We start from the raw sequence: 115,343 nt of genomic DNA, 5'->3' as shown, positions 1-115,343 counted from the left end.
CTGCTGCAAGTGGCTACGCCGCCATTGCTCTTGACGCAGCAACTGCAGGCTCTTGAGCGTGGCACAGGCGACTGCCGGTGGCTGGCTGGTGGTATAGATGTAGGGGCGGGCAAACTGAATCAGACTTTCAATCAGCTCTTCACTGCCGGCAACAAAGGCACCTGCGGTGCCGAACGCCTTGCCCAGGGTGCCAACGAGTACCGGCACATCGTCCAGTCCCAGGCCGAAGTGCTCGACGATGCCGCCGCCCTGCTCACCCAGACAGCCGAAGCCGTGGGCGTCATCCACCATCAACCAGGCGCCGCGCTGGCGGGCCTCGGCGCAGAGTGCCGGCAGATTGGCGAGATCGCCATCCATGCTGAACACGCCATCGGTCACTACCAGTGTGTTGCCGGTCGCTTTGTCCAGCCGTGCGGCAAGGCTCGCCGGGTCGTTGTGCAGATAGCGTGAGAAGCGCGCGCCGCTGAACAAACCGGCATCGAGTAGCGAGGCGTGATTGAGGCGATCTTCCAGCACGGTATCGCCCTGCCCCACCAGCGCCGTGACTGTGCCCAGATTGGCCATGTAACCGCTGGACATCAGCAGCGCTCGTGGGCGGCCGGTAAATTCTGCCAGCGCCTCTTCAAGCTCGTGGTGCGGCGTGCTGTGGCCCACCACCAGGTGGGACGCCCCACCACCCACACCCCAGCGCCGCGCGCCAACCGCAAAGGCTTCGATCACCTCGGGGTGATTGGCGAGGCCGAGATAATCATTGTTGCAAAAGGCCAGCAACTCGTCGTCATCCACCCGCACGCTTACGCCCTGAGGAGCATCCAGCAAAGGCCGACGACGATAGAGATGGGCAGCCCGGCGCTCGGCCAGACGGGCAGACAGGTCAAAGGGCACGCGGAATACTCATCGATAGTTGAGCGGCAAGCTTCAAGCCAAAAGCGTGCCGCTACTGGTTGGCTTGTAGCTTGTAGCTTGTAGCTTGTGGCTTGTAGCTGGGTTCAACCCGCTGCTGCGTTGCTGAACAGGGCGCTGTCGCGCTGCTCGACCAGAGCCTGCTCGATTGCGGCCTGGTGCACCTCGTCGTCGTGCTCTTCGCGCTCTTCGGGTTTGATACCCAGACGCTTGAACAACAGCATGTCCTTTTCCGCCTGCGGGTTGGCGGTGGTCAGCAGACGCTCACCGTAGAAGATCGAGTTGGCGCCGGCAAAGAAGGCCAGCGATTGAGTCTGCTCGTTCATCTGCTCACGACCGGCAGACAAGCGCACATGCGACTTGGGCATCATGATGCGCGCGACCGCCAGGGTGCGGATAAAGTCGAAGGGGTCCACGTCCTCTGCGTTTTCCAGCGGGGTGCCCTTGACCTTCACCAGCATGTTGATCGGCACGCTCTCCGGGTGCTCCGGCAGGTTGGCCAACTGGATCAACAGGCCAGCGCGGTCTTCGACCGACTCGCCCATGCCCAGAATACCGCCGGAGCAGATCTTCATCCCGGCGTCCCGCACGTAGGACAGCGTCTGCAAACGGTCGCCATAGGTGCGGGTGGTAATGATGTTGCCGTAGAACTCGGGCGAGGTATCCAGGTTGTGGTTGTAATAATCCAAGCCGGCGTCGGCCAGTGCCGCGGTCTGCTCCTTGGTTAGCTTGCCCAGGGTCATGCAGGTTTCCAGCCCCAGCTCGCGTACGCCACGGACCATTTGCAGCACATAGGGCATGTCCTTTTCGGACGGGTGCTTCCAGGCCGCGCCCATGCAGAAACGCGTAGCGCCGATCTTTTTGGCGGCAGCAGCCTCATCCAGTACTTTCTGTACTTCCAGCAGCTTTTCCTTGTCCAGGCCCGTGTTGTAATGACCGGACTGCGGGCAGTACTTGCAGTCCTCCGGGCAGGCGCCGGTCTTGATCGACAGCAGCGTGGAAACCTGTACGCGGTTGGGATCAAAGTGCTCCCGGTGCACGGTCTGGGCGCGGAACAGCAGGTCGTTGAAGGGCAGGCGGAACAGTGCCAGCACGTCGGCGGGCGTCCAGTCGTGGCGAGTCACGGAGACGGTCATGGATAGGTGTCCTTTGATTATTGCTTGGAAGCCCTTATGGGTTCACTCTATGGCAAGCATGATAACGACGGCATGGAGGCTGTCAACCATTGATAGATTCAACAGTTTACAACTGGATAAAAAACAACCTACGTAGCTACTGCTTGCTGTGCGGGCTCCCGACTCGCCAACGCGAGCTCAGCTTGTGTAACGGTTGTCTGACCGATCTTCCCTGGCTGCAGGCCCACTGCCGCCAATGCGCTCTGCCGCTGCCCCAGGCCGACAGCCTGTGCGGCAAATGCCTGAATAACCCACCCCCTTTTCTGTATGCCACCGCGCCCCTTGCTTACCGCTTTCCGGTCGACAGCTTGATACCCGCCTTCAAATACCATCGTCAGAGCGCCTACGGCAGACTGCTCAGTCAGGTAATGAGGCTCAGCCTCAGCGACTACCTCGGGCACCATCCCGAACGCCGTCCCGACCTGCTGGTTGCCATGCCCATGCACCCGGGGCGTCAGGCGCAGCGCGGCTACAATCACGCCTTCGAACTGGCTCGTCCACTGGCCCGTGCGCTGGGCCTGGAGCTGGCGCACAACGCGTTGCAGCGCAGCCGGGCTACGCAACCACAGCAGGGCTTGAGCGCCAGCGAGCGCCGCCACAACCTGCATGACGCCTTTCACTGCCCCTGTCCGGAGCGGGTCGCCAGCCAACACATAGCGCTCGTCGATGACGTCATGACGACCGGCGTCAGCGCCGCCGAAGCCAGCCGCACGCTGCTGCGTGCTGGCGCCGCGTCAGTGCAGATCTGGTGCGCGGCGCGCACGCCCTGATTGCAGAGTTGCCACCTGCCCCCTGAGTTGTGCCACCATAGATACCCCTTTCTGACGCAGGCGAACCGGTTATGGACGCGCACCATCCCTTTGCTTTGCTCACTCCCGATACTGTACTTGATGCAGTCGAATCGCTCGGCTTCATTTCCGACGCGCGCACCCTGACGCTCAACAGCTACGAGAACCGCGTGTTCCAGGTCGGCATAGAAGATGCGCAGCCGCTGATCGCCAAGTTCTACCGACCGCTGCGCTGGAGCGATGAATCCATTCTCGAAGAGCATGAATTTTCGCTTGAACTGGTAGAGCGCGAGATCCCGGTCATCCCGCCGATGCAGATCAACGGCAAGACCCTGTTCGAGTTCGCCGGCTTCCGCTTCAGCCTGTTCAAGCGCTTTGGTGGCCGCGCACCCGAATTCGACGATCCGGATCACCTGCTGATGCTTGGCCGTCTCGTCGGCCGGCTGCACGCGGTCGGCGCCATGCGCCCCTTTGAGCATCGGCCGGAGCTGACCGTACAGACCTTTGGCACCGACAGTCTGGAGTTTCTGCGCGCTGCCAATGTGGTACCACAGGGCCTGCAGGCAGCCTATTTTTCCGTCGCCGATGATTTGCTCAAGGTCGTCGCCGAGCGCTTTGCCGCGCACCCTTGCACTACGCTGCGGCTGCACGGAGACCTGCATGTAGGCAATCTGTTGTGGCGCGATGAAAGCCTGTTCATGGTCGATCTGGATGACTGCCGACAGGGCCCGGCGATCCAGGACTTGTGGATGATGCTGTCCGGTGAGCGTGACCAGCGTCAGGCGCAACTGGCCGAACTGGCCGACGGCTACAATGAATTCTACGATTTCGACCCCAGCCAGCTGGCGCTGATCGAACCGCTGCGCAGCCTGCGACTGATCAATTACAGCGCCTGGCTGGCGCGGCGCTGGGACGACCCGGCCTTCCCGATGCATTTCCCCTGGTTTGCCAATGAACGCTACTGGGCCGACCAGATACTGACCCTGCGCGAACAGCGGGCTGCGATGGACGAGCCGAAGCTTCGGCTGTTCTGATCTGACTGCATAAAAGATATCAATGGCCATTCCCAGCTGAGGGATGAGCCAATACACTGCTTCGCGTTCAAATTTGAGGTGACCTCCATGACCGAGATACTGCTTGATCAACGCAACCTGGCCTTCGAACTCTATGAAGTGCTGGATGCCGAAGGCCTGACCCAGCGTGAGCGCTTTGCCGACCACAACCGGGAAACCTTCGACGCGGCCATTGGCACCGCCCGTACCATCGCTGAAAAACTCTTTGCTCCGCACAATCGCAAGAGCGACGAGAACGAACCCAAGTACGTTGACGGCGCAGCAGAGCTGATTCCGGAGGTCAAACCGGCTGTCGATGCCTTTCTGGAAGCCGGTTTCCTGAATGCCACCCGCACCTTTGAGCAGGGCGGAATGCAGATGCCAAACCTGCTGTCGCAGGCTTGTTTTGCGCACTTCCAGTCAGCCAACGCAGCGACCTCCTCCTACGCCATGCTGACCATGGGCGCGGCCAACCTGATCGAGAACTTCGGCACTGAAGAGCAAAAAGAGCGCTTCCTGCAGCCGATGATCGAAGGCCGTTTCTTCGGCACCATGGCGCTGACCGAGCCGCACGCAGGTTCCTCGCTGTCGGACATCCGCACCAAGGCAGAGCCAGCTGGCGACGGCAGCTATCGCCTCAAGGGCAACAAGATTTTCATTTCTGGCGGCGATCACCCGCTGTCGGACAACATCGTGCACATGGTGCTGGCCAAGCTGCCCGATGCGCCACCCGGCGTAAAGGGTATCTCGCTGTTCATCGTGCCCAAGTTTCTGGTCAACGACGACGGCAGCCTGGGCGAGCGCAATGACGTCACCCTTGCTGGCCTGTTCCACAAGATGGGCTGGCGTGGCACCACCTCTACTGCACTTAATTTCGGCGACAAGGACAACTGCGTCGGCTACCTGATCGGCAAGCCGCATCAGGGCCTGGCTTGCATGTTCCAGATGATGAACGAAGCGCGCATCGGCGTCGGCATGGGTGCGGTCATGCTCGGCTATGCCGGCTACCTCTACTCGCTGAATTACGCCCGCGAGCGTCCGCAGGGCCGCCTGCCCGATGGCAAGGATCCGACCGCGCCGCAGGTGTCGATCATCGAGCACACTGACGTCAAGCGCATGCTGCTGGCGCAAAAATCCTATGTTGAAGGCGCCTTCGATCTGGGCCTGTACGCCGCACGCCTGTTCGACGACACCGAAACCCTGGAAACCGAGGCTGAGCGCAAGACCGCGCTGGAGCTGCTGGATCTGCTCACGCCCATCGTCAAGGCCTGGCCGTCCGACTATTGCCTCAAGGCCAACGAACTGGCGATTCAGATTCTCGGTGGCCACGGCTACACCCGCGAGTATCCGGTGGAGCAGTACTACCGCGACAATCGTCTGAACCCGATTCACGAAGGCACCAATGGTATCCAGTCGCTGGATCTGCTGGCACGCAAGGTGGTGATGAACAACGGCTCAGCCCTGAAACAGTTGTCCGAGCTGATTCTCGCCACCTGCAAGCAAGCCGCCGTGCACCCCGAACTGAACGGCCTGCGCGAACCCCTGGAGAAACTGCTGGCGCACCTGGGCAAGGTGACGGTCGCGCTGCTGGGTGACATGGGTCAGGGCAAGGTGAATCAGGCCCTGGCCAACTCCGCGCTCTATCTCAAGGCCTTCGGTCACATGGTGATCGGCTGGCGCTGGCTGCAGCAAGCGGTGCACGCGCAGAACGGGTTGAACAGCGGCAACCCGGCTGATCATGACTTCTATCAGGGCAAGCTGCAGGCGGCGCGCTACTTCCTCAACTGGGAAGTGCCCTCCTGCCACCACGATCTGAACGTACTGGAAAATCGTGACCTCACCTGTTACGACATGCAGGACGCCTGGTTCTGAGGACGTGACTCGAGTCTGATCCGCTGCATCTGAGCAGGCCACCCTTAGGGTGGCCTGCTGCGTTTCAGGCCGTGGCAAAACCAGCCCGACAACGGCCGCTTCCCAAGAGGCAAGCGTACGGCTACCCTTCAGGTCAGGACCAATCAGGAACACCCTTCATGTCGCGTTTCTTGCCTTATCTGTTTACCTGCCTGTTCATGGGCACGCTACTTGGCGCCCTCCCAAGCTCCCCTGTTCTCGCCCAGGAGCAACCGCCGGCAAGTGACCTTGACCAACGTGTCGAGGCAGTAAAGGCCAGCATCGACGCGCTCGGTAACAGCTCTCTGGCCGAGCCGGAGAAGCGTGAGCTGAGCGAGCTGTACCAGAGCGCTCTGAACTATCTGGAACAGAGCATTCAGACCAAGGCAGACCAGGAAAAACTGCAGGAGAAAATCGCCAGCGCTCCGCGCGAGACTCAGAGCCTGCGCGCACAGCAGAATCAACTGGCCAAGCAGGACGCTTCCAGTAACGCCTTGCGCGAGCGCCTGCAAAATGCCGAGCTGCACAAACTCGAAGGTCAGTTGGCAGAACAGGTGAACCAGATGTTTACCTGGCAGAATGAGCTGACCGAGGTAAACGGCGAACTTATCGCGGCGCAAACACGACCTGAGCGCACTCAGGCCAGCGTATCCGAAAACCAGCAGCGCGCGCAGGCGGTCGCAGAGCAGCTACGCTCCCTGCAGCGCCAGGCGCCTACCCAGCAAAGCCGCGCGCGCATCGATGCGCTGCAGGCCGAACGCGACTATCTGCAGATAACCAGCGACCTGCTACGCCAGCGGCTTTCGGGCAACAATGCCCTGCAGGACCTGGCGACGCAGAAGAAAAACCTGCTGAGCCTGCAAATCAAGCAAATCGAAGCCGATATAAAAGTGCTGCAGGACGTGATCAACGACAAGCGCCGCAGCCAGTCGGAAAAAACCATTAGCGATGCCACTCTGCCGGAGGAACAGTCGCAGAATCAGGTGCTGCAGGAGCAGAGCCGGATCAATCGGCGATTGAGCGAAGAGCTGTTGTCGGCCACCAGTGAAATCGGTGAGCTGACGCGGCGCGTTATCGAAACCAAACAGCAAACCGAGCAGTTGACCCAGGTCGACAAGGCGCTGGAGCAACAGATAGAAGTGCTCGAAGGCAGCCTGCTACTCTCGCGCATTCTGCATCAGCAAAAGAGTGCCTTGCCCAAGGTCGAGATCGACAGCCGCATCGCCGATCAGATTGCTGACCTGCGCCTGCGTCAGTTCGAGCTGAACCAGCTGAGCGAGGCGCTCGGCAACCCCGACGCCTATCTCAATGATCTGCTACTGCAAATTCCGGTGCGGCAGCGCGATGCCTTGCGCCCTGGTCTTGAACAAATGGTCAACAGCCGGGTAGCTCTGGTCGAGCAGCTGAACAACAACATCAATACACTGATCAACCTGGCGATCAGCCTGCAGATCAATCAACGCCAGTTGCAGCAGCTCAGCAGTGATCTCAAACGCACCATCGATGATCAGCTGTTCTGGGTCGCCAGCGATCGACCGCTGGACAAGAGCTGGCTGCTCGGCTTCGCCGTACAGGCCAAACGTCAAATCGAAAGCCTGCAACTCAAGCAGGTAGCGCGTCGGGGCGTGGATACGCTCAGCCAGCAATACCCCTGGGTAATAGTTTACGGCGCGTTCCTGGCACTTTATCTGTGGCGCCAGGCCAGCATGCGGCGGCGGCTGAATTCCCTGCATGACGAAGTGGGTCATTTCCGCCGGGACACGCCCTGGCACACGCCTCGCGCGCTGGCGCTCACAGTCGCGCTGATCAGCCCTATCCCGCTGGCGCTGCTGTGTATCGGGCTGATAATGCATCGCGGCCTGGAACCTGCCATGCCGGCACTGGGACTGTCGCTGATGAAACTCAGCCTGGCCTGGTTCGTGTTGCACCTGCTGTATCGGGTACTCGACCCGCGCGGCATCGCTGCGCGGCATTTCCACTGGGAAGAGCGTCTGGTGCAACGGCTGCACAAGCTGGCGCGGCGACTGGCCTGGATACTGTTGCCGCTGGTGCTGGTCGCTGGCCTGCACGGCTCTTTACCGGAACAGATGAGCGGCGACGCGATTGGCCGCGCCATCATGCTCATCGGCATGTTCGCCCTGGCGGGCCTGCTGGGCCGCATGATGTGGCGCAGCGAACCGATATACAACTCTCGCATACTGCACTTCAGCGCCACCGCCGTATTGATTCTGGCGCCGCTTGCGCTGGCCGGCATGACCGCCTGGGGTTATCACTATACGGCGGTCAAGCTGGCTGAACGCTTTATCGACAGCCTGTACCTGATAGTGCTGTGGATGCTGGTAGAGGGCACAGTAGTACGCAACCTCAACGTGGCCGGCCGACGCCTGGCTTATCAGCGTGCGGTCGCCAAACGGCAGGCGGCGGAAACGCGCAGCAGCCAGGACAGCGAAATGCCCTCGGTAGAAGTACCGGAAATGAACATCCAGCAGATCAACCAGCAGTCGCTGCGTCTGGCCAAGCTGACGCTGATGATTCTCTTTATCGTGGCGCTCTATTTCACCTGGGCCGACCTGATCAGCGCGGCGTCCTATCTGGAGTCGGTCACGCTCTGGCAATACGAAGGGGACGGCATCACTACCGGCGACTCGGTCCCCATCAGCGCCGGCGATATTCTTGGCGCGCTGGTCACCCTCATACTGACCTTCACCCTGGCGCGCAACCTGCCGGGCTTGCTGGAGATACTGGTGCTCTCGCGCATGGAGCTGCGCCAGGGTACCAGCTACGCCGTCACTACCCTGCTGAGCTACGTGATAGTCGGATTTGGCCTGGTCAGTTCGCTTTCCACGCTTGGCGTGAGCTGGGACAAGCTGCAGTGGTTGGTGGCCGCCCTGGGTGTGGGGCTAGGCTTCGGTCTGCAGGAAATCTTTGCCAACTTCATTTCCGGCCTGATCATCCTGTTCGAGCGTCCGGTGCGCATCGGCGACGTGGTCACCATCGGCCCGCTTTCGGGCACCATCAACCGCATCCGTATTCGCGCCACCACCATCACCGATTTCGACAACAAGGAAATCATCGTTCCCAACAAGAACTTTGTTACCGAGCAGATCATCAACTGGTCGCTGCAGGACACCATTACCCGGGTAATCATCAAGGTTGGCGTGGCCTACGGCTCGGATGTGGCCAAGGTGCGCGAGCTGTTGAAGCAGATCGCGCAGAACAACCCGCGCGTGCTGAAAGACCCTGAACCCCTGGTATTCTTTCTCAACTTCAGCGACAGCACCCTGGAACATGAGCTGCGCGTGCATGTGAAGGAGCTGGCGGACCGCAACCAGGCCACGGACGAAATCAATCGCGAGATTGATCGCCTGTTCAAGGAAAACAATATCGAAATCGCCTTCCGTCAGCTCGACGTCAATCTGCGCAGCGGCAAGGGCCTGGAGAAACTGGTGCAGAGCTACCGCGTCGAACACCCCAACCGCGAGCAGGAACCCGCCGTTGCAGTCAAAGCCAGCGACCCCGACCCGGAAACACCAAGCGAGCGCAGCGACGATGAACCGGGTGGCGGCTCACCTCCACTCTGATGGGCAGCGGCAACCTGTTGCCCGCTTGCCGGGCGGCGGGGCCAGGCGCAAAATACGCGCCTCGTTCAACCCTGTTGAGTCACCCGCCATGCCCAGAGCCGCCGAACTGAAAAAAGGCCACATCGTTCAGATCAACAACCAGCCCTACATCGTCAGCCAGATCGAGGTGAAGAGTCCCTCCTCACGCAGCGGCACCACCCTGTACAAGGTGCGCTTCAACCACGTGCAGACCAAGCAGAAGCTGGACCAGAGCCTGACGGGCGACGACATGCTCAGCCCCATCGACTTCCAGAAGCGCCAGGTGCAGTTTCTCTATCAGGATGCCGACGGTTATACCTTCATGGATAACGAAGATTTTGCCCAATACACCCTGAATGCGGAACAGCTGGAAGATCAGCTGGATTACCTGTTCGACGGCATTGAAGGCCTGTACGGCTTGCTGGTAGAGGGCAATCTGGTAGGCATCGAACTACCGGCCGTGGTGGAAATGGCCATCGCAGAGACGCCACCCGCCATCAAGGGTTCGTCCGCCAGCGCCCGCACCAAGACGGCGCGCTTTGCCACCGGTCTGGAGATCCAGATTCCCGAGTATCTTGAAACCGGCGAAGTGGTACGCGTCAATACCGAATCCGGCAAATTCATGTCCCGCGCCTGATATCGGCCGTCTGGGCCAGTCTGCCAAGATCGGCCCGGACCAGTAGCTGCGCGGCCCAAGCCGACCGCGTTGTATTTTCAACTTTCATCGCGCAAAATACGACGCATTATCGTTATCAACAACAGCTTTCGGCTCCCTGCCGGCCGCCAGCGAGCACGGCTGCGTAAAGCGCGCTCACCGCGCCCAGCCGCCTACCCCAGGGACAGGACACGACCTAATGAACGTAAAAGCCTGGTTTCTGGTCCACAAATGGACCAGCCTGATCTGCACCCTGTTTCTGCTGATGCTGTGCATCACCGGTCTGCCGCTGATCTTTCATGAAGAAATTGATCACCTGCTGGAAGACGAGGTGGAGGCCCCCCCCATGCCTGCCGGCACACCGGATGCCAGCCTTGATCAAATCGTCAGTGCTGCCCTGAGCCAGCGCCCCGGCGAGGTGATACGTTTCATGTTCTGGGATGAACATCATCCGCACATGGCCTTTGTCAGCATGGCAGAGAGTCAGGATTCTCCGCCGGACGAAAACAACTCGCTGATCATTGATTCGCGCACAGCTGCCATTCTCGATGAGCCGGCGCCCGAGCGCGGCTTCATGTACGTCATGTTCAAGCTGCACGTGGATATGTTCGCCGGACTCCCAGGCATGCTGTTTCTGGGCTTCATGGGATTACTGTTCGTGATCGCCACCATTTCCGGCGTGGTGCTCTATGCGCCCTTCATGCGCAAACTCGATTTTGGCACCGTGCGGCGCCAGCGCAGCGCGCGTCTGAAATGGCTTGATCTGCACAACCTGCTGGGCGTGGTCACCCTGGTGTGGGTGCTGGTGGTGGGCCTCACCGGCAGCATCAATACCCTGAGCCAGATCGTGGTCGGGCTATGGCAGCGAGACCAATTGGCCAGCATGACCGCTGCTTACCAGAACCAGCCCGCGCCCGAGCAACTGGGCTCACTGCAACAGGCGGTAGAGGTCGGCAATGCAGTAGTGCACAACATGCACCTGAGCTTTATCGCCTGGCCAGGCGGCCAGTTTTCCAGCAAACACCACTATGCATTGTTCTATCGCGGTGATGAGCCGCTTACCTCACGCCTGCTGCAGCCGGTGCTGGTCGACGCCCAGACCAGCGAACGGCTGGAGCCGCAGCCGATGCCCTGGTACGTCCAGGCTCTGTTACTGTCGCAACCTCTGCATTTTGGCGACTACGGCGGCCTGCCGCTGAAGATCATCTGGGCGCTGCTGGATCTGGCCGCCATTGTGGTACTGGGCTCCGGCCTCTATCTGTGGCTGGGCCGCCGCAGTACCACAGCGCGCCGCATAGCCGAAGTGAGGAGCGGCGGTCTTAGCGAGGAGGCAAACGCATGACCGCTAGCCGCAAAGGACTCTGGCAAATCTTCCGCGCTCCGCTGCTGCTGGCAATGCTCAGCAGCGTAGGGCTGATCGCCGCGCTGATCGGCGATGGCGTCTTCGATCTGCTGTCCTGGCTGACACTTGGCAGCACCCTGGCGGTTATTATCTGGTATTGGGCAAAGCCGTCTGTGTAATCGTCCTGGTAAACAACAACGATTTTTCCGTATTCTCAAGGAGTACCGCATGTCCGCGCAGCCACACATCATTGAACCCGGCGCACCGGCCACCAGTTGCGTCATCTGGCTGCACGGCCTGGGCGCAGACTGCTTTGACTTCGTGCCGGTCGTGCAAGCGCTCGGCTTGCCGCAGAACCACGGCGTACGCTTCGTGTTCCCCCAGGCGCCTACTCGTCCGGTCACCATCAACGGCGGCTTCCCCATGCCCTGCTGGTACGACATTCTCGGCATGTCCCCCGCCCGGGCAATCAATCAGGCGCACATGGACGAAGCTGTGGCGCAGGTAAAGGGCCTGGTTGCCGATCAACAGGCCAAGGGCATCATGCCCAATAGGGTGATTCTTGCCGGCTTCTCCCAGGGGGGTGCAGTAGTGCTGACCACGGCGGTACATAGCGGGCTGCCGTTGGCCGGGGTGATGGCGCTCTCCACCTACTGCCCGGATCTTGGCAGCCTGTTGCGCAGCGCCAAGCAGAACACTGCCAAACCACCGATCTTTTGCGCTCACGGTCGCGCCGACGACGTGTTGCCCATGAGCATGGGCCTTGAGGCGCACGACCTGCTCAAGGCCGCCGGACATGACACCGAGTGGCACGAATATGCCATGGCGCACGAAGTCTGCCCGCAGGAAATAGCCGACATCCGCCGTTGGCTGATGGCCCTTCTCGCGCTCTGATAGGTTGGCGTCAGCCACCCATGCCTGATCAAAAAACAACCTGTACAAGGCTTCGCTAACGCGCGGCCTTGCTTTACACTGGCGCATCATTTTTGTTCACACAACCGAGAGACGCCTGTGCTCAAAGCACTGAAGAAGCTGTTAAACAAACCAGAAGAACAAGCCGCACCCACTGCCGAACCCCAATCGCAACAGCCAGCGCGGCCCAGCCACAAAGCTGAACGGCCCGCGGCAAAAACGCCCCGGCAGCCGCGTGCGGCAGAAGCCGCGGCTGATGCAGCGCCGGCCGAGCCGCCACGCGCGCCGCGTCAGCGCCCACCAGTAGCGCCCGTCAAGCCTTGGGGTCTGGCCGATTTTCAGGTGGAGCCCAGCGAAGGCAAGACCCGCTTTCACGACTTTCCGTTACCCGACTCGGTAATGCGCGCCATTCACGATCAGGGCTTCAGCTACTGCACACCGATTCAGGCCGCCGTACTGGGCACCACGCTCAAAGGGCACGATGCCATTGGCCGCGCGCAGACCGGCACCGGCAAGACCGCCGCTTTCCTGCTGTCGACCATCACCCAGTTGCTGGAAACCCCGGCGCCGGATGAACGCTATATGGGCGAGCCCCGCGCTTTGATCATTGCCCCTACCCGCGAACTGGTGATGCAGATTGCCAGCGATGCCGAGGGCCTGACCAAGCATTGCCCATTGAACGTGATGGCTTTTGTCGGCGGCATGGACTACGACAAGCAGCTCAAACAGCTGGAGCGCAACTATTGCGACATTCTGGTCGCCACCCCGGGCCGCCTGCTGGACTTCTGCAACCGCGGCGAAGTGCATCTGGACCTGATCGAGGTACTGATTCTCGACGAAGCCGACCGCATGCTGGATATGGGCTTCATACCGCAGGTACGCCAGATCATCCGCCAGACCCCGCGCAAGGGCGATCGCCAGACATTGCTGTTCTCCGCCACCTTCAGTGAGGACGTCATGAACCTGGCGCAGCAATGGACAGTGGAGCCGGCCATCGTCGAGATAGAGCCCGAGCGCCCTGCTTCCGAGAACGTGACGCAGAAGGTTTACGCAGTCAGCGGCAAGGACAAGTACAAGGTGCTCTATAACCTGGTCACCCAGCTTGAGCTTGAGCGCGTCATGGTCTTCGCCAACCGCAAGGACGAGGTACGCCGCGTGCAGGAGCGTCTGGTGCGCGACGGCATCAATGCTGCGCAACTGTCCGGTGATGTGCCCCAGCAAAAACGTGTGCGCACACTGGAGAACTTCAAGACCGGCAAGCTGCGCGTGCTGGTGGCTACCGATGTGGCCGGTCGCGGCATTCACATTGACGGCATCAGTCACGTGATCAACTACACCCTGCCCGAAGACGCCGAAGACTACGTACACCGCATTGGCCGCACCGGCCGTGCCGGCGCCAAGGGTACCTCGATCAGCCTCGCCGGTGAGGATGATGCCTTCCAGATTCCGCCGATTGAAGAGTTGCTTGGCGGCAAGCTGGAGTGCATACCGCCGGAAGAGCAGTTCCTTAAGGCGATCCCCCAGCGCCAGCAGACAGCTGACGAGAAAACCGCCAGCGACGCCAATGAAGCTGAACAGGCCGCCGCTGCTGCCGCCAATCGCAAGCGCGCCGCTGGCCGCCGCGACCGCCCGCAGGGCCGCCGCTAACCGCCTCGAGCCGACCTCGGCTCGCCCCTGGCGAAATGAGGTCGTGCAGCTCAGGCGCCGTTGTCGGGCCCCGCCGCGCGCACTTCAGGCTTCGACGTGTTACTCAACAGCCATCGTTCGTCAGCTCATTCAGGGCCAGGCCAGTGAATGTCGCAGCGGTCATCGCGCCCGCAAAGAAGTCGCGCACGTTGCTCGAAGAGCATGAAAAAGCAGAGGTAACCGAGGGTTTTTACTCAAGCGGGCCAATGACTATATCGCGCTTTTTCTGCCCCTGCCCAGCCCCATTCGTCTATTTCGAACTTTTTTGAAATTATCCCCTTTGCATGCTTGTGAAGGTCATCTTCTTTGCGCTATATCTCGGTCAACCGGCCCATGCCAACAGGTGATCCCTTGATACCTGCTGGCCTGCGAGCTGGCCCTGTGGACTGCCAGGCGCAGCTCAGGCGCCTGATACAGACCAAGTGTCACCGGCCCTTGCGAGGTAATAGCATATGGAAGCGTGCGGACCTACCGAACACACCTTCTACGTCCTCGATACCAACGTCCTGATTCACGATCCCAACGCACTGCTCAACTTTGAAGAACACCACGTGGTCATTCCCATGACCGTGCTGGAGGAACTCGACAAACTCAAATCCGGCAAGTCCAGCATTGCCGCCGATTGCCGCCAGGCCATCAGGCTGATCGACAAGACCCTGGGTGTGGCGCCACCGGATCAGGTGGAGCAGGGAGTCCCCATCGAGCGTGGCAAACTGGGACCCAACGGCACCCTGGCTATCCTGATGGAAAGAACAGCCATCCCGGCTCACTGTCTGCCCAACGACCTCAACGACAACAAGATCATCAACCAGCTGTGCCACCTGCAGAATCGCCACCCCGAAGGCCGCATCGTATTGGTCTCCAAGGACATCAACATGCGCCTGAAGGCGCGTGGCTGCGGTATCGATGCCGAGGACTACCATACCGATCAGTTGCTCGACGATATCGACCTGCTGGCCCGCGGTTATCACCAGGTGCCGGGATCCTTCTGGGATCGCGTGAATAAAGTCGAAACTCGCCAGCTGACCGGCCAGACGCTGCACAATGTGCAATTGACCGACAACCTGCCAGCATTGCATCTGAACGATTTCATCATTGACGAGCAGGGCTTCATTGGCTGGGTCAAGGGCATCAACGGTGACCAACTGAGCATTCGCGACCTGCATCAGGAACCGCTACTGCATCAGGAATGCTGGGGCCTGCGGCCACGCGACATTTTCCAGGCTCTGGCGATGTTTGCTCTGCTGGATCCGGATATTCATCTGGTCAACCTCACCGGCGCCGCCGGCTCGGGCAAAACCATCCTGGCGCTGGCTGCGGCTATCGAGCAGACCATGGTCACCAAGACCTATCGCCGCATCATCGCCACCCGCAGTACCCAGGGGCTGGACGAAGATATCGGCTTTTTACCGGGCACTGAAAAGGAGAAGATGGAACCCTGGCTCGGCGCCATTACCGACAACCTGGAAGCCCTGCACATGGATGACGAAAGCACCCACGGCAGCGTGGACTACATCCTCGACCGCGTCCCGCTGCAGTTCAAATCCCTGAACTACATCCGCGGCCGCAGTTTCCAGCAGAGTTTCATTCTGATTGATGAAAGCCAGAACCTGACCCCGCACCAGATCAAGACCATCATCACTCGCGCCGGTACCGGCTCCAAGGTGATCTGTCTTGGCAACCTGGCGCAGATCGATACCCCCAACCTCAACGCCACCAGCTCCGGCCTGACCTACCTGACCGAATGCTTCAAAGACTTTCCCCACGGCGTACACATTCACCTGCAGGGCGTACCCCGCTCGGCACTGGCTGAATACGCAGAAACGCACCTCTGACCCACCCAGCTCCCGGCTTTCGCCGGGGGCTGGCGCTTCAAACTTCAAACTTCAAACCGATCGTGCATGCTGACTGGTCCCGGTCTACCCGTGCCGAAACCATACCCACTCCACTCGGCGCTGTTTTTGCTTGCCGCTTGCCGCTGCGCTTTTAAGGCATAATACCGCCCATGCAGACGACAGGAGCCAGCTTATGCTGATGGTCATATCCCCCGCCAAGACGCTTGATTACGACACCCCACCCATTACCGAACAGCATACCCAGCCGCGCTTTCTTGAGCACAGCGCCGAGTTGATTGATGTGCTCAAGGAGCAGTCGCCACAGGACATCGCCAAGCTGATGTCACTATCAGACAAGCTCGCCAGCCTGAATGTGGCACGTTACGGCAGTTGGGCGCGCAAGAGCACGCCGCGCAACGCCAAGCAGGCTCTGCTGGCATTCAAGGGGGATGTGTATACCGGCCTCAACGCCGAGGACTTCAGTACCGATGATCTGGCCTTCGCGCAGCAGCATTTGCGCATGCTCTCTGGCCTCTACGGCCTGCTGCGGCCGCTGGATCTGATGCAGCCCTACCGCCTGGAGATGGGCACCAAACTGGCCAACCCACGCGGCAAGGACCTGTACAGCTTCTGGGGTGAGCGGATCAGTGAGTGGCTGAACAAGGACCTTGCAGCGCAGGGCGATCAGATACTGCTCAACCTGGCTTCACAGGAGTACTTCGGCGCGGTCAAACCCAAGGCACTGCAGGCGCGAGTCATCGATACCGTGTTCCGGGACCAGAAGAACGGCCAGTACAAGATCATTAGCTTCTACGCCAAAAAGGCACGTGGCCTGATGGCCCGCTATGTGATCAAGGAGCGCCTGCAGGATCCGGAAGGCCTGAAGGACTTCAACACCGATGGCTACTATTTTGACGCTAGCGCCAGCAGCGAAAACAAGCTGGTGTTTCTGCGCGACGAGCAAGGCTGAGGTCCAACGGGCAATATCGATAACCGACGCCATCGCTCAAGTGCCCAGCATGGCCGGCACGCAGTGACCGATCCCGGCGAGACGCCCATAAAAAACTCCGGCAACAGGCCGGAGTTTCTGGTTCAGCCAGCAGAATGCTACTGGTCGTAGCCCGGGCTCACCCGCTGGACCTTACGCAGCAGCGCCGGCCACGCCAGGCCTGCGCCCGCGCCGTTGGTGGCCTTTTTCATGCTGGCCTTGGCGCCGTCGAGCACCGCCTGCGGGATAGGGATCAGCTCGGCATTCTGCGCCTGCGCACGCACCTGAATCTCGCAGCAGCGCTGCAGGGTGTACATGGTCAGGAAGGCTTCAGCCACCGACTTGCCGCATACCAGCAAGCCATGGTTGCGCAGTATCAGGTTGTTGGCACGGCCAAGGTCCGCCTGCAGACGTGGCTTCTCCTCGTCGTTCAGTGCCACGCCTTCGTAGTCGTGATAGGCCAGCGAGCTGAGCACGAAGATCGACTGTTGGGAGATCGGCAGGATGCCGTCCTTCTGGGCAGACACCGCAATACCGGCAGCGGTATGCGTATGTAGCACGCAGGTGGCGTCGTGGCGTACTTCGTGAATGGCGCTATGGATGGTGAACCCGGCTGGATTCACGGGATAGGAAGACTCCACCACCTTGTTGCCCTGCAGGTCGATCTTGACCAGATTGGAAGCTGTGACCTCTTCAAACATCAGCCCATAAGGGTTGATCAGAAAATGCTCGGTATCAGGAATCTTCGCTGAAATATGGGTGAATACCAGATCATCCCAGCCATACATGGCAATCATGCGATAGCACGCCGCCAGATCCACCCGAACCTGCCATTCCTGCGCACTGACTTGATCCTTGAGACTTTTTTCCATCAGTGAATGTACTGCGTTCATCGGGCAATCCTCTTTTGTTGGAATAATGTAAACGGCGCCTGCGTGAGCTGCTGCCGGTACAGGACATCCCCCAGTGCTTGCGGCATACTGTGGGACGTTCGGTATGAGGAGAGTCTAGACGGTGACGGCAAAGCGGACTGTCAAACACTTTACAGTGTCTGCCATGCAAGACACTGAGCGCCTGGCCAAATTGCTGCAGAAGAATCGCTGGTTCAGTGAGCTGCCGCAGGATGTGCTGGCGGAAATGCTGGCGCTGGCCAGAGTACGCACACTGGACGACGGCGAGTTTGTCTACGCCAGGGATGACCAACCCGACGGGCTCTATGGCGTCATCAGCGGCGCAGCACGCATCAGCAATATCGGCCCAGATGGTCGTGAAGCCGTGCTGGCGGTGCTCTCGCCCGGCAGCTGGTTTGGCGAGATATCGCTGTTCGACGGTTTGCCCCGCTCGCATGACACCCTGGCCAGCGGCACCACCGAACTGCTGATGATACCGCGCGTGGGTTTCCAGCAAATGCTGGAACGCCGACCCGAACTCTATCCGCTGTTCATGAAGCTGTTGTGCCGGCGCATTCGCATTTCCTTTGCCATGCTGGAAGACAGCGCCCTGCTGCCACTGTCCTCACGCCTGGCCAAGCGGCTGCTGATGCACGCGCACAATTACGGGCAGACTGACGATGAAGGCGGCAGGCCCTGCGTGCAGCTATCCCAGGAGTCACTGGGGCTGATGCTCAACAGCTCACGGCAAAGCATCAACAAACTGCTCAAGCGCCTGGAGGGTCTAGGCTGGCTGCAGATTCAGTATGGCCAGATACTGATTCTGGACGAAGATCAACTGACCCAGCTGGCCAGCGGCGCGCCCCTCCCCGACGCGCGCTGATCAGCCCTGCAGCGCGGCGACAAAGCGTTGCAACCAGGGCTCGGCGTCGGTTTCGGGGGTGACGGTTTCACTGGCATCCAGGCGCAGCATGGGTTCGGTCTCGCGAGCCTGGAGCTCGAGCAAGAGCTCGCGAAAATCCTCTCCGGCCTGACAGAAGGTATCGCCGTAGGCCGCATCACCCAGCGCAATCACACCAAAGGGCCGCGCGGGCAGCAGCGGAAAGCGGTCACGCATCTCATGGAACAGTGGTACCAAGGGCTCCGGCAGCTCGCCCATGCCAGTGGTGGAGGTGCAGATCAACAGGGCGTCCGGCTCCAACGCCAGCAAGGCGTCCAGGTTCAGAGTGCGCAATCGACTGACCTGCAGGCCCGCCGCCTGTGCAAATGCCTGCGCCTCATCGGCCACCAGGTCCGCCGTGCCAAAAACCGTACCGCTGACAATCACCAGATGCATCATTAACCTCCGTTACCAGAACTGGCCGGCCATTATGCCGCAAAGCGCCGTGCCGGTCCCGGCGTAACTGGACAGCCCGGCACACTGAGATAGAATGCCGGAAAGCATAAAAGGAACTGCGCAGACCATGATCAACGCAAAATTACTGCAGCTGGTGGTCAATGCTTCCAACGACGGCATAGTAGTTGCCGAACAGGAAGGCGACGACAACATCCTGATTTATGTGAACCCGGCCTTTGAACAGCTGACCGGCTACAGCGCGGACGAGATTCTCTACCAGGACTGCCGGTTTCTACAAAAAGACGACCGCGATCAGGACGGTTTGCGCATCATTCGCGAGGGCATAAGTGAAGGGCGCGCCTGCCGCGCGACAGTGCGCAACTATCGCAAGGACGGCAGCCTGTTCTGGAACGAGCTCTCGATCACACCCGTGTTCAACGAAACCGATCAGTTAACCTACTTCATTGGTATCCAGAAGGACGTTACTGCCGAGGTTGAAGCCAAACAGCGAGCCGATGAGCTGGAGCAGGAATTACGCGCGCTGCGCGGACCAGCAAGCTGATTATCTGGAGAAGCCAAGGTCGCTAGCTGTCAAAGCGCCCGGCCAGCAACTGCTGCACGCTATCGGTCAGTGATCGCTGCGCCGGTCCCAGGCAATTGATCTGCGCCTGTTGCAAGGCATCCAGATGCAGCTCGCAGCAGGCCCCTAGCAGTGCCACCGGGCACTCCAGCTGTTGATTCAGACGCGGCAACTGACGATTCAGCAAACTGCTGTCAAGCGGCTGATCACTGAACAGCAGCAGGGCCTGGTAGCCGCCGCTATCGGCCAACAGCATCAGATCTTCGACTACCGGCAGCGAAGACAGGTGAGCGATGTTCAGGTTCGCGTCCTGTACAAAGAGTCCGGCCAGCAGACTCTCTACCTCATCTTGCACGGTCTGCAGATTGACCAGCAGAACCGTGGACCGAGCGGGCTGCACAAAAGCCAGACGCTGCCACAGGCGGCTACGCACAAAGCCATCGAAGAATGCCCAATGCGCGGAGGCACCTGATTGTCCGGCCTGGCCCCGGTATTGGCGCCACACCGGCAGGAGTATCTCGTTGCAGACCTGGCTGAGGGTCCAGCGCGCGAACTGCAGGGTATAGATACGCTCCAGTTCCAGCAGGTCCCCACTGGCCACCGCCGCCATCAGTTGCGCCCGCGCGTCCTGCAGCTGATGTTCCGCGTGACTGCCCTGGGGGGCTACAGGGCCAGGCGTGGGCAGCGCCTGACGGTCGATAATGGACGCAACCTTGCTGACCGGAACGCCGCGGGCGATCCAGTTGACTATCGCCCTCACCCGTTCGATGTCGCGCATCGAATAAAGACGGTGCCCGCTCTCGGTACGCTGGGGCACCAGCAAGCCATAGCGGCGCTCCCAGGCGCGCAACGTGACCGAATTGACACCAGAAAGGCGCGAGACCTCGCGTATCGGATACAGGGTTTCGTTGCTCAGCGAAGAGGCGCAAGGGTTATCGTTCATTGTGGTCATGGACTACCTGGCTGGTCCTCGGTATCGAAGCCATTTCCAGACATTGTACATAAAGTTACAGCCCAGGGTCGGCGCCATCCCGACTATGGCCGGCCCAGGAGTGCAGCCAGCACGCCAGCGCGTGTTAACATGGCCGACTGTCACTCTCTCTTGCTGCCGACCTGCGCGCCGCGCTAGCGATCAGCTGCAGAGGCTATCAACATGACTGAACCAGGCGAGCCATGGGCAAACCCAGCACAAGCATACTCATCACCGGTGGCGCACAGCGCATAGGTCTGCACTGCGCCAAGCGGCTCAGCGAGGAAGGATACCGGGTCATCATCAGTTGCCGCGAACTGGACGCCCAGCGCGCAGCCACCCTGCCGCCGGGCGTGGAAGTGCTGCTGGCCGATTTTTCCACGGTGCCCGGTATTCAGGGTTTGATCGATCAGTTGCACGAACGCGACATCCGCCTGCGAGCCATTATCCATAACGCTGCAATCTGGCTGGACGACCAGCAGGGGCCGGCAGCACTGCAGCAGATGTTCATGGTGCACATGCAGGCGCCTTACATGATCAACAGCCAGTGCGCCGGACTGTTTCCGGCCGGCGAGCCGGGCGACATCATTCATCTGGGCGACGACATCACCCGCAAGGGCAGCGCGCGACACGTGGCCTACTGCGCCAGCAAGGCCGGTCTTGAAGGGTTGTCCCGCTCCTTCGCCGCCAAGCTGGCGCCCGGCATCAAGGTCAATTGCATCAATCCGGCATTGATCATGTTCAACGATGGAGATGACGAGGACTACCGCGCCAGAGCGCTGGCCAAGTCCGCCATGGGCATGGAGCCCGGTCCCGAGGTGGTGTACCAGTCGATTCGCTATTTTCTGGACAACCCCTACCTAACCGGAAGTACCCTGCCGCTCAATGGCGGCCGGCACCTCAAATGAGCCGACGAGAAGACAATATGAGTCTGGAAAAGCTGTCACAGAATTATCTCGAGATCCTCACCAACCTCGGCGAGCAGCCAGAGCGCGACGGGCTCAAGGGTACACCGCTGCGCGCAGCCAAGGCGATGCAGTTTCTCTGCCGAGGCTATGATCAGTCGCTGGAAGAGATCGTCAATGGCGCGCTGTTCGAATCCGACAACGACGAGATGGTGATCGTCAAGGATATCGAGCTGTATTCCCTGTGCGAACATCACATGCTGCCCTTTATCGGCAAGGCGCATGTGGCCTACATCCCCACCGGCAAGGTGATCGGTCTATCGAAGATCGCGCGCATCGTCGACATGTTCGCCAGCCGGCTGCAGATTCAGGAAAACCTCACCCGGCAGATTGCCGAGGCTCTGCAACAGGTGACCGATGCCGCCGGCGTGGCCGTGGTGATCGAAGCCAAGCACATGTGCATGATGATGCGCGGTGTCGAGAAGCAGAACTCCTCGATGCACAGCTCGGTGATGCTGGGCGCCTTCCGGCAGTCGGTCAATACCCGCCAGGAATTCCTGCAACTGATAGGACGGAGCTGATATGAGCCTGCTTGAGCCAGGCCTGGCGCGCATCCGCATCAAGGATCTGCGCCTGCGCACCTATATAGGCATCAAGGATGAAGAGATCCGCAACCAGCAGGATATTCTGATCAACGCCACCATCCTCTATCCCGCCGCCGATGCGGTAGCGGTGAACGAGATCGAGCAGGCGCTGAACTATCGCACCATCACCAAAGCGATGATCGCGCACGTGGAAAACAACCGCTTCGCGCTACTTGAGCGTCTGACCCAGGAGCTGCTGGATGTGGTGATGCAGCACCCCCAGGTGCAATACGCCGAGGTCGAGGTGGACAAGCCGCATGCGCTGCGCTTTGCCGAGTCGGTTTCCATCGCCCTGAGCGCCCGACGCTAGTCTGGCGAAGCCTGGAAGAGACACAGCCAATTGACTTTGCCTGAACGCGTTTTATGCTTGGCGCGAAACGCTGTTCGTCCGGGCAAGCCGGCAACAGCAGCCCTCACGCAGGCGAACAACCGGAGTTGATCATGACCCATCAGGAACGCCTTGAACTTGAAGCCGCCGCCTTTCGCAATCTGGTCAGCCATCTGCGCAACCGCAAGGATGTGCAGAACATCGACCTGATGACCCTGGCCGGTTTCTGCCGCAACTGCCTATCCAAATGGTACAAGAGCGCGGCCGACGACATGGACATTGCACTGAGCATGGACGAGGCGCGCGAGGCCGTTTACGGCATGCCCTATGCCGAGTGGAAAACGAAATACCAGACCGACGCCAGCCCGGAACAGCAAGCCGCCTTCGACAAGGCACAGAAACAGGACAACGCATGACCGCCGAGCAATTCATCGCCCGCCTGGGCAACCCGGAACACACCTTCGCCGACACCCTTGCCTTCGTCGAGCAGCACTACCAATACCAGCCCAGCGCCTTCGACAACGGCCCGGTGCATAACAGCGCCGAGCAGAATCAGGGCTCTTGCAAGGTATTGGCCATGGCCCTGGATCTGGGCCTGAGCGACCAGCAGGCGCTGCACTGCTTCGCCGAGCACTATCAGGCCGTGCTGAGCCATCCGCAGGGTACAGATCACGCCAATATTCGCGCGCTCATGAGCGGCGGTCTGGGCGCGGTATCCTTTGCCAGCCAACCGCTGACTCGACGCTGAGTCTATTACCCATCGGGAGATGACATGGCAGTCAAACTGCTGAAACCGACCGGAGATTTTCCGGCCTGCGGGCTGATTCGACGCCTGGCAGCCGCCGGCTACGATCTGATGCTGTTGTTGGCTGTGCTCATGGTCGCCACCTTCGGCTACCTGGGTATCTACATCGGCGTCTACGGCGAGGCTGCGGCGCATCAGCAGGCCGACGCGGGTGGCTTTGTCGGTGACCACCTGCTCAGCTTGATAGTCATGCTGATTACCATAGGTTTTTATCTGCTGTTCTGGACCATCAAGGGCCAGACGCTGGGCATGCAGGCCTGGCGCATCCGCTTGCAACAACCAGACGGCCGCTCAATCACGCGCAAACAGGCACTGATCCGCCTGCTGGTCGGTCAGGCTTCCTGGCTCTGTGGCGGTCTCGGCTTTTTCTGGCAGTTATGGGACAAGCAATCGCGCAGCTGGCATGACATCGCCTCAGGTACGCAATTGGTGGTATTGCCCAAGGGCACCTTCAAGGATTGACACTGGCGGGCAGCGCCAATCGCCAACTTGGCTGAGCACCGCGCCCGGCGGCGCAGTGCTCAGCCAGGCCAGGTCAGCCGGCCCGCCGTAGCAGAAAGACCCCGATCACGAACAACAACGCAATCGGCAGCAGCACCGCGATAAGCGGCGAAAAGCCGAACACCAGACTCGAAGGCCCCAGCAGGTCCTGCAGTATCTGAAAACCGAAGCCCACCAGCACCCCGGTAAACAGGCGCTGCCCCATGGTCACCGAGCGTAGCGGGCCGAAGATGAAGGAAATCGCGACAAATACCAGCGCAGCGGTAGCCAGCGGCTGGAACAGCCGCTTCCAGAAGGCCAGCCAGTAGGGCTTGTTGTTCAGCCCCTGGGCTGAGAGATAGGACTGGTACTGCCAGATGCCTTGCAGAGGCAGCACCTCGGGATCGAGCAGCACCACCCGCAACAGCTGTGGCGAAAGATGGATATCCCATAGGTCCTGGAAGGTGCTCAGCACTTCGCTCTGCCCGTCGTCGGCAAAACGTGTGGTTTTGACATCTTCCATCAGCCAGTCATTTTCCTGCACAGTCGCGCGCCGAGCGAAGCTGGCTTCCAGCAAATGACGCTGATCATCAAAGCGATAGCGAGTCACACCGTGCAGCACACCATTGGGCTGTACCGCATTGATATGGATAAAGTCATCGCCTTCGCGGTGCCAAAGGCCCTTGGATTTGACCGCTTCGTTGCTGCCCTCGGCAATGGCGCGGCGGCTCTCGGCGAGATTTTCCGTGTAGGGCGCCACATATTCGCCAATCAATATTCCCGCCAGCATCAACACCAGCAAAGGCTTCATGACGGCGCCAACAATGCGCGCAATGGACACACCGGCAGCGCGCATGATGGTCAGCTCGGAGTTGCTCGCCAGTGTACCCAGACCAACCAGGCAGCCCACCAGCGCGGCCAGGGGCAACAGATCATGTAAACGACGCGGCACTGTCAGGCACACATAAACCAACGCCTGCATTGGGCCATAGCCACCCTCAAGGTCGTCCAGCTCATTGATGTAGGCAAACAACAGATCCAGCCCGACGATAATCGCCAGGACCACGACAATGCTGAGCAGCACCGAGCTGCCTATATACCGATCAAGCTTGCGCATGCTTACCTCCCGCTGCGCGGCTGGGCGCCATCAGCGCCTGCCGATTGAGCACCAGGCCAATCGCGAGAAAGAGCCCGTGCACCCACCACAGGCCCAGCGCGGCGGGCGTCTTGCCCGCCTCCATCCAGCCCCGCGCACCAATCAGCAACGCCAGGTAAGCCATGTACAACAGAATCGCAGGTAGCAGCTTGAGGAAGCGGCCCTGCCGCGGATTGACTCGCGCCAGCGGCACGGCGAAGAAGGCGACAATCGGTACCAGCAGCGGAATCGCAATCCGCCATTGCAGCTCGGCGCGCTCATCCAGACCCTCTTCGCTTAGCAGCTGCGGCGTGGACATGGCCTCGCGATCGGTCACCTCGGTCTGCACTTCGGGCTTGGGCAACAGCACGCCGTAAGTGTCGTATTCGATGGTGCGAAAATCCGCCTCCCCCGGCTGACCTTCGTAACGAAAGCCCTGGTTGAGTACCAGGTAGCGGCTGCCATCGACATTCAATTGCTGCGTACCGGTAGCGGCCACCAGCACACCCAGTTTGGAATCCTCGCCGTCGCCGCGACGCTCAGTGATGAAGATGTCTTCCAGTTGGGTGCGGTCATCCGACAGGCCGCCAGCATAGGTCACCCGCTGGCCGCTGCCCAGCGCCTGGAAGCGCCCCGCCGCCAGGGTATCGAACTCGGTCAGGGCATCCTGCTGGTTGAACAGCTGCTGCGTCTTGAGCACCCCGGATGGGGCTATCCAGAAGCTCAGCAGGGCCACAATCAGCATCACCAGCACGGCCGGCCCCTGCGTGTAGCCGATGATCTTGCGATCGCTGATGCCGGTGGCTGAGAGCACCGTCATTTCACTATCGAGATACAAGCGTCCGTAGGCCAGAAGAATCCCGAGAAACAGGCCAAGGGGCAGAATCAACACCATGAAGCCGGGCAGGCGGTAAGCCATGATCATGAAGAGCACGCCGGAGTCGAGCTGCCCGGCAGCCGCTTGCGCCAGATACTTGATAAAGCGCCCACTCATGATGATCAGCAGCAGCACGCCGCTCACCGCAGCCAGTGTCTGCAACACCTCACGGCTCAGATAGCGAAAAACAATCACAGTAACTTCCTTTGCTCCGGGTCTTTAAGGGCTGGCGCTAATAGGCCAGAATGCAGAGCAGACACCTCTGACAGCGCTAAGCTGAGCAGACACCCACGGGATCGAGCCCGTATTATCAGTCAATCAACACGATTTGTCTTGGGGAGCACCATGGAGTTCAACGTAAAGCACGGCGCACTGGAAAGCATCAAATGCGGCTGCCTGGTAGTGGCGGTCAGCGAAGGTAAAACCCTGAGCGGCTCCGCTGCCCATCTTGATAGCCTGTGCGGCGGGCAGATCAGTGCCGCGTTGAAGACCGGGGATTTGAGCGGCAAAGCCGGTCACAGCCTGATGTTATTTGCCCTGCCCGGCATTGCCGCGCAACGTCTGTTGCTGATCGGCAGCGGCAAGGATGAAGCTCTGAGCGACCGCGCCTGGCGGCGTTTGGCGCAAAAAGCCATCACCACCTTGAAAGATGGCGCGGCCACTGATGCCGTTTTTGCCTTCACCGCGCAGCCGGTAAAGGACCGCGACCTCTACGCCCAGGCGCGCCTGCTGGTAGAGGCCTGCCATGACAGCCTTTATCAGTTCGATCAGTTCAAGAGCAAAAAGGCCGACAAGCCCAAACTGAAGAAGATCGCGCTCTGGACTGCCGACAAGGCAGACGGCACTGTGCTCAAGCGCGCCATCAGCCAGGGCAGTGCCATTGGCCAGGGCATGAGCCTGACCCGCGACCTGGGCAACCTGCCGGGCAATGTCTGCACCCCCACCTACCTGGCCAAGGAAGCCAAGGCGCTGGCCAAGGCACATAAAGAGCTGGACGTCGAAGTGCTCGAAGAGAAGGATATGAAGGCGCTGGGCATGGGCGCCCTGCTGTCGGTCAGCGCCGGCAGCGCAGAGCCGGCCAAGCTGATCCGCATCAGCTACAACGGCGGCAAGACCAAGGATCAGCCCCACGTACTCGTTGGCAAGGGCATCACCTTTGACACCGGTGGCATCAGCATCAAGCCTGCAGCCACCATGGATGAGATGAAGTACGACATGTGCGGCGCCGCCACCGTGTTCGGCGTAATCAAGGCCGTGGTTGCCATGCAATTGCCTATCAATCTGGTAGGCCTGATTGCCTCCGCCGAGAACATGCCTAGCGGCACCGCCACCAAACCCGGCGACATTGTCACCACCATGTCCGGCCAGACTGTCGAGATTCTCAATACCGACGCCGAAGGCCGACTGGTGCTGTGCGACACCCTGACGTACGCCGAGCGCTTCAAACCCGCCAGCGTCGTGGATATTGCTACCCTCACCGGTGCCTGCGTGGTCGCGCTGGGCGGTCACACGTCCGGTCTGATGGGCAACAACGACGAATTGGTCGAGCAACTGCTGAGCGCCGGCAACCAGGCCAGCGACCGCGCCTGGCAACTGCCGCTGTTTGACGAATATCAAGAACAGCTCGACAGCCCCTTTGCCGACATGGGCAACATCGGCGGCCCCAAGGCAGGCACTATTACCGCCGGCTGCTTCCTCTCGCGCTACGCCAAGGCCTACCGCTGGGCGCACCTGGATATCGCCGGTACCGCCTGGACCAGTGGCGGCAAGGACAAAGGCGCCACCGGCCGTCCGGTGCCACTGCTGACCCAATACTTGCTGGATCAGGCCAAGGCCTGAACCCGCAGCGGCAAGCTGCAAGCCTCAAGCCGCACGCTAGCGGTTTTTTGCTTGCAGCTTGAGGCTTGAAGCTTGAGGCTGCCCCCCATGACCCGCATCGATTTCTACCTGCTCAGCAGCGACCAGCCAGCTACCCGGCTGCAGTACGCCTGCCGCCTGGCACACAAGGCCTGGCAGAAGGGCCATCATGTTTATCTGCACTGCCCCGATCAGCCTGCTGCCGAGCGATTGGATGAGCTGCTCTGGTCGTTCAACGGCGAAGCCTTTTTGCCCCATGCCCTGCGCGAAGATCACAACGGCGAGCCAGTCGTCTGTGGCAGCGGTGAAGACCCCGGCGCTGCGAATGATCTGTTGATCAATCTCAGCGACGACACGCCCGGCTTTTTCAGTCGCTTCGCGCGCTTGGCAGAAATAGTGGTGGAACAGGACGCTATCCGCGTGCCAGCACGCGAGCGCTTCCGTTTCTACCGGGAACGGGGCTATCCTCTACAGTCTCATCAGATACGGACAGCAGGATGACCCATGAAGCAGCGCGACCCCTCGGAGCCCTCACGACTGCTGGAAGATCTGGAATCGATTCGTACCCTGCTGGATGAGCAGAACGACCCTCATCAACCCTCGGCCGACGATCAGCTAGACATCCCGCTGCTGCAGGACATCATCCCCGAACCCTTGTCTCCGGCTGCTTCCGGCGCCCACACCGCGCCGCCCTACAGCCTGCCGCCACGCCCGGAAGACAAAGCGCACAACCCCTTTTTGCCCTATGCCTCGCTGGCCAAGCTGGCCGAAGAGCGCATGCAGCTGGATCAGTTATTGGCCGGCCAGATAGCGCCACCACCCACCCTTTCGCCTACCGCCGGCGCGCGGGAAGTGCGCATGGAAGCCCGCCTGCAGGCCGAAGCGCAGTTGATACTGCAGGGCGTGATCGACGATCTGATCCCGACCATCGAAGACGAGCTGCGCAAGCGCATGCAGAACAAACTGCAGCAGATAGTGCGTGAACAGCTGAAATAAGCCCTGCGGGCTGGGCCATCCCCCCTCCTGACCGCTATAATGGCGGTTTTCTCTGCGCCCACTTCGCCAGCGGCCAATCGAGCCGCGCGAGCGCGCTGATCGCCCATATTCAATCGGATAGCCAGCACACCCATGGACAAGACTTACCAGCCGCACGCCATCGAATCCTCCTGGTACCAGACCTGGGAGCAGAACAACTATTTTGCTCCGCAGGGCTCTGGCGAGTCCTACACCATCGCCCTGCCACCGCCAAACGTGACCGGCAGCCTGCACATGGGCCACGGTTTCAACAATTCAATCATGGATGCGCTGATCCGCTTCCGCCGCATGCAGGGCCGCAACACCCTGTGGCAGCCAGGCACCGACCACGCAGGCATCGCCACGCAGATGGTGGTTGAACGCCAGCTCGGTGCCCAGGGCATCAGCCGGCACGATCTGGGCCGCGAGAAGTTTCTCGACAAGGTCTGGGAGTGGAAGGAGGAGTCCGGCGGCACCATCACCCGTCAGATTCGCCGCCTGGGCAGCTCGGTCGACTGGAGCCGCGAGCGCTTCACCATGGACGACGGCCTGTCCGAAGCGGTCAAGGAAGCCTTCGTCCGCCTGCATGAAGATGGCCTGATCTACCGCGGCAAACGCCTGGTCAACTGGGATCCGAAACTGCACACCGCGATTTCCGACCTGGAAGTGGAGAACCACGACGAGCAGGGCTCGCTGTGGAATCTGCGCTACCCGCTGGCCGACGGCGCCACCACCGCCGACGGCAAGAATTACCTGATTGTTGCCACCACCCGACCGGAAACCATGCTGGGCGACAGCGCCGTGGCAGTGAACCCTACCGATGAGCGCTATCAGGCGCTGATCGGTAAATTCGTTGAGCTGCCGCTGGTCGGCCGCCGCATTCCGATCATTGCCGATGACTACTGCGACCCCGAATTCGGCACCGGCTGCGTGAAGATGACCCCCGCGCACGACTTCAACGACTATGAAGTGGGTAAACGCCACAGCCTGCCGCTGATCAATATCCTCGACAAGAACGCCGCCGTGCTGGCCACCGCACAGGTGTTCAATATTGACGGCAGCGTCAACAATGAGCTGGATGCCAGCCTGCCAGACGCCTACGCCGGGCTCGACCGTTTCGAGGCGCGCAAGAAGATAGTCGCCGACTTTGATGCCCTGGGCCTGCTGGAAAAGATCGAGCCGCACGCGCTCAAGGTGCCCAAGGGCGACCGCTCCGGCGTGGTGATTGAGCCCTGGTTGACCGACCAATGGTACGTTTCTACCAAGCCGCTGGCCGAACCCGCCATTGCCGCCGTAGAAGACGGCCGCATCGAGTTTGTACCCAAGCAGTACGAGAACATGTACTTCAGCTGGATGCGCGACATTCAGGACTGGTGCATTTCCCGCCAGCTGTGGTGGGGCCACCGCATTCCGGCCTGGTATGACGCCGCCGGCAATGTGTACGTAGGTCGTGATGAAGAAGAAGCCTATCGCAAGGCGCTGGAAGCCAACGATCACGAAGCGGAATCCGAGCTGCCCACCCTGGACCAACTGAAGCAGGCCGCTGCCGCCTGCGGACTGGGCGTGCTGCGTCAGGACGAAGACGTACTCGACACCTGGTTCAGCTCCGGGCTGTGGACCTTCTCGACGCTGGGCTGGCCCGAGCAAACCGAGGCGCTGAAGACCTTCCACCCGACCAACGTATTGGTCACCGGCTTCGACATCATCTTCTTCTGGGTCGCGCGCATGATCATGCTGACCATGCACCTGATGAAGCATGACGACGGCACGGCGCAGATTCCATTCAAGACGGTCTACGTACACGGCCTGGTGCGCGACGGCCAGGGCCAGAAGATGTCCAAGTCCAAGGGCAACGTGCTGGACCCACTGGATATCATCGACGGCATCGACCTGGAATCACTGGTACAGAAACGCACCAGCGGCATGATGCAACCCAAGCTGGCCGAAAAGATCGAGAAGCAGACCCGCGCCGAATTCCCCGACGGCATTGCCGCCTACGGCACCGACGCACTGCGCTTCACCAACTGCTCCCTGGCCTCTACCGGCCGCGACATCAAGTTCGACATGGGCCGCGTCGAGGGTTACCGCAACTTCTGCAACAAGATCTGGAACGCCGCGCGTTACGTGATGATGCAGTGCGAAGACAAGGACTGTGGTGTGGCTGGCGAGCCAGTAGAGCTGACCTTGGCCGACCGCTGGATCATCTCCCAGCTGCAGCGCTGTGAGTCCGAAGTCACCCGTCAGTTGGACCAGTTCCGCTTCGACCTGGCCGCCCAGGCACTCTACGAGTTTATCTGGAACCAGTACTGCGACTGGTATCTGGAACTGTCCAAACCGGTACTCTGGGACGAGAATGCCCCAGCCGAGCGCCAGCGCGGCACCCGCCGCACTCTGGTGCGCGTACTGGAAACCGCCCTGCGCCTGGCGCACCCCTTCATGCCCTTCATCACCGAAGAGATCTGGCAGCGCATCGCGCCGCTGGCCGGTCGCAAGCCGGCCGACGAGACCGCCACCATCATGCTGCAGCCCTGGCCGGTGGCCGCTGAAGACCGCATCGACAGCGCCGCCGAAGGCGACATCGAGTGGCTCAAGGCACTGATTCTGGGCGTACGCAACATTCGCGGCGAGATGAACGTGGCACCCGGCAAGGAGCTGGAACTGCTGCTGCGCAAGGCTGGCAGCGAAGACCAGCGCCGCCTGAACGACAACCTGACCTTCCTGAAGAAGCTGGCCAAGCTGTCCAGCGTTACCGTGCTGGCCGAGGGCGACGATGCGCCGCTGTCAGCCACCGCCCTGGTGGGCGAGCTGGAAGTATTGGTACCCATGGCCGGGCTGATCGACAAGACCGCCGAGCTGGCGCGTCTGGACAAGGAAATCGGCCGTCTTGAGGGCGAGGTCAAGCGCATCGGCGGCAAGCTGTCCAATGCCGGCTTTGTCGACAAGGCGCCGCCTGCAGTGATCGACAAGGAACGCGCCAAGCTGGCCGATGCCGAGCAGGCACTGGCCCAGCTGAGCGAGCAGCGCAAGCACATCGCCAGCCTGTAGTACCCCTGTGCGCCGACTCCGGTCGGCGCTGACTTACCTACGCTTTCGCCGGATATATCATCATGCCGATCGACAACAGCATTGTTCACCAGATCCACAAGAAGCCGGACGGCCAACCCGCCAGCCTGACCCTGCGCGATGCCGAACTCGCCAGTTCCGAGGCGCTGGAGCAATTGCTGGCCGGCCTGATCGAAGCGTACAACAGCAAGCCGAACAAGGCCTGGGGTTACTTTCATGAAGAAAGCGGCGCCTATCCGTTCAGCGGCTGGCTGCAGCGGTTGATTGATCAGGAGCTGGATTTTGTCGAGTTTTCCAGCAAGGCCAGCGAGCAGCTGAAAACCCTGATGGAAGGCTCCAATCTGGCGCTCGGCGGCCACGTACTGTTCATCCGTTACCGTCAGGGCATGACCGCGTTCATGGTCATCGCGCTACTGCACCACACCGAAGGTGTGACCGTCACCGACGATCTCAACGTGGCCGCCGCGCGCCACCTGGATCTGTCCAGCCTGAACATGGCGGCGCGCATCAACCTCACCGAGTGGAAGCAGAACAGCAGCTCGAAAAACTACATTTCCTTTATTCGCGGACGCAGCGGCAAGCGCGTTTCCGATTACTTCCGTGATTTTATCGGCTGCGTCGAGGGCTCCAACCCGGAAGAGGAAACCACTACGCTGTTGCAGGCATTCAGTGATTACGTAGGTGAAGCCTCGATGGAGCCGCAGCTGGTCAAGGACAAGACCAAGGCCATGAGCGGCTACGTCAGCAGCCAGGCCCGGGCTGGCGAGCAGGTAGCGCTTGAGGAACTCTCAGGGGTAATGGATGAAGAGCAGCCACGCGCCTTTTACGACTACATCCGCAACAAGGACTACGGGCTGAATCCGGAAATACCGGCCGACAAGCGTACGCTGAACAACTTCATGCGGTTCTATGGCAAGGCCGATGGCCTGTCCATCAGCTTCGAGTCGCACCTGTTGGGCGAGCGCGTGGAATACCGCGAAGGTGACGATGCACTGGTGATCAAGCATCCGCCCAAGGGGCTGGTGCAGCAGCTGCGCAACAAGAAGCGCTAAGGCGCCGAGTCGCCCTTTTCAGGCCGGGCGCCCTGCCCGGCCCGCCGCCACACTCAGTGCTCCAGCATAAAGGTGTTGTATTCCAGGCTGTCCAGCGCCGCAGACAGCTGCAACAAACCCAGTATCACGCAGACCACCAGCGACAGCGTGAAGCCGTAGCCGAAGAAGCTAGGGCCCAGATACAGGCTCAACAGCGTGAAGAGCGCGTTGAGCACCACGAACAGCACGCACAGCTTCAACACCACCGTACGCTTGTCGAGATAGAAAAACACGTTGAGCAGCGCCATGAACACCACCTGCACGCTCACCCCGATCAGGTCGATATAGAACAGGGGTAAATAGTAGGGCGACATGCCGATCAGCTCGAACAGATGCGGTGCGAACAGAAACAACAGGAGCACGGTCAATCCCTGGACCTTGCAGATTTCCTTCAGCCCCTGACGAATCGACAAGGTCATCTCGTTCTTCAACAGACGGATATGCTGCAGTGTCTCGCCTTCACGCACGGCGGCAAACAGGCGCGCGTACCACTCGGCAAAATCGGTCTCGATACGCACCAGAAATACCGCCATACCCGGAATGATCGCCAGATAGGCCAGAAAAATCGGCAGATCATAGAGCATCGAGGCGCGCAGCGGGCCAATGATGTGTTCCGAGGTTCCGGGGTTGAACCAGAAAATGAACTTGTCGATCCAGATGCCCAGGTTGTAGCAAAAACCGGTAATCAGCAGGCTGAGAAACACATTGCGGCGGTTGAGAAAGTCGAAGGCCACCAGCTTTTCAGCATGGTATTCACGCACGATGTCGAACATGAACACGAACAGCAGCGTCGCGTGACCTATGAGCAGCGCCAGCAGCAGGCCCTCCATGCCCAGGTTGCGCATGAAGAAGGCGCTGAGAATCATGCAGCCATAACCCAGCGCCATGATCAGCAGAATACGGTTGTAGGCCTTCATCCCGGACAGGAAGATGACCACAAGCCAGAGATTGCACAATGTCACGAAGTTGGCCAGCACCAGCAGCCGATACAGGAACGACTGTTCGGGGAATAGCAGCAACATGACCAGGGTGCCGAGAAAGCCCGCCCCCAGCGTCACCAGCAGCAGTATGCCCAGCAGATTTGGCGTGATCAGCTCGCGGCGCTGTTCGAACAGGCGGTCGGATACAAAGCGCGTGAAGAACAGCTGCAAACCGCCGGTGCAGATCAGTGAACTGGCCATGAGATAGGTGACGGTCACCAGAAACTGGCGCACCAGCGCGTCCGGCACCACATAGCCAATACCCATCAAGCCAATCAGCATCACGCTGACAATCGACAGCACCCAGGGGCCAGAGCTGATCAGCCCGGCGTAGACATAGGCCCGCATGGTGGAGCTGTAGGTATCCTTGGACAGGATCCTGCGTAACTCAAAACCGATACCCGCCATTCAGGAAACCTCCAGTGCTGCACGATAGAGTTGACGATAACGCTCGAACATCAGCTCATCGCTGTAATAGCGCTCGACCCGCGCCAAGCCAACTGCCTGCGCGTGCTGCCAGCGCTGCGGCGAACCGAGCAAACGCATGATGGCACCGGCAGTGGCCTGCGGATCGGCGATGGACACCACTTCACCGGCCTGGCCCAGAGCGCGATCTTCATCGCTGGCCCCCTCGACCATTTCGCGGCATGACCCCACATCACTGCTGACTACCGGCGTGCCGGCACTCCAGGCTTCGAGAATCACCAGCGGCTGCGCCTCACTGATCGAGGTCAGTACCAGCACGCCCAGCCTGGGCATGATTTCCTGAATGTTCTGGAAGCCGAGGAAGCGGACGTTGTCGGCCAGACCCAGACTGCTGACCAGGCTCTGACACTCGCGCGCATATTCGGGACCTTCGGCGCCGGGGCCGATGATCCAGCCTTCGGCATTGGGCATGGCATTGACCACCGAGCGCATGCTGCGGATGAAGGTTTTCACGTCCTTGATCGGTACTATTCGGCCAATCAGTCCGGCAACTGGGGCTATGCCTGGAGCGCGCTGTTCGCGCACCGGCACCCAGCGATGCAGGTCTATGCCATTGGGGATCACCCGCGTGCGCTGCGCCTCGGCGCCGTCTCTGATCTGCCGCTGGCGGTTGCCTTCATACAGCGAAACCACCGGATCGGCACAGGCATAGACCAAATGGCCGATTCGTTCGAAGAAGCGAATCCACAGGGTGAGAATATAGCCCGCGCTGGGATCCAGGCTGCCGCTCAGGGCTTCGTCGGGGTTCTCGGCGACCCAGCCGGCCTGCGCAAGGTCGATCTTGCGCTCTTTGGTGTAAATGCCGTGTTCGCTGAGAATGAAACGGCAACCCCAAAGCTGCTTGAGCATGGCGCCCAGAAGCCCGGCATAGCCGGTGGAAATCGCGTGTACCACGCGGGCCCTGGGCAACCGACGCGCCAGCTCGGCGAGCATGATCACCGGCGGCTGAATGGTGCGCAGGGTCCAGAAGTAGTTGATGAACGAAGGGTCCGTACAATGCTGCACATAGCCGTCACTGAGCACATCCCAGCTGGCCCGGCTACGTAACACCTGATCCACCGTCAGGCCACCGGAAACCAGGGTTTTCAGCAACGCCTGGCCTTCATCATCGGCCGGTGCTTCGGGATGATGAAAGAAACGATACAACTGCTCCATACGCGCCTGGTCTGCTACCGGCACCTTGCCGGTCGGTACCGGGCCCGGCTGCCAGGATTCGGCGATGAATACCTCGTCGTAATGCACGACGTTGTCGGGCATCTGATAATACATGTGTTCGTAGTTGCTGCGCTCACCCCCAATAAACAGGATGGAGAAGCGCAGTTCCGGCAGCCCCAGCAACATCTGGTGAATCCAGCTGGATACACCACCACGCACATAGGGCCAGGTGCCTTCGAGCAGCAGGCAGACATCTGCGGGCTGATCCTTGTCAGCGCTGAGCATATTCATATCCAGTACCTCGCCGCTTCGGCGAAGGGGGGCCGCTTGCGCATACCCTGTGGCAGCCTGGCGAGCTGCTGGCCGACCACGGCATAGTCGCGGCGCAGAAAAGCCAGTTCAGCCAGATAGGGGACCAGCTTCTCGCTACCCATGCCCAGATTCTGCGCGCGCATGAAGTGCTGCTGCGCCAGATCAAGCTGGTTGCGTTCCATGTCGATACGTCCGGCCAGCAGTTCAAGATCGGCGCTGGCTTGCAGGGTGAGCGCCGCCTGCGCATGTTGTGCCGCCTGGCCTAGCACGTGCTCCAACACGCCGCCCTGGGCCAGGCCGAGATAGGCCAACTCCCAGTACCAGCGCGCCAATCCCGCGTGCAGCGGTTGGCGCTCGGGCTTCTCCGCGTGCGCCAGATTGTCGAGTAACTTTTCGATGCGTTGATTGATACGGGTTTCCTGCTGATCGAGCATGGAATAGGCAAGCAGACGCACATCATCTTCAGGATCGCGCAACGCTACCTTGAGGATGGGTGCAGATTCATTCACCGGCATGCGCCGGGTCGCCATGAGCGCGGCAAGCCGCTGCTCAGGGTCGGACGCCAGCTGCAACACATCCTGCAGGCCACCATCATGAAACAGCGGCGACTGCCAGCGCTCCACCGGCTTGTGCGGCAGCGGTGGTACACCGGTAGCCTGCCAGCCCTCTTCATCCTGGGTGCGCTGTAGATAGAGACCGGCGAAGAGCCCGCAGAGCGTGCCTATGGCGCCGACTACCGGAATAAAAAATGCCAGACTGAACATCAACAGCGGTGGCCAGGGCAAGGGCAGCTTGAAACGATAGGGCAGCAGCAACCAGAGCGCGGCCGTGAGCAAGCCACAAGCGATGGCATGCGGCAGCACATAAAACACCAGGCCCTGCAACGGCGTCGGATTGAGGGTCAGGCTGGCCCAGCTGCCTAGCTCGAAGGCCAGCGCGCCGCTAAATAGCCATTTGCTGATCATTCAATCCACACTCTATATACAGGAAGTCATGCAGCCCTGCGGACCGCCCCGTGGGGTCGAGCTCATGCAGATGCAGCCGCGCTTGCAGGCTCTGCAGGTCGACACCCTGGCCAAAGCGCTCAGCCAGCAAATACTGCAGACGCTTCTCGTAACCGCGTACACCCTGGGCGTCGGTCAGCGGCAAGAGAACCATGACACCCACATGGCCACGGTTGTTGTGCAGACGAATCTGCAGATCCAGGCCGCGTTGGCTGTCCTGCAACGCCTTGAGCAACTGCTCGTTTTCTTCTGCCAGCTCGATGAACATCAGGCAGCCCGGCAGCTCATGATGTTCGGCATCAAGCCTTGCGCGCTTGAGGTGCTGAGAGAAGTGCTGCGCATCCAGACTGGCCAGTTGCAGCGCCTGCGGATCACTCTGCAGCAGATCGGCCACATGCCCACCCAGCAATGCCAGCAGACTGAAAGTACGGTCGTTGAAGGCAAAGAAAGGCATGCTCTTGACCGCCACCACAGCCAGCAGGCGGTCGTCGGCATCAATCAGCGGCACGCAGGCCTGGAGGCTGGACAGGCTGGCGTCCCTGCCCTGTTCGATCAGCGCTTCACGCACGCTCACCACATCACCCTTCTCCAGGCACAGCTGCACCAGCAGATCATTGCCATCGAGCTTGCCCATCTCGCCCAGCACTGCCAGGGGCCGGTCCTGCAGGCTGCCCTCGGCATCCACGGCGTAGAGCGCCGCAGCGTTGAAGGAGCCATATTGACCGAGTACCGCGAGAATGGACTCGGCCATGGGCGCCAGCAGTGCGCCCTTCTCGCTTAGCTGCTGCGCGCGGTTGCGCAACAGCAGCAGAGAGCTGCGCAGGCTCTGCTCGCTCGCAGCCACGCGCTGCTCCAGGCGGTCATGGGACACCCGCAGTACCTGATAGGCACGGGTAAACTCGTCGAGACGATACTGGCGATATTCATTGGCCATTTGCAGACGCTGCAGCCGGCGGTCCCACAGATCACGAAACTCCCCGACCACCATACTGCTGACCAGCATGCCGATGATGTAGGACGCCGGCAGCTCGGCATAACCAGAGAGTCCGGTGCTGCGCAGCAAAAAGACCGCGCCGATGATGATCATCGAACTGATCAGCGCCTGAAAGAAGCCGTAACGCACTCCCAGCAGCAAGGGCGCCAGGATCGGCCAGGGGAAACCGGAGAGAAACAGGGGATCCTCCGGCGCAGCCCAGAAGCACAGCGCCAGCAGCAACCCGGTGATCAGCGGCGTCTCGAGCCAGGCCAGCGAACTCCTGACCGGACGCGCCAGCACGTAGTCCTTGTGTGGGGAGTGGCTTAACATTATTCGATCCGCAGGTCGTCAAGCATGGTTGCCAATACCTTCTGCGCCGAGCCGGCCAGGCTTTCGCGGGACCAGCCGGCGCGCGCACCACTGTTGCTCCAGAGCACCTGGCCGGTAGCCGGGTTGATCACCTTGAGGCTGATGCCCACCGCTGGCTCACCGTCCAGCCCATTCTTGTACTGCCATTCTTCGATACTGCCGGTGACCACGTAATCCAGCGATTGGCCCTTGGCCCAGTCCATCGCAGCCTCGTAGCGTTTGCGGTCATCCAGCAGGATCAGATCCTGATTTTCCACATAGGGATACATCAGCGGCTGAACACCCTCCTCACTCAGCACACTGAGCAGAATCTGCTCGGTACGCTCGCCAGCCTGCGGCGTCTGCGAGTAGTTCACTACCGGCAGCATGCCCCACTTGGCCTGGGCCGGAAATGACGGGCTCTGATTACCGGAAAAGGTGCTGCAGCCAGCAAATGCGAGCGTCGCAGCCAGGGTCACACAGCGGAAAATACGCATTTTGTTGCTCCTCATGATGTCATCAGCGCCCGAACCGGGAGCTATAGGAAATATTTATATTGCCGCCGGATTCGCCATCGCCGCCAAGCGGTGCCGATTGGTAACCGGTGGTAAAGGACAGCTCGTCATCACCCAGCACTTCTACACCCACGCCGGCGTTGATCGAATAGGTCATACCCTGCTCTACCCAATCCCAGCCAGCCGAGGTATCCAGCAACCAGGTGTACTGTCCGCGGGTGCGGTTGAGCGCCCCGGGGAAGCCACGACGCAGCTGGCTACCTACATAGAAGCGGCCAACCCGTTCGGGCAACAGCTCTTCCGCCGTCAGGTCACCCTGATTCACCACGCCACCATTGCCGGTCAGCAGGGAGGACAGATTGGTGGTATCAAGCCGATTGTTCTGAACTTCCAGACCGCTACGCAGAATCCAGGTTGGGCCGCTGAAGAATTGCACCTGGCTGAATTCGACGCTGGCGACCTCGCCCGAGCCAATACTCAAGCCAGAACGCGACTCATACTGGCGGTGCTCAAGCGCCCAGCTGAGCTGGTCGCGGGCACTGAAACTGTGGCTCACATTCAGCCAGGCGGCATCCTGTTGACCGATCGCGCGCATCAGCCCGGTTTCCCGGCTCTCGCGCTGCCAGTCCAGCCCGGCAACCACCTGATCACGCCCCAGTAACCATTGCCGAGCGATACCCAGACCGTTGCGGTCATCATCCTGGCGCTGGCTGCCATCCAGCGTGAGAGCCAGATAACCATTGGCAAAGTTGCGCTCCACCCGCAGCGCTGCACTGGTTTCCGCACCCATGGCGCCGGTATCCAGTTGCGAGGAGTTGTAGCGCGCCTGCTGTGCGTCCAGACGCCAATACCAGTTGTCGCCCAGATAACGCGCGGTGCTCAGGCGCGGACCCTGCAGCTCAAGCCCGCCGAAGTCATCCTGCGCCCAGCCCACTTGCACGCCCTGCGGGTGCTGTTCGGTCATTTCCAGCGCCTGGCGCCAGAGTTGCTGACGTACCGCCAGCGGCTGCTCATCGCCCAACTCGGACAATGCGTCGCCCAGTGCCCGTGATTCAGCACCCAGACGACTGAGGGTTTCCACGCGCTGCGCGGGATCGATCCGCGCTGCAACCAGCATGTCGCCCAGGGTGTCGCGGTTGTAGGTGCGCAGCGCTTCCTGGATCTGATCGTAGTTGTCGATGCGCAGGCCGTGCGCCCTTCCCCAGGCCAGCCACGCATCCTTCTGTGCTTCCTGATTGTTCATATCCAGATGATCAAGCAATGCTTCGAACCAGAGTTGCAGCATGGCCGTGGAGCCATCCTGCCAGGCCAGGGCACGATTCTTTGCCTGCAGGTGGCTGCGTGCGGACATCATCAGCCGCAACCAGGTCTGATAACCCTGCGGCGTCGCGGCCACGGCGGCAAAATCCGGGTGCTTGAGCACGTGTGCTCGCAGGCGCTGCGCCGCTGCGGCGCGACCGGCGCCATCCAGCGCATCGGCGTAGACAGCCAGACCCAGCAGATCATCGGGGCGCGCCGCCGCATAGCGCTGATACCAACGCAACGCACGCTCGTTACGCTCGAGCATCTGGTTGGCCGCCCCCAGCGCCAGCCAAAGCGATGGCACACCGGCTGCGGAGGTTTCCCAGGGAGCAACAAACCGCTGCAATTGCTTCAGGTTGCGGCCATCGACGTAGAGCCACAGCAAGCGTTCGCGCAGCACCAGATCACCGGGATTGGCAGCCAGCGCCTGCAGGTAAATACGCTCGGCCTTCTCGCTCTCACCCTCGCGCTCGGCCAGCAGCCCTTTGGCCAGCAACACCGGCAGCTGCCCGCCCATGCCGGCGTCTTCCGCCTCTACTACCATGGCGGCAAGTTGCCCCCACTCCTGCAGATATTCGGCCAGTTGCAGAGCGTCGATCAGCCGCCGACCATCGCCGGAACGCAGCCAACTGGCATGGGCCAGAGCCATCGCCCGTTGCGGGTCACTCTGGCGATACAGCTCGATCAATTGACCTTCTTCGCTCAGGGTCAGCTGCACGCCCTTTTGCTGCATCGACTGGTAGAGGGAGGTCAGTTCTGTATCGCGCTCCAATTCCCAGGCCAGCGCGGCCCGCAGGCGCCAGTAATCGGGGTTGAGCTCGTCGGTTATGCCAATATCCAGAACCTGCCATGCGCGCTCGGGCTGGTAGGTATCCCAGAGTACCTCTGCCCAACTGACCCGCTCGGTGATACTGAGGCGATGCCCCTTGGCGAATCGCTCCCAGATCTTGGCCGATTCCTGGGTTTGCAGTGTGTGTTCCAGTACCTGCAACAACTTCACCCAGGCCAGCCGCTGTTGTCCGGCGTCACGCAGGTAATCCCGCAGCCAGCGCTCAGCCAGCTCGGGGGTGCCGCGCGATTCCTGAGCGTAGATCAGCAGGTTCAGCTCTTCATCGGTTAGCCTGCGCGTGGCGGCTGTGCCTGCCAGAAGCTCGATACCCTGATCGTAGTCGAACAACTGCAGGGCCAGGCGCCAGGCTGCTTCGCGCACTTCGGGGTCTTCTTCCTGCGCCAGATAGCTGGACCAGTAATGCAGTGCGGCTTCGGGCTCGCCTTGCCATTGCGCCAACAACGCCATCTGCTTGAGCATCGGGCCTTTGGCCGGCTCGTGGGCAAGCAGCACTTGTCCACTTTCCCAGGCGCCGGCGGTATCGCCCTGGCTCAACTGCATGTTGAAATCGGCTCGCAGCGCGGTCAGGTTGCCAGGATCGCGCGCCAACCAGTACTCCACCAGTTGCTCGGCCAGGTCGTAGCGCATAGCCCCCACGGCGTAGCCGATAGCCTGCTGCAGCCAGCTGTCGCTGGGTTCAACCTCGGGGTACTCAGCCAGAGCCTGCAGGGTATAGGTAGCTGCCTGCCCGGGTTCCCCGGCGGCCAGCCAGGCATCGTGCGCCTTGCGGATAAAAAAGAGCTTTTCCTTCGGCGTCTGTACCTGCGCCACCAGGCTCTGATATACCAGCGCGGCTTCTGCCGGGGCGTTACCCGCCATACTCCAGCGCGCCGCCCGCATCAGCATGGGCTTGCGCTCCTCGGGCAGACGCTGGGCCAGCGCGTCGAACAGCCGGGCGGCGATGAGCGGCTCACCCAGCTCCAGCGCCAGGGTAGCCAGCGTACGCTGCTGGTCCACCCCCAGCACGCTGTAATCCAGCGCTTGGAGCTGCTGACGAGCCAGCGCCATGTCGGCCTGATCCTTGCGCACTATGGCGACATTACCGTCCAGCAGCAGGTTGTAATAGCCTTTGACCACCGGGTCGCCACCTTCCCAGGCCTTGATGTAGGTGAGCGCATCGTAGAAGCGTCCGAGGTCGATCAGCATCTCCACCAATTCGGCGCGCAGTTCGTCATTGCCCGGGTCAGCCGCGAGCAGAAGTTGGGCGTAGTTGACCGACACCGCGTCGGGCCTTTTGCCGTGCGGCAAAAAGGCATCCTTGTGCTGATAGCTCAGCGCCAGAACCAGCGCCACCACAGCGCAGCTGAGGCCAAAGGCCCAGGGACGGAGTAGCGGAATGGACTCAGTTGCAGGCGAGGACGGCATCGCTTACCTCGTGTTGCGCAAGGCGGAATTCATGCAGATCACCGCGGCGCTGCGGTTTGAATTCGGCACCTTTGTAGTTGATGTGACAATCTCCGGCGTACCTAATGGCGAGCTGTAACGGAAACTCGCCACTGAAGGAAAACTCTACTCGCGTCGCCGAGAGGTAACGCCATGCGGTCAAGGGCAGGTTGGCCTGTTCCAGCGCCGGCGCCGGGTCGCGGCTGGTACGGGTGGCGAGCAAGACGCTGTCGCTGCTCAGGTGCACGTAGCGTCCCTGGGGCAGATCACGTACGCCGGCAACGCCTTGCGAGCGCTGCAGGTCAGGCCAGCCCAGCGCAGGATCCAGACGCACCGTGCGCATACCCTGCAGCGCCCGCAGTTGCCAGCGACCATCAAGGGTACGGGCACTGCTGCCTTCGTAAAGACCACGCACGCGGCGCAGATAGTCGCTCATCCACAGCGATATCGGTTGTTGTTCGTCCATGTAGTGGTAGATGTCGTTCATGGCGCCAATGGAGGCCAACTTGGTGCCTGAATAGAAGTGGTAGTACAGGTTAAGGGCACGTAACCGGCGAGGTGAATCCGTCAGCTCAAAGGTATCTATCACCCGTGCAAAGCCGTAATAGGGGCCATTCCAGAGATTGGTGTACAGATTTTCGTTGATGATAGGCGCGTAAATCTGCAAGCCGCCGGCCGTAGGCCGCAACAGCGGATACAACCCGGTCAGCGAAGGATCTGCCTTGGTTAGAAAGGTTTCCGCGCCGTTGACATTGGCCATGCCGCCTGCATACGCCATGGCAATGGCTTCGGCGCCCGGCAGTGCCGCCCCGCTCCAGAAAATCAGTCGCACTTTCTTGCCGGGAGCCAGCAGGCGATCTTCGATATAGTCCCGCGAGCCCAGAATCTCGCGGCGCAGGTCCATTTTCGGATAGTTCGGCAGCTTAAGGTTCAGGCCATAGTCGGCCTTGAAGCCCTCACGCAGTTGGGCTTTCTCCGGCTCCCAATAGAAAGGATGGCTGAATGTATGGGTAGCCGGCTCGACCTTGGGGTCGGCAAAAATGCGCCGCGCCAATGGCTCGAGCGTGTCAGTGAGCCAGGGATACATACCCTTGGCCCCCACTTCACCCTCGATGACCGAGACCGAGGTCAGGTAATCATTGGGCTGGATAAAGGCTTCCAGCACTACTTTGGGCGACAGCGGCGTGCCACTGATTTCGGCGCGAGAGGCAAAGCCGTCGCCATCGATATGCACAGTGGCAATGCGCCGTCCGTTTTCGGTAGTTGCATCAAGGCGCGGCATCGGCGGCAGCCTCAAGGCACGCTGCAGGAACGCCAGCGGATCCACCACCCAGCGACGATGCGATGCGCCCTCTTCCAGCAGGTAGGGTGACAATGCGTAACCACCCCAGGGCATGATGGCTGATGGCGTCAGCTCGCGCTGCAGGTTATCCGTCAGCGTCAGCAGTGCGGTGCCACTGTCGTCAAGCCGCTGTATGGCCTGCAGACCACGGGTTCTGGCGGTCAGCTTGCCCTCGAAGGAACCGAAGAAGGCGGCATCGTGACTGCTGATCTGCACGGACTCGATCTGCTGCTGGCCGTTGCGCAGACGCAAACGCGAAAGAAGCTGATCCTCGATTGGAATGCCGCCGAGAAACACCAGCGGAACCGATTCATCCAGACGCGCCGAAAGGAACCGACTGAATCTGTTAGTGGCCGCTGGCGCGCCACTGGTCATCCAAACCACCACACCGGCGTAAAGCTCATCGAAGCGGCTCAGCGGCAGCGTATCGTCAGCCGGGAGGTAGTCCACCCGATAGCCAAGATATTCCAGCAAGCCACCCAGATAAACGTGGCCTGGATTACTCGCCAGCTCACCTTCGCGGGGATCGTATACCACGGCTATGCGCCGCGGCTGAACCTCGATACTACCGATGCCGATCGAATCCAGCCCCGGGGTAGAGATGAAAGGAATGTAACCCTGCGCTGAAGCTTTGCGTGCGACCTGGCGCATGGTTTCACGCTGTGTCGGCTCGACGTATTCGACCGCTACTATCGGAATGCCGCGCTCGCGCAGGGGGGTAACCTGCTGCTCCAGCCACAACCGATCCTCGGATGGCACCTGGCGATAGGTTTCTCTGGCCTGATCCCAGCCTGCATAGAAAGATTCCACTGCCACGGCATCGACCAATGCGTACAACTCGGGCAGGACTTCAAATCCGCGATTGAAAAACAGCTTCAGGCCTGGGTAATCACGATGAATGCGCTGTATGACAGCCACCAGGGCAGCCTGTTGCTCGGTATGGCGCTCGCCTTCCAGCATGGTGAAACTGTCCAGCGTATCGAGAAACAGGCCGGCGTATCCGGCCGTCTGATATTCGCCAGCGCGGCGCAGCAGATAGTCCTGCCAGGCGCTGCTCGACAAATCCGTCAGCTCGCTTTGCCAGGCCTGGTTGCGCAGACCCGCCCGCGCCGACCCATCCACCGCACTGGCAGACACGTCTCCCTGATCTATTTCACCTACCGACAGGTAGGCAAAGGGCTGACTGCCCTGGGCGCGTAAGAACTTGATGTCGGTCTGGCTGGTATTGGCAGGTTCGAGCACGACCCAGTCGTATTGCGCCAGCTCGGGGGTAGGCGGATGCGGCGCGTACCAGAAGCCCACACTGGCAGGAGCCGCCGACTGGGGAGCCGCGGCTGCAACGTAACTGCTCAGGCTAAGTAACAGAACCTGGACGAGTGCAAGGACTTGCACTCGAGTATTGCCAAACATCCTGTACATCCACGCTCCCTTGGCTGCGTCTGCATGCTTGGAGGCGAGAATTAACCCCCTGTCGCAGACTGCAAAAGACTGTCAGATAAATATTGCTTGCCGCTAGTGGCAGAACAGCATCACAGTCAAAAAAACATACAACCCATCAATTCCCCGCGCATACTCGCCAAAAAGCCGGCGCAGAGCAACGATATATTGAAAGGATTGAAAGAAAGAGGGGCATAAAGCCATCAGAGCGACCTGTTGGTCACTCCAATGGCTCAAACGGACATGCGACTGCAGGCTCGCGAGAGCCTTGATGGATCAGGGTTTGAGCTTGTAACCCGTGCGGAATATCCACCAGACCAGCGCCAGACAGATGCTGAGAAATACCAGGGTCATGCCCAGACTGACGCCGATATGCACATCGGCCGCGCCATAAAAGCTCCATCGGAAGCCGCTGATCAGATAGACCACAGGGTTGAACAGCGTCACCGTCTGCCAGAATGGCGACAGCATGCTGATGGAGTAGAAGCTACCACCAAGGAACGCCAACGGCGTGACTATCATCAGCGGAATGATCTGCAGCTTCTCGAAGCCATCTGCCCACACGCCGATGACAAAACCGAACAGGCTGAAGGTGACTGCTGTGAGCAGCAGAAAACCGAGCATCCATACCGGGTGCTGGATCTGATAATCCACAAACAGGCGCGCCGTGAGCAGCACCAGCAGGCCCAGCAACACCGACTTGGTGGCGGCAGCCCCAACATAGCCAACGACAATTTCCAGTGGCGAGACCGGCGCCGACAGCACCTCGTAGATGGTGCCGGTGAACTTGGGCATGTAGATGCCGAAGGAGGCATTGGAGATACTTTCATTCAGCAGCATCAGCATGATCAGACCGGGAATGATGAAAGCGCCATAACTGACACCGTCGACCTCGGTCATGCGACTGCCAATGGCAGCCCCGAACACGATGAAATACAACGAGGTGGAAATCACCGGGGAGGCGATGCTTTGCAGGGTGGTGCGCAGCATGCGGGCCATTTCCGCCTGATAGATGGCTCTGACGCCGTAGAGATTCATTGGGCTGCTCCCGCGCGCTGCTCGTCACGGCGCTTGTGCACCAGACCGACAAAGATATCCTCGAGCGAACTCTGGCTCGAATGCAGATCCTTAAGCTCGATTCCCGCCTGATCCAGTTTTTTCAGCAGGTCGGCGATGCCGGTCTGCTCGCACTGGGCGTCGAAGGTATAGATCAGGCTGTAGCCATCGGCTGACAGCGCCAAGGCTTCGCTGCGCAAACTGGGCGGCAATTGCTCGAGCGGGGCCTGCAGCTGGATGGCCAACTGCTTGGTGCCCAGTTGCTGCATCAGTTTGTCCTTGTCCTCGATCAGGATCAGCTCACCCTGATTGATCACACCGATACGGTCGGCCATCTCCTCGGCCTCTTCGATGTAATGCGTGGTGAGGATGATAGTCACGCCGCGCTGTTGCAGGCGGCGCACCATATTCCACATATCGCGGCGCAACTCCACATCTACACCGGCGGTGGGTTCGTCGAGAAAAAGCACATCGGGCTCATGTGACAGGGCCTTGGCGATCAGCACCCTGCGCTTCATGCCGCCGGACAGGTCCATGATGCGGTCATTGCGCTTATCCCACAGCGACAGCTCACGCAGGATCTGCTCGAGCAGCTCGTCGTTGCGCGGCTTGCCGAACAGTCCGCGACTCAGCTTGAGCGTCGACCAGACGCTGTCGAACATGTTGTTGGTGAGCTCCTGCGGCACCAGGCCAATCTTGCTGCGCGCCTTGCGGTAATCACGCACATTGTCGTGACCATCCACCAGCACAGTGCCACTACTGGCGTTGACCAACCCGCAGACGATGCTGATCAGCGTGGTCTTGCCTGCGCCGTTGGGGCCCAGCAGCGCGAATATCTCGCCGCGCCGTATGGCCAGTGAAACGCCCTTGAGCGCCTGAAATCCCGATCCGTAAGTCTTGGTCAAGGCATTGACCTGAATGATCTCGTCCACACGTACTCCGCTTACCGGTGAGGTTGCGCCAGCTACCCAGATAACCGACCAGCAACCGATTGAGGCACAGCATACGCCGAACCCCGGCTCGATTCAGCCCTGCACAGTGCAGGGTCAATTCGCGCCGCCCAGCAGGTACCACCTGCCGTATACCGCACTCCCGCAACAATGCCGGCAGCCGCTTGCGCGCCGCCGCACAGGCGAATCTGCCGATTGGCTCGCATTTGTATCGCAGTTTTTTTTGCGCCGCGCTATTCGCTGCAGGGATATTCTGCGCAGAATGTGGAGTCACATGGGCATGCACCAGAGAACCTCAACTATGCAAAAAGCAGCTCCGGCTTCCTCACGACCAGAACCTCAGGCGGGCTACGCCGGGTTCTGGATACGCACCCTGGCCAGCCTGATCGATACCCTGTGGATGATGCTCCTGCTGACTCCGCTGCTCGTGTACTTCTACGGCTGGGAATATTTTGATCCCTACCAATCCCCGCCAATCGACGGCCTGGTCGACGTACTGCTCACCTGGGTGCTGCCAGCGGTCGTGGTGCTGCTGTTCTGGCGCGTCAAACAGGCTACGCCCGGCAAGATGCTGGTGCATGCCAGGGTGGTAGATGCGCGAAGCCTGCAACCGCCCGGCAGCGGACAATTGATCATCCGCTACCTGGGCTATTTTCTGGCCACCATTCCCCTGGGCCTGGGGCTGATCTGGGTCGCCTTCGATTCACGCAAGCAGGGTTGGCACGACAAGCTGGCCGGCACGCTGGTGATATACGAACAACCTGCCCGCTCCACTTCTATCACCCAGGCGCAGAGTAACCCATGAAAATCCATGGCGATTTGATGTCCGGCAACTGCTACAAGCTCAAGCTGCTCTGCAACCTGCTACAGATCGAACATGAGTGGGTGCACGTGGATATCATGCGCGAGCAAACACGCACGCCGAGCTTCCTGCAACTCAACCCCAACGCCAAGGTCCCCCTGCTGGAGCTGGACGACGGCCGTACGCTCAGCGAGTCCAACGCCATACTCAACTATCTTGCCATCGGTTCGGATCTGCTGCCGCAAGATAGCTTCGCCCTGGCCAAGGTGCAGCAATGGCAGTTCTTTGAACAATACAGTCACGAGCCCTATATCGCCGTGGCGCGCTTTATCGCCTGCTATCTGGGGCTGCCGGCAGAGCGCCGCGCCGAATATCACGCCAAGCAACCGGGCGGTCACCGCGCGTTGCGCGTCATGGAGCAGCAGCTGGAACACACCGAGTACCTGGTTCACAGCGGTTTCAGCGTCGCCGACATCAGCCTGTACGCCTATACCCACGTGGCTCCGGACGGCGGCTTCGAGCTGACCGAGTATCCCGCCATTCGCGCCTGGCTAGACCGGGTGGCCGCCTTACCCGGCTATCAACCCATGCCCGCTTCCCCTTGATCATCGCACGCCCAGGGAGACCTTCATGATGCTTCACCCACACACCTTCTCCTGCAGTCTGAGTCTTGCCGCACTGCTGCTAAGCAGCAGCCTGCTCGCCGGGGAGCGTGTGCTGATCACGCCGAGTTTCGAGCTGAGCCTGGACTCACGCTGCGCGGAGGGGGAAGTCAGTTGCAATGACTACACCTTGCAGGGTCTGGAGCGCGAAAATGGCCGACCTTTCATGCTGCAGGGTCGCAGCATGCATACTACCTGCGCCGATGGGGTCACCCCCTGCCGCTTTCTGGGCTACCGCTTTGACCAGAGCAGTCGCAGCTTTCTGATCACAGAAGACGGCCTGCTCAACATCTACCACGGCGACAACCTGATTCTGCATGAACAGGGCCGCTGGGAAGGCACCCCCGCACCAGCACGCGAGCACGACCGGTAGCAACAGTTGGTGCCGAAGCACGACAGGACGAGTGCAGTGATCGGTTGGGTCGCGAGACAGCTCATGCTCGCCGCCCGGCCGCGTCAGGTCGCTGCAGCAGCCAGAGCGGTGAAACAATCCTATTCAGTGACGTTAGCTGCTCACCCGCTCGCGGGACGCTCGAAAGCGCGCACGGATGGGGCGCATACAGAGAACAGCTAGCGAAGAATGCTGTGTTGCCGCTGTTCCGCCTCAGGTTCGCAGACCGCATAACGATGCAGAAAAACCCCGTTCACCGCGCGCAATACGCCTGGCGCAATGACCCGAAAATACTCCAGCGCGTCGCGTCGCAGCGCGTGGGAGTTCAGCGCCTGCGCGTTTATCTGCTGACGCATGTCGGTAAACAGTGGAACAAAAGGTTCGAGTTCGCTCAGGCCTTGCTGACATTGAGAATCGTCCGGCAATTGCTGGAAGTCGACTGACAATCGACCGATCTGCTGCTCGACCACATTCTGGCAGTCGTCCAGTAATTGCAGCATCTGCAGCTTCAACGGCGCCGCCTGGCGCTCCACATTCAACTTGCCATTGAGCTTTGCCTGAAAGCTGCGCAACGGCCCCGCACAGACAGCCTCGGCGTCCAGTTGCGGCTCAACCGCTGCCTGCAAATCGAGATGCATGCCGGTCAACAACAACACCAGAGTCCATTTTTTTACCCCCCACTTACCCACCAGTAGCGTCCCCCTTCCTTGCCAGGCGGCGATTCTAACCAAGCTGAACCGCTATGTACCGAGATTCAGCACACAGTTATTGACCCGCCAGTCGCAAAAAAGGTCGGCAGATTCTCATCTGCCGACCTTTTGGCCCCGCCGAACGCCTGTTCAGGCAGCGGCGATACGGTAACCGTAACGCGGGAAATGCACATGCAGCAGACCGGCACGGTCGTCCTCACGGGCGATCACGATGCTTTCTGCACCCTCGAACACCAGGGTACCCGCCACCTCATCGGCGCCATAATCGACTGCACTGACGGTCACTGCCTGGCCGTTGCTGAAACCGCCGGGGCTGGCAATGGCATCCTGCGGCAACGCGGCAGGCTTGGCTGCCTTGGCAATGTCGATGGCAGCTTCGGCACTCAACTCGCTGGCGACGCCGTGACCTATGTCGGCCATGCGCTGCATCCAGCGCTGAACTGCCGGGTAACCTTCCAGCGCTGCTGCTACAGCGGCGTTGCTGCCAACGAACCAGAGCGGATGATAGTGTGCAAAGTCGGCGATGCAGGGGTAATCGCCTAGCAGAAAATCACCATCACGCTGCAGCTGGGTTTCCAACCGGGACAACAGTGTCGGCCATTGAGACAAGGCCACGGCGCCATCGAGCCGACTGGCAGAACCCTTGGCAAACAAGGCCATGCGATCGGCCATGAAGCCTTTTACCACCTGCTCGGGCAGGCCGGCAAAACGCTCGGCCAGCCCCTTGGGTTGAAAGTTGATGGCCACGCCATGCTGGAACAGCACCTGATCGGCAAACTGCGCCAGACCGGCAGCCGCCGCTTCACGGCCTTCGGGAAATAGCGGCGGTGAGGCCTTTTCCTCTTCCAGCCGGCGCGCGATCATGGCGGTATCACAGTAGATGTCCGCACCGACCTGCATTACCGGAGTCCGCCGGTAGCCACCGGTCAAGGCCGTCAAATCCGGCTTGGGCATGACCGAAGGGATCATCACCGACTGCCAGGACAACCCCTTGAAGCCCAGCATCAAACGCGCCTTTTCGGCGAAGGGGGATTGGGGGTAATGGTGCAGAATCAACTCACTCATGCTCGGTCTCCGATTGGTTTGCGTCCAGCTTAGACGCTGCGGCCGCGCCTGCACAGGGCTTCGCGGCACCTGATTGTGCGTTATCGAACTGACTGATGAGTCTTTCCTTGGCCCGCTTGGTCAGCGCCTTGATGGCCAGCTCCTGCCGCAAGGCATCGCCGTGGCCTGCGCATGAACGGTACCAGACCAGCGCGCTGGCCGGGCTGCGGTTGAAAAAGCGTGCGCCTTTGCCACGCTGGTGTTCCCGAAAGCGGCGCTCAGGGTCTATGCTGATACCCGTATACAGATGGCCGTTTTCCGCGCGCACCATGTAGACCCACCAGTCGCGTACAACTGGAACTGCTGGCTTTTCGGCGAGGTTGATATCAACAGTGACGGGCATAACGGCAGGCATCGACAGACAACATTCGCAAAATGGACCACCATGTTCGTACAGATATTTTCTACCGGCGGCACCCTGGATAAACTCTATTTCGACGCTCTCAGCGAATACCAGATAGGTGAGCCCATGGCGGTCGAACTGCTGCAACAGGCGCGCGTCGGCTTTGACTATAACATCGAATCGCTGACCCGAAAGGACAGCCTGGAGCTGGATGACCGGGACCGTCAGCTGATCCACGACAAGGTGGCTGCCTGCCCGCATGAACACATCCTCATCACCCACGGCACAGATACCATGACAGTCACCGGCGCCGGCCTGGCAGATATCGACGGCAAGGTAATAGTCCTGACCGGCGCCATGCAGCCGGCCCGCTTTCGCGACTCCGACGCCCTGTTCAACCTCGGCCTCGCCGTCGGTGCACTCAACTGCCTGTCCCACGGTGTTTACGTTGCCATGAGCGGACGCATTTTCCCGGTGGATCAGGTACGCAAGAATCGCCTCGCCGGGCGGTTTGAGCAGCGCTAGGCTTGCCTCCGGCAAGCCTCAAGCTACAAGACGCCCCGCTGATTTGCGCCATATTGAGCGACCGCTTGGGTCATGTTGTATTAAAGAAAGGCCGGCCCACACTAATTGCTTGTAGCTTGTAGCTTGAGGCTTGTAGCTTGAGGCTTGCCGCTGCGCAGCCGATCAACCGGTTCCGCCCACCGTGATCTGATCTATCTTCAGCGTCGGCTGCCCAACCCCCACGGGCACCGACTGGCCATCCTTGCCGCACACGCCAACGCCGGAGTCGAGTTCAAGGTCTGTTCCGACCATGGAGACTCGGTTCATCACCTCGGGACCATTGCCGATCAGGGTGGCGCCTTTGACCGGAGCGGTAATCTTGCCATCTTCGATCAGGTACGCCTCACTGGTGGAGAACACGAACTTGCCGCTGGTTATATCCACCTGGCCGCCACCCAGGTTGGCGCAGTAAATGCCTTTTTTCACCGAGGCGATGATTTCTTGCGGGTCGCTTTCGCCAGCCAGCATGTAGGTATTGGTCATGCGCGGCATCGGCAGATGCGCGTAGGATTCGCGGCGGCCGTTACCGGTCGCCGCCACCCCCATCAGACGGGCATTGAGCTTGTCCTGCATGTAGCCCTTGAGAATGCCGTTCTCGATCAGCGTGGTGCAATTGGTCGGCTGCCCCTCGTCGTCCAGCGTCAGCGAGCCGCGCCGACCCGGCAGCGTGCCGTCATCCACGATGGTGCACAGGCTGGAGGCAACCTTCTCGCCAACCCGGCCGCTGTAGGCCGAGCTGCCCTTGCGGTTGAAATCGCCTTCCAGGCCATGCCCCACTGCTTCGTGCAGCAGCACGCCGGACCAGCCCGGGCCCATCACCACCGGCATGCTGCCGGCCGGAGCAGCGATCGCCTGCAGGTTCACCGTCGCCTGGCGCACTGCCTCGCGCGCATAACCCAGCGCCCGCTCTTCGGTCTCGAAATACAGGTAATCGGTACGCCCGCCACCACCGGCACTGCCGCGCTCGCGGCGGCCATTGTGTTCGATGATCACACTGACGTTAAGCCGCACCAGTGGACGAATGTCGCCAGCCCAGGTGCCATCGCTGGCTGCCACCATGAGGGTATCGTGCACGCCGCTCATGCTCACGCTGACCTGGGTAATACGTGAATCCAGGCTGCGGGTGTAGGCATCAATGCGCTGCAGGAAGGACACCTTATCGGCCTGCGCCATGACATCCAGCGGGTTGTCCGCTACGTACAGCGGAGTACAGGCCGGCCGCTGCCAGGCCTGCACGCTGCCGGCCTGGCCGGCGCGGGCGATCGAACGCGCAGCACCCGCTGCCTGACTGAGCGCGGCCAGACGGATATCGTTGCTGTAAGCAAAGCCGGTCTTCTCGCCAGACAGTGCACGCACGCCAACACCCTGATCGAGATGAAAGCTGCCATCTTTGACGATGCCATCCTCCAGCACCCAGGACTCGCTGATCTGGTGTTGAAAATACAGATCTGCTGCGTCCACGCCGGGCGCAGCGACCAGGCTGCCCAGCACGCGTGCGACAGCGTCCGGCGTCAGATCGGCGGGACGTAACAGAGCCTGTTCGGCTTGGCTGATTAGATCACTCATTCTGGCTCGACTCCTTGGCAACCGGCTGCGGTGCGGCAGGCGGTGCAAAACGGCGGTGTGCGGTAATCGGCATACGCTGGCGTACATCGCTCAGGTACGCCTGATCAAGTTCACCGGTCACAATTCCGGTGCCCTCGGGCAGGCTGGCAAGCAACTCGCCCCAGGGATCGATGAAACAGCTGTGCCCATAGGTCTGCCGCCCGCCAGCATGGGTTCCCCACTGGTTGGCAGCCAATACATAGCACTGACTTTCAATGGCTCTGGCACGCAGCAGCACCTCCCAGTGCGCCGCACCGGTCACTGCAGTGAAGGCGGCCGGCACCACGATGAGTTCAGCCCCCTCAAGACGCAACGCCTGATACAACTCGGGAAAGCGCACATCATAACAAATACTCAGGCCCAGCCGGCCTACCGGCGAATCCAGGCAGACCAACTGCTCGCCAAAGCCATAATCGCGCGACTCGCGGTAGTTGCTGTGGCTATCGCTCACATCCACATCAAACAGATGCAGCTTGTCGTAACGCGCCACTTCCTGTCCCAGCTCATCCACCACCAATTGGGTTGCCATGGGCTTGCCGCCAGCGACCCGCGGTAGCGGCAAGCTGCCACCGATCAGCCAGATGCCGTGCGCCCGCGCCTGCTCAGCAAGGAAACGGCGAATCGGGCGCTCGGGGCCAAACTCAAGTGCAGCTATGGCAGCCAGTGACGGATTACCCAACGCGGCGAAACATTCCGGTAGCAATACCAGTTCGGCACCCTGCTCGGCAGCCCTGGCTATCAGTTGCGCGGCCTGTTGCAAGTTTTCCTGCACCTGGGGCTGACTGGTCATCTGGATGGCGGCGACGCCTGGCATGGAGTTTACCCTTGCAGCCTGGCTGCACCTGGTTGATGTAAGGAGGAAAGCGGTTGACTCAGTCTGCTTCGAGCGCGGCCTTGTCGTCAAAAGCGCGGTCAAACTCGACGTCGGGCTGCATCCAGTCGCCGCTGACCTTGTACTTGACCGAAGCAAAACGCGCGACCTTGTCGCCGAGTATCTTGTCGGCCAGAAAAAGGACGCCGCCAATCTGCGGCGCGCCGGCGATCAGCGCCGCAAGCGGCAGATTGTTGGTTACCGGCAGAGTGACCAGCACACCGAGATCAACCTGATCGTTGCGCAAGTCCAGGTTGCCCTCGAACTGCATTTTCACGCCGGGCCCCTCCAGCACCACAGGCTTCTCACTATGCAGCACGCCATTGTCGGCATACAACTGTCCGTCAAGCGTATCGTAGGCGGTGCCTTTGCTGAACAGGTCGGAGAAATCCAGACGCAGGCGGCGCGTCAATGAATTGAAGTTGAGCAGGCCGAATACCCGCAGCGCCTGCGTACCATTTTCACCACTCTGCAACATACCGTCACGCGCCGCAACCTCAAGACTGCCGGAGGAACGGCGTAGGCTGAACATGGCCGGAGAACCTGGCCAGTTCAATTGTGCGCGGGTTACGAATTGCTCGCTGGTAATGGTGGGAGCGTATTTCCAGGCTGTCAGCACCTGGCCGATATCTTCGGCCGAAACGCTCCCCTCGAAGACGCTGTGGGCCGGCGCCTCGCGCCAGTCCATGCGCCCCTCGACCTTGAGTCCGCGCAGATCGAGCGACAGTTCGGGTATCTGTGCGCCAGTACTGTCCGGACGCAGGGTAAACGCGACCTGACCTACCGGATCGCCACCCCAGGACAACTGAGCAATCTGCACATTCAAGGGAGGAAGCCTGGAGGGTTTGATCTTTTCCAGTGGGTCCGATGGCTCGCTGTCCGGCGCCGGCCCCTCTGGCCGCATGGCAGGCAGCAATTCTGCCGCCTGCTGATCGGTGGCGCCCAGCGCCAGATGCTGCAAATTTATATCGATCGGCAGGTTGGGGCTATCCGGCAGATAAATATCACCGGCCACCTCGGCCTGGGCGACCGCTACCTGCCATCCCTTCGCCTGGCGCTGCGCCTCCACCTGCAGTGCCGGCAGGGTCAACCCCAACCCGGTAAACTCACCGACCGTTACGTCGGCCCGCCGCAGCATGGCCACAGCGCCCCGACTTCCACTTTCGCCAGTACTACCGGGCAGTTGCTGCAGCCAATTCTGCCACTGCTCCCAATCCAGCTGCGGCAACTGCGCCACTACAGCCAGCCCTTGAGCCTGCGGCGCGCTGGCCGGGCCCGCAGAATAACGCAGTTCGCCGGAAAGCTCTTCGTCACGGCGCAACAACCGCGCATCCAGACCACTGGCCGTGGCCACATGCCAGTGTTGCGTGCCCTCGCTCAATCGCAACTCTACCTCGGTAGGGAGAACGCTCTGAGCCTGTTTGCCAAAGGGCTGCGGCAGGGTTAGCGCCAGGCCCTGCAGGTCACTGTTGATCTGCACGCGTTGCTGCTGCGCGGCAATTTCGATCTCGGCTTGCCAGGCAAACTTGCCAGCGGCCAAACCGGCCGGCACGCCGCTGGCCAAAGCCCAGCCGCGCAGTTGTTCTACACTGTGGCTGCCCGACAGGCTCACGCGCTGGGTTCCTTCATGCTGATGCAGCCTGGCCTTGACAGGGGCGCCCAGGAAGGTGGCGCTCAGATCATCCGAGTTCAGGCCCTGCTCACGACTGTAGGTAAAGTTACCCGCTAGCTTGCGCAGCGGCGCCTGCAACTGCGGGATCATCAGGTTATCGGCTTCGAGTTGCCAACTCACATCGGCTTGCGTCTGCGCCTGGGCACCTGACTGCAACGGAATATGCAACGCCAGCTCGCCCTTTACCTGGCCGCCGCCCACCGACCAACCCGATAGCGGGTCCTTGCTCAGTTCACGCAGCGGTGTTTCCTGCATGAGTTTCAACGCATCGCCTGCCGGCCCGGCAAAGTCGGCTGCAACCTGCAGCAGCAGCGGACCACTGCGATTAAGCAACTGCGCATTGAGCTGGATCTGTTCGGCATCGGTCTGCCACAGTCTGGCGTGCTCGCCGCGAATATCCAGCCTGCCCTGCTGCAGTCGCAAATCGGCATTCACCTCGGTCAGCAGCGGCCAGCCGCGCTGGAACAGCAGCTCACCCTCTCGCAGTTCAGCGTAAAGCCCAATCTGGCGCTCTTCCTCGGTGGCCCCCTTCAACAGCGAACCGCTGTAACTGAAAATCGCCAGCGGCACTTTACCCTGTATGCCGCTGGCCGCCAGCCAGTTGGCCAACTGCGGGCTGAATGCTGGCGCGCGCAGCGGCAGGTAGCGGCGATGCACCTGCGCCTGGGTGTCACGCAGTGCCACCCGCAGGTCCATGGTCGGCGTCTGGCCGGCAGGCGGCAGATGCAGCTGCACCAGGGCCGTACCCTCGCCCTGCTCGGTACCCACGCTCATGCCATCGCTGTGCAGCTGCAAGCCGTCGTCTCTGGACCAGGACCAGTTCAGCGCGCCCAGCGCACTCTGATACTGCCACACCTCCGGAAACAGATTGGGCAGTTGCATGCTCCACAGCTGGTTGTCGACGCGCAACTCACCGCCATGTGGCGAACCCGAGATGCTGCCGCTGATCCCTTGCAGCAGCGGCGCGTTCTGATACGCCTGGAAGCCCACTTTTTCGAGGTTGGCGCTGAACTGCAGCGCATCGACGTCGGTGGGCGAGCCGTGCCCCGACAAATGCAGATTGCGCACCCTGCCCTGGGGCGCCAAGGCTGTGACCAGCTCGGCCATTGGCGGGTGATCGACAAAGCGCGGCAGCCAGTCACGCAGGCGGTCCAGCGAAATGGTGTCAACCGCAAGCGACCAATCACCCTCCGGCGCTGCGCGTTCGGCTTGAATGCGCGTCATCGGCCAAACCTGCTCATCAATACGCAGGCTCAGGTCCTGTACCAGCAAGCGCTCGCTGGTTTCGCTGTAGCGGTAGGCAAAACGACTGTGGATATCCTGCAAGGCAGGCGTCTCAGGACGCTCGAAGCTGATCTGAGGTGCCACCAGGGTGCCCTGCAAGCGCTGCAAGCGCTGATCTTGCCAGCTGCCCCAGAAGCGCCCGCCCGCGATCAGTTGCTTGAGCTGGCTACGTTGCAACCACCCTTGCGGCAGCCAACGACTCCAGTCGCTGGCCGGCAATTCCAGAAAAAAGCCCAGCGACAGATCGGCCAGATTGTCGTTGTCCAGCAGGCCACTCACCTGCCAGCGCACCAGCTCGCCGTCAGGCAGACGCAAACGGCCGTCCAGCCGCTGCCAGCCGGCGCCATTGATCAGGGTCAGCTCGCCGCGCTGGAACTGCCAGCGCGGCGCGTCATAAGGGCTAACGGTGATTTCGGTGTCCAGCAGGGTAATGCGCCGTTGCTCACGGAGCATTTTTACCGCCTGCTCCAGCCCACCGAGCGACTGTGCCTGCTGGCCCAGACCGCGCAGATGCCACTGACCCTCGGCGTCCTCGCTGATCGACAGCGCCAGGCCTTCGACCTGCAACGCATCCATCACCAGTCGCTGCTTCCACAGGCTGCGCCACAGATCCAGCCGCGCGGTCACGTTATCCAGCGCAAAGAGGGTAGGACTGGCAGGGTCGGTATCGGCGTGTACCTGCAGCCCGCGCAGGCGGAAAACCGGCTGTGCACCCTGCATCTGGGCACTGAGGCTCTGCAGACGAATATGTCGCCCGCTGATCGACTCGGCCTTACGCAGCAGCTCCGTCTTGTAATTGGCTATCGCCGGCACAAACTGGCGGCCCAGGCTCACGTAAGCGGCCGCCAGCAACAGCCAGGCGACCAGCAGAAGAATCAGGCCGTTGAGACCCCGTTTAAGCCAGGATTGCCATTGCACGCGCGCTATACACCCGTCACATGAGCACCACGTCGTACTGCTCCTGGGTGTACATGGTTTCTACCTGGAACTTGATCGGACGTTCGATGAAGAGCTCCAGATCGGCCACGTTGCCGGACTCCTCATCCAGCAGGCGATCAATCACCGACTGCGACCCCAGTACCATATAGGCACCGGCCTGGTAGGCCCGGGCTTCGCGCAGAATCTCGCGGAAGATTTCATAGCAGATGGTTTCCGGGGTCTTCTGAATGCCCCGACCCTGGCAGCATGGGCAAGGCTCACAAAGCACCTGTTCAAGGCTCTCCCGCGTGCGCTTGCGGGTCATCTGGATCAACCCCAATTCGGTGATACCGATGATATTGGTCTTGGCATGATCGCGCTCCAACTGCTTCTCCAGCGTGCGCTGGACCTGGCGCTGATGCTCCTCGTCTTCCATGTCGATGAAATCGATGATGATGATGCCGCCGAGATTGCGCAGGCGCAGTTGCCGGGCGATGGCCGTTGCCGCTTCCAGGTTGGTCTTGAAGATGGTCTCTTCCAGATTGCGATGCCCGACAAAGGCGCCGGTGTTGACGTCTATGGTGGTCATCGCCTCGGTCTGATCTATCACCAGATGGCCGCCGGACTTGAGCATGACCCGGCGCTCCATGGCCTTCTGGATCTCGTCCTCCACGCTGTAGAGGTCAAAGATCGGTCGTTCGCCCGGATAATGCTCCAGCAACTCTTCAACGCCGGGCATCAGCTCCTGTACAAACTGCTCCACCTTCTGGAAGGTTTCGCGCGAATCGATTCGCACCTTTTCCAGACGCGGATTGGCCAGATCGCGCAGCGTGCGTAGCGCCAGCGGCAGGTCTTCGTAGATCACCGAAGGCGCCGGTGCTGCGCCCATCTGTTGGGTAATCTGCTGCCACAAGCGGCGTACATAGCGGATATCAACCAGAATATCCTCCGCCCGCGCGCTCTCGGCGGCGGTCCTCAGAATAAAGCCACCAGCTTCATCAATGCCTTCCTGTTCCACGCAGTCGGCGACGATCTGCTTGAGCCGCTCGCGCTCGGTTTCATCCTCGATCTTCAACGAGATACCCACATGCTGAGTACGCGGCATATACACCAGATAACGCGAGGGGATCGACAGATGGGTGGTCAAACGCGCGCCCTTGGTGCCAATGGGGTCCTTGGTGACCTGTACCACCAACGCCTTGCCCTCATGCACCAGTGCGCTGATCGGCTCGACCGCAGCGCCTTCGCGCTCGGAAATCTCCGAAGCGTGAATAAAGGCAGCGCGCTCCAGGCCAATATCAACAAAGGCCGCCTGCATGCCGGGCAGCACTCGCACCACCTTGCCCTTGTAGATATTGCCGACGATACCGCGGCGCAAGGTGCGTTCGATATGCACCTCCTGCAGCACCCCGTTTTCAACCAGCGCTACGCGGGTTTCCATCGGGGTGATATTGATCAGGATTTCTTCGCTCATGGGCTCTTCCGTTCAAGTCTTGACACCAGAATACCGGTGTTGTCGATCCCATGACAGCCGCGTTAGCAGGGTTGCCAGCAGGAAATGCCAAATCCATCGAGTAATGCTGCCGTTTCCAGCAGGGGCAACCCCACCACGGCGCTATAGCTGCCGCTGATATGATCCACAAAGACCGCGCCCAGGCCCTGAATCGCGTAGCCGCCGGCCTTGTCTAGCGGTTCGCCACTGGCCCAGTAAGCCTCCATCTCGCCGGCGCTCAGCGCGCGAAAGCGCACCTGAGTACTGACCAGCCGCAGCTCCAGGCGCGCATCGCAGGCAACCGCCACAGCGGTCATCACCTGATGTTCACGACCCGACAGCGCTCCAAGCATTTGCAGCGCATGGGCTCGATCACGCGGCTTGCCGAGAATTTCCGCCCCCAGCACTACCGCGGTATCTGCCGCCAGCACCACGGCGCCACCTGGCGCGGCGGCAACCCCGGCCAGTACCTTGTCGCGGGTTACCCGCTGCACATAAGCGGCCGGCCCTTCGCCTGCGCGTACCTGCTCTTGCACCTCGCAGTAGACCCGCCGAGTCGGCACGCCGATCTGCGCCAGCAGTTCGCGCCGACGCGGCGAGGCCGAAGCCAGCCACAAACGCGGCTCAGATGACACGGAAGCGCCGCTTCACGCCCTGCAGCAGGGTATACACCCAGGGCCACAGGAAGGCGCTGACCAGCGCCGGCAGCAGGAACAGCAGGGTTGGCGGCCGATTACCGCTGAGACTGTTGAGCCACAGCAACACCATTTGCGCGATACCGAAAACGGGCAGCATGACCAGACTCTGCTGCCACAGGGGGAAGCGGCGAATACGCTGGTGCAGCAGCAAGAGCTGCCAGACCACCAGCGTCATTACCAGCGCGTGCAGGCCAAAAAGCTGGCCCGCCAGCACATCGGTGGCCAACCCCGCCAGCCAGGCAGTGAGCAGCCCCACGCGATGCGGCAGCACCATGACCCAGAACGCCAGTACCAGGGCTACCCACATGGGCCGGCCGAGGTTGAAAGGCTCTGGCATGGGCATCACGCTGAGCAGCAACGCGACCACGAGGGTAACTATTATCACCAGGCTATTGCGCATCCGCGTTGCCCTCCTCGCCAGTTGCGGGGCGGCCTGCTGCCGCCGGCACTGCTTCGGATTGTAGCGCCGTATCGGCCGCGGCTTGCGGCTGCGCAGTGGCTGCAGCTCCAACCTCACCCGGCTCGGCGTCGCTCTCTGCGTCAGTCGCCGGCGGCTCACTCGGGGGTGACTTATCCGGGGTCAGATCCAGCGCCGGCAGTACGTCGCCATAGCCACTTTCCGGACTGAACACCAGCAGCAGATAACGGCTGCGATTGAGCTGGGCCGAGGGCGTTACCCGCACCTCGGCAAAGGACTGGCTCGGATGGCGCACCACCGTCTGCACGCGACCCACCGGATAACCGGCCGGAAACCGCTGGCCCAGCCCGGAACTCACCACAATATCGCCCTCGCGAATATCGGCGGTATCGCCAACATAGCGCAGCTCCAGCCACTCGTTGCGCCCGGTGCCACTGGCGATGGCACGCAACCCGTTGCGATTCACCTGCACCGGCAGACTATGGGAAGCGTCGGTAATCATCAGCACGCGGGCCGAATAAGGCAGCACTTCCACTACCTGCCCCATCAGCCCGGTAGCGTCCAGTACCGGCTGACCGAGAAAGACACCGTCGTTCTCGCCCTTGTCGATCAGGATGCGCTGGGTAAAGGGGTTGGGGTCAACACCAATCAGCTCGGCAACCAGCACCCGCTCATCCACCAGCGAGGAGGAATTAAGCAGCTCGCGCAGACGCACGTTCTGCTCGGTCAGGGTCGCCAGCTTCTGCAGCTTGCGCTGGGTCAGCAGGGCTTCGGCGCGCAGGCGTTCGTTATCGGCAATAAGCTGAGCGCGACTGGAGGTCAGTTCGGTGACGGTATTCCAGCCTCGCACCGGCAGCTCGGCCACGTAATAAAGGGGAGATACAAAAAGCCCCAGCTGGGAGCGTACCGGCTGGAGCGCATCAAAGCGGGCGTCCACCACCATCAGGGCGATGGACAGCACCGTCAATACGATCAGACGTACGCCCAGCGAGGGGCCCTTGATAAATAGCGGTTTGATGGCAAGCTCCTCGCAGCCACAAGCTTGATGCGGTCAGCGGCAAGCCGGACAGAGCCGGAAATCCGGCGCGAAGAGCCCGCCTGCCGCCGGCGAGTTATTCGGTCGACAGCAGGTCCATGGTGTGCTGGTCCATCATTTCCAGCGCCTTGCCACCACCCCGGGCCACACAGGTCAGCGGCTCTTCAGCCACAATCACCGGCAGGCCGGTCTCCTGCGCCAGCAGCTTGTCCAGATCACGCAGCAGCGCGCCACCGCCGGTCAGAATCAGGCCACGTTCGGCAATATCCGAAGCCAGTTCTGGCGGTGACTGCTCAAGCGCGCTCTTGACCGCCTGAACTATGGTCGCCAGGGACTCCTGCAGGGCTTCGAGCACCTCGTTGGAGTTCAGCGTAAAGGCGCGCGGTACGCCTTCAGCCAGGTTGCGACCGCGCACATCCACTTCCAGAATCTCGCCACCGGGAAAGGCCACGCCGATTTCCTGCTTGATGCGCTCAGCGGTGGACTCGCCGATCAGGCTGCCATAGTTGCGACGCACATAAGTGACAATCGCCTCATCAAAACGGTCACCACCTACCCGCACGGACTCGGCGTAGACCACACCATTGAGGGAGATCAACGCGATTTCGGTAGTACCACCGCCGATGTCCACAACCATGGAGCCGCGCGCCTCCTCGACCGGCAGGCCGGCGCCGATGGCGGCTGCCATGGGCTCTTCAATCAGATACACCTCACGCGCACCGGCGCCCAGCGCCGATTCACGAATGGCCCGACGCTCAACCTGGGTTGATTTGCAGGGTACGCAGATCAGCACTCGCGGGCTGGGCTGAATGAAGCTGTTTTCATGCACCTTGTTGATAAAGTACTGCAGCATTTTCTCGCACACGCTGAAATCGGCGATAACGCCATCCTTCATCGGGCGGATCGCCTGGATGTTGCCGGGCGTGCGGCCGAGCATGCGTTTGGCGTCGGTGCCGACGGCCACGACGCTTTTCTGGTTACCAGCAGTGGTGCGGATAGCCACAACAGAGGGTTCGTCCAGTACAATACCGCGATCCCGGACGTAGATAAGCGTGTTGGCAGTGCCCAGGTCGATGGACAAATCACTGGAAAACATGCCACGGATTTTTTTGAACATGCGTTGAATATACCCCGAGGACGCGTGGGTTAATGTATGGGAAACACTGATAAGTCACCTGCCCGCAGTACCGCCGAACAGGAATGGCGGCAAAAGGCCTTGATGAGTGGCCCAGCAAACCGGGTCAAACAGGGAACTGATCGGTGCATCTAAAAGTGTCGCAACTCTAACAACGGCGGGGTTTTTGGGCAAGGCACGACTGTGGTAAATTCGCGCCTTTGTCCGGAATTCCGACTGGGAACCGCCAGATGGTCGCGGCGCCCGGTCCAATCCCCGGTTCAATACCGGCTTAATGGAGCTCTACTCAATGTCTTTCGACCGCACAGATGTGGAAAAGATCGCTCATCTGGCACGTATCGCCCTGACTGATGACGAATTACCCGCTACCACGGCCAAGTTGTCCGGCATTCTCGGCCTGATCGACAAGATGCAGGCTGTCGACACCAGCGGCGTTGCCCCCTTGGCTCATCCGCTGGAGACAACCCAGCGCCTGCGTCCCGACACGGTAACCGAAAGCAATCAGCGCGATGCCTACCAGGCCATAGCCCCGGCCACCGAGTCCGGCCTGTACCTGGTCCCCAAGGTCATTGAATAATTCGCCGCGCCACGACAAGAGATTACCCCATGCATGAGAAAACCCTGGCCGAACTGTCCCAGGCCCTGCAGAGCAAGACCCTGTCCAGCGTCGAGCTGACCCAGCACTACCTTCAGCGGATCGACCAGTTTGATCGCGAACTGAACAGCTATATCACGGTTTCACCCGATTTGGCACTGGCCCAGGCGAAAGCGGCCGATGCGCGCATTGCGACGGGTGACGCCGGTGCACTGACCGGCATCCCTTTGGCGCACAAGGACCTGTTCTGCACCCAGGGGCTGCGCACCAGTTGCGGCTCGAAAATGCTCGACAATTTCGTCTCGCCGTACGAATCCGAGGTCACCCAACGCTTCATTGATGCTGGCGCCGTTACCCTGGGCAAGACCAATCTGGACGAGTTCGCCATGGGCTCCTCCACCGAATCCAGCTTTTACGGTCCGACCCGCAACCCCTGGGATAGCGAACGCGTCCCCGGCGGCTCCTCCGGCGGCTCGGCTGCTGCGGTGGCAGCGCGCTTGTGTGCTGGCGCCACCGGCACCGACACCGGCGGCTCGATTCGCCAACCCGCCGGCTTTACCGCCCTGACCGGCCTCAAGCCGACCTACGGCCGCGTCTCGCGCTGGGGCATGATCGCCTACGCTTCCAGTCTGGACCAGGGTGGCCCGATGGCGCGCACCGCCGAGGACTGCGCGCTGATGCTGCAGGTCATGGCCGGCTTTGATGCCAAGGACTCCACCAGCGTCGAGCAACCGGTAGACAACTACAGCGCCAGCCTGAACGACTCGCTCAAGGGCCTGCGCATCGGTCTGCCGAAGGAGTATTTCGCCGGCGGTCTGGATGCGGCTACGGCCGATGCCATTGACGCCGCGGTCAAGCAGTTCCAGGCGCTGGGCGCCGAAGTGAAAGAAATCAGCCTGCCGAATGCCGAACTGGCAATTCCGGCCTACTACGTCATTGCCCCGGCGGAGGCCTCCTCCAACCTGTCGCGCTTTGACGGCGTACGTTTTGGCTATCGCTGCGACAACCCGGCCGATCTGACCGATCTGTACAAGCGCTCCCGAGGCGAAGGTTTTGGCGCCGAGGTCAAGCGCCGCATCATGGTTGGCGCCTACGCACTTTCGGCTGGTTACTACGATGCCTACTACCTGCAGGCGCAGAAGATTCGCCGCCTGATCAAGAATGACTTTATCGCTGCTTACGAGCAGGTTGACGTGATTCTCTGCCCGACCTCGCCCACCCCGGCGTTCAAGATCGGGGAGAAGATCGACGATCCGGTCAGCCTCTATCTGACCGACATCTACACCATTACCGCCAACCTCGCAGGGGTCCCGGGCATCGCCCTGCCCGCCGGGTTTGCCAATGGTCTGCCGCTGGGCATGCAACTGCTGGGGCCTTACTTCAGCGAAGCCCGCCTGCTCAACATCGCGCATCAGTATCAGCAGGTCACTGATTGGCACCAGCGCGCTCCGGCCGGCTACTGAGAGGATTGACAGCTATGCAATGGGAAATCGTCATCGGGCTGGAAATTCACGCCCAGCTCACCACCGCGTCGAAGATCTTCTCCGGCAGCGCCACCACCTTCGGCGCCGAGCCCAACACCCAGGCCAGCCTGATCGATCTGGGCATGCCCGGCACGCTGCCGGTGCTCAATGCCGGGGCGGTGCGCAAGGCGGTCAAGTTCGGGCTGGCGATTGATGCCGAGATCGGCATGACCAACGTCTTTGCGCGCAAGAACTACTTCTACCCGGACCTGCCCAAGGGCTACCAGACCAGCCAGATGGATCATCCTATCGTCGGCAAGGGCTACCTCGATATCACCCTGGAAGACGGCAGCGTAAAACGGGTGGGCGTGACCCGCGCGCATCTGGAAGAAGACGCCGGCAAGAGCCTGCACGAAGACTTCCAGGGCATGAGCGGCATCGACCTGAACCGCGCCGGCACCCCCTTGCTGGAAATCGTTTCCGAGCCCGACATGCGTAGCGCCAAGGAGGCCGTGGCCTACGCCAAGACCATACATTCACTGGTGCGCTATCTGGGTATCTGTGATGGCAACATGGCCGAAGGCTCGCTGCGCTGCGACTGCAACGTCTCGATTCGCCCCAAGGGCCAGGCCGAGTTCGGCACGCGCTGCGAGATCAAGAACGTCAACTCCTTCCGCTTTATCGAGAAGGCGATCAACACCGAGGTGCAGCGCCAGATCGAACTGATCGAGGACGGCGGCAAGGTCATCCAGGAAACTCGCCTGTACGATCCCAACCGCGACGAAACCCGCTCCATGCGCAGCAAGGAAGAAGCCAACGACTACCGTTACTTCCCCTGCCCCGACCTGCTGCCAGTGGTGCTCGAGCCCGCCTTTATCGAAGAGGTCCGTGGCGAGCTGCCCGAACTGCCGCAGCAGAAGCGTGAGCGCTTCGAACGCGATTTCGGTCTGTCGACCTATGACGCCAGCGTACTCTCTGCACAGCGCGAACTGGCCGACTACTTTGAAGAGGTACAACGCGTGTGCGGCGATGCCAAGCTGGCCGCCAACTGGGTGATGGGCGAGCTGTCCAGCCTGCTCAACAAGGCCGACCTGGACATCGAGCAGTCGCCGGTAAGCGCGGCGCAACTGGGCGGTATGATCCAGCGCATCCAGGACAACACCATTTCCGGCAAGATCGCCAAGATGGTATTTGAAGCCCTGGCCAACGGCGAAGGCGACAGCGCCGATGCAGTGATCGAAAGCAAAGGTCTCAAACAGGTGACCGACAGCGGCGCCATCGAGGCTATGCTGGATGAAGTCCTGGCGGCCAATGCCGAGCAGGTTGAGCAGTACCGTGCAGCCGAGGAAGCCAAGCGCGGCAAGATGTTCGGTTTCTTCGTCGGTCAGGCGATGAAGGCGTCCAAGGGCAAGGCCAATCCGCAGCAGGTCAATGAACTGCTGCGCAAAAAGCTCGAGAGCTGAACCTACCCGGGGCAAGGCGGTCTGATCCGCTTCTGCCCCGCTTACCCGAGGAACCAGCCATGCGCAAAGCCGCGCTCTGGATTGCTAGCCTGCTGTTGCTCTCGCTGAGCGGCCCGGCCTTCGCCTATGCCGACCACCTGCAAAGCCAGGATGGCGAACAGTGGGCACAGGTCGGCAAGGCCTCCTACTACTCATCGCGACTACACGGCCGACGTACCGCCAGCGGCGAGCCCTACGATGAGACTGCCCTGACCGCCGCCCATCCCACGCTGCCCTTCGGCACGCTGGTCAAGGTCACCAATCTGTACAACGAGCGTAGTGTGGTGCTGCGCATCAACGATCGCGGCCCTTTTGTCGGCCACCGCATTATCGATGTTTCACAGGTTGCCGCAGAACAGCTCGGCATGATCCGCGCAGGCAGCGTGCGGGTGAGGGTTGAATATTTCGAAGAGCAGAGCGAAGCCGACAACTGACCCGCCCCAGGCTCAATCCTGGCGCAGCAACTTACTCACCGCGCCAATCCCCCTTATCTTGCAGCCTTGCCTGCATCCCATAACAGCAAACCCGCTCAGCGCGTTATCTGCTGAAGACGACAACCTCCCTCTCGCAATGACCGAGCAAAACCGGGCAAAGCGTTGTCTCAAGACTGGCGAAACCCCGCCTATCACTATACTGGACGTAACAACGGCACCAGCCGGCCCGATCGTCGCAGGCAACAGGCGAGCGGAACTCACAACAAGGAGCCATTCATGACAGAAGCCAAATCCGGCTGGAGATCGACCATTCTGGTCCCGGTCTTCGCACCGGCCGTCATAGTCACACTGCTATTGGTAGTCGGTACCATCAGCAACACCGAACTGGCCGGCGAGGTGTTTTCCACTACCCTCGCTTACATCACCACTACCTTCGGCTGGTTCTACATGCTGGCGGTCGCCAGCTTTTTACTGTTCATTGTGATAGTTGCCTGCAGCAGCTGGGGCAATATCAAGCTCGGGCCTGACCACTCGGCGCCGCAGTACAGTTTCCCGGCCTGGTTTGCCATGCTGTTCTCCGCCGGTTACGGCATCGCGCTGCTGTTTTTTGGCGTGGCCGAACCCGTCACCCATTTCGCCAGTCCGCCGGCGGGCACCGCCGAGACCCTGGACGCGGCCAAGCAGGCCATGCAGATTGCCTTCTTCCACTGGGGCTTCCACATCTGGGCCATCTACGGTCTGGTTGGCCTGGTACTGGCCTACTTTTCCTTTCGCCACGGCCTGCCGCTGTCGATGCGCTCGGCGCTGTACCCCCTGATTGGCGAGAAGATCCACGGCCCGATCGGCCATACCGTCGATGTGGTCGCCATTCTCGGCACCCTGTTCGGCATTGCCACTACTCTGGGTTTGTCAGTAGCGCAGATCAACGCCGGTTTGAACTACCTCTGGCCCAGCATCCCGGTGGGCAGCACTGTGCAGGTTATCGCCATTGCGGTGGTGACCAGCCTGGCGCTGATTTCGGTGGTCGCTGGTCTCGACAAGGGCGTGAAGAACCTGTCCATCCTGAACATGGTGCTGGCCGTCGCGCTGATGCTGTTCGTGTTTCTGGTCGGCCCATCCATCTTCATTCTCGAAGCCTTCCTGCAGAATACCGGCAGCTATCTGAACAATATTGTCGAGCGTACCTTCAACCTGCAGGCCTACACGCACAGCGATTGGATCGGTAACTGGACGTTGTTCATCTTTGGCTGGACCATTGCCTGGGCGCCCTTCGTTGGCCTGTTCATCGCCAAGATCAGCCGCGGCCGCACCATCCGCCAATTCGTTTTTGGCGTGATGCTGGTGCCCACCATGTTCACCTTTCTGTGGTTTTCGATCTTCGGTGATACCGCTTTGCATCTGATCATGAACGAGGGTTACACCTCGCTGATAACCGAGGTGCAGAACGACAAGGCCATCGCCCTGTTCAAACTCTTCGAACACCTGCCGCTGACCTCGATCGTCTCCTTCATCACGGTGATATTGATTGTCACTTTCTTCGTGACCTCATCGGACTCCGGCTCGCTGGTGATCGACTCGCTGGCGTCTGGCGGCCTGATGGCGACGCCCGCCTGGCAACGCGCCTTCTGGGCGATTCTTGAAGGCTTGGTGGCCGCGGTACTGTTACTGGCCGGTGGCCTCAGCGCGCTGCAGACCATGACCATAGTCACCGCGCTACCCTTTGCGATCATCATGATCATTGCCATGCTCGGGATGTGGCGCGCGCTGGTGATCGAGGGGCATCGCGATGTCAGTCTGCTGCATCACATGCAGGTCAGTCGCTATAGCGAAGACAGCCTCGCCGCCAACTGGAAGAAGCGCCTGGCTGGCATCGTCAACTTCCCTGATCGCGGTGACGTCGAAGGCTTCATTAACAACACCGTGCTGCCCGGCATGCAGCGTCTCAGCCGAAACCTGGTGGAACAAGGCTGGCCGGCAGAGGCAAAGCTGGATACCGAGCACGGTCGCGCGTATCTGGAGATCAGCAAGCCAGAGCAACTGGATTTCATCTACGAGGTACGTCTACGCGAGTACACCCGCCCATCCTTCGCCTACGCGGGGATGCAGCGCGACGACAAGGAAGACCAGCACTATTACCGCGCTGAGGTCTTCCTGCGCCGCGGCGGCCAGACCTACGATGTCTACGGCTACGACGAACAGGAAATCATCGGCGACATTCTCGATCACTTCGAGAAATACCTGCACTTCCTGCACATCTCACCAGGCGTGTTGCCATGGAACATGGCCGAGCACGACGAAATGCTGCACGGTGAGCCGCCAGCGTCTGCCACCTGAGTTTATTCAGGCACAAAAAAACCAGCTACCCGCTGGTTTTTTTGTGCGATCAAACAGGCTTACTGCTGCAATATCTGCAGCAACTGCTGGTCCTGGAACACACGGGTCAAAGCATCGCTCATCACCTCGGTGACCATCTTGGTGTTGGTCGCCTGGTTGGGCGCATAACCAAAGCGCTGCTGCAGCGAAGAGCCATAACGACCCTGATAATTCTTGTTCATGTTACGCGCCTCGGCAGCGAAGGTCGCGCTGATATCGGCCTGGGTCACATAGCTGGTGCCCTTGGGCGAGGTGTAGGTCAGCTCGCTGAGGCCCACGGTCAAACGGTTGGCGTTGGGGGTACCTTCGGGCACCACGTTGAAGCCCAGTTGTCGCACGCCCTGCTCTACCTGCTGGCGCACAGCATTGATGCTCTCGTCGCTGATAGTGATGCTGCTGGAATCGGGATAAATACCACCGCGCGTACCCAGGATCTTGCTCTGCCGCACATCCTGCACAGTGACGATAACCGGCTGCTGCCGAGCCACCGGGTTGAGCGGTTTGTTTATCTGTGGCTGCACGCTGAGTTGTTGCGGGCTGTGGGCGCACCCGACCAAACCGACGGCCACCAGGGCCAAGAAAAGGATACCTGCACGCTTGAGCATAACGCCTGACTCCTGCCGTTTATTCAATTTGAGGGGTATAAGAGACAACTGCACACTTCGACAGGCGCAGCATACGCGGGTTCCGCGCCCGGCAACAGCGACCCTGGCTGTCATCAGGCTGCAACAGCGCAGCGTTAGGCTGTGCCCATCAGTCATTTCGCAGAACCCTGGCGGAGGGCCATTGCATGTTTTTCACAAAGCGCTTTAACCGCCGTCAACGCCAGTGCTACGCCCAGCTCGATCAGCGTGGCAACTGCCTCGCACTCTGGCAACTGGATGTACCACCGACCAGCGGCCTCTGGATAGCCGTCAGCGGGTTTAACCCGCGCTGGATCGGCAGCCCCTTGCCCCACAGCGCGTTAGCCGTCTCACCCCCACGCCGCAGCGTGTGGCCCGTGCGACTACTGACAGCCCAAGCTCAACGCGCTCCCGCAGCTTCCAGCACGGCCACATACTCTTCACGCTGAGTGTGATCGCGAACGGTCTGCAAAAAGGTATTGCCCTGCGCATCGGTGGCATTGAGGTCGAAACCCGCTGCCTTGAACATCACCAGAAAGCGCTCGAAATCCTCGACGCGCAAACCGCGATAGGCGCGCACCAGCACGTGCATATCGACCGACTCTTCAGCATAGGGCCGTGCTTGCAGGAACACCGCCACCTGCTCGTCGGTCATGGGCTCGCCAATCACCTTCTCTTTATCTTTACGCATCAACATCTCTCACTGGCAGGCTGAAAAGCCGGCATTGTAACCATCCACGCCGACGCTCACCAGCACAGCACATCAGCGCCGAGCCGCGCTGGCTTCGGAATGGATATCGGCCCAGATCAGGCCATTGCCGTAAAAACGTGCCTGAACAAACTCGGCGCCAGGGCTCGACAGTTGCTGCAACAACACCGGCAGCATCGAATCGGGGTAGGTCAGCAACAAGGTCTGGGTACGGCCATCCAGCCGCGCCGGACGCAGGGCGGTACCCGGCGGAACGAAGCGAACCTCAGCCTGCTGCACCGGGCTGCTGGTCAACAACGAGCGCCCCTGCAGGAACAGATGACTGCTGGCTTCTGGCGCAGAAGAGGCTACGCCGGGGCGCTGCTCGCTGGCAAACAACAGGCGATATTGCTCTACCTGAAAGAGTATCTGCTCGGGCTTGTCCTGGCGCAGGCCGGACGTGTCTGCCGGCATGTACTCGTCGTGTGGCAGGATGACCGGCGCAGCGCCAGCCGAGGGGCTCAACAGCAACAGCAGCGAAAGTCCGAGCAGGCGCATGGGGTCAGTGTCCCTTGAGTGCAAAGATGCCCGCAGCGTTGCGCCAGTAACCCTTGTAGTCAAGTCCGTAGCCGAATATGTAACGGTCTTCCACGTCCAGGCCGGTGAAGTCTGCACGCATGCCCTCGTAGGCTTTGCGCTCGTGCTGCTTGTCCAGCAGCACTGCGGTGTAGACTTTCTCGGCGCCCGCATCGCGGCAATACTCGACAATGGCCGCTAGCGTGTGCCCTTCGTCCAGAATGTCATCGACTATCAAAACGTTGCGCCCAACCAGCGAATGCTCTGCACGCGCCTTCCAGAAAAGCTCGCCGCCGGACAGCTTGTTGCGGTAGCGCGTGGCATGCAGGTAGCTCACTTCCATCGGGAAAGGCAGCTTGGGCAACAGCTTGCCGGTGATGATCAGACCGCCGTTCATGACGCTGTAGACGATCGGGTTGCTGTCCGCCAGCTGCGCGCAGATTGCACTGGCCATGCGGTCCAGCGCCAGCTCAACCTCGGCTTCGCTGAACAGGCAATCTGCCTCGGCCATGACCTGTTTGATGTGTTGCAGATCTGCCGACATGCAGAACCTCCGGGGTTGTGGTGAGTGTTGATGCAATTGAAGGGGGCGCAAAATACTGATGTTGCCGTTGATGCGCAAGTATAACGGAGCTTTTCCGGCAGATGACCGCCTGATCACATTGGTTTAGGCTATAGCAGTATTTTTCCGCGCCCGCCTGCACGAGAGAGCCCCTTAATGAATGTCAAAGAAATCCGTCACCCGCTGATCCGCCACAAAATCGGCCTGATGCGCCGGGACGACATCAGCACCAAGAATTTTCGCGAGCTGGCGCAGGAAGTTGCCGCGCTGCTGACCTATGAAGCCACGCAGGACATGCCGGTCGAGCCGCATACCATCCAGGGCTGGTGTGGCGATGTTGAAGTCGAAAAACTGAGCGGCAAGAAGATCACTGTGGTGCCCATATTGCGTGCCGGCCTGGGCATGCTCGATGGCGTTCTCAGCCTGATACCCAGCGCCAAGGTCAGCGTCATCGGTCTGGCGCGCAACGAAGAAACCCTGGAAGCCGATACCTATCTGGAAAAACTGGTAGGTGAGCTGAACCAGCGCACCGCGTTGATCATCGACCCCATGCTGGCTACCGGCGGCTCCATGGTCGCGACCATCGATATGCTGAAAAGAGCGGGTGCCCGCGAGATTCGCGCACTGGTGCTTGTCGCCGCACCGGAAGGCATAGCGCGGGTCAACGCCGCGCATCCGGAGGTGCAGATCTATACCGCGTCGGTCGACCAGCGCCTGAATGAACACGGCTACATCATTCCTGGCCTGGGCGATGCGGGTGACAAGATCTTCGGCACCAAGCAGAAGGATATTGTCTGATGGAAGGCGTTCAGACCCACGGCTGGCGCACAGCGCTGGCCGGTTCGCAGATGCTCTTTGTGGCCTTTGGCGCTTTGGTGCTGATGCCACTGATTACCGGCATGGATCCGAGCGTCGCGCTCTTCACCGCGGGTATCGGTACCCTGCTGTTCCAGTTCACTACACGCCGCCAGATACCGATTTTTCTGGCCTCCAGCTTCGCTTTCATCGCCCCCATTCTGTACAGCAATCAGACCTGGGGCCTGCCCGCCACCCTCGGCGGCCTGCTGGCTGCCGGCCTGGTCTACATACTGCTTAGCCTGGTGATTCGCTGGCGCGGTCCGGGCTTTATCCAGCGCCTGCTGCCGCCAGTGGTGGTAGGTCCGGTGATCATGGTGATAGGTCTTGGGCTGGCCTCGGTGGCAGTCAACATGGCCATGGGCAAGGCTGGCGACGGCAGTGCGCAATTGGTGGACAAAGATCTGGCACTGATTATCTCCATGTCAGCGCTGGCCACCACTATCATAGTGGCGGTGTTTGCCAAGGGTATTTTCCGCCTGGTGCCGATTCTGGCAGGCGTATTGGTAGGCTATGGCCTGTCCTGGCTACTCGGCGTCGTCAGCTTTGACACCGTGGGCGCTGCGCCCTGGCTGGCCGTGCCCGAATTTGTGTCTCCTGAATTCAAGCTGGCGGCGGTGCTGTTCATGATTCCGGTCGCCATCGCCCCGGCCATTGAGCACATCGGCGATGTGCTGGCTATCGGCGGCGTGACCGGCAAGGACTATCTGAAAAAGCCCGGCCTGCAGAACACCCTGCTGGGTGACGGCATCGCCACTTCGGCTGCTGCCCTGTTTGGCGGCCCGCCGAACACGACTTATTCTGAAGTCACAGGCGCAGTCATGCTGACGCGCAACTTCAACCCCAACGTAATGATCTGGGCGGCGGTATTCGCCATCGCTCTGGCCTTTGTCGACAAGTTTGGCGCGGTGCTGCTGGGTATGCCGGTGCCGGTCATGGGCGGCATTCTCTGTCTGCTGTTCGGCTCCATCGCGGTGGTGGGCATGAACACCCTGATTCGTCACCAGATCGATCTGTCGCAGGCGCGCAACCTGTGCATTGTCTCCGTCACTCTGGTGTTTGGTATCGGCGGCATGGTCATCGGCAACGACAGCTTCAGCCTGCAGGGCATCAGTCTCTGTGGCGTGGTCGCCATAGTGCTCAATCTGTTGCTGCCACAGGCCCGCCCCGAAGCAGGCCTGGCCGAGTAAGGGCTAACGGCGCCAGCAGAGCGGATCTGCTGGCGTACGCCGGCCTACCTGATCAAGGCTGTAGGAGGCGCACACATCCGCCGCCATGGGCCCGCCAGCTGAGGCCGTGGCATTCAGCTGGTAACCCTGCTCCTCGCGCGTGACGGTCAATCGGTAAACCGCCGGGCCACTGGCCGGGCTCTGTGATACCAGCCCCTCTACCACGCCCTTGGCGTAGCCGCCCTGCCGCGCAAAATGCCGTTCCAGGCGGTGCGCATTCTGCAGCAAAAGCCCTGTGACCTCCGCCCGGTGGGCCTTGCGCACGTGTTGCAGGTAGGATGGGTAGGCAATAGCCGACAGCACGCCAATGATCACCACGACCATCAGCAATTCGATCAATGTGAAGCCGTGCTGAGCACGCCTCGTTCGCGCTGTCATTGCAGTTGCCGCCAGAGAATGCGCTCGAAGCGGCAGTGTGCCTGCCCCTGGACTACGCCCACGCCGTCAGAGCCCTGCACCAGATATAGTTCGGGGTTGCAGTCGGTCTGCTGCTCGCTATCGGGCCTGGCCGGTAGATCCAGCGCAATCAAGTCTCCCGGCAAACCTATGTCCAGACGAATGCCGGCGGCTGCCTGATCGGCGTCATCGACGCGCCCATCGTCATTGCTGTCCATGGTCGCCATGGGCAGCATACCGCCGCTGTCCAGCGACAGCGACATCAGCCAGCCACCGGCGCGACTCACACAGGGATCTTCCCCTTCGCCCAAAAGCAAACCCGTACCAAACAGCACCCGTGAATCCTTGATACTCGCTGCTCGCGTGACCCGCTCACCGCGCTCTGGCAACGCCAGCCACCAGCCGTACTGGCGTTGCCAGTCTACCGGCTCGGCGCTGGCCTGCCGCGTAGCGGGCGAGGCGTCTTGCTGACTGTTCGAGCTGAGGATGCTCTGCTGCTGCAAATGCGCTCTGGTCAGCCCGCCACTGGGTGGCGTTGCGGTATCCAGAACCGCATAAAAGGCCTGGGTGGCGGTGGACAGCAAATCCTGCGGCTGCAAGAACTGGCCGGTTCCGAACAGTAAAAGATCCCCCAGGCCAGGGGCGCTGGGATGTAGCACGGGTGTCACGCTGATTGGCTGGTCCGCTGCAGCGCTGAACAGTGGCGAGCCGGCATGAGCAACTTTCCAGGCGCTGTGATCGTCACCGTCGAGATCGAACTTCCACATCTGGCCATGCTGGTCGCCGGCAAATGCAGCCATCAGCTTGCCATTTTCGTTGCGCTGCAGTGCCAGCCCCGCCAGACCGTTGGGCTCGCTCTGCCCCGGGCGCCCGGGCACCGCGATGCTGCGTAGCAGCTCGCCATTCAATGCATCGACCACCAGCAGCGCTGCGCGCCCCGACGCACTACCGTAGCCATTACCCGTGAGCAACAATGGTCGATTGGCGGCCCTGACCAGCTGCGGCGCCGCGTACAGATGGCCCAGGTCCTGCCAGCCGCGCTGCTGCGCATTGGTTTCCCACAGTAGCTGTGGCTCCGCGGTGGTAGCGCCGGGCGCCAGCAGTTGCAGCGCAAAAAGTGCCTTGCCACCGCCCCCAAGCCCGCCGGCGGCCAAGGTAGCCCAGCCATCATCCAATTGCATGTCCGCCAGGCCCAACTGACCATCGATACCACTGAGGTGCGGCTGGCCCTGGGCATAATCCGGCCGCGCCCACTCACCCAGGCGCGGCTGCAGCGTCGCCGGCAAATATGCATAGCGCTGTTGACCGGTCGCATCAAAAATACGGACGAAGCCGTCGTTGGCGCCCAGCACTACCATCTCCGGCAGCGCCCTGCGCCGAGCCAGATGCTGCTGGTAGCCGGCATCATCAGCGAGTGGCAGCGGCGCGACCGCCGAGAACAAGGCCGGAGTGGTGTTGATCACATCACCCAACAACTGACGGCGCTGACGCAGGCCGGCAACCCTCTTTCCACGCGCCCAGTCAAGCAGCTGCTGTCCGGCGTCTGCAGCATCCAGGCCCGCCGTATAGGCGGCCTCGTCCAGTGCCGTCTGCTGATTGACCGACAGTTTGAGGTAGGTGGTATCGCTCAAGGCTACCGGGGCGGCCGGTTGCTGGCCATCACCCCAGCGCCAGCTTTGTTGCCGCCCCGCCACCGGCCCTGGTCGCAGCGTCTGCTCGGTACTCCAGAGTTGACGTGTTGGCACGCCCTGGGCATCCAGTAGCAAGGCCCGCAGCGTGCCACTCCAATCGGCAGGGTCATAGGCGGTCTGATAATAACGCGTGCTGCCACCCTTCAGCATGGCACCAGCGACCACCGCGCCGCCGCCGGAACCGGGCGCGGAGCTGACCTCGGCAAGGGCGCTGGCCATGGCACTGCGCAGGCCGTCACCATCTTCGACCGAAAAATAGCGACCACCTCCGGCGCGCGCTGCAGCGCGCAATCGTGGATCATCCAGGCTGAAGCCCAGCACGTGGGTTTGCAGTTGCTGGTGGGCGAAATCAGCATCGTCCCAGCTTTGTCCGGCACTATCTGCCAGCGCGCCGCGGCCGCTGGGTCTGAGATCTATCTGCCTGGCGAAAGCGGCCATATCGTCCAGATAGAAACTGCTGCCTTCGGCCATGGGCTCACCACCGTCCAGATCGTTACTGGCGTCCTGGTCCCAATCAGGCAGATGAAAGCCACTGGCGCTGTCCGGTCTGCGCCCGTCCGGGTCCTGCGCCAGCGAGCCGGGAAATTCGCGGTCGTAGGTCGGCAGACCGTCAGTCAGAACAAGACCGGTGGTACGCTGACAGCGATACTCGATCGGGCTGACGAATTGCTCGCGCTCCAACTCGCTCTTCGACTGTGGATAAAAAGCGCGCATGCCGCGCAGATAGCGGGTGACCTCATAATAGGTTTCCGCCAACGGCGTCCATGTCCAGGCTTCGCGGTCATCTCCTGCCTGCGGAGCTAATGCATCCATAGCGGCCTGCAGTCTTGCCAGGTGCTGCTGGCCGGCTGCACTCTCAGCGGTTATCGACTCCACCGGGACCAGCAACTCACCCCCGGGCGCGTCTCGGTCAGCGTCACCTCTCCCCTGAGTGGCACGAAAGGCAAAGAGACCGAAGCGCAAGTGACGATGCTCTGCCATGACCTCGCGCGCGGTGCGCCGCGCCAGCTCCAGTCGTGTCTCATCGCCAACGCGGTTCATCACCATGCTGGATGAATTGTCCAGCACCAGCACCACGTTCGGCGGTGCCATGGCGGTAGCGCTAATCGGGCCACTAAGCGGAGTGAATGCCTGGGCGCTACCGACCAGCAGCAACCCCAGACTGAACATCAGCAGCCGCGGCCACTTGCAGTTAGAGTCGGGTGTGCGCATAGGTCGCCTCCAATATGGTGCGGCTATTGCCACTGAGACTGAGCACCGAGAGACGGTAGAGGGTGCTTGGCGAACTCAGGCCCACCCGCACCGGTATCGCGCTCTTGCCAACGCGCTCAAGCCGATACCACAATTGCGCACCGTCCAGTTGCAGACTCTTGCGCGCCGCACTCGGCAGCGCTTGCCAACTGGCTGCATAGGCTTGCGCGTCCGGTGCCGGCACTGCCCCGCCACAGGGTGCGTGCTGACACAGGTTCGCCGGCAGCGGTATGGCGTTACGCCGGATCTGACGCTCAACCCAGCGCACGCCAGCCTCGGCGGCCTGAAAACTCTGATTGCGCTGCTGCAGATTGGCCACCATGCGCTCCTGGCTGGTGGCGGAGCGCACCCCCGCCAAAGCCGCCAGCGACATCAACAGCAGAAATACCAAGCTGACCATCAGCGCCGCTCCCCGCTGGGCGCCTCGATTCCTGTACATGCCTTCCTCCCTGTTTCAATCGAGCCGATTACGCACGGCGGTAACCTGCACATAACGCTGGCTCTGTACTCCTTGTTGTGTTTTCGCAGCGGGTCGCTCGCTAAGCTGCAGCGCTACACGCACGCTGCGCACACGTTCGGCCTCTGCGGCGCTGAAGCTGTCGCGATAAGCGCCCACAACTCCCACTGCCTCGGCATCGCTGGCCAGGCCGAAAGCCAGAACGAAGCTCGCGACACCTTCGATCAGCGTTTCGAAATTGCCGCGGCCATTAGTGCGTACTTGAATACGGGTTCCCTGCTGGCGGTATTCCAGCAGGCGCAGGGGAATCAACAGATCACCAGCCGCAACTTCGACTTCGGTATCCGCTTCCACCACCTTGAGTTTGTCCAGGCAGTTGCTCACCAGCAGCCAGCGAGCCGCATAATCTGCAGCACTGACCAGCTCCTGCGGCGCCGCAGCAGCGACCGGCAGCGCGGTAATAAGGCGCAAAACGTCCTGACGGTAATCGATGGGACTGGCCAGCTCCGCCGGCACTGTGGCGCGCATTGAAGCAGGCAGGCGGCGCAGCTCCAGGCAGCCGAACTGGCCGGCCAAACGAATATCCTGCGCCAGGCGGCCGAGCAGAAAGCGGGCGTTCTCCTGCATGGCCGCCGAGCGCTGCTGCAGCGCAAAGCTTTCCTTGCTCGCGAGAAAGACCTGCAGCACGCCAAGTGTCAGCATCAGGCCGACGGCCATGGCGACCATCAGTTCGACCAGACTGAAGCCGGCCAGCAGTGGTCTACGCTGCTCACTCATGGCTGGGGCCTGATCAAGGCGGAGACGCGCAACTCGGCATCGCCCGCTCCGTCGAACTGCCTCGCTTCGGACCATTGCAGACGCAGGCTTACCACGCCATCACTGACCACCAGGCGTGCACGTCCGGCCGGCAGCTCGCAAGCAACGGCGCGCGCAAAGTCCTGTTTGTCCTGGGCGATGATGCTGTCGGTGGTAATGCCGAGCTGATCTGCAGTGGCGGCACCGCAATCCTGCTCAAGGGTCAGCACATAAGCGGCCAGATGCTCCGGGTTGGCGCGCAGGCGTTCCAGCAGGTCCTGCGCCAGCAGGGTGGCCTGAGTCGCGTGCAGGGAGCCTGCGTGGTAGCGCAAGGCATTGAGCTGCAGTGTGGCGGCGCCCAGAATACCCAGCGCCAGAACCAGTACCGCGATCAGCACTTCGAGTAGCGAGAAGCCGCCGCAGTGGGCGCGCTGTGAATGGGCAACAGGCATGTTCAGCAGTCCCGGGTCCGTGGGAATTGGCCGGGGACTGCTGAACCGCGGCGGGTGTCCTGATATTGACAGGCCCTCACCCTAACGATCGAAATGGCCGCACTCATCACCCATTCGGGTTAGCACCCAAAAGAACCTGAGTACTCTGCCGCATTTGCCTGCAACCTGATCTAGCTCACCTGGCGCAGCGTATTGCCTTGCACAAAGGCTGAGAGATTGTCGGCCAACTGACCGACGATGCGCTGGCGCGCTTCGCGGCTACCCCAGGCACTGTGCGGCGTGATCAACAGATTGGGGATATCCTCGGCCAACAGCGGATTGCCATCACGCGGTGGCTCGGTGCTGAGCACATCACAGGCAGCACCGCCCAGGTGCCCGGCGCGCAGACTATCGGCCAGTGCCTGCTCGTCGACCAGACCACCGCGCCCGGTGTTGATCAGCAAACTACCCTTGCGCATGCGCGCCAGTTGCTCGGCGCCAATCAGGTTGCGGGTCTGCTCGGTTAGCGGGCAATGCAGCGTCAGTACATCGATCTGTTCCAGCAGTGTGTTCACATCCGGCCTGTTGCCATGTGGCCGTCCCGGCAAGGCACCCACCAGCACGCGCATGCCAAAAGCCTCGGCCAATCGTCCCACCGCCTGCCCCAACTCGCCGTAGCCAAGGATGCCCAGCGTGCGGCCAGACAGCTCGCCGATAGGATAGTCGAGCAGACAGAACTGACTGCTGCGCTGCCAGGCTCCCGCGCGCACGGCACCGCGGTAGGACTCGAACCGAGTAATCAGTGCCAGCATGAACATCAGCGTGTGCTGCGCCACTGCGGGAGTGCCATAACCCTGGCAATTGCACACCACAATGCCGCGCTCGCGCGCCGCTGCCAGGTCAACATTGTTGGTGCCGGTGGCGCTGAGCATGATCAGCTTGAGTTCTGGGCAGGCGTCCATCACCGGCGCATCAATCAGCACCTTGTTGGTTACCACAACAGTGCGTCCCTGCATGCGCTCGATGCGTTGCTCCGGTGCGGTCATAGGGTAGCTCTGATAATGCGCCCCAAGCACCGACAGCGGCCGCATGTCGAGGTCGCCCTGATCCAGGGTAGATTGATCGAGAAACACGATGGAGAGGCTATTTTGCATGCTGTCTGTACCTGTCTGTGCGCCCCGTCGACAGGTAGAATGACCGATCGACGAGGAGCAACCTATGTATTGGAACGAATTTCTGCTGGTGGTACTGGTACATCTGCTGGCGGTGATCAGTCCCGGCCCGGACTTTGCCGTGGTCATCCGCAACAGCGTCAGTGCCGGCCGCCGCGCTGGCCTCCTGACCGCCGTGGGCGTCGGCGTTGGCATCTTTGTACATGTCGCCTATTCGCTGCTGGGGATTGGCCTGATTGTGTCGCAGTCGGTCTGGCTGTTCAATCTGATGAAACTGCTGGCGGCGGCCTATCTGTTGTACATAGGTATCCGCGCGCTACGGGCCAAGCCACAGAATAGTGCGCCAGTCGACCAGGCCAGCGCGCAGAAAAGCATGACCGGGCGTCAGGCGCTGTTGCAGGGGTTTGTTACCAACGGCCTGAACCCCAAGGCCACGCTGTTTTTCCTGTCGCTGTTCACCGTGGTCATAAGCCATGACACGCCGCTGCTGGTGCAGGCGGGCTACGGTTTGTATCTCGCTGTGGCAACCGGCGCCTGGTTTTGTCTGGTGGCCTTGCTGTTCAGCCGCGCCGCAGTGCGCCGTGGCTTCAACCGCATGGGTCATTGGTTTGACCGTCTGATGGGTACGGTGCTGATCGGGCTGGGGCTGCACCTGGCCCTGTCGCAGTGGATCAAGCGCGGCTGAGCGCCGCGCTGCATGCGATTTTCGCCCGCTTACGCCTGAACGGGCGTGTGCTCACTCCAGTGCTGCAGCACGTCGACCCAATGGGCGTCGTCATTCAGGCACGGGATCAGTACCAGTTCCTCCCCGCCGGCAGCAATAAACTGCTCACGCGCGCGGTCACCAATCTCCTCCAGGGTTTCGATGCAATCGGTGACAAAGGCCGGGCAGGCCACCAGCAAACGCTTGACCCCCTGCGCAGCCAACTCGTCGATCCGGGCTTCGGTATAGGGTTCGATCCACTTGTCCCGACCCAGTCGCGACTGGAAGGATTGCGACCATTGATCGTCCCGCAGCCCAAGCCGCTGGGCTAGCGCCTGACTTACGTAGGTACACTGGGCGCGATAGCAGGTGGCATGCGCCGGTGATGGCCTGCTACAGCAATCCGGCGTGGCCAGGCAATGGTTGCCGGTAGGGTCCGCCTTGCGCAGGTGGCGCTCGGGCAGACCATGGTAGCTCAACAACAGAAAGTCAAAACCCTGCTGCAGATGTGGCCGGGTAGTTTGCGTCAGCGCCTCAAGATACTCGGGCCAAGCGTAAAACGGCGGCAACACGTTCAGCCTGATCTGCAGATCATGTTTGGCGATCACCCGCTGCGCCTCGACGATGGAGGTCGTAATGGTGCTGTCGGCAAACTGCGGATACTGCGGCATGAACAGCACCTCTTTTATGCCCGGCTGCGCAGACAACTTGAGCAGGCCCTGCTCGATTGAGGGCTCACCATAGCGCATGGCCATTTCGACCGGCATCTGCAGGCGCGCCTGCAGCGCCTGCTGCACCCGGCGACTGATCACAACCAGCGGCGAACCCTCTTCCCACCAGATGGAGGCATAGGCATGCGCCGACGCCTTGGGCCTGGTCAACAGGATCAGGCCTACCAACAGGCGGCGCAGTGGCCAGGGCAGATCGACCACGTAAGGGTCCATCAGAAACTGATTGAGATAACGACGAACATCGCCAACCTGCGTGCTCTTGGGCGACCCCAGGTTGACCAGCAGAACCCCACGCTCAGACATCTACTACTCCTGCGCCAACGTGTTTCATTTGTTTTGCGTGGCTGCCGCCAACGCCGTTTCCAGATGCTGGTAATCGAAGCGGAAGCCTTGCGCCTGCGCCTTGGCGGGCAGTGCGCGCTGCCCGGTCAGCAACAATCTCGACATCTCACCGAGTGCCAGCTTGAGCACAAAGGCCGGCAGCGGCAGCACTGCGGGACGACCCAGCGCCCGGCCCAGCTCGCGGGCAAACTCGCGATTGGTCACCGGATGGGGGGCTGTCGCGTTATAGGCCCCCTTGCAGTCCGAAGAGTGCAGCAACCAGACGATCAGCTTGATTATGTCGTCGCGGTGCACCCAGGGCATGTACTGCTCCCCGCTGCCAATGGGACCGCCCAGGCCGAGTTTGAACGGCGGCTTGAGGCGCGCGAGAAAACCGCCTTCGGCCGAGACCACCAGACCGGTGCGCATGATACACAAACGCACACCGTAGGAACTTACGCGTTTTGCCGCAGCCTCCCAGGCATCGCAAAGCGTGTGGGTATACTCCGCCCTGGCCGGGCTCTGCTCGGTGATCTCGGCATTGCCGCCATCTCCGTACCAGCCCACCGCCGAGCCGCTTACCATTACCTCGGGCTTACGCGTCTGCCGGCCAATCCACTGCACCAGGTGCTCGGTCAGCGACACTCGGCTGGACCAGAGCACCGCCTTGCGTTTGGCCGTCCAGGGCCGATCGGCTATGGGCGCGCCGGCGAGATTTACCACCGCATCAAAGGCTTCCCCGTCAAGCTGCGCCAACTCGGCCACGCCGCGCACCTGGGCGCCACAGAGCGCAGCCACCTTGTCGGGCCGCCGGCTCCATACGGTTATCTGGTGCCCATCGGCCAGCAGACGCTGGCACAGGGCGCGACCAATCAGGCCGGTACCGCCGGTAAGCAGTAGGTTCATCGCCATCCCCTGTATGCAAATAAGCCACTAAAGCATCTGGCTTCGCTGTGGGCAAGGTGCAGCGCCGCCGGGTTCGCCATCGGCGCAGACCGGCAAACGCCTTGTGAGGAGAATATCTTATACAAGCAGAATTTTATGTATAATTTTGCCATCTCATTGTTTCAGCCACTTGCAGCAGCTCCAGAGGGATACCATGAACCAGCCACCCAGCGTCGCCATCATTGGTGCCGGTATGTCGGGATTGAGCGCAGCCAGCCTGCTGCGCGAAACCGGCCTGAACGTCACTCTGTTCGACAAGAGCCGCGGCAGCGGCGGTCGCATGAGCAGCAAACGCACCTCGGCCGGCACCTTCGACATGGGTACCCAGTACTTCACCGCCCGCGATTCAGCCTTCAGTGCGACCGTAGACGCATGGCTTGCCGCCGGCTGGGTCGCAGTTTGGCAACCGCGGCTGTTCCGCTACGACGAGCACGGCTTGCACCCCTCCAGCGACGATCAGCGACGCCTGGTAGGTAACCCACGCATGACAGCGCTGAGCCGCGCGCTGCTGGCAGACACACCGTTGCACAGCAGTACACGCATCGAACAGTTGCAGCGCGATAGGCAGCAGTGGCGATTGGTCGATACCGAAGGAGAAAGCCATGGCCCTTTCGATCAGATCATAGTGGCAGTGCCGCCGGCCCAGGCAGCGCCCTTGCTGCGCGCTATTGGTAGCCTGTCCGGGCCAGCCGAGCGCACCTCCATGGACCCCGGCTGGGCTGTAGCCCTGGGCTTTGCGCAGCCGTTGAACGTGCCCTTCGATGCCGTCTTCGTGCGCAGCGGTCCGCTGGACTGGATAGCCCGCGAAGCCAGCAAGCCGGGACGCGAAGCCACGCAAAACTGGGTTTTGCAGTCCACCCCTGCCTGGGCTGCCGGGCATCTGGACGACAGCCCAGAGCAAGTCATTCAGGAGCTCACGCAGGCGCTGGCTGAGGTGCTGGGCCAGCGCCTGCCGGACCTCAGCTTTCAACAGGCACATCGCTGGCTCTACGCCCGCCCAAATGAAACCAGCGACTGGGGCGCACTGGCGGCGCCCGACCAGGGGCTTTTCGTCTGCGGCGACTGGTGCGTCGGCGGCCGCCTGGAAGGTGCATGGCTGAGCGGACAGCAAGCGGCCAAGGCGCTGCTGGAAAGGCTATGATCGGCCGCAACAGCTTCAACCCGCGCAAGCTGCTGCACTCAAAATGGACGGCGTGTCACCCCCAGCGCCGCGAGAAGCATTTCATGGTGACCGCCTGCCACTGGAGCGACGATCAACTAGACCTGCTGAGCATTGAATTGCAGGCGGTATTGACCGGCAAAAGCCGGCAAATGCACTGGCACGAGCTGCGCGACACCTCCCTCTGGCGCCAGGGCTGGCAGTAACCTGCGCTGCTCGATCAGCCGCAGCAAAATAAATCTCGACTACACTTGTACAGAAATACATCTGCTGTACACTTATTCTTGTACATTAATTTAGATCGGGTACAAGTGCGTATAACCTGGTTTACGCTTAGTCGAGGTGCAAGATGCAGGCGAAGCTCAGCAGCCCCATTCCCGTCGGGATCAGTCAGTGTCTGATTGGCGATGCCGTGCGCTTCAACGCCAGCCACAAGCATTCGCGCCTGTGCACCGAACAGCTCGGCAGTCTCTTCACCCTGATTCCTTTTTGTCCCGAAGTGGCGGTTGGCCTTTCCACACCCCGCGCGCCTATTCGTCTGGTGGGCGATCCCGCCGCACCGCGCGTACTGGGCAGCAAGGATCCAAGCCTGGATCTGACCGTCCCGCTGCAGCATTACGCCGAACAGGTGACTCAGCGCCACCCGGAACTCTGCGGTTTCATACTGATGCAGAAGTCGCCCAGTTGCGGCATGGAGCGGGTCAAGGTATATCGTGACAACGGCCACCCGGCCACCGGTACCGGCAGTGGCGCCTTTGCCGCCCGATTGATGGCGCGCAACCCGCTGCTGCCGGTAGAAGAGGAAGGCCGCCTGCACGACCCGGTACTGTGCGAGAATTTCGTTACCCGGGTAATCGTTTTCGCCGAGTGGCGGGAGCTGGAGCACCGCGGCATAACCCCCTCGAGGTTGCTGGCCTTCCACGCCCGTCACAAATATCTGGCGATGGCGCATCAACAGTTGCAGTATCGCCAGCTCGGCCCCCTGCTCGCAGACCTGCGTCAACAGGATGTGCAAAAGGTCGCCGAGCGCTATTTCACCCTGCTGATGCAGTGCCTGAAAACGCCGGCCAACCGCGGCGGCCACAGCAACGCCCTGCAGCACCTGGCGGGCCACTTCAAACGGGTGCTCAGCCCCCATGAAAGGCAGGAGTTGAGCCACCTGATCGACGACTACAGACGCGGGCAGGTACCTCTGGTGGTACCCATCACCCTGCTCAAACACCACCTGCTCAACCACCCGGACAGCTATCTGGGCGAACAGGCCTACCTGCAACCGCACCCGGCTGAGCTCAGCCTGCGTAACGCGATCTAGGCGCCGTGATGACATCCAGCGAAAAGAAAAAACTGCCTATCCGCGACGTGGCGCGTGTCACCGGCGTCAATCCCGTGACCCTGCGCGCCTGGGAGCGCCGCTACGGCTTGGTCAAACCGCATCGCACAGCCAAGGGCCACCGCCTCTATGGCGACGAACAGCTGCAGCAAATCCAGCAGATTCTGACCTGGCTTGAGCGCGGCGTCGCCATCAGCCAGGTAGCAGAACTGCTGCGCAAGGAACCGACGCCGACCGGCGCCCAATCCTCGGTATGGCAGCAGCAGCGGGAACGCTTTCTGTTCAGCCTGGCGCGCTACGACAGTCGCCAGCTGGCCAGCCAGTATCATGAACTCACGGCGCTCTACCCCACGCCGCTGATCTGCGCGCAGTTGTTCGAGCCCATCCTGGTCGACCTGGAGCAACGCCCGCAGGGCCAATATGGCCAGCAGTTGGAAAAGCAGTTTCTGCTGTCATGGCTGCAGATCCAACTGGCAGCACGCCTGGCGCAGGAACAGGAACGCAATCAGGGCGCAACGCTGTTGCTGAGCAATCTGTCGGCCACACCTGAGCCGCGACTGACATTGTTGGCTTTGCTGCTCAGTGGCGCCGGCTACCGGCTGGTGGTACTGCACGGCAGCCTGCCCATCAGCGAGCTGTTGCTGTTGCACGAGCGCCGTCCGCTCGCGGCCCTGCTGCTGGTTGGCGGGCAACGACTCGACACCAGCCTGCTGGAGCGCGATCTCCCGCGCCTGAGCAGCCAGGCCGATTTTCCGCTCTACGCCAGCGGCCCGATTACCGAGATACACGCAGCAGCGCTCCAAGCCGCGCATTTCAGCCTGCTCGGCAGTAGCCCTTCGCAGAGCCTGGAGCAGCTGCAAAACATGACACCTGCGCTTTCAGCAACACCGGGAGAGCCGTCATGAGCGCATCGCAGCCGCTGTCGCTGTGCTGGTTCCGCACGGACTTGCGCATTGCCGACAACCATGCACTGCATCACGCCAGCCAGCGCGGCCAGGTGATTGCCGTGTATATCGCCACACCTGGCGTCTGGCGCACTCACGATGATGCGCCCATCAAGGTGGATTTCTGGCGGCGCAATCTGCAGGCATTGAGCGCCAGCCTCGGCGAGCTGAACATCCCCCTGCTGCTGCTGGAGGCTGATGACTGGTCGCAGTGCCCACAGGTATTGCTTGATTGCGCCAGCCGCCTGAGCGCCGACGCGCTCTATTTCAACGATGAATATGGTCTGCACGAGCAGGCCCGCGACGCGGACGTTTGCGCAGCCTGGCACGCCCAGCAAAGGCACTGCCACCGCTTTACCGATCAACTGCTGTTCACTCCCGGGAGCCTGAAGACCCAGGCCGGGAGCATGTTCAAGGTTTACAGCCAGTTCCGCCGGCGCGCCTACGAGTCGCTGCATCGGCGCGTGCCAGAACGGTTGCCCGCGCCCTCGAAGCAGGCCAGCCCCCTGGTCGACAGCGATGCAATACCAGACAGTTTCAGCGGTTACCCTGCCGCGCCCGCAGCGCAACAAGCGTTCTGGCCGGCCGGTGAACTGGCAGCCCAGGAGCGCCTGGCGCTTTTTACCGATGAGCTGCTGGAAGACTACGAGCAATACCGCGACCGACCCGATCTGGACGGCACCAGCCGGCTCTCCGCTTATCTGACCGCCGGAGTTCTATCGCCGCGCCAATGTTTGCACGCCGCGCTGCAGCTCAACGGCGGTGAATTCGACAGCGGCAACCCTGGCGCGGTGAGCTGGATCAACGAGCTGCTGTGGCGAGAGTTCTACAAGCACATTCTGGTGTGCTATCCGCGCGTTTCCCGGCATCAGGCGTTCCGTCCCGATACCGAGGCTGTGGCCTGGCGGCACGATCCCGAGGGTCTACGCGCCTGGCAACAGGGTGAAACCGGCATTCCCATAGTCGACGCTGCCATGCAGCAGTTGCTGCATACCGGCTGGATGCACAACCGCCTGCGCATGATCAGCGCCATGTTCCTCAGCAAGAACCTGCTGATCGACTGGCGCGAAGGGGAGCGCTGGTTCATGCAACACCTGATCGACGGTGACTTGGCCGCAAACAACGGCGGTTGGCAGTGGAGCGCTTCCACCGGTACCGATTCGGCGCCCTACTTTCGCGTTTTCAATCCGGTCAGCCAATCACAGAAATGCGATCCGGACGGCAGCTTCATTCGCAGCTGGCTGCCCGCCCTGGCCAATCTCTCGGCGCGCGAGATTCATGTTCCGCCCACTACAGACCTGCTCAACAAGCTCGACTATCCCGCGCCCATCGTCGACCTGAAGAGCAGCCGCCAACGCGCCATTGAAGCCTTTCGTGGGCTGGGAGAAAAGCCATGAGCAGCAGTGATGACTTTGCCCGAGAGTTTGCCGACGCCTTCGCCAGCCTCGACAAACACAACCTTGATCGACTGAGCGAGCTCTATGCCCCTCAGATTCACTTTACCGATCCACTGCACGATGTGCAGGGACTGGATGCCATGCACCAGTACTTTGCCAACCTCTATGCCAACATCAGCGAACTGGAATTCGAGTTTCTCCAGTGCAGCGGCATAGGTGAAGAGCAGGCCTTGCTAAGGTGGAACATGCGCTACCGCCACCCCAGGCTGGCTGGCGGCAGACGCATCTGCGTCCCGGGTTGCAGCCTGATTCACTTCCAGCACGGCAAGGTAGACCGGCACATCGACTACTACGATGCCGGCGCCCTCTTGTACGAACACCTGCCATTGCTGGGGCAGGTTATCGCCTGGCTCAAAAGGAGATTGGCATGAGCATGCAAAAACGCGTCTGGTTGACCGGCGCCTCCAGCGGCATGGGGCTGGCGATGGCCGAGCTACTGGCCAAGCAAGGCCACCGGCTGGCGCTGACAGCCCGCAAGGCACAACCGCTGCTGGAGCTGGCCGAGCGCTTCCCCGGCCAGATTCTGGTAGTGACCGCGGACATCACCGATGCCCACGCCGTGCGCGAAGCGGCGGAGCGCATAGGCGCAGCCTGGGGTGCGCTGGACCTGGTCATTCTCAACGCTGGCACCTGTGAATACATGGACCTGCCAGAGTTTGACGCCGCCCTGTTCGCCCGCGTGATGCAGACCAATGTGCAAGGCACAGTGCAATGCATCGAAGCCGCATTACCTTTGCTGCGCGCGGGTAGCCGACCGCGCCTGGTAGGCATGGGCAGCAGCGTCACTTATGTCCCTCTGCCCCGCGCAGAGGCTTATGGTGCATCCAAGGCGGCGCTACGCTACCTGTTTCAGTCACTTGAGCTGGATCTTGCACAGTTTGGTATCAAGGTGAGCCTGGTCAGTCCCGGCTTTGTCGATACCCCATTAACCGCCGCCAACGACTTTCCGATGCCCATGCAAGTGAGCAGCGACAAGGCTGCCCGCGCCATTATCCAAGGCATCGAGCGCGGAAAACGCGAAATTCGATTCCCTGGTCCGTTCATTTCCCTGTTGCGCCTGATCGGTTCATTGCCGGCGTCGTTGCGGGTTTCTCTCACTCGCCGGCTGGCAAGGCCAGCTAACACATCAGGAGGTAGCTGATGCGCGTTGCCATCATAGGATCGGGTATTTCCGGTCTGCTCTGCGCGAACCTGCTATCGCGCCGCCACCAGGTCACCGTATTTGAGGCCTCCGATTGGAACGGCGGACACACCCACACCGTCGATGTGAACGTCGGCGGAAAGGATTATGCGATCGATACCGGCTTCATAGTGTTCAATGACTGGACTTACCCCAACTTCATTGAACTGCTGAAACGCCTTGGCGTGGCCTCGCAACCCACCGAAATGAGCTTTTCGGTATGCGATCCACTCAGCGACATGGAGTACAACGGCAACACTCTGAAAACCCTGTTTGCACGGCGTCGACATCTGATTTCGCCGGGTTTTCTGTTGATGCTGCGGGACATTTTCCGTTTCAATCGCGAGGCGCAAGAGGGCCTGCGCGACGGCTCGTTATCCCATCAGCCCACCCTGGGTGAGTTTCTCGACGAACGCGGCTACGGCAAACGCTTTCGAGATCACTACATAGTACCCATGGGCGCAGCCATATGGTCGATGCCGCTGGCGCAGATGCTGGACTTTCCGCTGGAGTTCTTTCTGCGCTTCTTTCGCAATCACGGCCTGCTTGCCATCAAGGATCGCCCGCAATGGCGGGTAGTCTGTGGTGGCTCGCGCAACTATCTGGCGCCGCTGATAGATCCCTTCAAGGACCGCATCCGCCTGGCCACGCCAGTCAGTCGGGTGGAGCGCCATGCTCGGGATGTAACGATATTTTCCAGCGCCGGCGAGGAGCACTTCGACAAGGTGATCTTTGCCTGCCACAGCGATCAGGCGCTGGCTCTGCTGGCCGACCCTAGCCAGGCCGAACAGGAGATCCTCGGTGCCATCGGCTATGCCGACAACGAGGTGGTGCTGCACACCGACACGAGCCTGCTGCCCCAACGCAAGCTGGCATGGGCCAGCTGGAACTACCGCCTGGGCAAAGCCGCTGAGCAGCCGGCGGCCCTGACTTACAACATGAACATACTGCAAGGCATAGATGCACCCGAGACTTTCTGCGTCAGCCTCAACCAGACTGACCAGATAGATCCGACAAAGATTCTGCGCAGCTTCAATTACGCTCACCCGCAGTACACCCTGGCTGCGGTTCAGGCACAGAGCCGCTGGGAAGAGCTGCTCGGCAAACAGCACAGTTTCTACTGCGGCGCATACTGGGGCAACGGCTTCCATGAAGACGGCGTGGTCAGCGCACTGCGCGTTGCCGGCGCCTATGGCGAGTCGCTCTAATGACCTTGCGCAGCGCGCTGTATCAGGGCGAGGTACGTCATCGGCGCCACGCGCCGCGGCGCCATGCCTTTACCTACGCTACCAGCCTGCTGCTGCTGGACCTGGATGAGCAGGCGGCAGTATTCAGTCTGAGCCGGCTGTGGTCCGGACGCTGGTATTCGCCCATGCGCTTTCGCGAGCAGGACTATCTGCGTGACGAGCGCGCCGGAACGGAGTCGCTGAAGGCCTGCGCCCAGCGCCTTGTGCTGGATCAACTCGGCTGCAGCGCAGACGGCGCGATACTCTTGCTGACGCAGGTGCGCAGCTTCGGCCTGCTTTTCAACCCGGTGTCCTTCCTCTACTGCCATGATCACGCCGGCAAGCTCCAGGCAATCATCGCCGAGGTAACCAATACGCCATGGCATGAGCGCTTCTGCTACCTAGTCAAAGCCGACCCCGATAGCGCAGAGCAGCAGGTGGAGACCCGCAAGGCCTTTCACGTTTCCCCCTTTCTGCCGGTAGATCTGGATTACCGCATGCGCTTTAGCCTGCCGAAGGAGCGCCTGCACGTACACATGGAAGACTGGCAGGGTGAGCAGCGCCTGTTTGATGCCACCCTGACGCTGCAACGCCAGCCGCTGAGCCGGGGCCTGCTGCGCAAGGAAACCTGGTCATTCCCGTTCATGATTCTCAAAACGCTCGGCGCGATTTACTGGCAAGCCAGCCGGCTATTGCTCAAGCGCACGCCGGTTTTCAATCACCAGCGCGCCAGTCATAGCTTGCAAGCCTCTACCGCCACCCCAAAGGAGCAGCCCGATGAAAGAACCCGGCCCTGATCAGGCGCTGGAGCCAGAGCACCAGCCAGGCCAGCAGCCTTCCCTGCCCCCCGCTGCGCGGCGCCTTCCCTCCGCCGGCGGTATCAACAGAAAGCCGCGTGGCTGGCTGGCGCGACTGAGCCGCCAGGCCGTGTTGCGCCAGTTGAGCGCCATCAACAGGGGTACGCTGACCGTGCACGAGGACGGCCAGACAATGCACTTCGGTCAGCCAGATCATGATGAACTGCACGCCGAGATCCATATCCTTGACGCAGCGGTCTACAGCCTGATCGCCAGCAATGGCAGTGTCGGATCAGGCGAAGCCTATATTTACGGTTATTGGTCCAGCCCTGACCTTACCGCCGTCACTCGCCTGTTCGTGCGCAACCTCGATGTACTCGACGCAATGGAGACCGGCATTGCCCGCCTTGGCGCGCCTGCGCTGAAATGTCTGCATTGGCTCAACCGCAATACCCTGCGCGGATCACGACGCAACATTCAGGCGCACTACGATCTGGGTAACGCTCTGTTCGAGAACTTCCTCGACCCCAGCATGATGTACTCCGCTGCGATTTTTCCGCCCAGCGAGGACAATCTAGAGCAGGCGCAGTGGAACAAGCTCAAGCGCATCTGCAACAAGCTGGAACTGAACAGCGACGATCACCTGCTGGAGATCGGTACCGGCTGGGGCAGCATGGCAATCTATGCCGCCACCCACTTCGGTTGCCGCGTCACCACCACCACGCTGTCCAACGAGCAGTATGCCTTTACCGCGCAACGCATTCGCGAGCTGGGGCTGGAAGATCGCATCACGCTGCTGCTCAAGGACTATCGCGAGCTGGAAGGCGAATACGACAAACTGGTCTCCATCGAAATGGTTGAAGCCGTCGGGCACGAGTATTTTCGTAATTATTTCGAAACCTGCGCGGCTCGCCTCAAGCCCCAGGGGCTGATGCTGTTGCAGGCCATCACCATTCGCGATCAGCGCTATGAGCAGGCTCGACGCGGGGTGGACTTTATTCAGCGCTACATCTTCCCCGGCGGCTCACTGCCGTCCGTCAGCCTGATTGCTGAGCTGACACGCAAGCATACCGACCTGGCCATACTGCACCTGGAAGATATCGGCAGCCACTATGCGCGCACCTTGCGCCACTGGCACGGCAACCTGCGGACCGCCCGTGGCGAGCTGCAGCATCTCGGGTATGATGACGCCTTTTTCCGGCTCTGGGAGTTCTATCTGTGCTACTGCGAAGGCGGCTTTATCGAGCGCTCGATCAGCACCGCGCAGCTGTTGCTGAGCAAGCCGGATGCGCGTCCGAAACTGGACCTCTACGCATTGGGGGAATGACATGCCAATCCGCCTGATTTCCAACGCCGTGCTGTTTCAGGTCGGCTGGTTCGCCTGCGTCCTGGGGGGCACCAGTTGGTGGCTGCTGATTCCGCTGGCCGCCCTGGTCATCCATTTTATCTGGGTCACTTCCTGGGCCGCAGAAGGCAAGCTGGTGGTCAGCGTTGCGCTGGCTGGCGCAGCCCTGGATTCCTTTCTGCTGCAAGTGGGGGTATTCGATTTTGCTACCACCGATACGCTGGCGCCGCTCTGGCTGGTAATGCTCTGGGCGTTGCTGGGCACCACCCTGAACCATTGTCTGGCGTGGAGCGCCAAACCGATCTGGCTGGCGGCCATACTCGGCGCCGTGGGTGGGCCGATGGCCTACTTTGCCGGCAGTTCGCTGGCGGAGGTGAAACTACTGCTGGGGCCAGCCAACACGGTATGGATTCTGGCCCCCATCTGGGCGCTGACCATGCCCCTGCTGCACGGATTTGCCCGTCTTTATCGCGAGCAATTTCGCCTTGTGCAAGCAGCCCGGCGACGCTGATTCGCCACCAGGCAAGGCCCGCCAAGCCTAGATGTTGAATCGATAATACAGTGCCGCCTTGTTGATCCCCTGATTGGGTTGCTCAATGCCGGCGTTGGAATAGTGGTAATAGCGAAGGCCCAGTTCGGAGCCGGACGCAAAACGCAGACCGGCGCCGATGCGATCTTCAAACTGGAAATTGGAGCCCAGATCCCGTCGGTCGTCGAGATTACTCTCACTGAAGACTGCAGCGCCAATACCCGCTTCCAGGAAGGGCGTTACGCCGCCGTTGTCCGGGCCAAACTGCAACCGGAACATGGGCGTCAGAGACAGACTCTGGGTGTCCAGATCCTGCCAGTAGGTGTAGCCCGCATCCCAATAGCCATCCAGCGCCACTGCGCCGCCATCGCTACGCCACAGGGTGCTGCCAAACTCGAACTGGGCGGCCAGCCGATAGGCTTCGGTGGACTCATTGGTAGTACCGCCCTCAAGCGTAATTCCATCCAACGCCATAGCTGACGAACTGAAAGCCATCACCGACAACGTGGTAACCAGCATCAAGCTTCTGTATTTCATGCTTTTATCCTTAGCATTTGCGTGAAAACCTAGTAGATAGACCCAGTTTCGACGAAAAGTTCTCAAACTTTCAGCTTCTCCACCGGGCTGTCGGTATTCAACAGTACAGGCAGCACCCTGTGTAACAGTTGCGGCTCCCCACTAGTCCAGAATCGCGTTGGCGCAGCGTCGCCCTCGTGCCGCAGCGCGCAGGCTGTCAACTGGGCCAGCAACTGACGAGCCACTGCAGCCCCCGTATCCACCAGTTGAACCTGTGTCGGCAACAAGGGCACTAGCGCAGGACGCAGAAAAGGATAGTGGGTGCAGCCAAGAATCAGCGTGTCGCAGCCCGCCGCCACTAGCGGTGCGGTATAGCGCTTCAACAGCGCCTCTACTGCCGGACCGCAAAGCTCGCCGTGTTCAACACATTCCACCAGACCCGGACAGGGCTGGGTAATGACCTCCACCGAGCGCGCAAAGCGGTCCAGCAAGGCGGCAAATTTTGCGCTCTGCAGAGTGCCGGTAGTCGCCAGCACGCCGACCACGCCGTTGCGCGTGGCCAGCGCAGCAGGCTTGACCGCCGGCTCCATACCGATAATGGGAAGATTGAACTCCGCGCGCAGATCATTGATCGCGGCCGCGGTGGCGGTATTGCAGGCAACCACCAGCGCCTTGGCTCCCTGCTCGACTAGAAAGGCCGCGATACGCCTGCTGCGCTCACGTATGAACTCCGGGGGCTTTTCGCCGTAGGGCACATGGCCGCTGTCAGCCACATAGAGCAGGGACTCCGCAGGCAGCAACTGCTGAATTTCGCGCAGTACCGAGAGTCCGCCCACTCCGGAATCGAATACCCCTATCGGCGCGCTCATGCCTTGGCTCTCGTCGCGCAGCAGCCGCAGGCCGGATCACGCCGTACGCGCATTTCGCGGAAGCGGCTGTCCAGCGCATCGATCAGCAGCAGCCGGCCCATCATTGGCGTGCCAAAGCCAGCCAGCAGCTTGAGCGCTTCCAGCGCCTGCAGGCTGCCGACCAGCCCGACCAGAGGACCCAGCACACCGGCTTCGCTGCAGCTCAGTGCACCCTCCTCGGCCTCTCCGGCACCATACAGGCATTGATAACAGGGGCTGGCCGCATCACGCGGATCAAACACGCTGAGCTGACCTTCAAGCCGGATGGCGGCCCCGGATACCAACGGCCTGCCCAGCGCAAAGCAGGCAGCATTCACCGCCTGGCGGGTGGCAAAGTTGTCGGAGCAGTCGAGTACCAGATCCACAGCAGCCACCGCATCACGCAAGGCTTCACCCGTCAGGGCCTGCGGCAAGGGCCGGCACCGCACCTGCGGATTGAGTGCCTGCAAGCGTTCTGCGGCAGAATCCACCTTGAGCTGGCCGACGCTCTGGCTATGGTGAATGATTTGCCGCTGCAGATTGGTCAGATCCACCCGGTCATGGTCGGCCAGCAACAACTCGCCCACCCCGGCCGCCGCCAGATAGAGCGCGACCGGCGCGCCCAGACCGCCCAGACCAACGATCAGCACGCGGCTGTTCAACAGCCGCTGCTGACCGGCGATATCGATTTGTGGCAGCAGAATCTGCCGGCTGTAACGCAACAGGCTGTCGTCTTCCAGAATGCCATCAGCCATGCCAGCGCCCTCCACTGACGCGCGGATTGCCAGCCAGATCAAGCCAGCTGCGGCTGTCACTGAAACCGCGTGCTTGCAGCAACGCCACCACCGCTTCGGCCTGCTGCCAGCCGTGTTCCAACAGCAGCCAGCCGCCAGTGTGCATGTAATCTGGCGCGGCCGTTATCAACTGGCGAATATCATCCAGCCCGTCGCCACCACTGACCAGCGCGCTCCGCGGCTCAAAGCGCAGGTCGCCCTGGTTCAGATGCGGGTCGTCGGCAGCAATATAGGGCGGGTTGGAAACGATTAGATCAAAGCGCTGGCCCTGCAGTTCGGCAAACCAGTGACTTTGTACAAAACGCGTGTTGTCGAGCTCAAGGCGCCGGCCGTTGGATTGCGCCAGCTCCACGGCGGCGGCAATACGATCGCTGCCGGTCAATTGCCAGCGGGCGCGCTCGGCGGCCAGCGCCAGGGCAATGGCGCCACTGCCGGTACCCAGATCCAGCACGCTCGCAGGGCCTTGCGGCCCCAGCTCCAGCGCCAGCTCAACCAGTCGCTCGGTATCGGGGCGGGGAATAAGTGTGGCCGGGCTGACCTGCAGATCCAGGCTCCAGAATCCGCGCTCACCCAGCAGATACGCCACTGGCTCACCAGCGCGGCGACGCGCCAGCAAGCTTTCAAAGGTAGCCACCTGATCATCGCTTGGCTGCGCCTCCGGCCAACTGCGCAGATAGCTGCGATTCTTGCCCAGCACATGGCAAAGCAGCAGCTCGGCATCCAGCCGGGGGCTGTCGGAGCCGGTCAGCTCGGCCTGCGCCAGCAACTCGGCGAGGGTCATGCTCACGCGTTTTCCAGCGCCGCCAGTTGGTCGGCCTGATATTCGCGCAGCAAGGGCTCGACCACTCCATCAAGACCGCCCTGTATCACCTCGTCGAGGCTGTATAGCGTGAGATTGATGCGATGATCGGTCACCCGCCCTTGCGGGAAGTTATAGGTGCGAATGCGCTCGGAACGATCCCCCGAGCCGACCAGGGACCGGCGCGTATCGGAGATCTCTTTTTCCTGTGCCTCACGCTGCTGGTTTACCAGCTTGGCCTGCAGCAGACTCATGGCTCGCGCCCGGTTCTTGTGCTGCGAGCGCTCGTCCTGACACTCCACCACAATCCCGGAGGGCAAGTGCGTCAGGCGAATGGCCGAATCGGTCTTGTTGACATGCTGCCCGCCCGCGCCTGAGGCGCGATAGGTGTCCACGCGCAAATCATTGGCGTTGATTTCAATCGCGGCCTGCGCGTCCATTTCCGGCAGGATCGCCACCGTGCAGGCGGAGGTGTGTATACGGCCCTGGGATTCGGTTTCCGGCACGCGCTGAACCCGGTGGGCGCCCGACTCGAACTTCAGTTTGGCGTACACGCTTTGCCCCTCGACCCGCGCTATGACTTCCTTGTAGCCACCATGCTCGCCTGCGTTCTCGGAAAGAATCTCGACGCGCCAGCCCTGGCGCTCGGCATAACGGCTGTACATGCGAAACAGGTCGCCGGCAAAGATTGCCGCTTCGTCACCGCCGGTGCCGGCGCGCACTTCCAGAAACACGTTACGCTCGTCGTTCGGGTCCTTGGGCAGCAGCAGCCGGTTGAGCTCTTCTTCCAGTTCCAGCAGTTGCGCTTCACTGGCGGCGGCATCTTCCTCGGCCATTTCGCGCAGATCGGGATCGCTATCCTTCAGCAGGCTGCGCGCCTCTTCCAAATCGCCCTGTACGCTGCGCCAGGATTCGTAGCACTTGACCGTGGCTTCCAGCTCGGCATATTCCTTGGAATAGGCGCGGAAGCGATTCTGATCGCTGATTACCTCGGCATCGCTCAGCAGCGCCGACAACTCTTCGAAGCGCTCGCTCAGGGTATCCAGCCGATTCAACAGGGATGCTTTCATCATTTGCCTTGTAGGATAGTGTGCACCGCGCCTGCTGGGCTGTTGCCCGGCGCCGCGTCAGCTAAAGAAGTGGTGCCTGCCGGCGCGTCTGCAGCACCACCCAGCGCAAAGAGCTCCTGCGCCAACGCCAGTGCTTCCACACGGCCCTGGGCACTCATCTGCTTGAGCTGCACGCTGGGGTCGTGCAGTAATTTGTTGGTCAGGCTGCGGGCCATTTCCGCCAATACCAGGCTGGGGTCGATACCGCGCTCGAGTTTCTGCTGTGCCTTGAGCAGTTCCAGATCGCGCAACTGCTCGGCCTTGTTGCGGTAATCGCGCAGAACATCAACGGCGGCCAGCGCGCGCAGGCGCTGCATGAACTCATCGGTGCCCGCCTCGATCAGTCGCTCGGCAGCATTGGCGGCACCCTGACGCGAGCGCAGATTCTCTTCAATGACCTGGTGCAGGTCATCAACGCTGTACAGATAGACGTCGGCCAGATCGCCTACCTCGGGCTCGATATCCCGTGGCACGGCGATGTCGACCATGAACATGGGTTTGTGCTTGCGCTGCTTTAATGCCCGCTCGACCGCTCCCTTGCCGAGAATCGGCAGCTGGCTGGCGGTGGAACTGATGATGACGTCGCACTGCGCCAGCACGTCGGGAATCTGATTCAGCACTATAGCCTGGCCACCCAGGGGCTCGCTCAGCACCGCTGCGCGCTCCAGCGTGCGGTTGGCGACGATGATCTTGCCCACCCCCTGATCGTACAGATGGCGCGCCACCAGACTTATGGTCTCGCCAGCGCCGATCAGTAGCGCCGTGCTGCGGCGCAGGTCGGAAAATATCTGCTTGGCCAGACTCACCGCGGCAAAAGCGACCGAGACCGGGTTTTCGCCGATGCGGGTATCGGTCCGCACCTGCTTGGCCATGTTGAAAGTGCTCTGGAACAAGCGGTCGAGATAGGGCCCCAGGGTGCCGGCGGTGCGCGCTGCCTGCCAGGCATCCTTCATCTGCCCGAGAATCTGCGGCTCGCCCAGTACCATGGAATCGAGCCCGGCGGCTACGCGCATCATGTGATTGACCGCGCCGGCGTCCTGATGCAGATAACTGCAACGGCGCACCTCATCGGCGGTCATACCGTGAAAGGCCGCAAACCAAGCGACCAGACTTTCCGCGTCCAGATGATCCTGTGCGCAATAAAGCTCGGTACGGTTGCAGGTAGAGAGAATGGCCACTTCCTGGGTGGCGGTCTCCGCGCGCAGACGTTGCAGTGCATCCGGCAGCTGCTCAGGCGCAAACGCCAGGCGCTCGCGTACCTCCACGCCTGCGGTCTTGTGATTGATGCCCAATGCAATAAAGCCCATGGTGCCTCATGATGCCGGAACGAAACGACTGCCAAAGCGACTAATTGTCCTATGTTACCCCACGCCAATCAATTGCCGCTTGGCATACGTCACCGCCCGACGGGGCGGCAATTCGCCGCGCCCATCGGGCTTTTGGCCCCGCACGCCTTGCCGAGTATGGGTTTGCGTCAGTTCCTGTGTCATGATGAAACCCGCATGGCGGTCAGCTCGCGAGCCCCGTTGCAGCCTGCTCAGTGCGCTGCGACCCAGACTCCGACGACTGATTCGGCAGCTTACCAACCGCAGCGCATGAGAGTGTCTATGAAGGCTTTGTTTACCCCGCCCCCCGTGTTGTTGCTGATGGGCGGGCTATTGCTCGGCGGCTGTACCGCAATGTCAAAACCTGAACCTGCGCCTGAGCCACCCGCCGAGGCGCTCACCGCCGCACCGGCCGAGCCCGTTGAATACGGCCAGTTTCCGCAGGACACCCTTTTTGAGCTGCTCACCGCGGAAATTGCCGGCCAGCGCAACCGCTTTGACGTTGCTCTCGACAATTATCTGAAGCAGGCACAGAGCACGCGCGATGCCGGCGTCACCGAGCGCGCCATGCGCGTGGCCGAATTTCTCGGCGCCGAAGAGCAGGCATTGGAAATGGCCCAGCTCTGGGTTGAGGTGGACAGCAGCAACCCCGAAGCCTTGCGCTCGGCCGCCATTCATCTGGCCCGCACCGGCCAGCATGAACAGGCCATGCAGATGATGCAGCGCGCACTCGACTTGCACGGCGAGACCCACTTTGACTTCCTCGCCCTGGCGGCTGCCGAAAGCGACCAACCGACCCGCGAGGCGCTGCTCGAGAGCCTGACTCAGATGCTGCAACGCCACCCGGAGAACACCCAACTGGTGTTCGCCAAGGCGTTGCTGTTACAACAGGCCGACCGCCCTGACGAGGCACTGGAATTACTCGAGGATCATCCGGGCACCGAACAGGCGCCCTCTGCCATTCTGCTGCACAGCCGTCTCGTAGTGACGCAGGATCCCAAGCACGCCGAACAGATTCTCTATCGCGGGCTCGAGTCCTTTCCCGACGATACCCGCATGCGCCTGCTACTGGCTCGTATGCTGGTGACCTCGGGCGACTACCGAGCCGCCAGTACGCAGTACACCAAGCTGGTACAGGACAACCCCGAAGATCCCGACCTGCGCCTGTCACTGGGACTGATTCACCTTGAGCTGGACGACTACGCCGAAGCGGTAGACCAATTGCAGCAGGTGCTGCTGTTGAACCCGGGCAACAATACTGCACGCTACCACCTGGGCAACGCCCAACTGGAGGCAGGCCAGCCGGATGCCGCGTTAAAGACCTGGGCGAGCATCGATGCCGGCAATGAGCTGCTGACCTCGCGCCTGCAGATCAGCCAACTACTGGTCTCGCAAAATCGATTGGATGAGCTCAGCAGCCAACTGCAGCAGGACCGTGAAAGTTATCCGCAGCACGCCCTGACCTTCTATCAGATAGAGATAGAAGCGCTGGCCGACCAACCCGAGCTGGCCATGCAGCGAACCAATGCCGCCTTGCGTGCCTACCCACTGGAAAGCAGCCTGCTGTATACCCGCGCCATGCTGCATGAACAACTGGGCAACCCTCAGGGGCTGGAAGAGGATCTGGGGGCAATACTTGAGCGCGAGCCGGACAACGCCATGGCCCTCAACGCGCTCGGCTATACCCTGGCCGACCGCAACGAGCGCCTGAACGAGGCTCTTAGCATGTTGCAGCGCGCTGCCGAACTGGAACCGGACGACCCCGCCGTGCGCGATAGCCTGGGCTGGGCGCACTACCGCCTGGGCAACCTGGATCTGGCCGAGCAATTGCTGCGCGAAGCCTTCAGCACTTTCCCGGATCAGGAAGTGGCCGCCCACCTGGGCGAGGTGCTTTGGCGCCAGGGTAAGAAAAAAGAAGCGCGCGAAGTCTGGAAACAGGGCCTGGAACAGGCTCCGGACAGTGAAGTTATCCCCGCCACCCGCAAACGCCTGGAAGCCGAGTAAGCCATGCCTCTGTTGCGCAATACTATTTTCGTTCTTTTGGCCCTGAGCCTGACTGCCTGTAGCAGCCTGCATCAACGTGAAACCCTGGAGCTCGGCGGCGATGCCAAGGCCTGGCAGGCGCACCGCAAACAGGTAGAACCCGTCACCAGTTGGGAGTTGCAGGGCAAGCTGGGCGTGCGCGCGCCCGGCGAGTCAGGCAGCGGCACCCTGTTCTGGCTGCAGCGCAACGCCTATTACGACATCCGTCTTTCGGGCCCGCTTGGCCGGGGCGCCACCCGCATTCAGGGTGACGACCAGCAGACTACCCTGGAGATTGCCGGCCGCGCGCCCGTCAGCGCCGAGTCCGCCGAGGCATTGCTGGAGCAGCAGATTGGCTGGCGCCTGCCGGTCGAGCACCTGCTGTGGTGGGTGCGCGGCTTGCCCGCGCCGGACACTGCCAGCCGGCTGCAACTCGACACCCACAGCCGTCTGGCGCGCCTGAACCAGAGTGGCTGGACCGTCGAGTACAGCCGCTACCAGCAAGTCGGCAACCTGGAGCTGCCGCAGCGCCTGCAAATTTCCGGGCATGACTTGCTGTTGACGCTGGTGGTTACCGAGTGGAAACCCCGCCTGCCCGAATGAACCACAACATGAACACCACTATGAACGCCACTCTCAGCCTGCCGGCACCGGCCAAGCTCAATCTGTTTCTGCATATCACCGGCCGCCGGCCGGATGGCTATCACAACCTGCAGACGCTGTTTCAGTTTCTCGACCATGGCGACACTCTGCACTTCAACCTGCGTGATGACGGCCAGGTAAAATTGCATGGCGAACTCGCCGGCGTCGCTGCCGAGGACAATCTCATCGTCCGCGCTGCGCGCATGCTACAGGCAGCAACAGGAACGGACCTTGGCGTCGACATCCAGCTCGACAAGCGCCTGCCCATGGGCGGGGGCCTGGGCGGTGGCAGCTCCGACGCTGCCACTACGCTGGTTGGCCTCGATCACTTGTGGCAGAGCGGTCTGAGCGAGGATCAGCTGGCCGAGCTTGGCATCAATCTGGGCGCCGACGTACCGGTATTCGTGCGCGGCAGGGCCGCCTGGGCCGAGGGCGTGGGCGAGCAGCTGATGCCGGTAGAGCTGGACGAGCCCTGGTATCTGGTGGTTATCCCCAACTGCTCGGTGAGCACCGCAGAGATTTTTTCCGATCAGAGGTTGACGCGCGACACACCGCCCATTACATTAGCGGCCTTCCGTGAGCACGGTGGTCGGAATGACTGCTTGCCGGTTGTTGCAGCGCGTTACTCTGAAATTCGTAACACGTTGATCTTGCTAAACAATTATTGTGAGGCTAAGATGACCGGGACTGGCAGTTGCTTATTTGGGGCCTTCCCAAATGAACGCGAAGCTGATAAAGTTCGCGCCCGGTTGCCAGCCACACTGCGAAGCTTTGTTGCCAAGGGTTGTAACGTTTCACCGTTACAGCAATTGCTCAAAACCAAGCACTAGGATGCAGCCGTGCATCCGGACAGTTACAGGGGCGTAGCCAAGCGGTAAGGCAGCAGGTTTTGATCCTGCCATGCGTTGGTTCGAATCCAGCCGCCCCTGCCATTTTCTTTCCGGCAGCAATCAAGACAGAGCGATCCACGTCTGACTGGTTGATGCTTTCGGCACTCCAGACGTGAATCCATAATCGCAAAGACCACTACCCAAAAAGGTAATGCTGCGTGTCCAAGATGATGGTATTCACGGGGAACGCCAACCCCGATCTGGCACGACGCGTCGTGCGTCAATTGCACATTCCCCTCGGCGATGCCACGGTTGGCCGCTTCAGTGACGGCGAAGTCAATGTCGAACTGAATGAGAATGTGCGCGGCAAGGACGTTTTCATCCTGCAGCCCACCTGCGCACCCACCAACGACAACCTGATGGAACTGGTCGTAATGGCCGACGCCCTGCGTCGCTCCTCCGCCTCGCGCATCACGGCTGTTGTCCCGTACTTTGGTTATGCCCGCCAGGATCGCCGTCCGCGCTCTGCCCGCGTAGCCATCAGTGCCAAGGTAGTGGCAGACATGCTCGACACCGTAGGCGTTGATCGCCTGCTTACCGTCGATTTGCACGCTGACCAGATCCAGGGTTTTTTCGATATTCCGGTCGATAACATCTACGGCTCGCCCGTACTGGTAGACGATCTGATCGCCCAGCGTTATGAAAACCTGATGATCGTTTCCCCCGATATTGGCGGTGTTGTGCGTGCCCGCGCAGTCGCCAAACAGATGAGCGTAGATCTGGCGATCATCGACAAGCGTCGCCCCAAGGCCAACCAGTCCGAAGTCATGCATATCATCGGTGACGTCGAAGGCCGCAACTGCATTCTGGTCGACGACATGGTCGATACCGCCGGCACACTGTGCCATGCGGCCAAGGCTCTGAAAGACCATGGCGCCGCCAAGGTGTTCGCCTATGCTACGCACCCGATCCTGTCGGGCAAGGCCATCGAGAACATCAGCAACTCGGTTCTGGACGAGCTGGTAGTGACCAACACTATCCCGCTCTCCCCCGCTGCCGCCAGCTGTGATCGTATCCGCCAGCTCGATCTGGCACCCATTGTTGCCGAGGCCATGCGCCGTATCAGCAACGAAGAATCCATCAGCGCGATGTTCCGCTAAGGTACAACGCACTGATTCAACGACCCGGGCAATAGTCCGGGTTTTCATCAATCATCCGACGCGCTGGTCGCAAGTGCCCGGATGTTTTTGCAAGGAGACTACATATGGTCGACTTCTCTCTGAATGCGAACGTGCGTAACGACCTGGGGAAAGGTGCGAGCCGCCGCCTGCGTCGTAACGCCAACCTGGTACCGGCTATCGTTTACGGTGGCAACAAAGAGCCACAGAGCATCGCTATCGAAGCGCGTGAACTGAACAAGGCCCTGGAAAACGAAGCTTTCTACTCCCACGTCATCAAGCTTTCTGTCGACGGCAAGAAAGAAGACGTGCTGCTGAAAGCCCTGCAGCGTCACCCCGCCAAGCCGCGCATCATGCATGCCGACTTCCTGCGCGTGGTTGCAGGTCACGAAGTGACTGTTCACGTACCCCTACACTTCATCAACGAAGACGTTTGCGTCGGCGTGAAGAAGAGCGGCGGCGTGATCTCTCACACCATGACCGACGTTGAAGTAACCTGCCTGCCGAAAGACCTGCCTGAGTTCATCGAAGTGGACATGGCCGGTGTTGACCTGGGCGACATCGTTCACCTGTCCAACCTGAAGCTGCCCAAGGGTGTTGTTATCCCTGCGCTGGCGCAGGGCGCCGACCACGATCTGCCGGTTGCCAACGTACATGCTGCACGCGTAGCCGTTGAATCCGAAGACGCTCCGGCGGCTGACGAAGGTGAGGAGTCTGCGGAGTAATCTCCCGCCTGACTCGAGAGGGGCGCCCGTTGTGACGCAGGGAATCAAGTTGATAGTAGGACTGGGGAATCCCGGCCCGGAATATGACCTGACCCGCCACAACGCTGGCGCCCTTTTTATTGAGCGCCTGGCTGACAAACACAACGTCAGCCTGCGTGCTGAAAGCAAGTTTTTCGGCCTGACCGGCCGCCTGGTCCTCGATGATCAGGATATTCGTCTGTTGATCCCCACCACTTTCATGAACCGCAGCGGCCAGGCTGTTGCCGCGCTGGCCAGCTTCTATCGCATTGCGCCGGAAGAAATCCTGGTAGCCCACGATGAACTCGACCTGCCTCCCGGCGTGGTCAAGTGCAAGAAGGGCGGCGGGCACGGCGGACACAACGGATTGCGCGATATCATTGCCCAACTGGGCAATCAGAATACTTTTTATCGCCTGCGTCTGGGCATCGGCCACCCTGGCCACAGCTCGCAGGTGACCGGTTTTGTACTGGGCCGCGCGCCCAAAGCCGAACAGGAAGCCCTGGACGCCTGCATCGACGAAGCGATCCGCGAGTTGCCCGGCATCAGCCAGGGCCAGTGGTCTGCTGTCATGCAACGCCTGCACAGTTTCAAAGCCTGAATCAATTAGCGCCGCCACAACGGCAGAGGACATCACTATGGGTTTCAATTGCGGTATTGTCGGACTGCCCAACGTCGGCAAATCCACGCTGTTCAATGCGCTGACCAAGTCCGGCATCGCAGCAGAGAACTTCCCGTTCTGCACCATCGAGCCCAATAGCGGCATTGTCGCCATGCCTGATCCACGCCTGGATGCTCTCGCCGACATCGTCAAACCCCAGAAAGTAATACCCACCACCATGGAGTTTGTCGACATCGCCGGCCTGGTGGAAGGTGCCTCCAAGGGTGAAGGTCTAGGCAACAAGTTTCTGGCCAACATCCGCGAAACCGATGCCATCGCCCACGTGGTGCGCTGCTTTGAAGACGAGAACGTAATCCACGTTGCCAACAGCGTCGACCCCAAGCGTGATATCGAAATCATCGATCTGGAACTGATCTTTGCCGACCTCGATAGCTGCGAAAAGCAGCTCTACCGCGTCAGCCGCAACGCCAAGGGCGGCGACAAGGAAGCCGTGGCCCAGAAGGCTCTGCTGGAAAAGCTGATCCCGCATTTCAGTGAAGGCAAACCTGCACGCACCCTGCTGAAAACCTTCAGCCCGGAAGAGCGCGCCACCGTGCGTCAGTTTCATCTGCTGACGGTCAAGCCGGTGATGTACATCGCCAACGTGTCCGAAGAAGGCTTCGAGAACAATCCGCTGCTGGATGTGGTCAACGCCATTGCCGCAGAGGAAGGCGCAATCGTGGTGCCCGTCTGCAACAAGATCGAGGCCGAGATTGCCGAGCTGGACGACGACGAAGAAAAGCAGATGTTCCTGGAAACCATGGGCATGGACGAGCCAGGCCTGAACCGCGTAATTCGCGCCGGTTATGAATTGCTTGGCCTGCAGACCTACTTCACCGCCGGGGTGAAGGAAGTGCGCGCCTGGACGGTCAAGATCGGCGCAACCGCGCCGCAAGCTGCGGGCGTGATCCATACCGATTTCGAGAAGGGCTTTATCCGCGCTGAGGTCACCGCCTACGACGACTTCATCAAGTACAACGGTGAAAGCGGAGCCAAGGAAGCGGGCAAATGGCGCCTGGAAGGCAAGGAATATATCGTCAAGGATGGCGACGTGGTGCACTTCCGCTTCAACGTCTGAGTCTAGGCCGCACGACCAAAGCCCTCTTCACCCATGGTGACGAGGGCTTTTTGGTGGGCAGGCGGTCTGCCTGGCCAGTCACGCTCAACCACCCAGCCCTGAATCCCGTCTCGCAACTCCCTGCCGCTCGGCCCGCACAAACGCCATTCGCATGCCATAATTCCCAGACCTTCCGGAATTTGGTAACGGCTGATCCATGCGCATAAGCAAGAAAACTCTTTTGGTCAGCTGTCTGATCATCAGCTTTGCCTACACTGTCATCGGCTTCCTGGTTTTGCCGGGCGTGGCGCTGCATGTCATCAACCAGCAACTGGACAAATATGCCAATCTGCCCGCGCACCTGAGCCGCGTCGAATTCAATCCCTTCAGCATGGAAGCCACCCTTTGGGATCTGCATGTCGGAGACCAGGACGCGCCGCAGCTGGCTTTTCACCGCTTGTACATCAATGCTGAACTCGACAGCCTATGGAGCGGTGCCCTGCACCTGAGCGAAGCAGCGCTGGAGCGTGCCCACGGCGAAATCTTGTTTGCCGAGGACGGCACCCTCAACCTTGCCGAGCTGTTCACCCTGCCGCCCAGCCAGCCGGAGCCTGAACCCGCAGAACAAACCGTCTTCCCAGTACGCCTGGACCGCCTGGGGCTGATCAAGAACAGCCTGCACTTCATGGATCGGCGCCCCCGCGAACCGGTCGAATTCGGCTACGATGCGCTCTCCCTGGAACTCAGGAATCTGAGCACCCTGCCCGAAGACCGCGCCCGCATGACGCTAAGCGCCAGCGGTCCCTACGGCGCCAGACTCGATTGGCAGGGCGAAGCTACCCTGGTACCCCTGACCTCCACCGGCTCCCTGCGCATACAGGATGTACGGCTCGACACCTTCTGGCCCTACGTGCGGGAGGAGTACGCACTGAAGCTGAGCGACGGCGTGCTCAACGCCAGTACCGATTATCAGTTGGACCTGTCCGAGCGCACCGACCTGCAACTAAGCAAGGTACAGCTGACACTCTCCCAGTTTGGCATCGACGCGCAGGACAAGCCGCGTCTGCGCATACCTTTGCTGGAAGTTCGCGATGCCGCCCTTGATCTGGTGCAGCAGCGGGCCAGCATCAGCGCGATAAACAGCAAGCAACTGGAACTCTGGGCCGCACGTGAAGCCAATGGCCAGATAGACCTGATGGCGTTGCTGCAGCCCCGACCTGCCCCCGAAGCACCCACCGAAGCAGAGGCCGTGCCCACGACCGAACCACAGATCACGCGGCAAACCAGGCCCAACGCGCAGACACCAGCGCCGGCACCCGATGCGCAATCCGGAGTAGCGGCTGCCGTCCAGGAACCCGCCGGCCCACCAGCAGACAAGCCCGCCACGCCCTGGCAACTGGTGATCAAACAGATAGCGCTGCAAGATTATCAACTGCACCTGCTGGACCGGGTCCCCGAGCCGGAAGTTGCCCTTGAGCTTGGCCCGCTCAACCTCAGTATCAGCGACTTCGACAGCCTCGGCGAGCAGCCCTTCAATCTCAGTCTGGATACCGGCCTGAACAATAACGGCCAGCTCTCTGCCGCCGGACAGGTAACACTGAAACCACTGAGCGCCGACTTGCAGGTGGTTACCAGCAACATCGACCTGCGCCTGGCGCGGCCCTATTTTGAACCTCTAGTGCGCATTCAGTTGCGTAGCGGCCAGGCGCATGCCGGCCTCAAGGTTGCGCTGGCTGGCGTTAGCCCGCTGCAACTGGCGGTGACCGGCGACGCCCAGGTCAGCCAGCTGCACGTAGTCGACGCCGAACGCCAACGCGACCTGCTGAAATGGCAGCAGCTGCAACTTACCGGCATAGCCTATGGCAGCAACAATCTGGCGATCCAGCAGATAGACCTGCAGCAACCCTATGCGCGCTTCATCATCAACGAAGATCTCAACACCAACTTCAGCGGCCTACTGGTAGAGCAGCCGTCCAAGCCCGCAGCGCCAGACGCGCAAGCCAGTAACCCGCTGGGCGTACGCATCGGCGGCATCAGCCTGCAGGATGGCTCAGCCAACTTCGCCGACTTCAGCCTGCGCCCGAACTTCGCCACGGCCATCGCGCAGCTCAACGGCAATATCGGTACGCTGGACAACCAGAGCACACGCCCAGCCAGCGTCGACGTAACCGGCAAGGTCGACCGCTACGCCCCGGTCAGCATCAAGGGCAAACTCACGCCCTTCGACCCGCTCAACAGCCTCGATATCGCCACCAGCTTCCGCAACCTGGAGCTGACCACGCTCACGCCCTACTCCGGCAAATTCGCCGGCTACCGTATACGCAAGGGCCGCCTGAACCTGGACTTGCACTACCGCATCGAGCAGGGCCAACTCAATGCCGACAACAAGGTCCTGCTCGAAGGGCTGCAACTAGGCGAGAAGGTCGACAGCCCCGACGCCGTAGACCTGCCGGTGCGCCTGGCCGTCGCGCTACTGAAAGACACCCGCGGCAACATCGATATCCAACTGCCGGTCACCGGCAACCTCAACGACCCGCAATTCAGCGTCATGCCCATCGTCTGGCAAACCCTGCGCAACCTGGTAGTCAGAGCCGTTCAGGCTCCGTTCAAGTTCATCGCCGGCCTGGTCGGCGGCAGCGAACAGGATCTCAGTGAGGTCGGCTTTGCCCCCGGCACCAGCGAGCTCGACGGCGATGCCCAGAGCGCCCTCACTACCCTCGCCGCCGCGCTCAAGGAACGCCCCGTGCTTACCCTCGAAATAGAAGGCATGAGCTCCGCGCAGGCAGACGGGCCCATGCTCGCCACCGAGCGCCTGAACCGCGAATACCAGCAGATCCAGTTCAAGTCACTGCAGGCAATGGGCGAGGACGTACCCACCACCCCGGATTTGCTGGAAATAGACGAAGACGACAAACCAGCTCTGCTGGAAGGCATCTACCGCGCCCGCCTGAAACAGCAACCCCCCGCCGAATGGAGCGAGCTGGATCGCGAAGAACGCGCCGCCAGGATGCAGCAGGCCCTGATCAGCTTCTGGAGCGATAACGATCTGCTACTACGGCGCCTGGCACAAAGCCGCGCCGCCGCAATCAAGGCCTACCTGGTCGACTCAACCGGCCTCGACCCGCAACGCTTGTACCTGGTAGATGTCGGCAAAACCGAGCCAAGCACCCAGGGCAAGGTGGCCACCGCCCTGCACCTGGGCAGCCAATAGGCCACGTAAACGAGGCAACGAAAAGCAGCGGATGTTCGGGCCCGCGGGCTTCAGGCGTAAAAAGTTAACCGGTTGAAATGGCAGTTAAAAAATAAGCAGGCAGGCTTGACAAGCCAAGCGCGGAAATGAATAATGCGCAGCCTCGGATGGCTACATAGCTCAGCTGGTTAGAGCACAGCATTCATAATGCTGGGGTCCCTGGTTCAAGTCCAGGTGTAGCCACCAACGATTTCAAAGGCTTAGCTTCGGCTAGGCCTTTTTTTATTTCCGTCTTTTATCCCTGCAGCGTACCAAGGCGGGACAGCACCCCATCCGTCACGCGTTCGGTCGTCTGCGTACCAAAATCCACACCTCCGGCCTCCTGCAGAAAACCCTCCACTGCACTTTCCAGGCGCGCGGCTTCATTGGGTAAACTCCAGTGGTAGCGCAGCAAGAGCGCGGCGCTGAGCAGTGCTGCTATGGGATTGGCGCGGCCGCTGCCGGCGATGTCGGGGGCGCTGCCGTGTACCGGTTCGGCGAGGGCGATGCCTTCGCCCCAGTTGAGTGATGGCGCGGTGGCCAGGCCGCCGGACCAGTAGCTGGCCAAGTCTGACAGTATGTCGCCAAAGAGGTTGGTGGTAACCACCAGATCAAAGTTTTCCGGTTGCTCGACCAATTGCAGTGCTGCAACGTCTACCAGTCTCTCGTCGATCTGCGCATGCAGCCCCTGCCCTTCCAGCACGGCGCGACAGGTATCGCGGAACAGCCCACAAGTGAGCGGCAGCACGTTGGCCTTGTGTACCAGGGTTATGCGTTTGGTTTGCCTTTGCCGAGCCACCTGGGCAGCGCGCTGTGCCAGGATTTCACAGGCCTGCCGGCTTATCTGCCGCTCGGCAATGGCCCGGTCCGGCGAGGTCATGTGCTCACGGCCTATATAAAGCCCTTCGCTGTTCTCGCGCAGTATCATCAGGTCGATACCGGGCCTAGGCGAGATGCCTGGCCGACTTCGCACCGGGCGCAGGTTGACCGACAGGCCGAGCTGTTGGCGCAGGGTGAGAATCGCGCTGCGATAGCCTGGCACAGCATGCGCCGGCGATTGCACGGCGCCAAAGAGCCCTGCCCCGCACTCGCGCATGAGTTCAAGCGTACGCTCGGGCACGGCGCAGCCATGCTCGACAAAGCAGCCCCAGCCTGCCAGCGCTTCGACCGTCTGCAACTCAGGCAGCAAGATACGCAGCGCCGCCACCGCGATGGGGGTGACTTCGGCGCCGATGCCGTCACCCGGAATCACGCAAAGCCGTCTCATCGGGCTCTGCGCGCCGGACGCGTGGCCAGCAGCAGGCCGCAGAAAGTCAGCGCACCGCCGACCAGATGATACCAATGCAGGTGCTCATCCAGCAGCAGAACACTGAGCAGCGCAGCAAAAACCGGCATCAGATAACTGAACAACGATGCGGTGGCTGGCCCCAACACCCGCACGCCGTTGTTCCAGGCAAGATAAGCCACCAGCGAGGCCATCACCGCAGTGTAGCCGACAGCGCCCAGGGTAATCAGCGTCAGCGGCATGGCGCCAGTATGGCTGTATTCCCACAGGTAGAAAGGTAGCAGCAGCGGCACGCCAAACAGCAGCATGGCGGCCAGCAAGGTCAATCCGGGCACCGGCACCATCCAACGCCGCAACAGCACCGAATACAGGCCCCAGGTAAGTACCGCCGCCAGCATGATCAGATCGCCGGGATTGAACGCCAACTGTGCCAGCCGCTGCAGCTGCCCGGTGCTGAGGATCACCAGCAAGCCGGTAAAGGACAACAGCGTGCCGCCCAGCGTTTGCAGCGTCGGCCATTGGCGCAACAGCAATATCGACCAAATAAAGGCAGCAACCGGCAAGCCGGTGTTAACCAAGGTGATGTTGATCGCCGTGGTGCTTTGTGCCGCCATGTACAGCAAGGTGTTGTAGGACGAAATACTCAAGGCTGCCAGGGCTGCAATCTGCTTCCAATGCCCTATTAAAACGGCGCGCTGCTGCCAAAGACCGCGCAGGGTGAAGGGCAACAGCAGTAACAGCGCGGTGGTCCAGCGCCAGAACGATAGGCCAATGGGCGGTAGCTGGCCGGCAGTTGCACGGGCGACCAGGGCGTTGCCGGCCCAAGCCAGGGTGCAGACAATCAGCCCGGCAATCGCCCAGCCACGCGCTGAGAGCCTCAAACCGTAACTCCAAACCTGATCAAATGGCTAGATCTAGCCGAGTAAGCGCTTTGCATTGGACCAACCTTGCATTGATGCGAATGCGGCTTGGGGTGAGCCGCTGGAGATCAGACTCAGGGTCAGGTTATTCAAGCAGTGAGTACGCCATGACCAGCGCGTCTTCGCGGCCCCCTACGGCCGGATAATAATTGCGCCTGCGGCCTATCTCATTGAAGCCAAACCGCTCGTACAGCGCAGCAGCGCTGCGATTGGATTCGCGTACTTCAAGAAAGGTGACTTCGGCTTCGCGCGCCCTGGCCTGGTCCATCAAGTGTTCAAGCAGCGCGTGGCCGTAACCGTTGCCCTGACTTTCCGGCTTGATGGTGATATTAAGCAAATGGGATTCGCCCGCTGCTGCGGACAACACCCCGTGCCCTACCTGCTGCAGGCCGCTGAAAGCAATCCAGCATTCGTGACCGGATTTGATGGAATCAAGAAAGATACCGCGGGTCCAGGGGTGGCTGAAAGCAGCAAACTCGACTGCCAGTACCGCATCCAGGTCGGTCTCCTGCATGCGGCGGAAATTAAGCAGACTCATACGTGATCCTGCCATCGGGCTCTGACGCGTCGCAACTGCGCCCAGAGCGCCGCCTTGCGTTGCGGCTCGCGCATCAACCGTTCCAAGTCAGGCGCAAACCAAGCCGCTGGCAAAGCCTCCAAGGCGACCTCGCGCCCGGATAGATTGCCCGCTTGCACCAGGTCCGTCTCGACCAGCAAGCCGGTGGCAGCACCAAAGCAGCCCAGCGAAACACATTCGTGTTCCTCCAAACGTCCTTGCATAAAGGCTAGCAGGCCGCGATTAGCCGCCACCGCGCTGCGATCCAGCTGCGGGTTGCGGCTCAGCGGCCAGCGGAAATCGGTCAGCAAGCGGGGGCGCGGTGGCAGGCCGACTGCACGAAGTATGTCCTGCAGCAGATGAAATGCCGGCGTGGCGCTCTCAAGCCCCGGCTCCGGCGCTTCGGTTAACAATGCGCAGGGCCCAGCTAACCACAGCTGCAAGTAGAAAGGCTCGATCGGCGGGGCCAATGGCTGTGGCTCTGCTTCTGTGTCTGTCGATTGCGGGGTTGGCTCTGGTTGCGGCGCCGAGGTGTCCGCACGCAACTGCCTCACTACCTCAGACACTTTGGCCTGAGCCTGCGGCCTGACGGGCTCCGCCGCAGATGCGCGAGGTACTGCCTCTGGCACCGGATCGGCTTTGATCTGCACTGCCGCTGGCATTTCATAGGGCGTGCGCGGCGGCACTCCGCTCAGTGCCTGGCGTGGCATCCAGTTGGTAATACCCATAGCCTGCAAGTAGGCCAGCCTGGCTTGTTCCTGCATCAGACGCCTGCCGCCTGCGGATGAGCGCGGTACGCGCCTTCGCGCATCAGGTTAAGCGCATTTATATAGGCTTTGGCCGAGGCGACAACTATGTCGGTATCAGCCCCGTTACCGTTGACGATACGCCCGCTCTTCTCCAGACGCACCGTGACCTCGCCCTGCGAGTCGGTGCCCTGGGTAATGGCGTTGACCGAGTAAAGCTGCAAGCTGGCGTTGGAGCCAATGATTTGCTCGATGGCCTTGAAGGTCGCGTCCACGGGGCCGGAGCCGTCGGCGCGGCCTTCGTGCTCGGCGCCGTCAATGCTCAACTGCACCAGCGCCCTGGGCACCTCGCCCATGCAGGACGCCACCTCAAGGTGTACCAGTCGAATATGTTCTACTACTTCGGTGAGCGTATCGGTCACCAATGCCTGCAAGTCTTCATCGAATATCTCGTGCTTGCGGTCGGCCAATTGCTTGAAGCGGGCGAAGGCTGCGTTCAGCGCTTCGCCACTCAGCTCCATACCCAGCTCTTCGAGACGTGAGCGAAAAGCGTTGCGGCCAGAAAGCTTACCCAGCGACAGCTTGTTGGTGTGCCAGCCCACCGACTGCGCGCTCATGATCTCGTAGGTTTCGCGGTGCTTGAGCACGCCGTCCTGGTGAATGCCCGATTCATGGGCAAAGGCGTTGGCGCCGACAATCGCCTTGTTGGGCTGCACCGGAAAACCGGTAATGCCCGACACCAGGCGCGAAGCCGGTAAAATGTTTTCGGTCACAATGCCGGTGTGCACGCCTAGCAGATCCTGGCGGGTCTTGATCGCCATGACGATCTCTTCCAGTGCCGCGTTGCCGGCGCGCTCGCCCAAGCCGTTGATGGTGCATTCCACCTGCCGCGCACCCGCCGTAACGGCAGCCAGGGAATTGGCCACGGCGAGCCCCAGATCGTTATGGCAATGCACCGAGAACACGGCCTTGTCGGCGTTCGGCACGCGGGTGATGATCTGACGAATGGTTTCGGCAAACTGGTGCGGTATGGCGTAACCGACCGTATCCGGAATATTGATGGTGCGGGCACCGGCATCAATGGCTGCCTCGATGATGCGGCAGAGAAAGTCGATCTCGGAGCGACCCGCGTCTTCGCAGGAGAACTCGACATCGGCGCACAGGTTGCGCGCGCGCTTAACCGCCCGCACGGCCTGCTCCACCACCTGATCCGGCGGCAAGCGCAGTTTGTGCTCCATGTGAATCGGGCTGGTGGCGATAAAGGTGTGGATACGCCCGGCGTTGGCGCCGGCCAGGGCTTCGGCTGCGCGGTCGATATCGGCGTCGACGGCGCGCGACAGGCTGCACACAATGCTGTCCTGGATGCTGTCGGCAATCACCTTGACCGCTTCAAAGTCGCCTGGGCTGGCAATCGCAAAACCGGCCTCGATAACGTCGACCTTGAGTTTTTCCAGCGCCCGCGCGATGCGCAGTTTTTCGTCCTTGGTCATGGACGCGCCAGGGCTCTGCTCACCATCTCGCAGCGTGGTATCGAAGATAAACACCCGGTCCTGATTCATATCTGAGCTCCTCCAGCAATTAGCGCCACAGCCTGCGGTTGGCTACCCACAAGGACGTGCAGATCAGCCCGCTACTATACCCCATACAGCGATCGCACTGGCATACCGGGCGCAGGCTAACTCACCGCCACTTATGACGTAACAACAGCACAACAAAACTATCCTTCCTAAGCCCTGCATCGGGACTTATTCTGTCGGCTGCCCTAATAACAGAACCCTCCTGCTGACGCCACGCAGAGAACGGTTCGTCTGATGTATAACAAGCAGGAGATTGGATGTATGTTTGACCGTCACTTTTCCGTGTGGCCCGATCAGGTACCCAAGCAGCTTGAACTCCCGGCCACCAATCTGTTCCACAACATCACCGTCTCCGCACTCCGCTACCCCGATCATCCCGCTATCCATTACTACGGCAGCGACCTGAGCTATCGCGAGCTGCAAAGCCAGGCCGAGCGCTTGGCTGGCTACCTGCAACAGGCCGGGGTACAAGCTGGTGATCGCGTGCTGCTGTATATGCAGAATAGCCCACAGTACATCATCGGTTACTTCGCCATTTTGCGTGCCAATGCAGTGGTAGTGCCGGTCAATCCGATGAACCGCACTGCCGAACTGGCCTACCTGATTGAAGATACGCAGGCACCGGTTGCCCTCTGCGCCCAGGAACTGTGCGAATTCGTAGCACCGCACATCGGCAATGGCGCACTGAAAGAAGTGATAGTCACCGCTTACAGCGAATACGTGGTCGAACCCACCGACCTCAATCTTCCTGAAGCCGTTGCCGTTGCAGCACAAGCGCCAAGCCAAGCCGGGGTCAGCTCATGGCAAAGTGCGCTGCAGGCCAATCTGCAGCCCGGGCCGCTCACAGCAGGCCCAAACGACTTGTGCGTGATACCTTACAGCTCAGGCACCACCGGCAACCCCAAGGGTTGTGTGCACACCCATCACAGCGTCATGGCTACGACCGTGTACGGTGCCGCCTGGGTCAATACCCAGCACAGCTGTATCCACCTGGTCTCGGTTCCCATGTTCCATGTGACGGGCATGCAGTCTTGCATGAACTCCACGCTGTACGCTGGGGGCACCCTGGTGGTCATGACACGCTGGGATCGCAAGGTCGCTGCCAGTCTGATTCAGCGCCTGAAGATCAACACCTGGCGCAACATCTCCACCATGGTGGTCGACATGCTGTCGGACCCGGATATCGACCAATACGACATCAGCTCACTGACCGGTATTGGCGGTGGCGGCGCCGCCATGCCCGCCGCAGTAGCAGCCAAGCTGCAGGAAAAGACCGGGCTGATTTATATGGAAGGTTACGGCCTGTCCGAAACCATAGCTGCAACCCACGTCAACCCGCCGCATGCCTGCAAGGCCCAATGCCTGGGCATCCCCTTTATTGGGGTCGACTCTCGCGTTATCGATGTGGATACCTTGCAGGAAGTCGCGCCCGGCGTTACTGGCGAAATCATCATGCGTGGCGAACAGATCTTCCAAGGCTACTGGAACCGCCCTGACGCGACCGCCGACGCCTTTGTCGAGGTAGATGGCGAGCGCTTCTTCCGCTCCGGGGATCTGGGCTACTACGACGAAGAGGGTTACTTCTTCCTAGTGGACCGAGTCAAACGCATGATCAACGCCTCCGGCTTCAAGGTCTGGCCAGCGGAGGTCGAATCACTGATGTACGCCCATCCGGCTATTCAGGAGGTCTGCATCATCTCGGTACCCCATGAGCGCCGTGGCGAGACAGTAAAAGCCGTGGTAGTACTAGGCGCCGGTCAGCAAGACACCACCGAGCAGGACATCATCAGCTGGTGTCAGGAAAACATGGCTGCCTATAAGTGCCCGCAAATTGTCACTTTCTCCGACAGTATCCCCAAGTCGCCCACCGGCAAGATCATGTGGCGTCATCTGCAGGATATCGAGTGGGGGCGTGCCGAAGCCTGAGATATCTCAGATCAATACTAGGGCGCCTTCTGGCGCCCTTTTTATTGCCCGGAAGCTGGAAGCTGGAAGCTGGAAGCTGGAAGCTGGAAGCTGGAAGCTGGAAGCTGGAAGCTGGAAGCTGGAAGCTGGAAGCTGGAAGCT

At 61.0% G+C, this 115,343-nt stretch carries 105 protein-coding genes, 2 tRNA genes and 1 pseudogene (1 of these 108 running past the window's edge); 58 read left to right on the top strand and 50 right to left on the bottom strand.

The annotated features are described in order from the left end of the window. Nucleotides 1-885, bottom strand: partial view of an 8-amino-7-oxononanoate synthase gene (gene bioF, locus V7756_RS10285; RefSeq protein WP_335610069.1) — the 5' portion only. It extends 303 nt beyond the left edge of the window; only the first 885 of its 1,188 coding nucleotides appear in the window; its start codon is at nt 883-885; its stop codon lies off the left edge, out of view. Nucleotides 886-989: 104 nt separating this feature from the next. Beyond that, nucleotides 990-2,039 carry a biotin synthase BioB gene (gene bioB / locus V7756_RS10280; RefSeq protein ID WP_335610068.1) on the bottom strand — a complete coding sequence of 350 codons (1,050 nt, stop codon included), beginning with the start codon at nt 2,037-2,039 and terminating at the stop codon, nt 990-992. Nucleotides 2,040-2,128: 89 nt separating this feature from the next. On the opposite strand from bioB, the gene V7756_RS10275 reads away from it, so the two are divergent. The 11 genes from V7756_RS10275 to yaaA all read left to right on the top strand — a co-directional run bounded on the left by V7756_RS10275 (nt 2,129) and on the right by yaaA (nt 16,807). Further along, nucleotides 2,129-2,848, top strand: a complete 720-nt coding sequence (locus V7756_RS10275) for a ComF family protein (RefSeq protein ID WP_335610067.1) — start codon at nt 2,129-2,131, stop codon at nt 2,846-2,848. A gap of 71 nt (nt 2,849-2,919) precedes the next feature. Next, the gene (locus V7756_RS10270) at nt 2,920-3,900 is read left to right on the top strand and encodes a serine/threonine protein kinase (RefSeq protein WP_335610066.1); all 981 of its coding nucleotides are present in this window, start codon (nt 2,920-2,922) and stop codon (nt 3,898-3,900) included. 87 nt (nt 3,901-3,987) lie between these two features. After that, nucleotides 3,988-5,790 carry an acyl-CoA dehydrogenase gene (locus V7756_RS10265; RefSeq protein ID WP_335610065.1) on the top strand — a complete coding sequence of 601 codons (1,803 nt, stop codon included), beginning with the start codon at nt 3,988-3,990 and terminating at the stop codon, nt 5,788-5,790. Nucleotides 5,791-5,948: 158 nt separating this feature from the next. Then, complete coding sequence (gene mscK / locus V7756_RS10260) at nt 5,949-9,389, top strand: mechanosensitive channel MscK (protein WP_335610064.1); 3,441 nt, start codon at nt 5,949-5,951, stop codon at nt 9,387-9,389. 88 nt (nt 9,390-9,477) lie between these two features. Next, a complete protein-coding gene (gene efpL / locus V7756_RS10255; protein WP_335610063.1) occupies nt 9,478-10,044 on the top strand; it encodes an elongation factor P-like protein EfpL in 567 nt (188 codons plus the stop codon). Between the two features lie 217 nt (nt 10,045-10,261). Beyond that, nucleotides 10,262-11,404, top strand: a complete 1,143-nt coding sequence (locus tag V7756_RS10250) for a PepSY-associated TM helix domain-containing protein (protein ID WP_335610062.1) — start codon at nt 10,262-10,264, stop codon at nt 11,402-11,404. Next, nucleotides 11,401-11,583: a hypothetical protein gene (locus V7756_RS10245; RefSeq protein WP_335610061.1), complete on the top strand. Its 183-nt coding sequence runs from the start codon at nt 11,401-11,403 to the stop codon at nt 11,581-11,583. Before V7756_RS10250 ends, V7756_RS10245 begins: the two co-directional genes overlap by 4 nt. Nucleotides 11,584-11,632: 49 nt before the next feature. After that, entirely contained in the window at nt 11,633-12,298 is a 666-nt protein-coding gene (locus V7756_RS10240) for an alpha/beta hydrolase (RefSeq protein ID WP_335610060.1), read from the top strand. Nucleotides 12,299-12,415: 117 nt separating this feature from the next. Then, nucleotides 12,416-13,963, top strand: coding sequence for an ATP-dependent RNA helicase RhlB (gene rhlB, locus V7756_RS10235; RefSeq protein WP_335610059.1), 1,548 nt, complete (start codon nt 12,416-12,418; stop codon nt 13,961-13,963). Nucleotides 13,964-14,454: 491 nt separating this feature from the next. Continuing rightward, nucleotides 14,455-15,837, top strand: coding sequence for a PhoH family protein (locus V7756_RS10230; RefSeq protein ID WP_335610058.1), 1,383 nt, complete (start codon nt 14,455-14,457; stop codon nt 15,835-15,837). A gap of 193 nt (nt 15,838-16,030) precedes the next feature. Further along, nucleotides 16,031-16,807 carry a peroxide stress protein YaaA gene (gene yaaA, locus V7756_RS10225; protein ID WP_335610057.1) on the top strand — a complete coding sequence of 259 codons (777 nt, stop codon included), beginning with the start codon at nt 16,031-16,033 and terminating at the stop codon, nt 16,805-16,807. A 137-nt stretch (nt 16,808-16,944) separates the two neighbouring features. Here the strand turns inward: yaaA and V7756_RS10220 are convergent, their stop codons facing one another. Continuing rightward, the gene (locus V7756_RS10220) at nt 16,945-17,718 is read right to left on the bottom strand and encodes a class II aldolase/adducin family protein (protein WP_335610056.1); all 774 of its coding nucleotides are present in this window, start codon (nt 17,716-17,718) and stop codon (nt 16,945-16,947) included. A 163-nt stretch (nt 17,719-17,881) separates the two neighbouring features. Between V7756_RS10220 and V7756_RS10215 the strand changes: the two genes are divergently transcribed. Then, nucleotides 17,882-18,598, top strand: a complete 717-nt coding sequence (locus V7756_RS10215; RefSeq protein WP_335610055.1) for a Crp/Fnr family transcriptional regulator — start codon at nt 17,882-17,884, stop codon at nt 18,596-18,598. On the opposite strand, the gene V7756_RS10210 is transcribed toward V7756_RS10215, so the two are convergent. Further along, a complete protein-coding gene (locus V7756_RS10210; protein WP_335610054.1) occupies nt 18,599-19,051 on the bottom strand; it encodes a flavodoxin domain-containing protein in 453 nt (150 codons plus the stop codon). A gap of 127 nt (nt 19,052-19,178) precedes the next feature. Here V7756_RS10210 and V7756_RS10205 point away from each other — a divergent pair, with 127 nt between their 5' ends. Then, nucleotides 19,179-19,613, top strand: a complete 435-nt coding sequence (locus tag V7756_RS10205; RefSeq protein ID WP_335610053.1) for a PAS domain-containing protein — start codon at nt 19,179-19,181, stop codon at nt 19,611-19,613. 22 nt (nt 19,614-19,635) lie between these two features. Here the strand turns inward: V7756_RS10205 and V7756_RS10200 are convergent, their stop codons facing one another. Beyond that, nucleotides 19,636-20,583, bottom strand: coding sequence for a MerR family transcriptional regulator (locus V7756_RS10200; RefSeq protein ID WP_335610052.1), 948 nt, complete (start codon nt 20,581-20,583; stop codon nt 19,636-19,638). A 221-nt stretch (nt 20,584-20,804) separates the two neighbouring features. On the opposite strand from V7756_RS10200, the gene folM reads away from it, so the two are divergent. From folM to V7756_RS10170, 6 genes are all read left to right on the top strand, one after another. Next, nucleotides 20,805-21,509 (top strand): dihydromonapterin reductase, encoded by a 705-nt coding sequence (gene folM / locus V7756_RS10195; RefSeq protein ID WP_335610051.1) that lies wholly within the window; start codon nt 20,805-20,807, stop codon nt 21,507-21,509. Further along, a complete protein-coding gene (gene folE / locus V7756_RS10190) occupies nt 21,506-22,087 on the top strand; it encodes a GTP cyclohydrolase I FolE (protein WP_442908989.1) in 582 nt (193 codons plus the stop codon). The genes folM and folE overlap by 4 nt, the downstream gene beginning before the upstream one ends. 1 nt (nt 22,088) lies before the next feature. After that, entirely contained in the window at nt 22,089-22,460 is a 372-nt protein-coding gene (gene folX, locus V7756_RS10185) for a dihydroneopterin triphosphate 2'-epimerase (RefSeq protein ID WP_335610050.1), read from the top strand. A gap of 131 nt (nt 22,461-22,591) precedes the next feature. Next, nucleotides 22,592-22,894: a DUF1244 domain-containing protein gene (locus tag V7756_RS10180; RefSeq protein WP_335610049.1), complete on the top strand. Its 303-nt coding sequence runs from the start codon at nt 22,592-22,594 to the stop codon at nt 22,892-22,894. Next, nucleotides 22,891-23,226 carry a HopJ type III effector protein gene (locus V7756_RS10175; protein WP_335610048.1) on the top strand — a complete coding sequence of 112 codons (336 nt, stop codon included), beginning with the start codon at nt 22,891-22,893 and terminating at the stop codon, nt 23,224-23,226. The genes V7756_RS10180 and V7756_RS10175 overlap by 4 nt, the downstream gene beginning before the upstream one ends. A gap of 24 nt (nt 23,227-23,250) precedes the next feature. Continuing rightward, nucleotides 23,251-23,745 carry an RDD family protein gene (locus V7756_RS10170; protein WP_335610047.1) on the top strand — a complete coding sequence of 165 codons (495 nt, stop codon included), beginning with the start codon at nt 23,251-23,253 and terminating at the stop codon, nt 23,743-23,745. 73 nt (nt 23,746-23,818) lie between these two features. On the opposite strand, the gene lptG is transcribed toward V7756_RS10170, so the two are convergent. Together lptG and lptF are read right to left on the bottom strand one after the other, a co-directional pair. Next, complete coding sequence (gene lptG / locus V7756_RS10165) at nt 23,819-24,880, bottom strand: LPS export ABC transporter permease LptG (RefSeq protein ID WP_335610046.1); 1,062 nt, start codon at nt 24,878-24,880, stop codon at nt 23,819-23,821. Then, nucleotides 24,867-25,970, bottom strand: a complete 1,104-nt coding sequence (gene lptF / locus V7756_RS10160; protein WP_335610045.1) for an LPS export ABC transporter permease LptF — start codon at nt 25,968-25,970, stop codon at nt 24,867-24,869. Before lptF ends, lptG begins: the two co-directional genes overlap by 14 nt. A 150-nt stretch (nt 25,971-26,120) precedes the next feature. Between lptF and V7756_RS10155 the strand changes: the two genes are divergently transcribed. The 5 genes from V7756_RS10155 (at nt 26,121) to yejK (ending at nt 32,761) form a co-directional block, all read left to right on the top strand. Continuing rightward, nucleotides 26,121-27,614 carry a leucyl aminopeptidase gene (locus V7756_RS10155; RefSeq protein ID WP_335610044.1) on the top strand — a complete coding sequence of 498 codons (1,494 nt, stop codon included), beginning with the start codon at nt 26,121-26,123 and terminating at the stop codon, nt 27,612-27,614. Nucleotides 27,615-27,701: 87 nt separating this feature from the next. Beyond that, entirely contained in the window at nt 27,702-28,133 is a 432-nt protein-coding gene (locus tag V7756_RS10150) for a DNA polymerase III subunit chi (RefSeq protein ID WP_335610043.1), read from the top strand. A gap of 3 nt (nt 28,134-28,136) precedes the next feature. Further along, nucleotides 28,137-28,628 (top strand): hypothetical protein, encoded by a 492-nt coding sequence (locus V7756_RS10145; protein ID WP_335610042.1) that lies wholly within the window; start codon nt 28,137-28,139, stop codon nt 28,626-28,628. Between the two features lie 132 nt (nt 28,629-28,760). Continuing rightward, nucleotides 28,761-31,691 carry a valine--tRNA ligase gene (locus V7756_RS10140; protein WP_335610041.1) on the top strand — a complete coding sequence of 977 codons (2,931 nt, stop codon included), beginning with the start codon at nt 28,761-28,763 and terminating at the stop codon, nt 31,689-31,691. Between the two features lie 62 nt (nt 31,692-31,753). Further along, nucleotides 31,754-32,761 carry a nucleoid-associated protein YejK gene (gene yejK, locus V7756_RS10135; protein WP_335610040.1) on the top strand — a complete coding sequence of 336 codons (1,008 nt, stop codon included), beginning with the start codon at nt 31,754-31,756 and terminating at the stop codon, nt 32,759-32,761. Between the two features lie 53 nt (nt 32,762-32,814). On the opposite strand, the gene pelG is transcribed toward yejK, so the two are convergent. The 9 genes from pelG to V7756_RS10090 form a co-directional block, all read right to left on the bottom strand. Next, the gene (gene pelG / locus V7756_RS10130) at nt 32,815-34,188 is read right to left on the bottom strand and encodes an exopolysaccharide Pel transporter PelG (RefSeq protein ID WP_335610039.1); all 1,374 of its coding nucleotides are present in this window, start codon (nt 34,186-34,188) and stop codon (nt 32,815-32,817) included. After that, nucleotides 34,189-35,706 (bottom strand): GT4 family glycosyltransferase PelF, encoded by a 1,518-nt coding sequence (gene pelF, locus V7756_RS10125; RefSeq protein ID WP_335610111.1) that lies wholly within the window; start codon nt 35,704-35,706, stop codon nt 34,189-34,191. Between the two features lie 2 nt (nt 35,707-35,708). Next, a complete protein-coding gene (locus V7756_RS10120) occupies nt 35,709-36,698 on the bottom strand; it encodes a HEAT repeat domain-containing protein (RefSeq protein WP_335610038.1) in 990 nt (329 codons plus the stop codon). Then, entirely contained in the window at nt 36,676-38,043 is a 1,368-nt protein-coding gene (locus V7756_RS10115) for a PelD GGDEF domain-containing protein (protein ID WP_335610037.1), read from the bottom strand. Before V7756_RS10115 ends, V7756_RS10120 begins: the two co-directional genes overlap by 23 nt. After that, nucleotides 38,043-38,558 carry a penicillin-binding protein activator LpoB gene (locus V7756_RS10110; protein WP_335610036.1) on the bottom strand — a complete coding sequence of 172 codons (516 nt, stop codon included), beginning with the start codon at nt 38,556-38,558 and terminating at the stop codon, nt 38,043-38,045. Before V7756_RS10110 ends, V7756_RS10115 begins: the two co-directional genes overlap by 1 nt. 22 nt (nt 38,559-38,580) lie before the next feature. Beyond that, nucleotides 38,581-42,132, bottom strand: a complete 3,552-nt coding sequence (locus tag V7756_RS10105) for a tetratricopeptide repeat protein (RefSeq protein ID WP_335610035.1) — start codon at nt 42,130-42,132, stop codon at nt 38,581-38,583. Next, complete coding sequence (locus tag V7756_RS10100) at nt 42,110-44,911, bottom strand: bifunctional glycoside hydrolase 114/ polysaccharide deacetylase family protein (protein WP_335610034.1); 2,802 nt, start codon at nt 44,909-44,911, stop codon at nt 42,110-42,112. The genes V7756_RS10105 and V7756_RS10100 overlap by 23 nt, the downstream gene beginning before the upstream one ends. 294 nt (nt 44,912-45,205) lie before the next feature. Then, a complete protein-coding gene (locus V7756_RS10095; RefSeq protein ID WP_335610033.1) occupies nt 45,206-45,967 on the bottom strand; it encodes an ABC transporter permease in 762 nt (253 codons plus the stop codon). Then, on the bottom strand, nt 45,964-46,917 hold the full coding sequence (locus tag V7756_RS10090) for an ABC transporter ATP-binding protein (protein ID WP_335610032.1): 954 nt from the start codon (nt 46,915-46,917) through the stop codon (nt 45,964-45,966). The genes V7756_RS10095 and V7756_RS10090 overlap by 4 nt, the downstream gene beginning before the upstream one ends. Nucleotides 46,918-47,236: 319 nt before the next feature. Between V7756_RS10090 and V7756_RS10085 the strand changes: the two genes are divergently transcribed. From V7756_RS10085 to V7756_RS10075, 3 genes are read left to right on the top strand one after another with little or no spacing between them, the layout of a single operon-like run. Next, on the top strand, nt 47,237-47,740 hold the full coding sequence (locus tag V7756_RS10085; RefSeq protein ID WP_335610031.1) for an RDD family protein: 504 nt from the start codon (nt 47,237-47,239) through the stop codon (nt 47,738-47,740). Next, complete coding sequence (locus V7756_RS10080; protein ID WP_335610030.1) at nt 47,737-48,342, top strand: glutathione S-transferase family protein; 606 nt, start codon at nt 47,737-47,739, stop codon at nt 48,340-48,342. Before V7756_RS10085 ends, V7756_RS10080 begins: the two co-directional genes overlap by 4 nt. Nucleotides 48,343-48,367: 25 nt before the next feature. Next, on the top strand, nt 48,368-48,772 hold the full coding sequence (locus V7756_RS10075; RefSeq protein ID WP_335610029.1) for a hypothetical protein: 405 nt from the start codon (nt 48,368-48,370) through the stop codon (nt 48,770-48,772). A gap of 197 nt (nt 48,773-48,969) precedes the next feature. On the opposite strand, the gene V7756_RS10070 is transcribed toward V7756_RS10075, so the two are convergent. The 3 genes from V7756_RS10070 to V7756_RS10060 form a co-directional block, all read right to left on the bottom strand. Then, nucleotides 48,970-49,479, bottom strand: coding sequence for a hypothetical protein (locus V7756_RS10070; protein ID WP_335610028.1), 510 nt, complete (start codon nt 49,477-49,479; stop codon nt 48,970-48,972). 150 nt (nt 49,480-49,629) lie between these two features. Beyond that, complete coding sequence (locus tag V7756_RS10065; RefSeq protein ID WP_335610027.1) at nt 49,630-50,565, bottom strand: glutathione S-transferase family protein; 936 nt, start codon at nt 50,563-50,565, stop codon at nt 49,630-49,632. After that, nucleotides 50,558-50,947 carry a GIY-YIG nuclease family protein gene (locus tag V7756_RS10060; RefSeq protein ID WP_335610026.1) on the bottom strand — a complete coding sequence of 130 codons (390 nt, stop codon included), beginning with the start codon at nt 50,945-50,947 and terminating at the stop codon, nt 50,558-50,560. Before V7756_RS10060 ends, V7756_RS10065 begins: the two co-directional genes overlap by 8 nt. Before the next feature lie 42 nt (nt 50,948-50,989). Here V7756_RS10060 and V7756_RS10055 point away from each other — a divergent pair, with 42 nt between their 5' ends. Next, a complete protein-coding gene (locus V7756_RS10055; protein ID WP_335610025.1) occupies nt 50,990-51,472 on the top strand; it encodes an asparaginase domain-containing protein in 483 nt (160 codons plus the stop codon). Between the two features lie 162 nt (nt 51,473-51,634). Here the strand turns inward: V7756_RS10055 and tldD are convergent, their stop codons facing one another. From tldD to mreB, 8 genes are all read right to left on the bottom strand, one after another. Continuing rightward, nucleotides 51,635-53,077, bottom strand: coding sequence for a metalloprotease TldD (gene tldD, locus V7756_RS10050; protein WP_335610024.1), 1,443 nt, complete (start codon nt 53,075-53,077; stop codon nt 51,635-51,637). After that, complete coding sequence (locus V7756_RS10045) at nt 53,070-53,930, bottom strand: carbon-nitrogen hydrolase family protein (RefSeq protein ID WP_335610023.1); 861 nt, start codon at nt 53,928-53,930, stop codon at nt 53,070-53,072. Before V7756_RS10045 ends, tldD begins: the two co-directional genes overlap by 8 nt. 58 nt (nt 53,931-53,988) lie before the next feature. Beyond that, entirely contained in the window at nt 53,989-57,861 is a 3,873-nt protein-coding gene (locus V7756_RS10040) for a YhdP family protein (RefSeq protein ID WP_335610022.1), read from the bottom strand. Between the two features lie 16 nt (nt 57,862-57,877). Further along, nucleotides 57,878-59,335 carry a ribonuclease G gene (gene rng / locus V7756_RS10035; RefSeq protein ID WP_335610021.1) on the bottom strand — a complete coding sequence of 486 codons (1,458 nt, stop codon included), beginning with the start codon at nt 59,333-59,335 and terminating at the stop codon, nt 57,878-57,880. A gap of 62 nt (nt 59,336-59,397) precedes the next feature. Beyond that, a complete protein-coding gene (locus V7756_RS10030; protein ID WP_335610020.1) occupies nt 59,398-59,988 on the bottom strand; it encodes a Maf family protein in 591 nt (196 codons plus the stop codon). After that, nucleotides 59,978-60,451 (bottom strand): rod shape-determining protein MreD, encoded by a 474-nt coding sequence (mreD, locus tag V7756_RS10025; RefSeq protein WP_335610019.1) that lies wholly within the window; start codon nt 60,449-60,451, stop codon nt 59,978-59,980. Before mreD ends, V7756_RS10030 begins: the two co-directional genes overlap by 11 nt. Further along, complete coding sequence (gene mreC, locus V7756_RS10020; protein ID WP_335610110.1) at nt 60,441-61,472, bottom strand: rod shape-determining protein MreC; 1,032 nt, start codon at nt 61,470-61,472, stop codon at nt 60,441-60,443. Before mreC ends, mreD begins: the two co-directional genes overlap by 11 nt. A 109-nt stretch (nt 61,473-61,581) precedes the next feature. Next, nucleotides 61,582-62,622: a rod shape-determining protein MreB gene (gene mreB, locus V7756_RS10015; RefSeq protein ID WP_335610018.1), complete on the bottom strand. Its 1,041-nt coding sequence runs from the start codon at nt 62,620-62,622 to the stop codon at nt 61,582-61,584. Nucleotides 62,623-62,929: 307 nt separating this feature from the next. On the opposite strand from mreB, the gene gatC reads away from it, so the two are divergent. The 5 genes from gatC (at nt 62,930) to V7756_RS09990 (ending at nt 68,968) form a co-directional block, all read left to right on the top strand. Further along, nucleotides 62,930-63,217, top strand: coding sequence for an Asp-tRNA(Asn)/Glu-tRNA(Gln) amidotransferase subunit GatC (gene gatC, locus V7756_RS10010; protein WP_335610017.1), 288 nt, complete (start codon nt 62,930-62,932; stop codon nt 63,215-63,217). 29 nt (nt 63,218-63,246) lie between these two features. Further along, on the top strand, nt 63,247-64,698 hold the full coding sequence (gene gatA / locus V7756_RS10005) for an Asp-tRNA(Asn)/Glu-tRNA(Gln) amidotransferase subunit GatA (protein ID WP_335610016.1): 1,452 nt from the start codon (nt 63,247-63,249) through the stop codon (nt 64,696-64,698). A gap of 14 nt (nt 64,699-64,712) precedes the next feature. After that, nucleotides 64,713-66,161 (top strand): Asp-tRNA(Asn)/Glu-tRNA(Gln) amidotransferase subunit GatB, encoded by a 1,449-nt coding sequence (gene gatB, locus V7756_RS10000; protein ID WP_335610015.1) that lies wholly within the window; start codon nt 64,713-64,715, stop codon nt 66,159-66,161. A gap of 59 nt (nt 66,162-66,220) precedes the next feature. After that, entirely contained in the window at nt 66,221-66,634 is a 414-nt protein-coding gene (locus V7756_RS09995) for a septal ring lytic transglycosylase RlpA family protein (RefSeq protein ID WP_335610014.1), read from the top strand. Between the two features lie 276 nt (nt 66,635-66,910). Next, nucleotides 66,911-68,968: a BCCT family transporter gene (locus V7756_RS09990; protein WP_335610013.1), complete on the top strand. Its 2,058-nt coding sequence runs from the start codon at nt 66,911-66,913 to the stop codon at nt 68,966-68,968. A 59-nt stretch (nt 68,969-69,027) separates the two neighbouring features. On the opposite strand, the gene V7756_RS09985 is transcribed toward V7756_RS09990, so the two are convergent. The 4 genes from V7756_RS09985 to V7756_RS09970 all read right to left on the bottom strand — a co-directional run bounded on the left by V7756_RS09985 (nt 69,028) and on the right by V7756_RS09970 (nt 71,438). After that, complete coding sequence (locus V7756_RS09985) at nt 69,028-69,612, bottom strand: YajG family lipoprotein (protein ID WP_335610012.1); 585 nt, start codon at nt 69,610-69,612, stop codon at nt 69,028-69,030. A 418-nt stretch (nt 69,613-70,030) separates the two neighbouring features. After that, a complete protein-coding gene (locus V7756_RS09980) occupies nt 70,031-70,321 on the bottom strand; it encodes a PA4642 family protein (RefSeq protein WP_335610011.1) in 291 nt (96 codons plus the stop codon). A 72-nt stretch (nt 70,322-70,393) separates the two neighbouring features. Beyond that, nucleotides 70,394-70,876: a hypothetical protein gene (locus tag V7756_RS09975; RefSeq protein ID WP_335610010.1), complete on the bottom strand. Its 483-nt coding sequence runs from the start codon at nt 70,874-70,876 to the stop codon at nt 70,394-70,396. Between the two features lie 4 nt (nt 70,877-70,880). Then, nucleotides 70,881-71,438: a hypoxanthine-guanine phosphoribosyltransferase gene (locus V7756_RS09970; protein WP_335610009.1), complete on the bottom strand. Its 558-nt coding sequence runs from the start codon at nt 71,436-71,438 to the stop codon at nt 70,881-70,883. A gap of 174 nt (nt 71,439-71,612) precedes the next feature. On the opposite strand from V7756_RS09970, the gene upp reads away from it, so the two are divergent. Both upp and V7756_RS09960 read left to right on the top strand, forming a co-directional pair. After that, nucleotides 71,613-72,254, top strand: a complete 642-nt coding sequence (upp, locus tag V7756_RS09965; protein WP_335610008.1) for a uracil phosphoribosyltransferase — start codon at nt 71,613-71,615, stop codon at nt 72,252-72,254. Continuing rightward, the gene (locus tag V7756_RS09960) at nt 72,254-73,501 is read left to right on the top strand and encodes a uracil-xanthine permease family protein (RefSeq protein WP_335610007.1); all 1,248 of its coding nucleotides are present in this window, start codon (nt 72,254-72,256) and stop codon (nt 73,499-73,501) included. The genes upp and V7756_RS09960 overlap by 1 nt, the downstream gene beginning before the upstream one ends. Before the next feature lie 3 nt (nt 73,502-73,504). Here the strand turns inward: V7756_RS09960 and V7756_RS09955 are convergent, their stop codons facing one another. From V7756_RS09955 to V7756_RS09930, 6 genes are all read right to left on the bottom strand, one after another. Next, nucleotides 73,505-73,918, bottom strand: a complete 414-nt coding sequence (locus V7756_RS09955; RefSeq protein ID WP_335610006.1) for a type IV pilin protein — start codon at nt 73,916-73,918, stop codon at nt 73,505-73,507. Continuing rightward, entirely contained in the window at nt 73,915-76,839 is a 2,925-nt protein-coding gene (locus V7756_RS09950; protein WP_335610005.1) for a PilC/PilY family type IV pilus protein, read from the bottom strand. Before V7756_RS09950 ends, V7756_RS09955 begins: the two co-directional genes overlap by 4 nt. Next, on the bottom strand, nt 76,820-77,317 hold the full coding sequence (locus V7756_RS09945) for a pilus assembly PilX family protein (protein WP_335610004.1): 498 nt from the start codon (nt 77,315-77,317) through the stop codon (nt 76,820-76,822). Before V7756_RS09945 ends, V7756_RS09950 begins: the two co-directional genes overlap by 20 nt. 15 nt (nt 77,318-77,332) lie before the next feature. After that, on the bottom strand, nt 77,333-78,112 hold the full coding sequence (locus V7756_RS09940; protein WP_335610003.1) for a PilW family protein: 780 nt from the start codon (nt 78,110-78,112) through the stop codon (nt 77,333-77,335). Next, a complete protein-coding gene (gene pilV, locus V7756_RS09935; RefSeq protein ID WP_335610002.1) occupies nt 78,109-78,582 on the bottom strand; it encodes a type IV pilus modification protein PilV in 474 nt (157 codons plus the stop codon). The genes V7756_RS09940 and pilV overlap by 4 nt, the downstream gene beginning before the upstream one ends. Before the next feature lie 170 nt (nt 78,583-78,752). Continuing rightward, nucleotides 78,753-79,715, bottom strand: a complete 963-nt coding sequence (locus tag V7756_RS09930) for a 2-hydroxyacid dehydrogenase (RefSeq protein ID WP_335610001.1) — start codon at nt 79,713-79,715, stop codon at nt 78,753-78,755. A 64-nt stretch (nt 79,716-79,779) separates the two neighbouring features. Here V7756_RS09930 and V7756_RS09925 point away from each other — a divergent pair, with 64 nt between their 5' ends. Then, complete coding sequence (locus V7756_RS09925; protein WP_335610000.1) at nt 79,780-80,418, top strand: LysE family transporter; 639 nt, start codon at nt 79,780-79,782, stop codon at nt 80,416-80,418. Between the two features lie 29 nt (nt 80,419-80,447). On the opposite strand, the gene hemH is transcribed toward V7756_RS09925, so the two are convergent. Together hemH and V7756_RS09915 are read right to left on the bottom strand one after the other, a co-directional pair. Continuing rightward, the gene (gene hemH / locus V7756_RS09920; protein WP_335609999.1) at nt 80,448-81,470 is read right to left on the bottom strand and encodes a ferrochelatase; all 1,023 of its coding nucleotides are present in this window, start codon (nt 81,468-81,470) and stop codon (nt 80,448-80,450) included. A 24-nt stretch (nt 81,471-81,494) separates the two neighbouring features. Next, the gene (locus tag V7756_RS09915; protein WP_335609998.1) at nt 81,495-82,394 is read right to left on the bottom strand and encodes a TIGR01777 family oxidoreductase; all 900 of its coding nucleotides are present in this window, start codon (nt 82,392-82,394) and stop codon (nt 81,495-81,497) included. Between the two features lie 193 nt (nt 82,395-82,587). Between V7756_RS09915 and V7756_RS09910 the strand changes: the two genes are divergently transcribed. From V7756_RS09910 to V7756_RS09860, 11 genes are all read left to right on the top strand, one after another. Then, a complete protein-coding gene (locus V7756_RS09910) occupies nt 82,588-83,574 on the top strand; it encodes an NAD(P)/FAD-dependent oxidoreductase (RefSeq protein ID WP_335609997.1) in 987 nt (328 codons plus the stop codon). Beyond that, nucleotides 83,571-83,798 (top strand): TIGR02450 family Trp-rich protein, encoded by a 228-nt coding sequence (locus V7756_RS09905; protein ID WP_335609996.1) that lies wholly within the window; start codon nt 83,571-83,573, stop codon nt 83,796-83,798. Before V7756_RS09910 ends, V7756_RS09905 begins: the two co-directional genes overlap by 4 nt. Nucleotides 83,799-83,941: 143 nt before the next feature. After that, nucleotides 83,942-84,904, top strand: a complete 963-nt coding sequence (locus V7756_RS09900; RefSeq protein WP_335609995.1) for a YbgA family protein — start codon at nt 83,942-83,944, stop codon at nt 84,902-84,904. 8 nt (nt 84,905-84,912) lie between these two features. Further along, on the top strand, nt 84,913-85,827 hold the full coding sequence (locus V7756_RS09895; protein WP_335609994.1) for a MerR family transcriptional regulator: 915 nt from the start codon (nt 84,913-84,915) through the stop codon (nt 85,825-85,827). 14 nt (nt 85,828-85,841) lie between these two features. Further along, on the top strand, nt 85,842-87,263 hold the full coding sequence (phrB, locus tag V7756_RS09890; RefSeq protein WP_335610109.1) for a deoxyribodipyrimidine photo-lyase: 1,422 nt from the start codon (nt 85,842-85,844) through the stop codon (nt 87,261-87,263). After that, complete coding sequence (locus tag V7756_RS09885; protein WP_335609993.1) at nt 87,260-87,694, top strand: nuclear transport factor 2 family protein; 435 nt, start codon at nt 87,260-87,262, stop codon at nt 87,692-87,694. Before phrB ends, V7756_RS09885 begins: the two co-directional genes overlap by 4 nt. After that, entirely contained in the window at nt 87,691-88,464 is a 774-nt protein-coding gene (locus V7756_RS09880) for an SDR family NAD(P)-dependent oxidoreductase (protein ID WP_335609992.1), read from the top strand. The genes V7756_RS09885 and V7756_RS09880 overlap by 4 nt, the downstream gene beginning before the upstream one ends. Further along, nucleotides 88,464-89,711, top strand: a complete 1,248-nt coding sequence (locus V7756_RS09875) for an NAD(P)/FAD-dependent oxidoreductase (RefSeq protein ID WP_335609991.1) — start codon at nt 88,464-88,466, stop codon at nt 89,709-89,711. Before V7756_RS09880 ends, V7756_RS09875 begins: the two co-directional genes overlap by 1 nt. Nucleotides 89,712-89,716: 5 nt before the next feature. Continuing rightward, a complete protein-coding gene (locus V7756_RS09870; RefSeq protein WP_335610108.1) occupies nt 89,717-90,526 on the top strand; it encodes a DUF1365 domain-containing protein in 810 nt (269 codons plus the stop codon). After that, nucleotides 90,507-91,853, top strand: a complete 1,347-nt coding sequence (locus V7756_RS09865) for a cyclopropane-fatty-acyl-phospholipid synthase family protein (RefSeq protein WP_335609990.1) — start codon at nt 90,507-90,509, stop codon at nt 91,851-91,853. The genes V7756_RS09870 and V7756_RS09865 overlap by 20 nt, the downstream gene beginning before the upstream one ends. Before the next feature lies 1 nt (nt 91,854). Then, the gene (locus V7756_RS09860) at nt 91,855-92,382 is read left to right on the top strand and encodes a DUF2878 domain-containing protein (protein WP_335609989.1); all 528 of its coding nucleotides are present in this window, start codon (nt 91,855-91,857) and stop codon (nt 92,380-92,382) included. 27 nt (nt 92,383-92,409) lie between these two features. Here V7756_RS09860 and V7756_RS09855 read toward each other — a convergent pair whose 3' ends face one another. The 6 genes and pseudogenes from V7756_RS09855 to hemA all read right to left on the bottom strand — a co-directional run. Beyond that, entirely contained in the window at nt 92,410-92,937 is a 528-nt protein-coding gene (locus V7756_RS09855) for an acyloxyacyl hydrolase (RefSeq protein ID WP_335609988.1), read from the bottom strand. 62 nt (nt 92,938-92,999) lie between these two features. Beyond that, nucleotides 93,000-93,785: a glutamate racemase gene (gene murI, locus V7756_RS09850; RefSeq protein WP_335609987.1), complete on the bottom strand. Its 786-nt coding sequence runs from the start codon at nt 93,783-93,785 to the stop codon at nt 93,000-93,002. Beyond that, entirely contained in the window at nt 93,782-94,546 is a 765-nt protein-coding gene (locus V7756_RS09845; protein WP_335610107.1) for a molybdopterin-synthase adenylyltransferase MoeB, read from the bottom strand. The genes murI and V7756_RS09845 overlap by 4 nt, the downstream gene beginning before the upstream one ends. A gap of 4 nt (nt 94,547-94,550) precedes the next feature. Beyond that, nucleotides 94,551-95,378, bottom strand: a complete 828-nt coding sequence (prmC, locus tag V7756_RS09840) for a peptide chain release factor N(5)-glutamine methyltransferase (RefSeq protein WP_335610106.1) — start codon at nt 95,376-95,378, stop codon at nt 94,551-94,553. A 2-nt stretch (nt 95,379-95,380) separates the two neighbouring features. Then, nucleotides 95,381-96,466 carry a peptide chain release factor 1 gene (gene prfA / locus V7756_RS09835; RefSeq protein ID WP_335609986.1) on the bottom strand — a complete coding sequence of 362 codons (1,086 nt, stop codon included), beginning with the start codon at nt 96,464-96,466 and terminating at the stop codon, nt 95,381-95,383. Between the two features lie 80 nt (nt 96,467-96,546). Next, a pseudogene (gene hemA, locus V7756_RS09830) lies at nt 96,547-97,812 on the bottom strand (glutamyl-tRNA reductase); the annotation flags it as partial. A 372-nt stretch (nt 97,813-98,184) separates the two neighbouring features. Here hemA and V7756_RS09825 point away from each other — a divergent pair. From V7756_RS09825 to V7756_RS09780, 10 genes are all read left to right on the top strand, one after another. Further along, on the top strand, nt 98,185-99,834 hold the full coding sequence (locus V7756_RS09825) for a tetratricopeptide repeat protein (protein WP_335609984.1): 1,650 nt from the start codon (nt 98,185-98,187) through the stop codon (nt 99,832-99,834). 3 nt (nt 99,835-99,837) lie between these two features. Next, entirely contained in the window at nt 99,838-100,455 is a 618-nt protein-coding gene (gene lolB, locus V7756_RS09820; protein ID WP_335609983.1) for a lipoprotein insertase outer membrane protein LolB, read from the top strand. A 20-nt stretch (nt 100,456-100,475) separates the two neighbouring features. Continuing rightward, on the top strand, nt 100,476-101,324 hold the full coding sequence (gene ispE, locus V7756_RS09815) for a 4-(cytidine 5'-diphospho)-2-C-methyl-D-erythritol kinase (RefSeq protein WP_335610105.1): 849 nt from the start codon (nt 100,476-100,478) through the stop codon (nt 101,322-101,324). Nucleotides 101,325-101,351: 27 nt separating this feature from the next. After that, nucleotides 101,352-101,426: transfer RNA gene (locus tag V7756_RS09810), tRNA-Gln, on the top strand. Between the two features lie 116 nt (nt 101,427-101,542). After that, nucleotides 101,543-102,484: a ribose-phosphate pyrophosphokinase gene (locus V7756_RS09805; RefSeq protein WP_335609982.1), complete on the top strand. Its 942-nt coding sequence runs from the start codon at nt 101,543-101,545 to the stop codon at nt 102,482-102,484. A gap of 104 nt (nt 102,485-102,588) precedes the next feature. Then, entirely contained in the window at nt 102,589-103,227 is a 639-nt protein-coding gene (locus V7756_RS09800; RefSeq protein WP_335609981.1) for a 50S ribosomal protein L25/general stress protein Ctc, read from the top strand. A 31-nt stretch (nt 103,228-103,258) separates the two neighbouring features. Continuing rightward, nucleotides 103,259-103,846, top strand: a complete 588-nt coding sequence (gene pth, locus V7756_RS09795) for an aminoacyl-tRNA hydrolase (RefSeq protein WP_335609980.1) — start codon at nt 103,259-103,261, stop codon at nt 103,844-103,846. 37 nt (nt 103,847-103,883) lie between these two features. Continuing rightward, complete coding sequence (gene ychF / locus V7756_RS09790; RefSeq protein ID WP_335609979.1) at nt 103,884-104,984, top strand: redox-regulated ATPase YchF; 1,101 nt, start codon at nt 103,884-103,886, stop codon at nt 104,982-104,984. Nucleotides 104,985-105,180: 196 nt separating this feature from the next. After that, complete coding sequence (locus V7756_RS09785; protein WP_442908988.1) at nt 105,181-108,174, top strand: DUF748 domain-containing protein; 2,994 nt, start codon at nt 105,181-105,183, stop codon at nt 108,172-108,174. Nucleotides 108,175-108,322: 148 nt separating this feature from the next. Further along, nucleotides 108,323-108,399 (top strand) — tRNA-Met (locus V7756_RS09780). A gap of 49 nt (nt 108,400-108,448) precedes the next feature. Here the strand turns inward: V7756_RS09780 and V7756_RS09775 are convergent. The 5 genes from V7756_RS09775 to V7756_RS09755 all read right to left on the bottom strand — a co-directional run bounded on the left by V7756_RS09775 (nt 108,449) and on the right by V7756_RS09755 (nt 113,258). Then, the gene (locus V7756_RS09775; RefSeq protein WP_335609977.1) at nt 108,449-109,459 is read right to left on the bottom strand and encodes an isocitrate/isopropylmalate dehydrogenase family protein; all 1,011 of its coding nucleotides are present in this window, start codon (nt 109,457-109,459) and stop codon (nt 108,449-108,451) included. Continuing rightward, nucleotides 109,456-110,358 (bottom strand): DMT family transporter, encoded by a 903-nt coding sequence (locus V7756_RS09770; protein ID WP_335609976.1) that lies wholly within the window; start codon nt 110,356-110,358, stop codon nt 109,456-109,458. Before V7756_RS09770 ends, V7756_RS09775 begins: the two co-directional genes overlap by 4 nt. Before the next feature lie 124 nt (nt 110,359-110,482). After that, on the bottom strand, nt 110,483-110,935 hold the full coding sequence (rimI, locus tag V7756_RS09765) for a ribosomal protein S18-alanine N-acetyltransferase (protein WP_335609975.1): 453 nt from the start codon (nt 110,933-110,935) through the stop codon (nt 110,483-110,485). Further along, the gene (locus V7756_RS09760; RefSeq protein WP_335609974.1) at nt 110,932-111,717 is read right to left on the bottom strand and encodes a hypothetical protein; all 786 of its coding nucleotides are present in this window, start codon (nt 111,715-111,717) and stop codon (nt 110,932-110,934) included. The genes rimI and V7756_RS09760 overlap by 4 nt, the downstream gene beginning before the upstream one ends. Beyond that, nucleotides 111,717-113,258 carry a 2-isopropylmalate synthase gene (locus tag V7756_RS09755; protein WP_335609973.1) on the bottom strand — a complete coding sequence of 514 codons (1,542 nt, stop codon included), beginning with the start codon at nt 113,256-113,258 and terminating at the stop codon, nt 111,717-111,719. The genes V7756_RS09760 and V7756_RS09755 overlap by 1 nt, the downstream gene beginning before the upstream one ends. A 279-nt stretch (nt 113,259-113,537) precedes the next feature. Here V7756_RS09755 and V7756_RS09750 point away from each other — a divergent pair, with 279 nt between their 5' ends. Beyond that, entirely contained in the window at nt 113,538-115,202 is a 1,665-nt protein-coding gene (locus tag V7756_RS09750; protein WP_335609972.1) for a long-chain-fatty-acid--CoA ligase, read from the top strand. Nucleotides 115,203-115,343 lie beyond the last annotated feature (141 nt).

Origin of the sequence: Halopseudomonas sp., assembly GCF_036961105.1 — a bacterium.
Classification (GTDB): Bacteria; Pseudomonadota; Gammaproteobacteria; order Pseudomonadales; family Pseudomonadaceae; genus Halopseudomonas.
Note: the sequence above shows the minus strand (reverse complement) of the source record. Positions and strands in the feature narration are given on the sequence as shown.

Excerpts from the sequence above, each read along its gene's own strand:
- prfA (WP_335609986.1), bottom strand. The coding sequence starts at position 96,466 with ATGAAAGCATCCCTGTTGAATCGGCTGGATACCCTGAGCGAGCGCTTC.
- V7756_RS10140 (WP_335610041.1), top strand. The coding sequence starts at position 28,761 with ATGGACAAGACTTACCAGCCGCACGCCATCGAATCCTCCTGGTACCAG.
- V7756_RS10205 (WP_335610053.1), top strand. The coding sequence starts at position 19,179 with ATGATCAACGCAAAATTACTGCAGCTGGTGGTCAATGCTTCCAACGAC.
- V7756_RS09915 (WP_335609998.1), bottom strand. The coding sequence starts at position 82,394 with ATGAACCTACTGCTTACCGGCGGTACCGGCCTGATTGGTCGCGCCCTG.
- V7756_RS09875 (WP_335609991.1), top strand. The coding sequence starts at position 88,464 with ATGCGCGTTGCCATCATAGGATCGGGTATTTCCGGTCTGCTCTGCGCG.
- V7756_RS09900 (WP_335609995.1), top strand. The coding sequence starts at position 83,942 with ATGCAGGCGAAGCTCAGCAGCCCCATTCCCGTCGGGATCAGTCAGTGT.
- prmC (WP_335610106.1), bottom strand. The coding sequence starts at position 95,378 with ATGACCCTCGCCGAGTTGCTGGCGCAGGCCGAGCTGACCGGCTCCGAC.
- V7756_RS09980 (WP_335610011.1), bottom strand. The coding sequence starts at position 70,321 with ATGCGTAAAGATAAAGAGAAGGTGATTGGCGAGCCCATGACCGACGAG.
- V7756_RS09800 (WP_335609981.1), top strand. The coding sequence starts at position 102,589 with ATGGTCGACTTCTCTCTGAATGCGAACGTGCGTAACGACCTGGGGAAA.
- tldD (WP_335610024.1), bottom strand. The coding sequence starts at position 53,077 with ATGAGTGATCTAATCAGCCAAGCCGAACAGGCTCTGTTACGTCCCGCC.
- rimI (WP_335609975.1), bottom strand. The coding sequence starts at position 110,935 with ATGAGTCTGCTTAATTTCCGCCGCATGCAGGAGACCGACCTGGATGCG.
- V7756_RS09975 (WP_335610010.1), bottom strand. The coding sequence starts at position 70,876 with ATGCGCCTGCTCGGACTTTCGCTGCTGTTGCTGTTGAGCCCCTCGGCT.
- V7756_RS09880 (WP_335609992.1), top strand. The coding sequence starts at position 87,691 with ATGAGCATGCAAAAACGCGTCTGGTTGACCGGCGCCTCCAGCGGCATG.
- V7756_RS10105 (WP_335610035.1), bottom strand. The coding sequence starts at position 42,132 with ATGCCGTCCTCGCCTGCAACTGAGTCCATTCCGCTACTCCGTCCCTGG.
- V7756_RS10180 (WP_335610049.1), top strand. The coding sequence starts at position 22,592 with ATGACCCATCAGGAACGCCTTGAACTTGAAGCCGCCGCCTTTCGCAAT.
- V7756_RS10170 (WP_335610047.1), top strand. The coding sequence starts at position 23,251 with ATGGCAGTCAAACTGCTGAAACCGACCGGAGATTTTCCGGCCTGCGGG.
- V7756_RS10085 (WP_335610031.1), top strand. The coding sequence starts at position 47,237 with ATGCAAAAAGCAGCTCCGGCTTCCTCACGACCAGAACCTCAGGCGGGC.
- gatC (WP_335610017.1), top strand. The coding sequence starts at position 62,930 with ATGTCTTTCGACCGCACAGATGTGGAAAAGATCGCTCATCTGGCACGT.
- V7756_RS09905 (WP_335609996.1), top strand. The coding sequence starts at position 83,571 with ATGATCGGCCGCAACAGCTTCAACCCGCGCAAGCTGCTGCACTCAAAA.
- V7756_RS09970 (WP_335610009.1), bottom strand. The coding sequence starts at position 71,438 with ATGTCGGCAGATCTGCAACACATCAAACAGGTCATGGCCGAGGCAGAT.
- V7756_RS10095 (WP_335610033.1), bottom strand. The coding sequence starts at position 45,967 with ATGAATCTCTACGGCGTCAGAGCCATCTATCAGGCGGAAATGGCCCGC.
- hemH (WP_335609999.1), bottom strand. The coding sequence starts at position 81,470 with ATGTCTGAGCGTGGGGTTCTGCTGGTCAACCTGGGGTCGCCCAAGAGC.
- lptG (WP_335610046.1), bottom strand. The coding sequence starts at position 24,880 with ATGCGCAAGCTTGATCGGTATATAGGCAGCTCGGTGCTGCTCAGCATT.
- V7756_RS09950 (WP_335610005.1), bottom strand. The coding sequence starts at position 76,839 with ATGCGCACACCCGACTCTAACTGCAAGTGGCCGCGGCTGCTGATGTTC.
- ispE (WP_335610105.1), top strand. The coding sequence starts at position 100,476 with ATGAACGCCACTCTCAGCCTGCCGGCACCGGCCAAGCTCAATCTGTTT.
- V7756_RS10060 (WP_335610026.1), bottom strand. The coding sequence starts at position 50,947 with ATGCCCGTCACTGTTGATATCAACCTCGCCGAAAAGCCAGCAGTTCCA.
- V7756_RS10115 (WP_335610037.1), bottom strand. The coding sequence starts at position 38,043 with ATGTTAAGCCACTCCCCACACAAGGACTACGTGCTGGCGCGTCCGGTC.
- V7756_RS10120 (WP_335610038.1), bottom strand. The coding sequence starts at position 36,698 with ATGATCAGCAAATGGCTATTTAGCGGCGCGCTGGCCTTCGAGCTAGGC.
- V7756_RS10250 (WP_335610062.1), top strand. The coding sequence starts at position 10,262 with ATGAACGTAAAAGCCTGGTTTCTGGTCCACAAATGGACCAGCCTGATC.
- V7756_RS10145 (WP_335610042.1), top strand. The coding sequence starts at position 28,137 with ATGAAGCAGCGCGACCCCTCGGAGCCCTCACGACTGCTGGAAGATCTG.
- yejK (WP_335610040.1), top strand. The coding sequence starts at position 31,754 with ATGCCGATCGACAACAGCATTGTTCACCAGATCCACAAGAAGCCGGAC.
- bioB (WP_335610068.1), bottom strand. The coding sequence starts at position 2,039 with ATGACCGTCTCCGTGACTCGCCACGACTGGACGCCCGCCGACGTGCTG.
- mreD (WP_335610019.1), bottom strand. The coding sequence starts at position 60,451 with ATGCGCAATAGCCTGGTGATAATAGTTACCCTCGTGGTCGCGTTGCTG.
- gatB (WP_335610015.1), top strand. The coding sequence starts at position 64,713 with ATGCAATGGGAAATCGTCATCGGGCTGGAAATTCACGCCCAGCTCACC.
- V7756_RS10210 (WP_335610054.1), bottom strand. The coding sequence starts at position 19,051 with ATGCATCTGGTGATTGTCAGCGGTACGGTTTTTGGCACGGCGGACCTG.
- V7756_RS09750 (WP_335609972.1), top strand. The coding sequence starts at position 113,538 with ATGTTTGACCGTCACTTTTCCGTGTGGCCCGATCAGGTACCCAAGCAG.
- V7756_RS09960 (WP_335610007.1), top strand. The coding sequence starts at position 72,254 with ATGGAAGGCGTTCAGACCCACGGCTGGCGCACAGCGCTGGCCGGTTCG.
- mscK (WP_335610064.1), top strand. The coding sequence starts at position 5,949 with ATGTCGCGTTTCTTGCCTTATCTGTTTACCTGCCTGTTCATGGGCACG.
- V7756_RS09885 (WP_335609993.1), top strand. The coding sequence starts at position 87,260 with ATGAGCAGCAGTGATGACTTTGCCCGAGAGTTTGCCGACGCCTTCGCC.
- V7756_RS10245 (WP_335610061.1), top strand. The coding sequence starts at position 11,401 with ATGACCGCTAGCCGCAAAGGACTCTGGCAAATCTTCCGCGCTCCGCTG.
- V7756_RS10065 (WP_335610027.1), bottom strand. The coding sequence starts at position 50,565 with ATGAGTGAGTTGATTCTGCACCATTACCCCCAATCCCCCTTCGCCGAA.
- V7756_RS09755 (WP_335609973.1), bottom strand. The coding sequence starts at position 113,258 with ATGAATCAGGACCGGGTGTTTATCTTCGATACCACGCTGCGAGATGGT.
- V7756_RS10055 (WP_335610025.1), top strand. The coding sequence starts at position 50,990 with ATGTTCGTACAGATATTTTCTACCGGCGGCACCCTGGATAAACTCTAT.
- pelG (WP_335610039.1), bottom strand. The coding sequence starts at position 34,188 with ATGGCGGGTATCGGTTTTGAGTTACGCAGGATCCTGTCCAAGGATACC.
- V7756_RS10075 (WP_335610029.1), top strand. The coding sequence starts at position 48,368 with ATGATGCTTCACCCACACACCTTCTCCTGCAGTCTGAGTCTTGCCGCA.
- V7756_RS09760 (WP_335609974.1), bottom strand. The coding sequence starts at position 111,717 with ATGCAGGAACAAGCCAGGCTGGCCTACTTGCAGGCTATGGGTATTACC.
- yaaA (WP_335610057.1), top strand. The coding sequence starts at position 16,031 with ATGCTGATGGTCATATCCCCCGCCAAGACGCTTGATTACGACACCCCA.
- V7756_RS09775 (WP_335609977.1), bottom strand. The coding sequence starts at position 109,459 with ATGAGACGGCTTTGCGTGATTCCGGGTGACGGCATCGGCGCCGAAGTC.
- V7756_RS09825 (WP_335609984.1), top strand. The coding sequence starts at position 98,185 with ATGTCAAAACCTGAACCTGCGCCTGAGCCACCCGCCGAGGCGCTCACC.
- V7756_RS09955 (WP_335610006.1), bottom strand. The coding sequence starts at position 73,918 with ATGACAGCGCGAACGAGGCGTGCTCAGCACGGCTTCACATTGATCGAA.
- V7756_RS09895 (WP_335609994.1), top strand. The coding sequence starts at position 84,913 with ATGACATCCAGCGAAAAGAAAAAACTGCCTATCCGCGACGTGGCGCGT.
- V7756_RS10045 (WP_335610023.1), bottom strand. The coding sequence starts at position 53,930 with ATGCCAGGCGTCGCCGCCATCCAGATGACCAGTCAGCCCCAGGTGCAG.
- V7756_RS09910 (WP_335609997.1), top strand. The coding sequence starts at position 82,588 with ATGAACCAGCCACCCAGCGTCGCCATCATTGGTGCCGGTATGTCGGGA.
- V7756_RS09865 (WP_335609990.1), top strand. The coding sequence starts at position 90,507 with ATGAAAGAACCCGGCCCTGATCAGGCGCTGGAGCCAGAGCACCAGCCA.
- folX (WP_335610050.1), top strand. The coding sequence starts at position 22,089 with ATGAGCCTGCTTGAGCCAGGCCTGGCGCGCATCCGCATCAAGGATCTG.
- V7756_RS09860 (WP_335609989.1), top strand. The coding sequence starts at position 91,855 with ATGCCAATCCGCCTGATTTCCAACGCCGTGCTGTTTCAGGTCGGCTGG.
- V7756_RS10265 (WP_335610065.1), top strand. The coding sequence starts at position 3,988 with ATGACCGAGATACTGCTTGATCAACGCAACCTGGCCTTCGAACTCTAT.
- folM (WP_335610051.1), top strand. The coding sequence starts at position 20,805 with ATGGGCAAACCCAGCACAAGCATACTCATCACCGGTGGCGCACAGCGC.
- murI (WP_335609987.1), bottom strand. The coding sequence starts at position 93,785 with ATGAGCGCGCCGATAGGGGTATTCGATTCCGGAGTGGGCGGACTCTCG.
- V7756_RS09940 (WP_335610003.1), bottom strand. The coding sequence starts at position 78,112 with ATGAGTGAGCAGCGTAGACCACTGCTGGCCGGCTTCAGTCTGGTCGAA.
- V7756_RS10155 (WP_335610044.1), top strand. The coding sequence starts at position 26,121 with ATGGAGTTCAACGTAAAGCACGGCGCACTGGAAAGCATCAAATGCGGC.
- ychF (WP_335609979.1), top strand. The coding sequence starts at position 103,884 with ATGGGTTTCAATTGCGGTATTGTCGGACTGCCCAACGTCGGCAAATCC.
- V7756_RS09985 (WP_335610012.1), bottom strand. The coding sequence starts at position 69,612 with ATGCTCAAGCGTGCAGGTATCCTTTTCTTGGCCCTGGTGGCCGTCGGT.
- V7756_RS10240 (WP_335610060.1), top strand. The coding sequence starts at position 11,633 with ATGTCCGCGCAGCCACACATCATTGAACCCGGCGCACCGGCCACCAGT.
- mreB (WP_335610018.1), bottom strand. The coding sequence starts at position 62,622 with ATGTTCAAAAAAATCCGTGGCATGTTTTCCAGTGATTTGTCCATCGAC.
- pilV (WP_335610002.1), bottom strand. The coding sequence starts at position 78,582 with ATGCCTGTTGCCCATTCACAGCGCGCCCACTGCGGCGGCTTCTCGCTA.
- V7756_RS09930 (WP_335610001.1), bottom strand. The coding sequence starts at position 79,715 with ATGCAAAATAGCCTCTCCATCGTGTTTCTCGATCAATCTACCCTGGAT.
- efpL (WP_335610063.1), top strand. The coding sequence starts at position 9,478 with ATGCCCAGAGCCGCCGAACTGAAAAAAGGCCACATCGTTCAGATCAAC.
- upp (WP_335610008.1), top strand. The coding sequence starts at position 71,613 with ATGAATGTCAAAGAAATCCGTCACCCGCTGATCCGCCACAAAATCGGC.
- gatA (WP_335610016.1), top strand. The coding sequence starts at position 63,247 with ATGCATGAGAAAACCCTGGCCGAACTGTCCCAGGCCCTGCAGAGCAAG.
- V7756_RS10175 (WP_335610048.1), top strand. The coding sequence starts at position 22,891 with ATGACCGCCGAGCAATTCATCGCCCGCCTGGGCAACCCGGAACACACC.
- V7756_RS10150 (WP_335610043.1), top strand. The coding sequence starts at position 27,702 with ATGACCCGCATCGATTTCTACCTGCTCAGCAGCGACCAGCCAGCTACC.
- V7756_RS09925 (WP_335610000.1), top strand. The coding sequence starts at position 79,780 with ATGTATTGGAACGAATTTCTGCTGGTGGTACTGGTACATCTGCTGGCG.
- pelF (WP_335610111.1), bottom strand. The coding sequence starts at position 35,706 with ATGCTCAGCGCTGACAAGGATCAGCCCGCAGATGTCTGCCTGCTGCTC.
- V7756_RS09855 (WP_335609988.1), bottom strand. The coding sequence starts at position 92,937 with ATGAAATACAGAAGCTTGATGCTGGTTACCACGTTGTCGGTGATGGCT.
- V7756_RS10200 (WP_335610052.1), bottom strand. The coding sequence starts at position 20,583 with ATGACCACAATGAACGATAACCCTTGCGCCTCTTCGCTGAGCAACGAA.
- V7756_RS09990 (WP_335610013.1), top strand. The coding sequence starts at position 66,911 with ATGACAGAAGCCAAATCCGGCTGGAGATCGACCATTCTGGTCCCGGTC.
- V7756_RS10215 (WP_335610055.1), top strand. The coding sequence starts at position 17,882 with ATGCAAGACACTGAGCGCCTGGCCAAATTGCTGCAGAAGAATCGCTGG.
- V7756_RS09995 (WP_335610014.1), top strand. The coding sequence starts at position 66,221 with ATGCGCAAAGCCGCGCTCTGGATTGCTAGCCTGCTGTTGCTCTCGCTG.
- V7756_RS09785 (WP_442908988.1), top strand. The coding sequence starts at position 105,181 with ATGCGCATAAGCAAGAAAACTCTTTTGGTCAGCTGTCTGATCATCAGC.
- V7756_RS10270 (WP_335610066.1), top strand. The coding sequence starts at position 2,920 with ATGGACGCGCACCATCCCTTTGCTTTGCTCACTCCCGATACTGTACTT.
- V7756_RS10230 (WP_335610058.1), top strand. The coding sequence starts at position 14,455 with ATGGAAGCGTGCGGACCTACCGAACACACCTTCTACGTCCTCGATACC.
- V7756_RS10080 (WP_335610030.1), top strand. The coding sequence starts at position 47,737 with ATGAAAATCCATGGCGATTTGATGTCCGGCAACTGCTACAAGCTCAAG.
- lolB (WP_335609983.1), top strand. The coding sequence starts at position 99,838 with ATGCCTCTGTTGCGCAATACTATTTTCGTTCTTTTGGCCCTGAGCCTG.
- V7756_RS09945 (WP_335610004.1), bottom strand. The coding sequence starts at position 77,317 with ATGTACAGGAATCGAGGCGCCCAGCGGGGAGCGGCGCTGATGGTCAGC.
- folE (WP_442908989.1), top strand. The coding sequence starts at position 21,506 with ATGAGCCGACGAGAAGACAATATGAGTCTGGAAAAGCTGTCACAGAAT.
- V7756_RS10110 (WP_335610036.1), bottom strand. The coding sequence starts at position 38,558 with ATGCGTATTTTCCGCTGTGTGACCCTGGCTGCGACGCTCGCATTTGCT.
- V7756_RS10100 (WP_335610034.1), bottom strand. The coding sequence starts at position 44,911 with ATGTACAGGATGTTTGGCAATACTCGAGTGCAAGTCCTTGCACTCGTC.
- rng (WP_335610021.1), bottom strand. The coding sequence starts at position 59,335 with ATGAGCGAAGAAATCCTGATCAATATCACCCCGATGGAAACCCGCGTA.
- V7756_RS10220 (WP_335610056.1), bottom strand. The coding sequence starts at position 17,718 with ATGAACGCAGTACATTCACTGATGGAAAAAAGTCTCAAGGATCAAGTC.